This is a genomic window from Hungatella sp. SB206 (assembly GCF_051132295.1).
In the GTDB taxonomy this organism is placed as follows: Bacteria; Bacillota; Clostridia; order Lachnospirales; family Lachnospiraceae; genus Hungatella; species Hungatella effluvii.
The window spans coordinates 6,228,358-6,343,700 of sequence record NZ_CP096603.1 but is presented as its reverse complement, the minus strand read 5'-3'; the positions used below and the strand labels follow the sequence as shown (position 1 = coordinate 6,343,700).

At 49.8% G+C, this 115,343-nt stretch carries 97 protein-coding genes and 7 tRNA genes (1 of these 104 running past the window's edge); 72 read left to right on the top strand and 32 right to left on the bottom strand.

Features of this window, described 5'->3' with window-relative positions; genetic code table 11:
* The 7 genes from M1L66_RS28125 to M1L66_RS28095 all read left to right on the top strand — a co-directional run.
* Window positions 1-558, top strand: the 3' end of a protein-coding gene (locus M1L66_RS28125) for a tyrosine-type recombinase/integrase (protein ID WP_002571065.1). 651 nt of this gene lie to the left of the window's left edge; only the last 558 of its 1,209 coding nucleotides appear in the window; its start codon lies beyond the left edge, outside the window; it ends in the stop codon at window positions 556-558.
* Between the two features lie 198 nt (window positions 559-756).
* Window positions 757-1,509 (top strand): LytR/AlgR family response regulator transcription factor, encoded by a 753-nt coding sequence (locus M1L66_RS28120; RefSeq protein ID WP_349768869.1) that lies wholly within the window; start codon window positions 757-759, stop codon window positions 1,507-1,509.
* Window positions 1,509-2,777, top strand: coding sequence for a sensor histidine kinase (locus M1L66_RS28115; protein WP_187020054.1), 1,269 nt, complete (start codon window positions 1,509-1,511; stop codon window positions 2,775-2,777). Before M1L66_RS28120 ends, M1L66_RS28115 begins: the two co-directional genes overlap by 1 nt.
* A gap of 263 nt (window positions 2,778-3,040) precedes the next feature.
* Complete coding sequence (locus M1L66_RS28110) at window positions 3,041-3,814, top strand: hypothetical protein (RefSeq protein WP_187020053.1); 774 nt, start codon at window positions 3,041-3,043, stop codon at window positions 3,812-3,814.
* 88 nt (window positions 3,815-3,902) lie between these two features.
* On the top strand, window positions 3,903-5,333 hold the full coding sequence (gene dgt, locus M1L66_RS28105; RefSeq protein WP_187020051.1) for a dGTP triphosphohydrolase: 1,431 nt from the start codon (window positions 3,903-3,905) through the stop codon (window positions 5,331-5,333).
* Window positions 5,334-5,523: 190 nt separating this feature from the next.
* A complete protein-coding gene (locus M1L66_RS28100; protein WP_187020049.1) occupies window positions 5,524-6,627 on the top strand; it encodes a DUF362 domain-containing protein in 1,104 nt (367 codons plus the stop codon).
* A gap of 31 nt (window positions 6,628-6,658) precedes the next feature.
* Window positions 6,659-7,936: a 4Fe-4S dicluster domain-containing protein gene (locus M1L66_RS28095; RefSeq protein ID WP_434688983.1), complete on the top strand. Its 1,278-nt coding sequence runs from the start codon at window positions 6,659-6,661 to the stop codon at window positions 7,934-7,936.
* An 87-nt stretch (window positions 7,937-8,023) separates the two neighbouring features.
* Here the strand turns inward: M1L66_RS28095 and M1L66_RS28090 are convergent, their stop codons facing one another.
* On the bottom strand, window positions 8,024-9,019 hold the full coding sequence (locus tag M1L66_RS28090; protein ID WP_187020047.1) for a GGDEF domain-containing protein: 996 nt from the start codon (window positions 9,017-9,019) through the stop codon (window positions 8,024-8,026).
* 244 nt (window positions 9,020-9,263) lie between these two features.
* Between M1L66_RS28090 and M1L66_RS28085 the strand changes: the two genes are divergently transcribed.
* The 3 genes from M1L66_RS28085 to M1L66_RS28075 are packed head-to-tail and all read left to right on the top strand — an operon-like array spanning window position 9,264 to window position 12,373.
* Window positions 9,264-9,767 carry a GreA/GreB family elongation factor gene (locus tag M1L66_RS28085; RefSeq protein WP_002604655.1) on the top strand — a complete coding sequence of 168 codons (504 nt, stop codon included), beginning with the start codon at window positions 9,264-9,266 and terminating at the stop codon, window positions 9,765-9,767.
* An 18-nt stretch (window positions 9,768-9,785) separates the two neighbouring features.
* Window positions 9,786-11,039, top strand: a complete 1,254-nt coding sequence (locus M1L66_RS28080; protein WP_187020046.1) for an MFS transporter — start codon at window positions 9,786-9,788, stop codon at window positions 11,037-11,039.
* Window positions 11,036-12,373, top strand: coding sequence for an MATE family efflux transporter (locus tag M1L66_RS28075; protein WP_434688982.1), 1,338 nt, complete (start codon window positions 11,036-11,038; stop codon window positions 12,371-12,373). Before M1L66_RS28080 ends, M1L66_RS28075 begins: the two co-directional genes overlap by 4 nt.
* Before the next feature lie 5 nt (window positions 12,374-12,378).
* Here the strand turns inward: M1L66_RS28075 and M1L66_RS28070 are convergent, their stop codons facing one another.
* Window positions 12,379-13,755, bottom strand: coding sequence for a [FeFe] hydrogenase, group A (locus M1L66_RS28070; protein ID WP_434688981.1), 1,377 nt, complete (start codon window positions 13,753-13,755; stop codon window positions 12,379-12,381).
* 497 nt (window positions 13,756-14,252) lie between these two features.
* On the opposite strand from M1L66_RS28070, the gene M1L66_RS28065 reads away from it, so the two are divergent.
* The 4 genes from M1L66_RS28065 to M1L66_RS28050 are packed head-to-tail and all read left to right on the top strand — an operon-like array spanning window position 14,253 to window position 20,921.
* The gene (locus tag M1L66_RS28065; protein ID WP_187020043.1) at window positions 14,253-14,873 is read left to right on the top strand and encodes an HAD family hydrolase; all 621 of its coding nucleotides are present in this window, start codon (window positions 14,253-14,255) and stop codon (window positions 14,871-14,873) included.
* Window positions 14,874-14,912: 39 nt separating this feature from the next.
* Complete coding sequence (locus M1L66_RS28060; RefSeq protein WP_434688980.1) at window positions 14,913-15,776, top strand: DNA-3-methyladenine glycosylase family protein; 864 nt, start codon at window positions 14,913-14,915, stop codon at window positions 15,774-15,776.
* Between the two features lie 13 nt (window positions 15,777-15,789).
* Entirely contained in the window at window positions 15,790-19,161 is a 3,372-nt protein-coding gene (locus M1L66_RS28055) for a tetratricopeptide repeat protein (RefSeq protein ID WP_434688979.1), read from the top strand.
* On the top strand, window positions 19,158-20,921 hold the full coding sequence (locus M1L66_RS28050; protein WP_187020038.1) for an Hsp70 family protein: 1,764 nt from the start codon (window positions 19,158-19,160) through the stop codon (window positions 20,919-20,921). Before M1L66_RS28055 ends, M1L66_RS28050 begins: the two co-directional genes overlap by 4 nt.
* A gap of 55 nt (window positions 20,922-20,976) precedes the next feature.
* On the opposite strand, the gene M1L66_RS28045 is transcribed toward M1L66_RS28050, so the two are convergent.
* Window positions 20,977-21,300, bottom strand: a complete 324-nt coding sequence (locus tag M1L66_RS28045) for a hypothetical protein (RefSeq protein WP_187020036.1) — start codon at window positions 21,298-21,300, stop codon at window positions 20,977-20,979.
* Window positions 21,301-21,345: 45 nt separating this feature from the next.
* Here M1L66_RS28045 and M1L66_RS28040 point away from each other — a divergent pair, with 45 nt between their 5' ends.
* The 31 genes from M1L66_RS28040 to M1L66_RS27890 all read left to right on the top strand — a co-directional run bounded on the left by M1L66_RS28040 (window position 21,346) and on the right by M1L66_RS27890 (window position 62,728).
* Entirely contained in the window at window positions 21,346-21,822 is a 477-nt protein-coding gene (locus M1L66_RS28040) for an HD domain-containing protein (protein ID WP_434688978.1), read from the top strand.
* 193 nt (window positions 21,823-22,015) lie between these two features.
* Window positions 22,016-22,993, top strand: coding sequence for a LacI family DNA-binding transcriptional regulator (locus tag M1L66_RS28035; RefSeq protein WP_187020033.1), 978 nt, complete (start codon window positions 22,016-22,018; stop codon window positions 22,991-22,993).
* Between the two features lie 119 nt (window positions 22,994-23,112).
* On the top strand, window positions 23,113-23,778 hold the full coding sequence (locus M1L66_RS28030) for a YdcF family protein (RefSeq protein WP_187020031.1): 666 nt from the start codon (window positions 23,113-23,115) through the stop codon (window positions 23,776-23,778).
* A 412-nt stretch (window positions 23,779-24,190) separates the two neighbouring features.
* A complete protein-coding gene (locus tag M1L66_RS28025) occupies window positions 24,191-25,507 on the top strand; it encodes an ABC transporter substrate-binding protein (protein ID WP_187020030.1) in 1,317 nt (438 codons plus the stop codon).
* Between the two features lie 218 nt (window positions 25,508-25,725).
* Entirely contained in the window at window positions 25,726-26,595 is an 870-nt protein-coding gene (locus tag M1L66_RS28020; protein ID WP_055653599.1) for a carbohydrate ABC transporter permease, read from the top strand.
* Window positions 26,595-27,446 carry a carbohydrate ABC transporter permease gene (locus M1L66_RS28015; RefSeq protein WP_055653600.1) on the top strand — a complete coding sequence of 284 codons (852 nt, stop codon included), beginning with the start codon at window positions 26,595-26,597 and terminating at the stop codon, window positions 27,444-27,446. The genes M1L66_RS28020 and M1L66_RS28015 overlap by 1 nt, the downstream gene beginning before the upstream one ends.
* A 27-nt stretch (window positions 27,447-27,473) precedes the next feature.
* On the top strand, window positions 27,474-29,159 hold the full coding sequence (locus M1L66_RS28010; RefSeq protein WP_187020028.1) for an alpha-glucosidase: 1,686 nt from the start codon (window positions 27,474-27,476) through the stop codon (window positions 29,157-29,159).
* Between the two features lie 375 nt (window positions 29,160-29,534).
* On the top strand, window positions 29,535-30,410 hold the full coding sequence (locus M1L66_RS28005) for a carbohydrate ABC transporter permease (RefSeq protein ID WP_434688977.1): 876 nt from the start codon (window positions 29,535-29,537) through the stop codon (window positions 30,408-30,410).
* Window positions 30,400-31,233: a carbohydrate ABC transporter permease gene (locus M1L66_RS28000; RefSeq protein WP_187020026.1), complete on the top strand. Its 834-nt coding sequence runs from the start codon at window positions 30,400-30,402 to the stop codon at window positions 31,231-31,233. Before M1L66_RS28005 ends, M1L66_RS28000 begins: the two co-directional genes overlap by 11 nt.
* Window positions 31,234-31,247: 14 nt before the next feature.
* Complete coding sequence (locus M1L66_RS27995; RefSeq protein WP_434688976.1) at window positions 31,248-33,776, top strand: hypothetical protein; 2,529 nt, start codon at window positions 31,248-31,250, stop codon at window positions 33,774-33,776.
* The gene (locus M1L66_RS27990; RefSeq protein ID WP_187020023.1) at window positions 33,769-34,848 is read left to right on the top strand and encodes a glycoside hydrolase family 88/105 protein; all 1,080 of its coding nucleotides are present in this window, start codon (window positions 33,769-33,771) and stop codon (window positions 34,846-34,848) included. Before M1L66_RS27995 ends, M1L66_RS27990 begins: the two co-directional genes overlap by 8 nt.
* Window positions 34,849-34,864: 16 nt before the next feature.
* Window positions 34,865-35,779, top strand: a complete 915-nt coding sequence (locus tag M1L66_RS27985; RefSeq protein ID WP_434688975.1) for an AraC family transcriptional regulator — start codon at window positions 34,865-34,867, stop codon at window positions 35,777-35,779.
* 21 nt (window positions 35,780-35,800) lie between these two features.
* Window positions 35,801-37,060 (top strand): ABC transporter substrate-binding protein, encoded by a 1,260-nt coding sequence (locus tag M1L66_RS27980; RefSeq protein WP_390469589.1) that lies wholly within the window; start codon window positions 35,801-35,803, stop codon window positions 37,058-37,060.
* A gap of 933 nt (window positions 37,061-37,993) precedes the next feature.
* On the top strand, window positions 37,994-39,358 hold the full coding sequence (locus tag M1L66_RS27975) for an ABC transporter substrate-binding protein (protein ID WP_434688974.1): 1,365 nt from the start codon (window positions 37,994-37,996) through the stop codon (window positions 39,356-39,358).
* A 53-nt stretch (window positions 39,359-39,411) separates the two neighbouring features.
* Window positions 39,412-40,332, top strand: coding sequence for a carbohydrate ABC transporter permease (locus M1L66_RS27970; RefSeq protein WP_187020016.1), 921 nt, complete (start codon window positions 39,412-39,414; stop codon window positions 40,330-40,332).
* The gene (locus M1L66_RS27965; RefSeq protein WP_187020015.1) at window positions 40,332-41,210 is read left to right on the top strand and encodes a carbohydrate ABC transporter permease; all 879 of its coding nucleotides are present in this window, start codon (window positions 40,332-40,334) and stop codon (window positions 41,208-41,210) included. Before M1L66_RS27970 ends, M1L66_RS27965 begins: the two co-directional genes overlap by 1 nt.
* 112 nt (window positions 41,211-41,322) lie before the next feature.
* The gene (locus M1L66_RS27960) at window positions 41,323-42,537 is read left to right on the top strand and encodes an ROK family protein (protein WP_434688973.1); all 1,215 of its coding nucleotides are present in this window, start codon (window positions 41,323-41,325) and stop codon (window positions 42,535-42,537) included.
* A gap of 29 nt (window positions 42,538-42,566) precedes the next feature.
* Entirely contained in the window at window positions 42,567-44,651 is a 2,085-nt protein-coding gene (locus tag M1L66_RS27955) for a Sip1-related alpha-galactosidase (protein WP_434688972.1), read from the top strand.
* Window positions 44,651-46,057, top strand: a complete 1,407-nt coding sequence (locus M1L66_RS27950; protein ID WP_434688971.1) for a sedoheptulokinase — start codon at window positions 44,651-44,653, stop codon at window positions 46,055-46,057. Before M1L66_RS27955 ends, M1L66_RS27950 begins: the two co-directional genes overlap by 1 nt.
* Complete coding sequence (locus tag M1L66_RS27945) at window positions 46,048-47,028, top strand: ROK family protein (protein WP_434688970.1); 981 nt, start codon at window positions 46,048-46,050, stop codon at window positions 47,026-47,028. The genes M1L66_RS27950 and M1L66_RS27945 overlap by 10 nt, the downstream gene beginning before the upstream one ends.
* A 12-nt stretch (window positions 47,029-47,040) precedes the next feature.
* Window positions 47,041-48,489, top strand: a complete 1,449-nt coding sequence (gene gtfA, locus M1L66_RS27940) for a sucrose phosphorylase (protein WP_187020007.1) — start codon at window positions 47,041-47,043, stop codon at window positions 48,487-48,489.
* Window positions 48,479-51,061: an FAD-dependent oxidoreductase gene (locus tag M1L66_RS27935; protein ID WP_434688969.1), complete on the top strand. Its 2,583-nt coding sequence runs from the start codon at window positions 48,479-48,481 to the stop codon at window positions 51,059-51,061. The genes gtfA and M1L66_RS27935 overlap by 11 nt, the downstream gene beginning before the upstream one ends.
* Window positions 51,062-51,078: 17 nt before the next feature.
* Complete coding sequence (locus tag M1L66_RS27930) at window positions 51,079-53,535, top strand: alpha-mannosidase (RefSeq protein WP_434688968.1); 2,457 nt, start codon at window positions 51,079-51,081, stop codon at window positions 53,533-53,535.
* A complete protein-coding gene (locus M1L66_RS27925) occupies window positions 53,522-55,960 on the top strand; it encodes an alpha-mannosidase (RefSeq protein ID WP_434688967.1) in 2,439 nt (812 codons plus the stop codon). The genes M1L66_RS27930 and M1L66_RS27925 overlap by 14 nt, the downstream gene beginning before the upstream one ends.
* 3 nt (window positions 55,961-55,963) lie before the next feature.
* Window positions 55,964-56,584: a D-sedoheptulose-7-phosphate isomerase gene (locus M1L66_RS27920; RefSeq protein ID WP_434688966.1), complete on the top strand. Its 621-nt coding sequence runs from the start codon at window positions 55,964-55,966 to the stop codon at window positions 56,582-56,584.
* A gap of 307 nt (window positions 56,585-56,891) precedes the next feature.
* Window positions 56,892-58,148 (top strand): ABC transporter ATP-binding protein, encoded by a 1,257-nt coding sequence (locus M1L66_RS27915; protein ID WP_187020000.1) that lies wholly within the window; start codon window positions 56,892-56,894, stop codon window positions 58,146-58,148.
* The gene (locus M1L66_RS27910; RefSeq protein ID WP_002604631.1) at window positions 58,149-59,015 is read left to right on the top strand and encodes an ABC transporter permease; all 867 of its coding nucleotides are present in this window, start codon (window positions 58,149-58,151) and stop codon (window positions 59,013-59,015) included. It abuts the gene before it with no gap.
* Between the two features lie 24 nt (window positions 59,016-59,039).
* The gene (locus M1L66_RS27905; protein WP_002604630.1) at window positions 59,040-60,410 is read left to right on the top strand and encodes a GldG family protein; all 1,371 of its coding nucleotides are present in this window, start codon (window positions 59,040-59,042) and stop codon (window positions 60,408-60,410) included.
* Between the two features lie 47 nt (window positions 60,411-60,457).
* Entirely contained in the window at window positions 60,458-61,438 is a 981-nt protein-coding gene (locus tag M1L66_RS27900; protein ID WP_434688965.1) for a DUF4340 domain-containing protein, read from the top strand.
* 178 nt (window positions 61,439-61,616) lie between these two features.
* On the top strand, window positions 61,617-62,126 hold the full coding sequence (locus M1L66_RS27895; RefSeq protein WP_434688964.1) for a hypothetical protein: 510 nt from the start codon (window positions 61,617-61,619) through the stop codon (window positions 62,124-62,126).
* A 101-nt stretch (window positions 62,127-62,227) separates the two neighbouring features.
* Window positions 62,228-62,728, top strand: a complete 501-nt coding sequence (locus tag M1L66_RS27890) for a MarR family winged helix-turn-helix transcriptional regulator (protein ID WP_187019993.1) — start codon at window positions 62,228-62,230, stop codon at window positions 62,726-62,728.
* 86 nt (window positions 62,729-62,814) lie between these two features.
* On the opposite strand, the gene M1L66_RS27885 is transcribed toward M1L66_RS27890, so the two are convergent.
* Complete coding sequence (locus M1L66_RS27885; protein WP_434688963.1) at window positions 62,815-63,066, bottom strand: hypothetical protein; 252 nt, start codon at window positions 63,064-63,066, stop codon at window positions 62,815-62,817.
* Between the two features lie 287 nt (window positions 63,067-63,353).
* On the opposite strand from M1L66_RS27885, the gene M1L66_RS27880 reads away from it, so the two are divergent.
* Entirely contained in the window at window positions 63,354-64,532 is a 1,179-nt protein-coding gene (locus M1L66_RS27880) for a MalY/PatB family protein (RefSeq protein WP_434688962.1), read from the top strand.
* A 71-nt stretch (window positions 64,533-64,603) separates the two neighbouring features.
* On the opposite strand, the gene M1L66_RS27875 is transcribed toward M1L66_RS27880, so the two are convergent.
* From M1L66_RS27875 to M1L66_RS27865, 3 genes are all read right to left on the bottom strand, one after another.
* Complete coding sequence (locus tag M1L66_RS27875) at window positions 64,604-65,950, bottom strand: SLC13 family permease (protein ID WP_156833129.1); 1,347 nt, start codon at window positions 65,948-65,950, stop codon at window positions 64,604-64,606.
* A gap of 182 nt (window positions 65,951-66,132) precedes the next feature.
* On the bottom strand, window positions 66,133-67,056 hold the full coding sequence (locus M1L66_RS27870) for a LysR family transcriptional regulator (RefSeq protein ID WP_434688961.1): 924 nt from the start codon (window positions 67,054-67,056) through the stop codon (window positions 66,133-66,135).
* A complete protein-coding gene (locus M1L66_RS27865; RefSeq protein ID WP_187019987.1) occupies window positions 67,053-67,235 on the bottom strand; it encodes a hypothetical protein in 183 nt (60 codons plus the stop codon). Before M1L66_RS27865 ends, M1L66_RS27870 begins: the two co-directional genes overlap by 4 nt.
* A 162-nt stretch (window positions 67,236-67,397) precedes the next feature.
* Here M1L66_RS27865 and leuB point away from each other — a divergent pair, with 162 nt between their 5' ends.
* The 7 genes from leuB (at window position 67,398) to M1L66_RS27830 (ending at window position 77,087) form a co-directional block, all read left to right on the top strand.
* Window positions 67,398-68,480: a 3-isopropylmalate dehydrogenase gene (gene leuB / locus M1L66_RS27860; protein ID WP_434688960.1), complete on the top strand. Its 1,083-nt coding sequence runs from the start codon at window positions 67,398-67,400 to the stop codon at window positions 68,478-68,480.
* A gap of 29 nt (window positions 68,481-68,509) precedes the next feature.
* On the top strand, window positions 68,510-70,180 hold the full coding sequence (gene ilvD / locus M1L66_RS27855) for a dihydroxy-acid dehydratase (protein WP_055660674.1): 1,671 nt from the start codon (window positions 68,510-68,512) through the stop codon (window positions 70,178-70,180).
* 53 nt (window positions 70,181-70,233) lie between these two features.
* Complete coding sequence (gene ilvB / locus M1L66_RS27850; RefSeq protein WP_002604620.1) at window positions 70,234-71,913, top strand: biosynthetic-type acetolactate synthase large subunit; 1,680 nt, start codon at window positions 70,234-70,236, stop codon at window positions 71,911-71,913.
* Window positions 71,914-71,940: 27 nt separating this feature from the next.
* Window positions 71,941-73,026 carry a 3-phosphoserine/phosphohydroxythreonine transaminase gene (gene serC / locus M1L66_RS27845; protein WP_002604619.1) on the top strand — a complete coding sequence of 362 codons (1,086 nt, stop codon included), beginning with the start codon at window positions 71,941-71,943 and terminating at the stop codon, window positions 73,024-73,026.
* A gap of 19 nt (window positions 73,027-73,045) precedes the next feature.
* Entirely contained in the window at window positions 73,046-74,209 is a 1,164-nt protein-coding gene (locus M1L66_RS27840) for a phosphoglycerate dehydrogenase (protein ID WP_187019985.1), read from the top strand.
* A gap of 92 nt (window positions 74,210-74,301) precedes the next feature.
* On the top strand, window positions 74,302-75,549 hold the full coding sequence (locus tag M1L66_RS27835) for a DUF1015 domain-containing protein (RefSeq protein WP_434688959.1): 1,248 nt from the start codon (window positions 74,302-74,304) through the stop codon (window positions 75,547-75,549).
* Window positions 75,550-75,899: 350 nt separating this feature from the next.
* Entirely contained in the window at window positions 75,900-77,087 is a 1,188-nt protein-coding gene (locus M1L66_RS27830) for an iron-containing alcohol dehydrogenase (protein WP_434688958.1), read from the top strand.
* A 33-nt stretch (window positions 77,088-77,120) separates the two neighbouring features.
* Here M1L66_RS27830 and M1L66_RS27825 read toward each other — a convergent pair whose 3' ends face one another.
* From M1L66_RS27825 to M1L66_RS27815, 3 genes are read right to left on the bottom strand one after another with little or no spacing between them, the layout of a single operon-like run.
* Window positions 77,121-78,017 (bottom strand): helix-turn-helix domain-containing protein, encoded by an 897-nt coding sequence (locus M1L66_RS27825; protein WP_243270187.1) that lies wholly within the window; start codon window positions 78,015-78,017, stop codon window positions 77,121-77,123.
* Between the two features lie 47 nt (window positions 78,018-78,064).
* On the bottom strand, window positions 78,065-79,243 hold the full coding sequence (locus M1L66_RS27820; protein WP_187019980.1) for a M23 family metallopeptidase: 1,179 nt from the start codon (window positions 79,241-79,243) through the stop codon (window positions 78,065-78,067).
* A gap of 53 nt (window positions 79,244-79,296) precedes the next feature.
* Window positions 79,297-80,103, bottom strand: a complete 807-nt coding sequence (locus M1L66_RS27815) for an MBL fold metallo-hydrolase (protein ID WP_434688957.1) — start codon at window positions 80,101-80,103, stop codon at window positions 79,297-79,299.
* A 281-nt stretch (window positions 80,104-80,384) separates the two neighbouring features.
* On the opposite strand from M1L66_RS27815, the gene M1L66_RS27810 reads away from it, so the two are divergent.
* The 11 genes from M1L66_RS27810 (at window position 80,385) to M1L66_RS27760 (ending at window position 90,168) form a co-directional block, all read left to right on the top strand.
* Window positions 80,385-82,322: a fructose-1,6-bisphosphatase gene (locus M1L66_RS27810; RefSeq protein ID WP_187019977.1), complete on the top strand. Its 1,938-nt coding sequence runs from the start codon at window positions 80,385-80,387 to the stop codon at window positions 82,320-82,322.
* A 100-nt stretch (window positions 82,323-82,422) separates the two neighbouring features.
* Window positions 82,423-82,896 (top strand): DUF1700 domain-containing protein, encoded by a 474-nt coding sequence (locus M1L66_RS27805; RefSeq protein ID WP_002604611.1) that lies wholly within the window; start codon window positions 82,423-82,425, stop codon window positions 82,894-82,896.
* 208 nt (window positions 82,897-83,104) lie between these two features.
* Window positions 83,105-83,800: a C40 family peptidase gene (locus M1L66_RS27800; protein WP_187019975.1), complete on the top strand. Its 696-nt coding sequence runs from the start codon at window positions 83,105-83,107 to the stop codon at window positions 83,798-83,800.
* A gap of 136 nt (window positions 83,801-83,936) precedes the next feature.
* Complete coding sequence (locus M1L66_RS27795) at window positions 83,937-84,662, top strand: C40 family peptidase (RefSeq protein ID WP_002604609.1); 726 nt, start codon at window positions 83,937-83,939, stop codon at window positions 84,660-84,662.
* 308 nt (window positions 84,663-84,970) lie between these two features.
* Entirely contained in the window at window positions 84,971-85,198 is a 228-nt protein-coding gene (locus tag M1L66_RS27790) for a hypothetical protein (RefSeq protein WP_187019972.1), read from the top strand.
* A 192-nt stretch (window positions 85,199-85,390) separates the two neighbouring features.
* Window positions 85,391-85,699 carry a rhodanese-like domain-containing protein gene (locus tag M1L66_RS27785; RefSeq protein WP_002604607.1) on the top strand — a complete coding sequence of 103 codons (309 nt, stop codon included), beginning with the start codon at window positions 85,391-85,393 and terminating at the stop codon, window positions 85,697-85,699.
* 67 nt (window positions 85,700-85,766) lie between these two features.
* Window positions 85,767-86,315, top strand: a complete 549-nt coding sequence (gene yfcE, locus M1L66_RS27780) for a phosphodiesterase (RefSeq protein ID WP_187019969.1) — start codon at window positions 85,767-85,769, stop codon at window positions 86,313-86,315.
* A 43-nt stretch (window positions 86,316-86,358) separates the two neighbouring features.
* Window positions 86,359-87,474, top strand: a complete 1,116-nt coding sequence (locus M1L66_RS27775; RefSeq protein ID WP_187020607.1) for a THUMP domain-containing class I SAM-dependent RNA methyltransferase — start codon at window positions 86,359-86,361, stop codon at window positions 87,472-87,474.
* Window positions 87,475-87,478: 4 nt separating this feature from the next.
* Window positions 87,479-89,029, top strand: coding sequence for a lectin like domain-containing protein (locus M1L66_RS27770; protein ID WP_434688956.1), 1,551 nt, complete (start codon window positions 87,479-87,481; stop codon window positions 89,027-89,029).
* A gap of 27 nt (window positions 89,030-89,056) precedes the next feature.
* Window positions 89,057-89,671 carry an RdgB/HAM1 family non-canonical purine NTP pyrophosphatase gene (gene rdgB / locus M1L66_RS27765; RefSeq protein WP_434688955.1) on the top strand — a complete coding sequence of 205 codons (615 nt, stop codon included), beginning with the start codon at window positions 89,057-89,059 and terminating at the stop codon, window positions 89,669-89,671.
* A complete protein-coding gene (locus M1L66_RS27760; protein WP_187019964.1) occupies window positions 89,668-90,168 on the top strand; it encodes a metallophosphoesterase family protein in 501 nt (166 codons plus the stop codon). Before rdgB ends, M1L66_RS27760 begins: the two co-directional genes overlap by 4 nt.
* Before the next feature lie 212 nt (window positions 90,169-90,380).
* Here M1L66_RS27760 and M1L66_RS27755 read toward each other — a convergent pair whose 3' ends face one another.
* The 5 genes from M1L66_RS27755 to M1L66_RS27735 all read right to left on the bottom strand — a co-directional run bounded on the left by M1L66_RS27755 (window position 90,381) and on the right by M1L66_RS27735 (window position 97,072).
* Window positions 90,381-91,142 (bottom strand): hypothetical protein, encoded by a 762-nt coding sequence (locus tag M1L66_RS27755; protein WP_434688954.1) that lies wholly within the window; start codon window positions 91,140-91,142, stop codon window positions 90,381-90,383.
* A 140-nt stretch (window positions 91,143-91,282) separates the two neighbouring features.
* A complete protein-coding gene (locus M1L66_RS27750; protein ID WP_434688953.1) occupies window positions 91,283-91,906 on the bottom strand; it encodes a nucleotidyltransferase family protein in 624 nt (207 codons plus the stop codon).
* Complete coding sequence (locus M1L66_RS27745; protein ID WP_187019959.1) at window positions 91,893-94,289, bottom strand: FAD-dependent oxidoreductase; 2,397 nt, start codon at window positions 94,287-94,289, stop codon at window positions 91,893-91,895. The genes M1L66_RS27750 and M1L66_RS27745 overlap by 14 nt, the downstream gene beginning before the upstream one ends.
* Before the next feature lie 7 nt (window positions 94,290-94,296).
* On the bottom strand, window positions 94,297-96,564 hold the full coding sequence (locus M1L66_RS27740; RefSeq protein WP_434688952.1) for a xanthine dehydrogenase family protein molybdopterin-binding subunit: 2,268 nt from the start codon (window positions 96,562-96,564) through the stop codon (window positions 94,297-94,299).
* A gap of 1 nt (window position 96,565) precedes the next feature.
* The gene (locus M1L66_RS27735; RefSeq protein ID WP_187019955.1) at window positions 96,566-97,072 is read right to left on the bottom strand and encodes a (2Fe-2S)-binding protein; all 507 of its coding nucleotides are present in this window, start codon (window positions 97,070-97,072) and stop codon (window positions 96,566-96,568) included.
* 175 nt (window positions 97,073-97,247) lie between these two features.
* Between M1L66_RS27735 and M1L66_RS27730 the strand changes: the two genes are divergently transcribed.
* Both M1L66_RS27730 and M1L66_RS27725 read left to right on the top strand, forming a co-directional pair.
* Window positions 97,248-98,390 (top strand): hypothetical protein, encoded by a 1,143-nt coding sequence (locus M1L66_RS27730; protein ID WP_434688951.1) that lies wholly within the window; start codon window positions 97,248-97,250, stop codon window positions 98,388-98,390.
* The gene (locus M1L66_RS27725; protein WP_434688950.1) at window positions 98,344-98,805 is read left to right on the top strand and encodes a helix-turn-helix domain-containing protein; all 462 of its coding nucleotides are present in this window, start codon (window positions 98,344-98,346) and stop codon (window positions 98,803-98,805) included. Before M1L66_RS27730 ends, M1L66_RS27725 begins: the two co-directional genes overlap by 47 nt.
* Before the next feature lie 213 nt (window positions 98,806-99,018).
* On the opposite strand, the gene M1L66_RS27720 is transcribed toward M1L66_RS27725, so the two are convergent.
* Complete coding sequence (locus tag M1L66_RS27720; RefSeq protein WP_434688949.1) at window positions 99,019-100,422, bottom strand: alpha-glucosidase/alpha-galactosidase; 1,404 nt, start codon at window positions 100,420-100,422, stop codon at window positions 99,019-99,021.
* 161 nt (window positions 100,423-100,583) lie between these two features.
* Here M1L66_RS27720 and M1L66_RS27715 point away from each other — a divergent pair, with 161 nt between their 5' ends.
* Window positions 100,584-101,459: an AraC family transcriptional regulator gene (locus tag M1L66_RS27715; RefSeq protein ID WP_434688948.1), complete on the top strand. Its 876-nt coding sequence runs from the start codon at window positions 100,584-100,586 to the stop codon at window positions 101,457-101,459.
* Between the two features lie 77 nt (window positions 101,460-101,536).
* Here the strand turns inward: M1L66_RS27715 and M1L66_RS27710 are convergent, their stop codons facing one another.
* From M1L66_RS27710 to M1L66_RS27685, 6 genes are all read right to left on the bottom strand, one after another.
* Window positions 101,537-101,743, bottom strand: coding sequence for a hypothetical protein (locus tag M1L66_RS27710; RefSeq protein WP_002604593.1), 207 nt, complete (start codon window positions 101,741-101,743; stop codon window positions 101,537-101,539).
* 292 nt (window positions 101,744-102,035) lie between these two features.
* Window positions 102,036-102,482, bottom strand: a complete 447-nt coding sequence (locus M1L66_RS27705) for a hypothetical protein (protein WP_243270209.1) — start codon at window positions 102,480-102,482, stop codon at window positions 102,036-102,038.
* Window positions 102,483-104,517: 2,035 nt separating this feature from the next.
* Window positions 104,518-105,999 carry a recombinase family protein gene (locus M1L66_RS27700; RefSeq protein WP_434688947.1) on the bottom strand — a complete coding sequence of 494 codons (1,482 nt, stop codon included), beginning with the start codon at window positions 105,997-105,999 and terminating at the stop codon, window positions 104,518-104,520.
* Window positions 105,996-106,352, bottom strand: coding sequence for a helix-turn-helix domain-containing protein (locus tag M1L66_RS27695; protein WP_412329767.1), 357 nt, complete (start codon window positions 106,350-106,352; stop codon window positions 105,996-105,998). The genes M1L66_RS27700 and M1L66_RS27695 overlap by 4 nt, the downstream gene beginning before the upstream one ends.
* A 544-nt stretch (window positions 106,353-106,896) precedes the next feature.
* Entirely contained in the window at window positions 106,897-107,907 is a 1,011-nt protein-coding gene (locus M1L66_RS27690; protein WP_412329766.1) for a hypothetical protein, read from the bottom strand.
* A gap of 454 nt (window positions 107,908-108,361) precedes the next feature.
* A complete protein-coding gene (locus M1L66_RS27685) occupies window positions 108,362-108,499 on the bottom strand; it encodes a SymE family type I addiction module toxin (protein WP_434694337.1) in 138 nt (45 codons plus the stop codon).
* 197 nt (window positions 108,500-108,696) lie between these two features.
* Here M1L66_RS27685 and M1L66_RS27680 point away from each other — a divergent pair, with 197 nt between their 5' ends.
* Window positions 108,697-108,957, top strand: a complete 261-nt coding sequence (locus M1L66_RS27680) for a helix-turn-helix domain-containing protein (RefSeq protein ID WP_412329765.1) — start codon at window positions 108,697-108,699, stop codon at window positions 108,955-108,957.
* Here M1L66_RS27680 and M1L66_RS27675 read toward each other — a convergent pair.
* A complete protein-coding gene (locus tag M1L66_RS27675; RefSeq protein WP_412329764.1) occupies window positions 108,921-109,229 on the bottom strand; it encodes a hypothetical protein in 309 nt (102 codons plus the stop codon). The two genes, M1L66_RS27680 and M1L66_RS27675, sit on opposite strands and share 37 nt — an antisense overlap.
* 116 nt (window positions 109,230-109,345) lie before the next feature.
* On the opposite strand from M1L66_RS27675, the gene M1L66_RS27670 reads away from it, so the two are divergent.
* Window positions 109,346-109,606, top strand: a complete 261-nt coding sequence (locus M1L66_RS27670) for a helix-turn-helix domain-containing protein (RefSeq protein WP_412329763.1) — start codon at window positions 109,346-109,348, stop codon at window positions 109,604-109,606.
* Between the two features lie 99 nt (window positions 109,607-109,705).
* Here the strand turns inward: M1L66_RS27670 and M1L66_RS27665 are convergent, their stop codons facing one another.
* Window positions 109,706-110,518 (bottom strand): helix-turn-helix domain-containing protein, encoded by an 813-nt coding sequence (locus M1L66_RS27665; RefSeq protein WP_434688946.1) that lies wholly within the window; start codon window positions 110,516-110,518, stop codon window positions 109,706-109,708.
* Between the two features lie 351 nt (window positions 110,519-110,869).
* On the opposite strand from M1L66_RS27665, the gene M1L66_RS27660 reads away from it, so the two are divergent.
* From M1L66_RS27660 to M1L66_RS27650, 3 genes are all read left to right on the top strand, one after another.
* On the top strand, window positions 110,870-111,265 hold the full coding sequence (locus tag M1L66_RS27660) for a cysteine-rich VLP domain-containing protein (RefSeq protein WP_412329761.1): 396 nt from the start codon (window positions 110,870-110,872) through the stop codon (window positions 111,263-111,265).
* A 120-nt stretch (window positions 111,266-111,385) separates the two neighbouring features.
* On the top strand, window positions 111,386-112,330 hold the full coding sequence (gene mobV, locus M1L66_RS27655) for a MobV family relaxase (RefSeq protein ID WP_412329760.1): 945 nt from the start codon (window positions 111,386-111,388) through the stop codon (window positions 112,328-112,330).
* Between the two features lie 74 nt (window positions 112,331-112,404).
* Window positions 112,405-112,575, top strand: coding sequence for a hypothetical protein (locus M1L66_RS27650; RefSeq protein ID WP_412329759.1), 171 nt, complete (start codon window positions 112,405-112,407; stop codon window positions 112,573-112,575).
* A gap of 66 nt (window positions 112,576-112,641) precedes the next feature.
* Here M1L66_RS27650 and M1L66_RS27645 read toward each other — a convergent pair whose 3' ends face one another.
* The 8 genes from M1L66_RS27645 to M1L66_RS27610 form a co-directional block, all read right to left on the bottom strand.
* Window positions 112,642-113,625, bottom strand: coding sequence for a Cthe_2314 family HEPN domain-containing protein (locus M1L66_RS27645; protein ID WP_434688945.1), 984 nt, complete (start codon window positions 113,623-113,625; stop codon window positions 112,642-112,644).
* Window positions 113,626-113,869: 244 nt separating this feature from the next.
* Window positions 113,870-113,949, bottom strand: a tRNA-Leu gene (locus tag M1L66_RS27640).
* 417 nt (window positions 113,950-114,366) lie between these two features.
* Window positions 114,367-114,439, bottom strand: a tRNA-Lys gene (locus M1L66_RS27635).
* A gap of 4 nt (window positions 114,440-114,443) precedes the next feature.
* Window positions 114,444-114,515, bottom strand: a tRNA-Gln gene (locus tag M1L66_RS27630).
* Between the two features lie 46 nt (window positions 114,516-114,561).
* Window positions 114,562-114,637, bottom strand: a tRNA-His gene (locus M1L66_RS27625).
* Window positions 114,638-114,677: 40 nt separating this feature from the next.
* Window positions 114,678-114,751, bottom strand: a tRNA-Arg gene (locus M1L66_RS27620).
* A 3-nt stretch (window positions 114,752-114,754) separates the two neighbouring features.
* Window positions 114,755-114,825: transfer RNA gene (locus M1L66_RS27615), tRNA-Gly, on the bottom strand.
* Between the two features lie 54 nt (window positions 114,826-114,879).
* A tRNA-Pro gene (locus M1L66_RS27610) sits at window positions 114,880-114,954 on the bottom strand.
* Between the last annotated feature and the right edge of the window lie 389 nt (window positions 114,955-115,343).

Below are 115,343 nucleotides of genomic sequence, written 5' to 3'. Positions count from 1 at the left end.
GCACCTACTCCGTATATATCCGTGCGGAGAGCATGGCGGTCAGAGCATAACAGACCCGTGGTTTCTACGGTGCTAAAGACCCCGGCAGCAAAAAGGGATATTCCGATACCGAAGTGCTTGGTAGATTGTCTGCGAGAAGCGAAAGAAAATTCTATATCAGATTATGTGATCGCTGACAGCAAAGGAGAGCCGCTTGCATATTCACAGTTTCAGAGGGTATGGCAGTATGTAGTTGTCCGTTCCACTAAGCCCCGGAACTACTATAAGTATGTAAATGGGGAGAGTATCAAATATACGGTTACTCCAACGCTGGGCATGACACAGAAGAACCAACCCAAAATCAAATACACGATAGATTTTGATGTGACACCACATCAGCTGCGGCACACTTACATTACCAATCTTCTCTATGCGGGAGTGAATCCTAAGACGGTTCAGTACCTTGCAGGGCATGAAAACAGCAAAACAACTATGGACATCTATGCAAAGGTAAAGTACAATAAGCCTGAGGAGTTATTTGAGGTGGTAAATGATGCGCTACATCAGAGGGGCTTCTGATTGAAAAAACACCTATTTTTGTGGTTAAGGAATAGGACAACCGAGAACCGAAAGGGCAAAAAAGCCTAGAATATCAAGGAAAAACGGCAATCAAAGAATTTCTGAACGGCTTAAAGGCAGCTCGTCGTGCTCCACAGTTCTCAAAGAGATAATCAGACAAATTACGAGTTCATTCAAATCCCGCAGGCGGTTTCGTCTGTGGGATTTTTGATACAGCGGGAAAGTGCGGGAGGTCTCATGCTTCAGATTGCCATTTGTGATGATGAAAAATATTACCGGGAAACCATACGGTCGCTCCTCACGAAATACTTAGAGAAGCGTGGGCTGGAGTACACGTTTTCCATATTTCTGTCCGGAGAAGAGTTCTTGAGCCTGCCGGAAAACGCCGTGAAATATGACGTTGTGTTCATGGACATCAACATGAGCCGTGTGGACGGGATTGAGACAGCAGCCTGGATGAGGTCCCTTCATTCAGAGACGGAGATTGTGTTTGTGACGGCATTTATTCATTATGCGCCGGAGGGATATAAGGTAGACGCGGTGCGGTTTATCATGAAGGATACCCTGGAGGCGGCTCTTCCGGAGTGTATGGATGCGGTTCTCAAGAGAAAACGGCTGGAACAGGTGGAATTTTCCTGCGTGGAGGGGAATGTGAGGCTGTTTACGGATCGGATTCTCTACGTGGAGAGCCGGAAGCATAAGTCCATCTTCTGTTATCAGGGGGCGGAGCCGGCAGCCTATCAGGTGTATTTGAAGCTGGATGAGATCGAAGGGCGGCTGAAGGAATACGGTTTTCTGCGAATCCATAAGAGCTATCTGGTAAATATGAAGCACGTGAGGCGGATCAGCAATTATGAGGCTGAGCTTGACAGCGGGGAACGGCTGCCCATTCCGCGGCTCCGGTTCCAGGCGGTGAAAGAAGAGTATGCAGTATACAAAGGAGCGCTGTAATGGGGATTGTGATGCGAAATATCCTGTTGTGCCTGATGCTGGGGGCTGGCTGCAGCATTTACTATGAAACGATTGTGCCGGTGCGGGTCTGGCGCACAGTATGGGTGAAGTATACGGCGGTTCCGGCGTTTGCGCTGGGATTTCTGGTGATCGCATTTACGGAGGTTCCGCCCTATATCCTGCAGCCGGTGAGAGTGATCGCCGTCCTGTGGCTGGTCTCGTGGATTTACTTTCAGATGAAGGCGGTGCAGAGTTTGATTCTCTCCGTGCTGTTCTGCGCGGCCATGTGGATCGTGACGGCCATTGTCGTGTCGGCCGTATACGCACTTCCCCCGGAATTCCGGGGACTTGAGATGATCGAGGAAGAGTTGTCCTACAGTGTTTTGCTGTGCCTGATGCTGTTGTTTCATTTCCGGTACCGGAAGAAGCTCGGCGGTCTTACTGGGGCGCAGTGGGCCAGGTTTGGGTATTTTCCCATATTCAGTATGATCGTGATTATGGCAATCAGTATGATGATGGGAAGCGGGGATACGGAGCGGCTGGTGGCGGTGGCCGGTTTTGGCGTCCTCAATGTGATCGCCCTGTATTTTATTGGAAATATTCTGGAGAAGGATGCCCAGGTACAGGAGATGAGACTGCTCCAGGAACGCACACAGAACCAGATGGAGATGTACCAGAACATGCAGCAGAACTATGAACGGCAGAGGCGTGACCTGCACGACTATAAGAACCAGTTGACCTGCATCCAGGGCCTTCTTCTGGAGGACCGCAGGGAGGAGGCGCTCCATTACGTGGAAACACTGAACGGAAATCTTCGAAAAAACGCGGATTTTGTAAACACAAACCATGCGGTTGTCAATGTGGTGCTAAATCAGAAGTATCAGAGCGCGCTGGAAAGAAATATTACGATGCTTCTGTCTGTCAACGATCTGTCTGGGCTGACGATGCGTGAAGAGGATTTAGTCACGCTGCTTGTCAATCTGCTGGACAATGCCGTGGAGGCCTGCGAAAAGCTGGAAGAGAACCGGGTGATCCGGTTTAAGATGGTACTGGAGGAGGGGGAGCTGATCCTTTCGGTCAGAAATCCTGTGGCGGTGCCTGTCATCATTGAAGGAAAAAGAATTGTTACCACGAAAAAGGATGGGGGCAATCATGGAATCGGCCTGCTCAATGTGAATAGCGTGATTGAACACCGCGGCGGAACTTCTGCGCTGCGATGTGAGGACGGTTGGTTTTGCTTTTCTGCGATGATTCCTGCTGCGGAGTAAAGGGGGGATTGGCGGAGTCAGTATTGTGAAGTTTATGATACGCAGTACTGGTTGCCTGTTGAGGGGAAAATAGAAGGAGGTGCCGGAAGGCGCCTCTTTTTGCTGCCGCACCGTCTGTTTGTGCTCGGGGTATTGTTCTGTGAGGCGAAGATTCCTATAATTAGGAAGATGAATCAGAGAAGAGGCTGAATTAGAGAAGCGGCTGGATCAGAGAAGCGGCTGAAACACTGAATCAGACATTTCACAGAAAGGAGAGATGACAAATGAAGGGACTGAAAATGAGGATTGTAGTGGCAGCAGTGGTATGTGTCTGCCTGGCAGCCTGCGGCGGGAAGAGGAGTACGGCCAATGCAGAGACGCCGGAAGCGGCGGTTAAGTCGGCCATGGAGGCTTTACAGGCACTGGATTTAAGGACGTTTAATGCCTGCACGGATAATTATGTCAGCACCGACAGAAACTGGCTGGGGATACCGGTGGAAAGGAGGTACCGGGTGTTCAACGAGCTGCAGCAGCCGGGTATCCTGCAGGGAGCGAAAGAGCGGTTTAATCAGGCGTTTGCGGAGAAGATGGTGGAGAATCTGTCCTGGGAGATCATTGGGGAGACGACAGAGGGTCTCCAGTCTGTCATTACCTTGCGCATCACGAATACGGATATGTCCAATGTCATGGGATATTATACGGTTCATATTCTGGAGAAAATGGCGGGCGGCAGGGGAACCGGGCTGAAGGAGCTGTTTGAGGAGATCGCGGAGTCTGATTACGACAGAGGCGGAGTCCTTCCATTTCTCGATGAGGCGGAGGGAAATGTGACGACCGATGTGGAGGTGACGGTATGCAGGGAAAGTAATAGATGGATTATGAAGATCACAGATCCATTTATTGAGGCGTTTATGGGGAATTTCGGAACAGGGGAATTTTCTGATGAGGTGAAAGTGCGTATCAATGAACTGGAAAAGGAGTATGAAAAGAAGATGGACCAGTGGGGAGAGGACTTCGGCAGCCGGATTGAGCAGTGGGTGGAAGGGGTTTTTGATTAAAATACCGCTTGAATTATGGGCCGGACTGTGCTAAAATCTATTTTTTCCTAAAACGCAGGAGATGGATGGAGCATCGGAAAGGAACCGTATGGAGTGGGAGAAATTGCTTTCAAAGGAACGTTTTTATCATTCGGGAGACAGGGAAGAGTCTGACCGGAATGATTATGATACGATTATCAGGAGTACGCTGTTTCGGCGGCTCCAGGACAAGGCACAGGTATTCCCGCTGGAGGCGGACGATTATGTCAGAACGCGTCTTACGCATTCTCTGGAGGTATCTGCCATCGGGAAAAGGCTGGGAGAGCTGACATTCCGGCGGCTGAAGGAGAGACGGATAGACGCCTGGTTTGAAGAAAACCCGGAAACAGAATTTTCAGATACGCTTCTGTGTGCGGGATTGGTGCATGACATTGGAAATCCGCCCTTCGGTCATTTTGGAGAATATGCGGTCCGGGAGTGGTTTCAGCGTTATTTGAAGGACATGGAGCTGGGCGGACGCAGCGTCACGGAGGTGCTGGAGCGTGAGATGGTGACGGACCTTTACTGTTTTGAGGGCAATGCCCAGTCGCTGCGGCTTCTTTCCAAAACACCTCATCTCGGGAGGCAGCAGGGGTTCAATCTGACGTACCGTGTGCTGGCGTCCATCATCAAGTATCCGGTCTCCTCCTTTGCCATAAAGAATGGCAGTGGGAGCAGCCAATACGGAAAGTTCGGATATTATGTGGCGGAGCGGCCGCTCTTTCTGGCAGTCGAGGAAGCTGTGGGGACGGCCGGGGCGCGCCATCCGCTATCCTGGCTCCTGGAAGCGGCGGACGATATCGCTTACCGGACCTCGGATCTGGAGGATGCAATGGTAAAAAAGATTCTGACATTTTCCCAGATTGCAGATGAGCTTGAGGAGTATGCGGCCGGAGACGGCATAATGGGAGACGGGAGAGGGGAGATGACGGAGGCAGTTCTTCTTCTGAAGCAGATGTATGAAGAGGAAATTGCACACGGTGACCGGAAAATGGGAGGCGCTGTGGTCAGGAACCCGAAGCCGGAGCTGACAGCCATCCAGCGCTGGAACCGGTACGTACAGGAGATGATGATCGGGGACGCGGCCAGTTCGTTTGAGAAAAACTATGATGCGATAATGAACGGCACCCTTGAGGGAGATCTGCTGTCGGGGACGCCGTCCGGGTGCCTGGTGGAGGCCATCTCCAGGCTCTGCGAGGAGGTGGTCTATACCAGCCCTGTGAAAATAAAGGCGGAGCTGTTCGGGCGCAGAGTCATCGATTCCCTGATGGGCCAGTTTATGCCGGCGGCAGTCAAATATGATACCGGCGAGGCAATGACATTTATCGAACGGCGGATTATGGATACGGTGTCGGACTTTTATAAATCCATGTACCACGAACAGGCGGCGGGAAAGGGCGAAGAGGAGAGGCTGTATCTCAGAATTCTGATGGTAACGGATTATATCAGCGGGATGACGGATAATTATGCCAGACGGCTGTATCGGGAGTTGTTTTCCTGAGGCGGATGCGGGATTTAAAGCTATAGGCGATTGAAAAGGTAATTCAGAAGTAAGAAAGATGTAAGGTGCCCCAACCGGAGATGGGATTATCGGAATTTGATAATCACTGTTTCGCCCTCTTTTCTGGTATTATTTTCTAAAATATGTTAATATTTCTATTAGCGGTACATGACCCGGAAGGAGGCGGAAGATGGAGAAGAACGATATCGGTATCATTCACGGTACAGAATACCGGGCGATGACGAAGAAACTTCTGGAGTGGGCGGATCTGGCGGGAATGATTGGAAGTATGGATAAAAAGATCGGTTTAAAGCCGAATCTTGCGGTGGCGAAGGCGCCGGAGAGCGGGGCCACCACACACAGGGAGCTGCTGGAAGGGACCATAGAGTATTTGCAGGAACATGGATTTGGACGGATTTCCATTCTGGAAGGTTCCTGGGTGGGGGACAGCACGAAGGCGGCATTCCGGGCGGCAGGATATGACCGGGTATCTGAAAGGTATGGTGTGCCTCTGGTTGATTTACAGCGGGATTCTTTTACGGAGTATGACGCGGCGGGAATGAAGATCAGCCTTTGTGACGCGGCGGCGGAAGTGGATTTCATGATTAACATGCCGGTGCTGAAGGGCCATTGCCAGACTGCGGTCACATGCGCATTAAAGAATCATAAAGGAGTGATTCCCAATTCGGAGAAAAGACGGTTCCATACTTTGGGTTTACATAAACCGATCGCGCACTTGAATACGATAGCGAAAAATGATTTTATTCTTGTGGATAACATTTGCGGGGATTTAGATTTCGAGGAAGGCGGGAATCCGGTGGTGATGAACCGGATTCTGGGATTTCTGGATCCGGTGCTGTGCGATGCCTGGGTCTGTGACAGTATGGGGTACCGGACGGAGGAGGTGCCGTATATTGGGCTGGCAGAGAGACTGGGAGTCGGAAGCAGCGATACAGGGAGCGCCAATGTCGTCTTACTGAACGAAGATGCAGCGGGAACAGCGAAATTTACCATGACCGGACGGGTGAAAAGGCTGGCTGGATATGTGGAACCGGAGGATGCGTGCAGCGCCTGTTATGGATCCCTGATCTATGCGCTGGACCGGCTGAATGACCGGGGACTGCTCTCGAAAGGGGAGGGCCCTGTCTCAATCGGCCAGGGCTGCAGGGGAAAAACAGGAAAGACGGGGATCGGACGGTGTACGGAGCTGTACGAGCACTCTCTCGGCGGGTGTCCTCCGAAGGCGGTGGATATGGTGAAGTTTCTGGAGGAACATTGGGTTTCAGAACAGTAACAATAAGCAGAACAGAAAGAAGGAAACAAGAATGGGACATTTGACAACGCGGGACGCATACCGGAACTTAAGCGACCGTATCAATTGGTTTACACAGGGCGCGCCTACATCGGAGACCCTTTATAAAATACTGGAAGTGCTGTACACGGAGAAAGAAGTGAAATGGGTGGCACTCCTGCCTGTGCGCCCATTTACGGTGAAGAAGGCGGCGAAGATCTGGCAGACGTCAGAGTTTAAGGCGGAGCGGCTGCTGGACCATTTATGCGAGAAGGCGCTTCTGGTGGACTCTTACCACAATGGAATCCGCAAGTTTGTGATGCCGCCGCCAATGGCTGGATTCATTGAATTTGCGTTGATGAGGACGAGAGGGGATATCGACCAGCACTATCTGGGGGAGCTTTACTACCAGTATATGAACGTGGAGGAAGATTTTATCAAGGACCTGTTCTTTGCCACGGAGACAAAGCTGGGCCGTGTGTATGTGCAGGAGCCGGTTCTGACCAACGACAAGACGAATCATATCCTGGATTACGAGCGTGCCACCCATATCGTGGAAGAGGCGGAGTACATTGGCCTGGGGCTTTGCTACTGCCGTCACAAGATGTTCCACGCGGGCCATCCGTGTGAGATCAATGCTCCCTGGGATGTCTGCCTTACGTTTGACAATGTGGCGCGTTCTCTGGCGCAGCATGGCGACTATGCGCGGTTAATCTCCAAGGCGGAGGCACTGGATGCCCTGGAACGCTCTTACGCCAGCAATCTGGTGCAGATCGGGGAAAATGTAAGGGAACATCCGGCATTCATCTGTAACTGCTGCGGCTGCTGCTGTGAGGCGCTGCAGGCGGCAAGACATTTCAGTCCGATGCAGCCGGTGGCAACGACGAATTATATACCGGAAATATCCCTGGAGAACTGTGTGGGCTGCGGTAAGTGTGCCAAGGTCTGTCCGGTTCTGGCCATTTCCATGGAAGAAGGGGAGAATGGAAAGAAAAAGGCAGTGGTGAACAGGGAAATCTGTCTGGGCTGCGGCGTCTGCGCGAGAAACTGTGCGGTGAAGGCCATCGAACTGAAGAGACGCCCGGAGCAGATTATCACGCCGGTTAACAGCACTCACCGGTTTGTTCTTCAGGCGATTGAAAAGGGGACTTTGCAGAATCTGATTTTCGATAACCAGGCATTTGCCAATCACCGGGCGATGGCGGCTGTGTTTGCATCTATTCTGGAGCTGCCTCCGGTCAAACAGGCGCTGGCGAGCAAACAGCTGAAATCTGTGTATCTGGACAGGCTGCTTTCCCATCATAAGAAGTAATGGAATAGAAGATGCAGAAGGAGATACAAAAACTCCGGAAAAGGTTCTGTGACCCTTTTCCGGAGTTTTTATGTGTTGGTTGGTTATTTAAGTGGTACCCGCCGGTTTTAGCGGATAGCAGTGATGCAGCAGCAGCTTGTCTTTAATCGCAGCCGTCTCCGCGTAAAAGGTTTCGGAGATTCTGTTGGCGATCAACTCCGCATTCTGATTATCCACATCGGAGACCATGACGAGGTACTGGCAGCTGCTGTACTGGGTGAAGACATCGCCGAGGCGGAGGGAATGCTGGGTGACAGACTTTAAGGTATCCATCTGCAGCTCCCGCGTTTGAAGCAAGGGGAAATCTCCGTTTTTGTCGGTCAAAGTAAAAAGAATAATGTAGGCGCTTTCGCCGCTTCGGCGCAGCCGGCGCTCTACAAAACGGTATATGCTTTTAAAGGTATCATAGTCCTGGCAGTAAGCCCCGGAGGTCAGCTCCTGTTCCGATAATTCGGAGCGGATTAACGCCATATCGATGTCGATGCCCTTTTTGGCGGCGGAACGGCGTTCCTCGGCGGCGGTCAGAGCCGGTTTCTTATTTTTCTTCCGCTTTTCTGCCAGAAGCAGCTGGTCGGCACGGTCAAACAGACTTTTATAATCATCACCGGGCTGATAGAGGCTTCCGCATACTGTGACGGAGATACCGTTGATAAGCGGGCTGGTCATCTGGATTCCTAAAAGGCGGGTCCGTATCTGCCGGCACCGCTCATCTGCAAAACTCTGGTCCTGCGCAAGCGGCATATAGATGACAAACTCATCTCCGCCTACACGGCCCAGTATATCATTTTTAAAGGTCATGAGACTCAGGATCCGGACAACCTCCTGGATCACGGAATCTCCTCTGATATGGCCGTATCGGTCATTGATCTGCTTGAACTGGTCCACGTCAAGCACGAAAAGGACACCGGTCTTTTTTTCGGCCAGCAGCTGGTTGATTTTTGTTTCTGTAGCACCTCGGTTATAGATGCCGGTCAGCCAGTCGTGGCTGGCCAGATTGCTTAATATTTTGTTCTCCTCTTTCAAGGCTTCCAAATCCCACTTCATATGTTATTATGCCCCCTGTCACTCTGCCTTAATGATACACAGAACCCCCCTGCAAGTCAAGAAATATAACTTGAAATGTATGAAAAGAGACACGGAGTGCCTGTACCATGGAAGCTCCGGCTTGCCGTTTTGCAGGAAAGAAGGTAGAATAAATGATAATGGGAAGGTGCGGTGAAGGTGGAAATGAATCCGGCAATATGATATACTCATAAGATGGCAGAATGACAGAAAGGAATGCAGAATTATGTATGATAAGCTGACAAAGAATGATATTCAGAAAATGCAGGAAGAGATAAATCACAGGAAGCTTGTGGTCCGGAAGGAAGCGCTGGAAGCGGTCAAGGAAGCGCGGGCTCACGGAGATTTAAGCGAGAATTTCGAGTACCACGCGGCCAAGAAGGATAAGAACCAGAATGAGAGCCGGATCCGATATTTGGAGAGAATGATCAAGACGGCGCAGATTGTATCCGATGAATCCCGGGAAGATGAGATCGGCCTTTACAATACGGTGGACTTGTATTTTGAGGATGACGATGAGGTGGAGACGTATAAGCTGGTGACCACGGTGAGGGGGAATTCCATGAAGGGGCTTATCAGTTCGGAATCACCTCTGGGCAGCGCCATTATGGGGCACAGGGTGGGAGACCGGGTCTATGTGAGGATTAACGAGAAGGCGGGATACTATGTGGTGGTGAAACGTCTGGAGAATACGACGGACGACGGGAGTGACAAGCTGAGAAGCTATTAAGGCCGCGGGAGGCGAAGTATGAAAAACACACAGGGTGACGGCGGTCTTACGATAAAATATGCGGCGCTTCAGGGAAACTACTGGATGCTGTTTGGTTCGGTCTTTACGTTTATAGCGGTATTTCTGCTGTCCCGGGGATTTTCGGCGGGCGGTGTCGGTGTTCTGATGGCCCTTGGAAATATCACGGGGGCAGTCCTGCAGCCGTGGATTGCCGCTGTGGCGGATAAGAGTGAGAAATATACGCTGAAACAGATGATGATGTGTATCACCGTCCTGGGAATTATTCCGGCGGCAGCGCTGGCGCTCGTACCGGGATCCCGGTATTTGGCAGCAGGGCTGCTCATGGTGGTTATGGCTGTAGTAAGCGTTCAGCAGCCTCTGGTCAATGCGGTGAACGGATATTACTTAAGCCGCGGGAAATCCATGAACTTCGGGATTGCGAGAGGAACGGGCTCTCTGGGATTTGCGGTTCTTTCCTGGATTATGGGGTATTTTGTGGCATCTTTCGGTGAAAATGTGATCCCCATTGCCATCTGCTTCCTGCTGGTCACCATGCTGGCAGTGCTTTCCTCATTTCGGATGGAACGGGGAAGGGAAAGTGCCGCAGAAATGGCTGAGAGTGCGGAGAAGCCTTCGGAGATTTCGTCAAAAGGAAATGTCATTTCCCGTACACAGGGCAGCGGCTGGGGGCTCATCAGGAAATACAGGAAGTTTTTCCTGGTGCTGGCCGGCATTGTATTTTTGTTCGCTTTTCACAATATGGTTAATACCTATTTAATACAGATTATGGGGCGGTTCGGCGGGGACAGCTCTGATATGGGAACGTCCATAGCCATTGCCGCGGTCTGTGAGATTCCAGTGATGGTGATGTTTTCAAAGATTGCAGAGAGAATCAGGCCCAACCGTCTGCTTAAGATCGCAGGACTCGGCTTCCTGCTGAAAGCCGCTGCAATCTGGATGGCCGGCAGTGTGCTGCTGGTCCATGCAAGCCAGCTGCTTCAGGCCCTGTCCTTCGCGATCCTGATCCCGGCCTCCGTCTACTATTCGGATGAGGTGATGGAAGAGCAGGACCGGGTAAAGGGGCAGGCCTTCATTACCGCGGCTATCACGGTCGGCGGAATGGTGGGCAATCTCTTTGGCGGAAAGATTATTGACGCGGCAGGGGTTCCGGCTATGCTGACCATCGGTGTGGCCTGCGCGGGAGCCGGCATGCTCTTCGTCTGGATCGGCGCGGTCCCGGCGAAAGAAAGGGGATCAGACGGCGCATTATGATGAAGGACATGACAAAGGGGAAGATACCGTCGGAGCTGATCCGGTTTTCTATTCCGCTGATTCTGGGCAACTTGTTTCAGCTGACCTATAACGCGGTGGACTCGATCATCGTCGGCAGATGGGCGGGGGAGAATGCCCTTGCGGCGGTGGGAACGGCGAATCCCGTGATGAACATTGTAATCCTGGGGATTACCGGTATCTGTATAGGGGCCTCGGTATTAATGAGCGAATTCTTTGGGGCGGGCCGCAGGGAACAGCTGAAGCGCCAGGTATCCACCACGCTGATCTTCGGCTGCTTCTTTTCGGCTGTCGTGGTTCCCTTGGGAGTGCTACTTTCGGTTCCGGTTATGAGGGCACTGCGGGTGCCGGAGGAGATATTCGGGGATGCAGTGGCGTATTTGAGGATTATCTTTCTCGGAATGCCGTTTACCTATCTGTATAACGCGGTGGCGTCCGCCCTTCGGAGTGTGGGAGATTCCAGGACACCGGTCCGTTTCCTGGCAATGGCCTCGGTGCTTAACGGCTGTCTGGATCTGGTGTTTGTCGCCGGCTTTGGCATGGGAGTCGTGGGGGCGGCGCTGGCCACGGTTATCGCGGAGGCGGTATCCGCTGTCCTGTGCGTCGTCTACGTTTACCGGAAGGTGCCTCTGCTGCAGTTAAAACGGGAGGATATCCGCATGGATAGAGAACTGCTGAAGCTGACACTGAAGCACGGCTCCATCACGGCGCTGCAGCAGTCCTGCCAGCCCATTGGCAAGCTTCTGATCCAGGGAGCCATCAATCCGCTGGGGGTCAGTACGATAGCGGCATTTAATGCGGTGAACCGGGTGGATGATTTTGCATTTACTCCGGAACAGAGTATCTCGAGTGGTATGATGACGTTTATCGCCCAGAATCGGGGGGCAGGGAAGAAAGAACGCGTGAAGAAAGGATTCCGGTACGGTCTCCTCGTCGAAGCGGGATACTGGGTGATGATCTGCACAGCAATCCTGCTTCTGAAGGAGCCTCTGATGAGGCTGTTTGTATCGGAGGGAGATACGAAGATGGTGGCGCCCGGCGTGGAGTATTTGAGCCTGATGGCATTCTTTTATCTGATGCCGGCATTTACCAACGGAATCCAGGGGTTTTTCAGGGGAATGGGGAATATGTCGATTACGCTGGTCTCCACGCTGATCCAGATCACCTTCCGTGTTGTCTTCGTATATCTTCTGGTGCCGCGGATGGGAATGACAGGGGTCGCCTGGGCCTGTCTGATTGGCTGGAGTTTCATGCTCATGGCGGAAGTTCCGTATTACTTCTGGTTTAAACGCCGCCACGAGCTGTTAAAGAATTAAATCAATCAACTTTTGCCTAAATCGCTGCTTCTGTCTATGTAGGAGGTGTGAAGCATCTCCTCCGCGAGAGGGCTGAGCGGTTTTTCGTAGAAATTCTTATAAATGGCTTTTATCTCCGGGTTTTCATGGGATAAACGCAGCTTCATCTGGCGGTCTCTCGCGTAGAGGCCGTCAATTCGTTTCTGGCGCAGCCCGTCGCCGGAGAAGTTCTTGTCCTTCGGCTGTCCGCCGCCGCCGATACAGCCGCCCGGGCAGGTCATGACTTCGATGAACTGATAGAATTTTTCACCGCGTTTGATGCTGTCCAGCAGCCGTCTGGCGTTGGCTGTGCCGTAGACGACGGCAATCTCCGGCCTGGTTCCCGCGATGGTCAGAGAAGCCTCCTTTGTGCCAGCCAGTCCACGGACTTCCTTAAGGTCATAGAGATCATCGGGCACAGGTTCGCCTGTGAGGGCGGCATAGGCAGTGCGGACCGCGGCCTCCATGACGCCGCCGGTATTGCCGAAGATCACACCTGCGCCGGAACCCTTTCCCATAAATGGATCATATCCAGCCGGTTCCAGGGCGAGGAAATCGATGCCCTCCGCCCGGGCCCACTGGGCCAGTTCTCTTGTGGTGATGACGTAGTCCATATCACGCATGCCTTCAATTCCCAGCGTTTTGCCTGCGGAACACATCTCCTCACGGCGAATCTCGAATTTCTTTGCGGTACATGGGGTGACCGCCACGTTTACGATCTTTTTCGGGTCCAGGTTTTCCTGATTGGCAAAATACGTCTTGATGGTCGGGCCCTGCATACCGATGGGGCTCTTGGAGGTGGAGAGATTTTCCTTGAATTCCGGATAGTACGTCTCCACAAATTTTACCCAGGCGGGGCAGCAGCTGGTGAGCTGGGGAATGGGGATATTGCTGCTGGTTAACCGGCGGATCAGTTCGTTGGCCTCTTCCATAATGGTCAAGTCGGCCGCGAAGTTGGTGTCCAGAACGTAATCACCGCCCAGGGCGCGAAGCAGCGCAACCATGCGGTCTTCCACAAAGCTTCCCTCTTCCATGCCGAATTCCTCACCGAGCGCCACGCGCACAGATGGCGATGTGGAGAAGATGACGATTTTGTCGGGGTCGTTCACGGCCGCTTTTACGCTTTCCCATTCAGGAACTTCCGTAATACAGCCGACAGGACAGACATTGGCGCACTGACCACAGTGGATGCAGATGGCGGTGTCACCTGTCTTTAACAGATCATAGTAGCCTGCGACTCCGATGGACTCGGTACAGACCGTTTTACACTGGCCGCATTTGATACACAATTCCTCATGCCGCATGACAGAGGGATTATCCGGCTCGATGGGGACCCGGATGTCGGTAAATAGGTGTTTGCTCATGTGAATATTCCTCCTGGGTATGAATTAATAACAGTAACTATTATTGATTATAAAACTTCTGACATATTTTGTCAATGGCGTTCTTCTGTTTTTCAAATTCTTTGCTTGTTCCTTTTGCGATAGCGGATGACAGCCGGAGAACATCGTAAAGAAATCGTGAAGATTCGGGAAATGCCATTGTAAGAAAGGCGCGGAGGCGGTATAATTTTCTTGTAATTAAGGAAGCAGCCCCCCCCAATAATAATGTTTCCAAACAACACATTTCCCCGTCCGGGAACCACAGCTGTTGATTCAGCCGCTGTGGTTTTCGGGCGGGGGATTTTTTATTTCATTGGAAAGTTCATCCTATGAAATAAAAAACCTCCGGGAGGATGCGCACTCCGCGCTAAGGAAGTATGGCCGCCAAAGCAGCCGCGCTCCGTAGGTTTTCTTGACGGATAGGGGAATATTCGATACAATGTAGACATCTGTAATTACAAGAGACGGGAGATAAGAAGATGATAAAGAATATTGTATTTGATATGGGTAAAGTGCTGGTCGGGTATGACGCGGACAGAGTCTGCGGCCATTACATGGACGATGATGAGGAGAAAAAGGCGGTCAGCACCAGCGTGTTTGTGTCGCCGGAATGGCTGATGCTGGATATGGGCGTGATTTCGGAGGAAGAGGCTTTAAAACGGATGCAGGCCAGACTGGAAACGGATCATGCGAAGGAGATGGCGGCCCTCTGCCTGGCGCACTGGCATGAGTATAACATGTGGCCTATGGAGAGTATGGGGGAACTGGTCCGGGAACTGAAGGCGATGGGGTACGGAATCTACCTCTGCTCCAACGCGTCTGAACGGCTTCTGGAATGTTACCGGATTATCCCGGGCATCGAATGCTTTGACGGAATCCTCTTCTCCGCGCAGGTGAAATGCGTGAAGCCGCAGAAGGAGATGTACCAGCATTTATTTGAAAGGTTCCATTTAAAACCGGAGGAATGCTTCTTCATTGATGATATGATGTTAAATATCGAAGGCGCCAGAGCCTGCGGTATGGACGGATACTGTTTTGCGGATGGCGATGAGGCGGCGCTCCGGGCTGCTTTGAAGCGGTTGAACAGGAATGCGGATTAGATTATGTCTGTGTCTGCACCAATAGAATGGAGACCATGAATGTACAAGACAGAGATTAAAAATATGGATTTGGACCAGCTGGCGAAGTCCGGCCAGTGCTTCCGTATGCGGCTCGCTGCGGAAACGGAGCATGGCGGAATATGGTCCGCGGCCGCCGGGGGACGGTATGTGGAAGTCATGCAGGATGGGAGCCATTTTCTGTTTTCATGTGAGGAAGACGAATTTGAAGGGGGCTGGCGTACGTATTTTGATATGGATACGGACTATGAGGCGGTAAAACGTTCGGTGGATCCGGAGGATGAGTACCTGCAGGCGGCCATGGCCTTTGGCGGCGGCGTGCGGATTCTCCGCCAGGATCTGTGGGAGATGATCGTCACCTTCCTGATTTCTCAGAACAACAATATCCCCAGAATCCGAAACAGCGTGGACGCACTGTGTGCGAAATTCGGGGAAAAGAAAGCTGGTATCGGGCTGGTTTTGGAACCGGATGGCTGTGTGAAACCGGTGGAGAAGACGTATGACTCATTTCCGGAGGCCGGGGCGGTGGCGGCGGGCGGTCTGGAAGGGCTTGCCGGCCTGGGACTCGGATACCGGGATAAGTACATATGGACCATGGCGGAGAAATGCAGCGGCCCGGACGGCGCAAAGTGGCTAGATGACCTGCGCTTCGCCGACTATCACACGGCTCACGGCATGCTCACAGCAGAATTCGGCATCGGCAGAAAGGTAGCTGACTGTGTCTGCTTATTCGGGCTTCACCACGTGGAGGCATTTCCGGTGGACACTCACGTAAAACAGATTGTGAACACTTATTATCCCGGCGGTTTTCCACTCGAACGGTATCGGGGATACGCAGGGATTCTGCAGCAGTACATGTTTTATTATAAACTGAACGATAAGTAAGGCAGGGGATCTTATGGAAAAAGAGATGAGTTTTCATATCCTGGGTATCGAAGAGACGAAGGATGAGAACGCCGTGAAAATGGCTTACAGGAAGCTTCTGAAGGAGACGAATCCGGAAGACGACCCGGAGGGCTTTAAGCGCCTGCGAACTGCGTACGAGACTGCGGCGGCATTTGCCGCGAAGCCGGATGACGGGACGGAACCGGAAAATGGCGGCGGTACGGAGGAAAAGACTGCGGTTGACGCGTGGATCGACCGGGTCGACGAGTGCTACCGTGATGTATACGACCGCGCCGATGAGCAGGCGTGGAGGGAACTTCTGGAGGATCCGGTCTGTGACGGTCTGGATACGTCACTGGAGGCCAGAGAGCGGCTTCTGGCCTATCTGATGAATCATGTCTATCTGCCGCAGAAGATATGGAAGCTGCTGGATAAAAACTTTCAGATTGTGGAAGACATCGAATTTCTGGAAGAGAAATTTCCAAAGAATTTTTTGAATTACGTCGAATATTACGTGGGTCATGAGGGCTTCATACGGTTCGAATATTTCCGGCGCAGGGGCGTGGGGGAAGAGAATGTGGACGGCTATCTGGACCACTATTTTGCGGTGAAGAAAAGGATGGACAGGAATGAGTTCGAGGGATGCGGGCAGGAGCTGGACGACTTGGCAGCGTTTGGTGTCTGGCATCCTTATGAGGAGGTGGAGCGTCTGCGTCTTCTGCTTGCGGAGGAGACGGCGGCCGGCGCGGTGCGTCTCGCCGATGAGCTGGAGGAAACATGCAGCGGTTCCATGAGAAATGACCCTTATATCTGGTCCTATATCGGACGTGTCCGTTACCGGGAAGGAAAAAAGGATGAAGCCTATGCTGTCTGGACCCGAGTGCTGAACGAATATCCGGACTATTATCAGGCCAAAACCGGCGCAGTCTCCTGTCTGATGGAGAAGGGGCGGTACTGGCAGGCGCGGGAATGGATGATGGAGATCCTGGAGCTGGACGGGCGCGATGAGGAGATCCTTGGCCGGCTGAAGGAGGCCAATGAGGCACTTATCACAAGGCTTCAGGAAAATCCGGAGTACCATGAAGAGGGAAAGGACATCCCGGCAGGAGAGGGGGCCATTGAGCTGGCCTGGTGCCTGTTCCAGAATGAAAGGCTCGATGAGACGATCCGGTATCTGGAGAACTATACACCGGAAGAGGGACAGGAATACAGCTACACCAATCTGTTCGGCCGTGTTTTATATCAGGCAGAGCGCTATCAGGAAGCGCGCCCCTATTTAGAGGAGTGGCTCCGTATGATTACCGGGACCGTGGATGACGGGACGCAGGAGAATCAGAGGCGGAGATCCAGACTGGGGCGGGCGCTCTATATTCTGGGCGGATGCTGTTACCAGCTGGGGGAACAGGAGGAGGCGGCCGCGTATGTGGAACGGGCGGCGAAAGAAGCGGACAGCCAGCAGGAGCGGATGGGGTACCGTCAGTACCTCGCCCACATTCTCTGTGAGTCGAAGCAGTATGAGCAGGCGGTGGACGTCTGCGATCAGATTCTGGAGGAAGATGAGAATTACTATCCGGCCTATTTAATCAGGCAGGAAGCGTGCTATGAGCTGAGAAAGGGTCAGCAGGTCGTGGATGATTACCACCGGGCGGTAGGTATTTTCGCCGGATATTATAAGCCGTATCTTATGGCGGCACAGGTATTTTTCTATCATAACCAGTTTGAGGATGCCAGGGGAGTCATCGACCGGGCAAAGGAGAACGGAGTGGAGTTTTCCAGCTGCTTAAAGCTGTATGAGGTGAAGATTCTGCGCAATCTGGCCGGGAAGAAGGAGGAGAGGGAGCTTCCCTTAAAGCTTTGCGGGGAGTTAATGAAGGAGATCGAGGGTGAAACGGACATTGAGGATACTTCCGAGGTGGAATTCGAGACGGCCCTCCTCCACTGGGATAACGATGAGTTTCAGGAGGCCCTGTCCCACATGGCCGAGGCTATTCGGAAAAATGCGGACCGGATGCAGTACCGGCTGGTGCGCGGGAACATTTATCTGGATATGAAGAAATATAACGAGGCCCTGAGGGAATACGCCGACGCCGAAGATTTTTATCGCGACTCGCCCTCCCTCTATTATAACCGGGGACTGTGCTATGAGGGAAAGAAGATGAAGGTGCAGGCCGCCGAGAACTTTGAAAAGGCGCTGGAACTCCAGGAGGGATATCGGGATGCCTGCGAGAAGCTGGCGGATTACTACCGGGAAAAATACGAGGATCAGTACAAACGGGCTGATTTTGACACTTCTATCGCCTATATCAGCCGTCAGATCGCGGTTACGGAGAACTGCTACTATCTGGTGCACCGCGGCCTGATCTACATGAACGCCATGGAACTCGACCAGGCCATACGCGACTTCGAGAAGGCGCTAGAGTATGTCCCGGAGGACTGGGCGGCGCATAACAACCTGGGATGCTGCTATAAGTATCTGGGCCGTTTTGAGGAGGCCATCGGATATTTCGAGAAGGCCGTGGAATATATGGAGGACAGCAAAAGCCTGCTTCCGTACAGCAATATGGCCGACTGCTATGAGGCGCTTGGGGATTACCGGAAAGCGATCGAATGCTATCAGAAGGATCTGAAGCTGTTTCCGGATTACACATCGTTCTGGAAGGAGATCGGGCAGTTATACGCCTATCTTGGGGAGTATGACAGGGCGGAGGAGGCCTACGGCCATACGACGAAGATGGACGACTACTACAGCCGTATGGGTGATTTGTGGTTTTATCAGGGAAACGGTAAAAAGGCCCTGCATTTTTATAAGAAAGGGATTGAGAACGCGGCGGCGGATAAGAAGGCGGAGCGGCAGTCCGATTTAGGCCAGGCTTATATGGACCAGCTGCAAAACTATCCGAAGGCGGCGGCCTGGCTGAAACGGGCGATTGCCAGAACGACGGATCACGGCGATTTATTCGACTATGAGCGGTATCTTGCGCGGGCGTATTACCTGATGGGCAAATATGGCCCGGCAAAGGAGCATGCGAAGGCGGCGCTGGAGCATTTTAAGCAGTCCGGAGAGGGAACGGAGGAGGACTATTTGGCCTACGGCCCCTACAAACCGGCCCGGGAAGGTGTGATGGGCTGGCTGTATCTGGCGATGGGAGAACGGGAGAAGGGCATGGAGCTGTTCGGGCAGATGGACCGGGGATACCGGTGCAAGGGCTGCCGTTACCAGGGCTGCTATGAGAAATACCTTTTCCAGGGCTGGTGTTACGAGGCCATGGGCGATCAGGAGAACGCGCTTCTCATGTACCAGGAGGCGGCCCGGCTGAATCCCCATTCTATCGCGGTGATGTGTGCGCTGGATAATTTACAGAAGAAGGTGGACAGAAAGAAATGATCATTGGAATCGATTTGGGAACGACCAACAGCCTGGCGGCTTATTATACAGATGAGGGTCCGAAGATCATCCCGAACCGGCTGGGGAGGCGTTTGACGCCTTCCGTAGTCAGTATGGATGTGGAGACTCCCCCTCACATTCGTTCGGCGGAATGTGTGGAGACTCCCTCTCACATTCGTTCGGCGGAAGGGAAGGAATATCAGATTTATGTGGGGGACTCTGCGGTGGAACGCGGACTGCTCCATCCGGAGAGTACGGCCAGCGTCTTTAAACGTGATATGGGAAGCGGGAAGCAGTTTCATTTGGGCCATAAAAGCTTTCTGGCGGAGGAACTCTCCTCCTTTGTGCTCCGGGCGCTGAAGGAGGACGCGGAACACTATCTCGGGGAAGAGGTGACGGAAGCGGTGATCAGCGTGCCGGCCTATTTTAACGATGCCAGAAGGCGGGCGACGAAGCGTGCCGGGGAACTGGCGGGCCTTTCAGTGGAGCGGATCATCAGTGAGCCTACGGCGGCGGCCATCGCCTATGGACTGTACCAGAACCGGGAACATGCCAGATTTCTGGTGTTCGATCTGGGCGGCGGGACGTTTGACGTATCCATTCTGGAGCTTTACGATACCATCTTAGAGGTGCGCGCCGTGGCGGGCGATAATTTCCTGGGAGGGGAGGACTTCACGGCGGTTCTGGAGGACATGTTCTTCGAGAAATACCGGGAGCTTGACCGCCTGTCCCTGGATGAGAAGACGATTCGCCATATCCATAAACAGGCGGAGCTGTGCAAGATCGGATTTACTGATGCCAGGAGCTCCTCGATGCGCTGTAAGATCGGAGAGGAGATCATGGAATTTACTGTGGAGCTCTCCCGATACGAGGAGGCGTGTGAAGACCTTCTGGAGCGGATACGGAAGCCGGTGAAACGAAGCTTATCGGACGCCCATATCCGGCTCTCTGATATCGACAAGGTGGTGCTGGTGGGCGGCGCCACGAAGAGTCCGGTGATCCGCCGGTTTGTGAGCCGGTTGTTTAAGATGCTGCCGGACACCAATGTAAATCCCGACGAGGCCGTGGCTCTGGGCGCGGCGATTCAGGGCGCCATGAAGGAGCGGAGGGAATCCATCAAAGAGGTGATCCTGACGGACGTGTGCCCGTTTACCCTGGGAACCGAGGTGGTGCGGGAATGGGAGAAGGGCGTGTTTGAAAACGGCGTGTTCTGCCCGATCATCGACCGGAATACGGTGATCCCGGCCAGCCGTACGGAACGGCTCTACACCGCCGGCGACAACCAGACGAAGATACGCGTCAATGTGCTTCAGGGGGAGAGCCGCTTTGCGGCCAATAATCTGTCACTGGGAGAGCTGATGATCGATGTTCCTGCCGGCCGGGCCGGTGAGGAGGCTGTGGACGTGACGTACACCTACGATATCAACTCGATTCTGGAAGTGGAGGTGAAGGCGGTTTCCAGCCAGAAGCAGGTGAAGGAGGTATTTAAGGGCAGCGATGTGGATATGACGGATGAGGAGATTAAGGAGCGGTTCGAGACGCTGTCCTACTTGAAGATCCACCCGAGAGACCGGGAGGAAAACAAGTATCTGCTGCTGCGCGGTGAACGGATCTACGAGGAAAGCATCGGAGAAAAACGGCTGTATGTGGAGGCGGCGCTTCATAAGTATGAGAAGGCACTGTCCTCGTATGATACGGGTCTTATTGATGAGGCGAAGGAAGAGTTTAAGAAGTTTCTGGAAGAGATTGAGGAACTGTAGAGACAGGGGAAATGCGGCTGAACGGCTGCATTTCCCCTGTGTTTTTCTGGTTAAGCTATGAGATGGCTCCGAGTGCACACTCATCAATTCGCCGGACTACGCCACTGGTATACGGTTCAAAGTATTTGGGCCAGAAATGTGCCGCGGTGGAATTTATACTTTCGTAATCGACGCCCAGATGGGTCCAGCCTTCCGCTTCCAATGCTTCGATCCCGTCGCGGTCGTGTGCGTAAAGGCTGACTGCGTGCGACACAATCTTATGTTCCACCCAATTTTCGGCGGCTTTCTGATACATCTGCCTGTAAAGGAAGGCCCGGTTCTCTTTGAATGCGTCATGTTCCCTGATTAGTTTCCCTATACTCAGCAGTGGTAAAGTCAATTGATATATGCTAGAATGGTGTCAAACTGTTAAGGAGGAAAATCCATGAATCGAATTGAGAAAGTGCGGGAAGCCGTTGACGCTGTCCTTCTAAACATCGCCGATGCCGGTGAAAGAAGATGCGGATATATGCATCTGTACGGGGTCTCCCAGGCCTGCGTGCTGATTGCCTTAAAGAGAAATGAGAACGCCGAGCTGGCGGCGGTTGCCGGGATGCTTCATGATATTTATACGTATGCCACGATGGATCCCAGGGATCACGCGCATAAGGGATCGGCCATGGCCAGGGATTTACTGAATTCCATGAAGTGCTTCGAGGCTGGGGAGATTGATGTAATCTGCAGTGCAATCTATCATCACAGCAGCAAGGAGATATCCCACACATCGTTTGACGAAGTGTTAAAGGATGCGGATGTCATGCAGCACTGCCTGTACAATCCCCTGTTTGATGTCATGGAGCATGAAACGGAGAGATTCGGGAAGCTGAAGGAAGAATTTGGGCTGACAGGAAGGGAAACGTAGAATTTTTCAGCCATTAGTTCGGAGGAAATACTGAAAAATAGCTAAAAATCCCCTTTGGATTTTGTTACGTATCCGTATTGTGAAACAGTTCCATAAATGGTATGATAATACAGAAGAGGCCGGCAGCATGATGATGCATGAGCCGGAAACCGATGACAGAGACTAAAATGACAGAGATAAAAGGAGTGGGAAAATGGCAAGTATCAGAGAGGTGGCCAGACTTGCCCGGGTGGCTCCCAGTACGGTCTCCCGCGCACTAAACGGGAGCGGATATGTGGCAGAAGAGACGAAGGAAAAGATCAGGGAAGCCGTGGATGAACTGGACTATGTGCCGAATCAGTGGATACGGAATCTGTATCAGCAGAAGACAGGAATCATCGGAGTCATGGCGCCTGAGATCGTGCATCCTTACTTTTCGTCACTGTGGAGTTTTTTGGAGCTGGAGCTGAACAAATACGGATATAACATGATGCTTTGCAATACGTCCGGCAAGAAGGATATTGAACGGCAGTACTTAGACACGCTGGAACGAAACCTGTTCGACGGGATGATTGTCGGAGCGGCCTTTCTTCCGGATAAATATTATGAGCAGATTCAGAAACCAATTCTGTCCCTGGACCGGATTATCCCAGGAATCCCCCTGGTGACCTCGGATCACACACAGGGCGGCTTAATCGCGGCGGATAAGATGCTGGAGAAGGGCTGTAAAAAGGTGCTGAATTTAATCGATCCGCAGGCGAAGACTGTGGCGTCCTCCCGCGGCGGATTGAATTTCATCAGGAAGATGCAGGAGGAGGGAGCGGAGGTCATCACGGAGGAGTTCCTGTGGGATGATGTCATCCACTACCCCAGAAGCATTCAGCGGACCAGAGAGATTCTGACGGAATATCCGGATCTGGACGGAATTATGGCCAATGACCTCTGTGCGTCGTCATTTTTAAAGACAGCAAGGGAGCTGAGTATCCAAGTGCCGCAGCAGCTTAAAATCATAGCATACGATGGGACATACATTACTGACTTCAATTACAGGACGATCGCGTCGATCCAGCAGGACGTGGCCCTGATTGCAAAGGAGGCCGTCCAGGTACTGGTAAAGCTGATTAATGGGCAGCCGCTGGCAAACGAGGCGGTCTACGTGCCTGTGAGCTATAAAGAGGGGGATACGATATAGAAGGGCGGAACGCCGCTGCTGACGGGAAATGTGTCTGGCGCTGGGGACTGAGGAGTGGCAGCGCGCTTTGCTTTCTTTACTATGTGCTGTGCGCGGACCAGTACGGAGCCGGTATATCCGTGCTGTGGATCTGGATCGTGGCAGGAGCCGGTCTTGCCGCTGCCGCTTTTATCCCTCCGGGATTAAAACAGCGATGGAAGATCAGGAACAGACTGATGAAAACGGCAGTTTCGGCAGGGGCGATTCTGTTTTGCCTCTATTTCTTTCTTGTTGAGTTAGGTGTTCTTATCTGTCTGCCATCACAGGGGAAGGAGAACCTTGATTACATTATCGTGTTGGGAGCCGCGGTTTATGGAACAGAACCCAGTCCGGTGCTGCAAAAACGGCTGGAGACTGCGGCGGCATATCTAAAACGGAATCAGGATACCGTCGTCATAGTGTCAGGTGGACAAGGGCCTGGGGAAGATATCAGCGAGGCCGGGTGTATGGAAACATTTCTTTTGGAAGAAGGGATCTGCAAAAGCCGCATCATTCGGGAGGAAAAATCTGAGACAACGGTGGAAAATATCAGGTTCAGCGGCAGTCATATCCAGGAGCAGGAAGCATCAGTCGGCATAGTCAGCAGTAATTTCCACATCTTTCGCGCGGTCGTAACCGCACGGAGTAATGGGCTGAAGCACGCCTGTGGAATTGCCGCCCCGTTTGGAGGGCTGCTCCTTCCCCACTACGCTGTAAGGGAATTTTTGACATTTACCTTTGATTTGATCAGTGGAAATCTGATTTGAACCGCGTCTGGCCGGGAAACGGAAGTTCCCGGAAGCAGGCGCGGTTTTTAGATACAGGATGGGGCGGTCGGTACACGTAAAATATAGATCAGGAGGCTCTTTTTTGTAAATGTGCAATAAAATGACTGCTCAAATTTAGTAAAAATGATGATTGTAGGAAAAATGTAAAAAAGTACTTGAAAAAATGCTTTGAAAGTTGTATATTAAGCACATGGAACAGTTCCACACATTGTGGAACTTTAAAAATAGGAAAATATGGAACAGTTCCATATTTGAAAAAATCACTTCACCAGATTCGTGGATAATCTCATGATACCCGGGGAAACGGAACACACTGAGTGGAGATGACATGTATCGCACACAAGTGACTACAAGAAGGTCACTGGGCGCTTATAACAAGGAGGATATTTTTATGAAGGCAAAAAGAACAGCGGCACTCGGTCTGGCAGCGGTAATGGCGGCATCACTTCTTTCCGGATGCGGCGCAGGGGGCAGTAAATCGGCAAAAACAGAGATTACGATTTACCAGAGCAAGATTGAAGCAAACGAGGGCTACAAAAAGGCGATCGCGGCTTACGAGGAGTCCCATCCGGATGTGAAGATCAACCTGGAAGCAGTAACCGGCAACGACTTCGCTGCCTCCTTAAAGGCAAAGATGCAGTCCGATCCGCCAACTATCTTTTCCGTCGGCGGTTTCCAGGATTTAAAGGACTACGGCGATATTCTGGAGGATATCTCAGATCTGGAGGTGCTTAAGAATGCGCTGCCGGGAACCACGGATATGTTTACAAAGGATGGCAAGGTGCTTGCGGTTCCGCTTTATATGGAAGGATACGGATTTGTTGTGAACCGCCAGATGTTTGAGGACGCGGGCGTCGATTTTGAATCCATGATGACGTATGAGGGCATGAAGGCCGGTTTCGATACGCTGAAGGCGAAGATCGACAGCGGCGAGATGAAGGAGAAGTATCCGAATCTGGAAGCGGTTATGGAGTATCCGACCAAGGAGCTCTGGATCGCAGGCGACCACGACGTGAATGTGGCGCTGACTCACGACTTTGACACGGCAAAGGCTGCTTACGACTCCGCAGTTCTTCCGGGCACCGGTTTTGCCGACTATAAGACGATGGTTGATTTCCAGGCCAGCTACACCACCAACGCGGACAATACCGCAAACTTAAACTCCGTCGATTATACGGCTTCCCTGGAAGGCGGACTGGCGATTGAGCGTGTGGCATCTATCAAGCAGGGCAACTGGATCGCACCGGCAGTAGAGACGACGGATCCGGAAGTGCTGGCAAAGCTGGATATGCTTCCATACTCGGTTCCAGGATACTCAGACGGCAAGTATTTCGTAGGTGTGTCCGGCTACTGGGCGATCAACAGCAAGGTTACCGACGAGCAGAAAGCTGCGGCAAAGGATTTCATCAACTGGTTATATAAAGACCCGGCAGGACAGAAGATTGTAGTGGAAGATTGTAAATTCGTTCCCCCTTATGACAACTTCGGCGATTTAAAGGCAGGTGATCCTCTTTCTCAGAGAATCATGGATGCCAACGAGGCGGGAGATACCATGAACGGATGGGTATACAGCGGAGCTCCGAATACATGGGGACAGCAGGCAGCAGGTGTCGAGGTGCAGAAGTATTTAGCCGGACAGGCGACATGGGAGGAAGTGACGGAGAGCAGCATCAAGCAGTGGGCGTCCATGCGCGAGTCTCAGAACTAGCACAGCGTTGCGCAAGTTCCAGTGAATTCTGCACTCGCTATTCACGCCAGGGCCATGCCCGCGAAGCTAGACGTAGGGTCCACTACGCCGTCGCTTCGCGGACGCGCCCCTGACGCCAATATCAAGTACATAATTCACCGAAACATACGCAATGCTGTACTAGCACAGCGTTGCAACGCTGTACCGGGATTCCCAGAAAGAGGAAGGTGGTTTATAAAATGAAAAAGAGCAAAGCAAGATTCTGGATATTTCTGGCCCCTGCATTGATTTCTTTTTCCCTGGTTGTTTTGATTCCAATGCTGATTGGCTTCTTTTACGCCTTTACAGACTGGAACGGAATCGTGGGAAGTGAAATTACATTCGTAGGCTTTCGGAATTTCATTGAAATATTTACGAGAGACAGTTCCTTCATGCACGCGTTTGGCTTTACTGCGCTGTTTTCCATTTGTGCGGTGGTGCTGGTCAATATCGTCGGATTCGCCCTGGCGCTTCTGGTGACGCAGAAGTTCCGCGGTGCGACGTTACTTCGCGGCATCTTCTTCATGCCGAACCTGATCGGCGGCCTGCTGTTGGGCTTTACCTGGCAGTTCATCTTCGTCTCTATCTTCGGAGCCATCTCCAAGGCGACCGGATGGCAGGCACTTAACGGATGGCTTGCCGACCCGGTCACCGGATTTGCGGGACTTCTGATTCTGACTGTATGGCAGTTATCCGGCTATATGATGATTGTGTATATCGCGCAGATTCAGCAGATTCCCGAGTCCGTGAAAGAGGCGGCCCGTATCGACGGCGCCGGTTACAAGGATATGTTAAAGAGCATTATCATGCCGCTTATGATGCCGGCTTTTACGATTGGCCTGTTCTTATCCATCTCCAACTCGTTTAAGATGTTTGATCAGAACCTGGCGCTGACTCAGGGCGGCCCTTATAAATCAACGGAAATGCTGGCGCTGAATATCTACAACTCCGCATTCGGGGCAAATGAGTTCGGATTTGCACAGGCAAAGGCAATTATTTTTATGATCGTGGTGGCAGCCATCGGTGTGACACAGCTGGTGCTCACAAAGCGGAAGGAGGTAGAGATGTAATGGCAGAGACGAAGAATGTAAAACGTGATTCCAAAGGTGCTCAGAGGATTATCATGGGAGCTGCCGGACTTTTTCTCGGCTGTCTGTTCCTGTTCCCGATCTATATTCTGGTTTTGAACTCATTTAAGAATACGAAGGGAATCTTCACCGATGTTATCGGATTCCCGAACGCGGCTACCTTTACACTGGTAAACTACCCGAACGCGTTTGAGGCGCTGGAGTACATCAGATCTTTTGTGAACTCCCTGACGATCACGGTGATTGCAACGGTTTTGATCCTGCTGATCTCGGCTATGGCGGCGTGGGTTTTAGTCCGGTATAAGACAAAGACCAGCAAGATCATCTTCTTCCTGTTCGCGGCCTCCATGCTGATCCCATTCCAGTGCGTGATGCTTCCGCTGGTGGGATTTGCCAGCCGCATCGGAATCATGAACCCACAGGGGCTGATCTTTATGTACATGGGCTTCGGCAGCAGCATGTCCATCGTTATGTTCCACAGCTTCATCAAGAACATTCCGGAGGAACTGGAGGAGGCAGCTACCATCGACGGATGCGGTTCCTTCCGGCTGTTTTTCTCCATCGTGATTCCGCTTATGAGAACGATTTTAATCACGGTTGCGGTGCTTAATGTGATGTGGATCTGGAACGATTATCTGCTTCCGTCCCTGATTATCAACAAGCCGGGCTGGCAGACACTTCCGCTGAAGACCTATCTCTTCTTTGGACAGTTTGCAAAGCGTTGGGATTTAGCGTCCGCAGGACTGATCATGTGTATCATACCAATTATCATCTTCTATCTGTGCTGTCAGAAGTATATTGTTAAGGGCATTACAGATGGCGCGATCAAATAAATAGTAACTCATTAAAAGGAGAGAATTATGGCGGCAGAATGGTGGAAAAAGGCAGTAGTCTACCAGATTTATCCCAGAAGCTTTAAGGACAGCAATGGAGACGGAATCGGGGATTTAAACGGCATCACGGAAAAGCTGGATTATCTAAAGAAACTGGGAGTGGATGTGATCTGGGTCAGCCCGATGTATTGTTCTCCCATGGATGATAACGGATATGATATCTCTGATTACTATAAGGTAGACCCGATGTTTGGCACAAATGACGACATGGACCGGCTTCTGGCCGAGGCGGGAAAAAAGGGCATGAAGGTGATCCTGGATCTGGTGGTCAACCACTGTTCCGACGAACACCAGTGGTTTGTAAAGGCGAAGCAGGACCCGGACTGTGAGGAAGCAGGATATTTCTACTTTAGAAAGAAAGAAGACGGCGGGGAGCCGAACAACTGGAGGTCCAATTTCGGCGGCTCCGTGTGGACGGAGCTTCCGGATGGACGGTGGTATTTCCATACGTTTTCAAAAAAACAGCCGGATTTGAACTGGGAAAACCCGAAGCTGCGGGAGAAAATCTATGAGATGATAAACTGGTGGCTGGAAAAGGGCGTGGCCGGATTCCGGGTGGATGCAATCACCTTCATCAAGAAAGACTTAACTTTTGCTTCCAGGGAGACGGAGGACGGTCTTCGCTACCCGATTGAAAACCTGACAGACTATCCGGGAATCGGGGATTTCCTGGCGGAAATGAAGGAGAAATGTTTCGACCTGCACGACTGTATGACCGTGGCGGAGGCACCGGGAGTGGGAGAGGAAACGTTCCGCAGATATGCCGGAGAACATGGATATTTCTCTATGATCTTTGATTTTACCTGGGAGAACATGGAAGGCGAGGCGGACAAATCTTCCGTGGAAGCCGTGGAACGGTGGAAAAAGAGGATTTTAAAGAGTCAGCGGTTTACCAGTGAGATTGGCTGGAACGGGCTGTTTCTGGAGAATCACGACCAATCCCGCTGCGTCAACAAATACCTGGAAAAGGATCAGATTGGATATGCAGGCGCTTCGGCCCTGGCGGTCATGTATTTCTATCTCTACGGGACCCCGTTTATCTATCAGGGGCAGGAGATCGGTATGACCAACGCGGTGTGGAACTCCATCGAAGAGATGGACGATGTGCGTGCAAAGGGAATGTACCGGGAGGCACTGGAGCAGAAGCAGGATCCACAGAAGGTCCTGGAATACTTCGGAGAGCTGGGCCGTGACAACGCGCGGACCCCGATGCAGTGGTGCGATGAAAAGAACGCCGGATTTACGGAGGGAACGCCGTGGCTGAAGGTAAATGAAAACTATCAGGACATCAACGTGAAAGAGCAGGAAGCACGCGGTGATTCCCTTCTGGCCTTTTACAGGAGGCTGACCGCGCTGCGCCATCAGGAACCGTATGCGTCCGTGTTTGCAAAAGGCACGGTCCGGCCGGTGATGGAAGAGCTGCCTGCGGTGATCGCCTATGAGAGAGAATGGAACGGGCGGACCGTAACTGTGGCTGTGAACTTTAAAAAGACGGAGCAGGAGATCCCGGCGATTCACGGGGCCTTGTCCGCGGCTGGGAATCCCACGGAAGGGACGTGCCTGCTGAGCAACGAGGGAGAGCCGGAACGGATTGGAGAGAGGTATTTGCTGAAGGCTTACCAGGCGGTGGTGTTCGATGGAAAAATGGTATAATCGAGCAGGCGTGGAATTACGTAAATCCGGCGAATATATTTCGGGGGTGCAGCGCTAGCTGCCGTCTTTTCTGAGCTTAAATCGAAAAAAGTGACAGGTGATTGCGAAAAATCACCTGTCACTTTTTTCGTTATAGAAAAGCCTGCTCTGTGAAACAAAAAAACTCTGTGAGTTCTGCACACCCCGTAAAAAATGTAGCTGCTGAAATATCCAGGCACCGATGCTGGAGTTTAAGTAAACCAGACTCTCTATTCATGCAAATGTAAAAAAATAATGGCTTTTGGTGGCAATATATTGTTATATTTGCATAAGAAAACAAGATTTTTACAAAAAAAATAGTGTTATAATAATAAAAAATAAAAGGAGGACCTGGAAATGAAGAGCTTTGAGCAGAAAATATTCCCGTATCTTTTACTGGCTCCGACCATGATTATCTTCGGCCTGTTTCTGTTTTTTCCGGCGCTGAACGGCCTGTGGATATCGCTGACGAAATGGGATGGCGTTAATCCCCAGGTATTTGTGGGAGTAAAAAACTATGTGACGCTTTTTGGAGATAAGAGCTTCTGGAACTCGTTTGTGAGGACGCTTATATTTACTCTGGTATCCGTCCCCTCGGTCTATGTGGCGGCCCTCGGACTGGCAGTTCTGCTGACTGGAGGGATTCGCGGAAGCAATTTCTTCCGGGCGGTGTTCTACTGGCCGACCATGATTTCCACGATCATCGTCGGACTCACCTGGCGTTTTTTGCTGGGAGAAGATTTCGGCCTGGTCAACTACCTGCTGACTGCGATGGACCGGTCTCCGGTTAAATGGCTGACTGATCCGAACAATGCCATGGGAGTCGTGATCTTTGTCACGGTCTGGAGCATGGCAGGCTACTACATGGTCATGTTCGTGTCGGGAATCAAGGCGATCTCTGAGACATACTACGAGGCGGCCCGAATCGACGGTGCAGGCGCGTGGCAGCAGTTTCGGTTCATCACGCTTCCCCTGCTGAAACCCACCAGCCTACTGGTACTGGTTTTATCTACGGTATCAATCATCAAGACGTATCCCCTCGTATATTCCCTGACCCAGGGCGGTCCGGCCGGGGCTACGAAATTCATGGTGCAGATGCTCCAGGAGACGGGCTTCGAAAAGAATAAGATGGGCTATGCCAGTGCGATGACCATGGCGCTGTTTCTTATCCTAGCACTGTTTACGATTATTCAGTTCAAACTGAATCAGGGAGGTGAGCAGGATGCAGACTAAAACAAAGAAAATCTGTACAGAGGGGCTCAAATGGATTCTTCTTCTGGTTTTGACCTTTTTGTTTCTGATGCCGGTAGTCTGGGTGATCTGTTCTTCCTTTAAGAGCGTCGGCGAGCTGTTTTCCTGGCCGCCCAGCCTTCTGGGGAAGAATCCGTCTCTGGATAACTACACAAAGGCCATGGCGGAAGGCCGCTTTGGCATATACTTTTTCAACACGGTATTTGTCAGCCTTGTAGCCACATTTCTGACCATAGTGGTAAATGTGATGAGCGGCTATGCATTTGCCAAGTACCATTTCAAGGGGGACAAAATCCTGTTTGGAATCGTCCTTGCAACGCTGATGGTACCGCTGGAAGTCATTATGATCCCCATTTTCAAGGTGATCGTGGCGACTCATCTATACAATAATTTGTGGGGGCTTATCATTCCGGCGGTCGCATCCCCGACGGCAGTGTTCCTGGTGCGCCAGTACTATGTGGGGATTCCCGACGCCTATATGGAGGCGGCCCGAATCGACGGCGCGTCGGAGTTTAATATCCTCTTAAAGATCATGCTTCCCATGGCAAAGCCGGTCATATCGGTTCTCTGTATCTTCTCCTTCATGTGGAGATGGAACGACTATCTGTGGCCGAAGCTGGTAATTAACGGAAAGGAACGCTATACCATCCAGCTGGCCCTGGCCAACTATTCGGGTGAGTATTCTGTGGACTGGAACAGCCTTCTGGCCATGTCCGTGATCTCGATGATACCGGTGATCATTGTATTTGTAACGCTTCAGAAATATATTATCGGCGGCATGACTGCCGGAGGAGTAAAAGAATAAGAGGAGGGTCTGCTATGAAGTACTTGGAATATCCGCTGCTTGCGGAAGGTTATGTCAACCGATTTCTGACCGCCGGTGTCTTCACGGAGGTTCAGCAGTTTGACAAGGTGAAGCTGCACGGCCGGGTGAATGAGTGGCTGAAAAAGGGATTTGCAATCCATGAAAATCCGTGCAGAAAAGAGTTTGTCAGGAAGAGGCAGGAGAATATACCGGATTATCTGGAGCTTGACGGGGCCGCGGACGGGAAAAATGTGGAGGTCTTCGGACAGAGGCGCCCGCTCATTCCGTACTTTCCGTTCGGCAACACGGGCGTGGATGGCTCTGGATTCTATTACTGCCCGACCTGGCTGCGCATGTACAGTTATGTGCTTCTGGAGGCGGAAAGGGATTGCGATGTGGAGTTTGAGCTGGAAACCTGCGGCGGTGTTACAATCTGGGTGGATGGGGCGTTTGTCACGGATTTTACCCCATTTACAAGGAACATGGTGAAGCAGACGACGGTCGTTTTGCCGCTTAAGGCGGGAAAAAACCGGCTTCTGGTCTGCCTCGATGATCTGGCGGAGCGGGACACGGACTACTATTTCCGCTTGAAACGCCTGGGAGACGCGGCGCTTACCATGCTGGTGCCGGTGAGGGATGAAGTGGATGCAGACGTGATCGGGCGGATGGAAAATATGCTGGATCAGATGTATTTCGATAAGGAAGCGTATATCAGTGAGACGGTGAAGCTAAATATATCGAATCCATTTTCCTGTCCTCTGCCTGTCGCGGTTGCGGTTGCTCCGGGTGAATTTATCGAGAAAATGGAGGGGCAGGAAGGTCTGGTGCGTACCTTCCACTATGGACTGGAGCAGGATCAGAAGGTTCTGGAGCTTTTCGAGTCGGACGAGATCCCGCCGGGATACTGTTACTTTACGGCATGCGCAAACCATCAGGGGATTTCTCTGAAACGTAAGATTGGAAATCAGCTGGTTCGGAAAGAATTTTTAGAGTATCACGAGGCGGATTTAGAGGAGAGAAAGCGCCATATCCTGGAGGTGATCACAGAGTATGCGCCGGAAAATACATACAAGGCGGCTGCGCTTTTAAAGCTGGGCCGCGAGACGGAACGTGCGGAGCGGATCCTTCTCACGGAACTTCCCGGCGTGTGGGCGAGAAAGGACTGTTCGGACTTCCATTTTATTATCATGCTGTATATTTACCGTACATTTTATGAGCGTCTGTCACCGAAGATGCGGGATGAGCTGGAGCTTGCCATGTGCGGCTTCCGGTACTGGATCGATGAGCCGGGAGATGACGTGATGTGGTTTTTCAGTGAGAATCACGCGCTTTTATTCCATTGCTGCCAGTACCTGGCGGGAAGCTGGCTTCCGGACAGAATCTTCACATGCAGCGGGAAAACCGGGCAGGAGGTGAGCGCCAGAGGCGAGGAGCTGCTTCGCGAGTGGTTTGAGGGCTTCTTCGAAGAATTTATCACCGAATGGAACTCCAACGCCTATATTCCGGTAGACGTGCTGGGCCTGGGCACACTCTATAATCTGACGGAGCCCGGAAGCGAGTTCCATCAGAAGGCTAAACGGGCTTTGGACATGATCTTCTATTCGCTCAGGGTGAATGCCCACAAGGGAGCCGTGATGACCAGCTTCGGCCGCTCCTACGAAAAGGAATTGAAGGGGAATTACAATGCCGGCACGACGTCTCTCCTCTATCTCGCCTATGGAGACGGGTATTTGAACCGTGCCTGCAATGGCTGTATTCCGCTGGCTCTCGGAGACTACGCGGCGCCGGAGGTGTTTAAGCCTTACGGAGCGTTAAAGAAGAATCAGGAACTGATATTTAGGAATACTCAAGGGTTTGAGAAGCATGTGAATCTCTATCTGTATAAGAACGCTTATGCCCTGCTCTCGACTGCGGTGGGATTCAAACCATTTCAGAAGGGGTATCAGGAGCATATTGTACAGGCGGTGATTGATGAACTGGCTCAGGTGTTTGTAAACCACCCGGGGGAGTCATTTCCATACGGCAGCGGCCGGCCTAACTTCTGGGCCGGGAATGGGAGCCTGCCTCTGGCGGTCCAGTACCGCAATACGGCGATTCTCCGGTATCGGATTGGCAGGGAGGAACGAATCGGCTATACTCATGCTTACATACCGCTCTCTGCGTTTAACCGGTATCTTGGGGAAGATGGCGTCATTGTCCTGGAAAAGGACGGCGCTTACATTGCGGTGAAGGCGATGAACGGGCTGACCATGCAGCAGGAAGGACCAAACTGTTTCCGGGAATTCATGAGTCAGGGCCGTGATAATGTGTGGGTTATCCGGGCGGGCCGTATGGACGAGTACGGCGATTTGGATGCGCTGCTTGCTGCGTTTAAGAAAATAGAGATCCGGACAGACGGGGAGGAGACTGTGGTAAGGGATGAAAGGGGAACGGAGTTCCTGATCGGCCCGGATTTCCTTATGAAAGTAAACGGAGATACGGTCTATGACTATCCGCTGGACGTGGAGGGCAAATTAAATCTGGAGGAATGCGATCGTGGTTGAGAAGCAGATTATGGAAGAAAAGCTGAATCTTGTATCTGACAAGATGATGATACTGAAAAATAATGGAATGAAGGAGAAATATCCGGTCAGCTTAATCGACATCAATTGTTGGGAATGGCCGCAGGGGGTGGGACTCTTCGGCCTTTACCGGTATTATGAGATGAGCCGGAAACCGGAACTGCTCGCATTCCTGACGGATTGGTATGACAGACGCATGGAGGAGGGGATCGTTGAAAAAAATGTGAATACGACTTCCCCCATGCTGACACTCACCTACCTTTATGAAATTACGAAAAAGGAGTCCTATCTCTCCTTTATTGGGGAATGGGCGGACTGGATCATGGAGGAAAAAGGTCTGATTCGGACCGGAGACGGCTGTTTTCAGCATATGATCACCGGCAATCCCAATGACTCGGAGATCCTGATCGACACACTGTTTATGGCGGTGCTGTTTCTGGCCAGGGCTGGCAGGCTCTTAAACCGGCCGGACTATATCGAGGAAGCAAAGTATCAGGTTTTGTGCCACATTAAATACCTTCTGAATAAAAATGAGGGGCTGTTTTACCATGGCTTTAATTTTAAGCGGAACGACAATTACGGCGGAATTCTCTGGGGGCGGGGAAATTGCTGGTATACGATTGTGGCAATGGAGCTGATCCAGGAAATTCCCATGGAGGAAGGGCTGAAACGCCATTTCCTTACGGTCTATGAAAATCAGGTGGAGGCACTGAAACGGTATGCAGATCCGGAAACTGGGCTGTGGCACACGGTGATCGACGACCCGGATAGCTACCTGGAACTCTCCGCCAGCGCGGCATTTTTAAGGGGTATTATGCAGGGTGTGAGGCTTGGAATTCTGAAGCGGGAAGCGTACGAGGGGCTCATAGAAAAGGCCGTGAAGGGGCTGCTGGACAACATCGACGATGACGGAACGGTGAAGAATGTATCTTATGGCACACCAATCGGGCTTGATAAGGAATTTTACAATAAAATTCCGTGCTGCCCCATGACGTATGGACAGGCACTTATGATACTGGCCCTTCAGGAGGCATTGACGGATTACTGGCATTAGAATGGAGGTTGTGACAATGAAAGAACGCGTATTTTTTGAAGAATTTGAATCTCTGTATTATTTTCATGGAAGTACACAAAACTGGTCGATGCAGGGCTTTCATTTTCACAACCAATATGAGATTATTCTGTTCTTAAGCGACGGGGCGCTGCTGGAAATTGGTGACCGCGTCTACCGTGTGATGAAGGGCGATCTGTTTTTTATTAACAACCGGGAATACCACCGCACCAGCGGGGCGGAGGGGCAGGAATACAACCGATACGTCCTGATGTTTGAACCGGAACTGCTGGAGCCGATGACAAAGGCGTTTGGCTATGACTTTACCATGTTTTTCGAGAACAGGGGGGATGATTTCGTCCACAAGCTCTATCTGGAGGGGGAAAATCTGAAGCGGGTGGAGCGGATGCTGGCCAGAATCGAAACGAATATAGGCAGCGGCAGCAGTGATGAAGCGTCTGTAAAGATCCGCCTCTCCATTTTGGAGCTGATTACCGCCATCAATGAGATGTATAAGTTTTTTACGAAGGAGAAACACACTGCCGCGGATCCGGAGGAACGGAAACGGAAAGGGGACGAGGAGAAGTTCCGGGACCCGATTCTGTACCGGGAGCGGGTGGAACAGATCAAGAAATACATCGCGACTCACGTGGAGGAAAAGCTGGATTTAGATGAGATTGCGGGAAAATTCTATATGAACCGTTATTACTTGAGCCATTATTTCAAAAAGGAGACCGGATTTACGGTTCTGCAGTATGTGACGAACCAGAAAATTATTGCGGCCAAAGCGCTTTTGAAAAAGGGAACTTCGGTCACGGATGTGGCGCTGAAACTTTCTTACAACAGTGACAGCCACTTTATCTCAGTGTTTAAAAAGAATACGGGGATTACACCGAAAAAGTATGCACAGAACAAAAAGAACAATAATGTATGATATTTGAAAGGAGAAAATCTTATGAAGAAATGGTTATCAGTTCTGTTGGCAGGGGCTATGGTATTGGGGACGCTTTCCGGCTGTTCCGGCGGGGGCAGGAAGGCCGAAAATGAAGTAAAGACGTTGGATGTCGTCTGGTTCAGTGATGGAAAAGAGGGGGAATCCTTCATGAAACTGGCCGACAAATATATGGTGGAGCATCCGAATATCAAGATCGAGCTGATCGAAGTTCCGTATGCGGACCTCGAAAGCAAGATCAAGAACATGATCAACGGCAAGGAAGCTCCGGCGCTGGCCCGGCTTACGAATATCGGGCCGTTCCAGAACCAGCTGGTGGATTTGGGCGGATATGTGTCGGACAAGGATGCGTTCCAGAACAGCTTTGGCGAGGGGTTAAAGTTTATATTTGACGGAAAAATCCTGGCGGCGCCCATGGATGTAACGGCCAATGGATTAATTTATAACAAGACAGCATTTGAAAAAGCAGGTGTGGCTGTACCGCAGTCAGAGGATGAGATCTGGACCTGGGATGAATGGAAGGAAGCCATGAAGACCGTGATGGATAAGAGCGACTGTAAATACGGACTGGTCTATGACAAGTCTCCGCAGCGTTTCACCACTCTGCTGTACGAGGCTGGAGGCAGCATGTTAAACAGCGATTTGACGGCGTCGAATTTCAATACAGATGAGACGAAGAGGGCGGTAAGCTTCTTTAAGGATCTGCACGACGAGGGAATTATCCCGACTTCTGTATGGCTGGGCTCGGAAAATCCCAACAACCTGTTCCGTACCGGTCAGGTGGCCATGCATTTTGCAGGAAGCTGGATGATTGCAAACTATAAGGAAGAGATTACGGACTTCGACTGGGGCGTCACCTATCTGCCAAAGGAAGCGATCCGTTCCTCCGTACCGGGCGGCAAGTACCTGGCTGCTTTCCAGAATACCGGTGTGGAAAAGGAAGCTGCGGAATTCATTGAATGGATTTCCAAGGCGGAGAACAATGCGCAGTACTGCGTGGAAAACAGCTACTTATCTCAGGTTAAGGGCAATGAGAGCCTGGACTATGAATACGGAAAAGAATTCTTCACGATCTTCTCTCAGGAGCTGGCAGCTACAGGACCGCAGCCGGGTGCAGAGTGGGGCTACCAGGCATTTACCGGGGCGATTCAGAATGATTTGAGAGATAAGCTGATCGAGGTGCTGGCCGGCCAGCTGACGGTGGACCAGTATGCGGAAGATATGGATAAGCTGATTACGGATACGCTGGAGGAATTGAAATAGTTGGAAGAGGATGTCTGAGGGAAAAGAATAATAAACTGGGATCAAAGGAAATGGGTTTGTGAACCAGTGAGATGAGCTGCCGTACCGGATGAGGGGATCAGATGGGACGGCGGTTTTTTTAGGGGGAAGAGGGGACTGATAGATACTGCGTATCTTATTATTATGAATGTTTTGATTTCTATTTATGATAGAAGACAAGAACATCCTTAAGGAGGGATTAAGGATACTGAAAGCGGCATAGAATAGAAAAAAGAAGTACCGTCGGAACGCCGGGAAGTACGCCTGTGGAGACAGAGGATGCGAAGTCGCAGAAGCAGGAATCACGCTGCTTTAGTGGCGTGAGGTTTAAAATAATTCAAGAACTTTCGTAAAATACCATATCTAAAACTTTAAAGGATAAGATTCAATATATCCAGATTGCTTGTTTGTCCGACCGCCTTAGCGAGGTGGTCGGACAAACATATAAAATATTTCTTCATTTCCTCCTTGCATTTCTAAAATATAATAATTAAATTTCCCCAAAGGATTTTAGAAGCGATAATTTGTAATATTTGACCGAAGACGAGGACGGTATCATTAAGTATAGTATTTTCGTCATTGACAACATTTAGGCTATAAAAAATGGAAACAGCCTGTTGAATGATTGATAGAAACAAAATAGTTAAATAAAATATAATAACTATAAAAGCAAAAATAACAGCAAAAGTAAAAAATGATAAAAATATTTTTTGATATAGTCAATGACGTTGTATTATGCAGATTTTACAAAATATATTTGTTGGTTTTGTTCAAAATAATGAAAAACTAGATATTAAACTTAATTTAATAAATAATGTTGACAATGCCATGTAAGAAGCGTATATTAAAAAGCAGGAAGAGTATTGGAACTTCTAAGGAGTAAAAATTAAACTTAATTTAATGGAGGAGAAAGGCATGAGAAAAAAACTGATCGGATTATCAATCGCCACAGCACTTGGGATCATGAGTCTGACCGCATGCAAGAGCCAGCCGGCTGAAAACGCGAGCACCAATGGAGCCGCGGATACGACGGCCCAGGCAGAGGGAATGAAAGAGGAAGGCACGTCAAAAGAGGCGTCGGGGGATCGCGTTAAACTGGAAATATGGGACTGGTGGGGAGATGGTCAGTATAAATACGTAATTGAACAGCTCTGTCAGAACTTTAATGAGTCTCAGGATACATATGAGGTGGTGCATGTCAACTATCCATGGGGAGATGTGTGGACAAAGGCATTGGCAGCCACTGCAGCAGGGAATCCGCCTGACGTGATTATTCAGGATATCCGAACCGTTACGCACAGGGCGGAAGCGAAGCAGGCGACGGACTTGACAGATCTGATTGCAAAAGAGGGCGACGGTTTTACAGACCAGTTTTATCCCCAGCTGATGGATGCCATGATGTATGATGGACATGCCTATGGACTGCCTTACGTAACAGATACCAGAATTCTTTACTATGACAAGGATGCATTTGCGGAGGCGGGACTGGATCCGGAAGCACCGCCGGAAACATGGGCGCAGCTTGTGGAGTATGCCAGGAAGTTGGATGTGAAAAAGGACAACGGTTCCTATGAGCGCCTTGGATTCTTCCCGGGAACCCTGGAGTGGAATGCATGGGCATTTACCGCTGACGGAAAAGATTATACAGACGCAGACGGCAATGTCTACGTGAACACACCCGAAAAGGTAAAGATGTTTGAGAATATTTATAATGATTTTTACCAGTATTATGGAAAGAAAGAACTGGACAGTTTTTCGGCTGAATTTGGTAATGGTATGACGAATCCTTTCGTCGCCGGCAAAGTGGCGATGTGGGTGAATACACCGACCGAATTTACAAAGGTACGCGACTACGCACCGGATAAGAATTACGGTGTGGCCCTGCTTCCTGCACTGGAAGAAGGCGGCGAACAGTATTCCTGGGGCGGCGGTTTCTCGGTTGAGATCCCTTATGGAGCCAAGGATACAGAAGGTTCGTGGGAATTCGTAAAATTCATCACCAGCAAGGAGTCACAGATTTACTGGGCATCTGAAGTTTACGATACCGTAGCAAATATTGAAGCATCACAGGATCCGTCCCTGATGGAGATCCCTGTATTTAAGATGGCACTGGAGGCCATGCCGACCACAGTCGTTACTCAGGACCGTCTGACTGCACCAGGCGCCTCTGACATCGTGCTTCCGTATCTGGATGAGATCATTCTGGGTAACAAGACACCGCAGGAGGCACTTGACGAGGCTCAGGCTTCAGTTGAACAGTTGGTTCAGGACAGCAAATAACGGCGCTGGTAACTTTCTGTCACGGAGACAGGGGAAGACACAGGGGGTGTCAAATGACAAAGATAAAACACACCATGACGAAGCGTGAAAGCAGAGAGGCGCGAGCGGGCTGGCTGTTTATCAGTCCGTGGCTGATAGGCTTCCTCTGTCTGACAGGAGGACCATTGCTTTTTTCGCTGTATGCATCATTTACTAATTATAATATGACTTCCAGAATGGACTTTATTGGGCTTTCCAATTACATAAAGATGTTTACAAAGGATCCTGTATTCTGGAAGTCATTGGGAAATACACTTTACTACGTGGCGCTGGCAGTGCCCAGCTCCTGTATCTGTGCGATTTTTCTTGCGACGCTGCTGAACCAGAAGGTAAAGGGTACACCGCTGTTTCGGATGCTTTTTTACCTGCCTACCGTACTTTCTGGTGTGGCGGTATATCAGCTCTGGATGCAGCTGCTGGCGCCTCAGAGCGGACTGATCAATTCCGTGCTGCGGCTGGTGGGGATCGAAGGGCCTTCCTGGCTCTCCGATCCGGCCTGGACGAAACCGTCTTTGGTTATGATGCGGGTATGGGCGCTGGGAACCAGCATGCTGTTATACTTATCTTCTATGAATTCGGTTTCCAAGGATTTGTATGAAGCGGCCGATATTGACGGCGCCTCTTTTTTACAGAAATTCCGCAAGATTACACTGCCGCAGATTTCACCAATTATCTTTTTTGACATCATCACCAATATGACGGGTGCATTTCAGGTATTCCAGGAGGCGCTGGTCATGAGCAAGAACGGAAAGGGAGATCCGGCAGGTTCCCTTCTGTTCTATAATCTGCATATTTATCAGGAGGCATTTACCCATTACGACATGGGATATGCGTCGGCGATGGCATGGTTTTTGCTCCTGATTGTTATGTCGATAACTGTGGTCAATCTGATTGCATCAAAATACTGGGTACATACGGAAGAAGGTGAGACGTAATGGCTGCTGATACGAAAACAGGAAAAAGGGGCGGACTGACCAGCAGACGCAGGAAAAAGACAATCGTCAATGTGATCTGTTTCATTCTTCTGGCGGCCGCGTCCCTGACGGTGCTCATGCCCCTGTGGTTTATGGTGTCCACCGCCTTAAAGAGCATGGATGAGATATTTACGTATCCGATTACGTGGTATCCCCACGAGCCAATATGGAGCAACTTTAAGGATGCCTGGGTAAGCGCGGAATTTACCCGTTGGTTTTTCAATTCCGTATTTGTGGCGGCATTTGCCATTCTTGGCGGTGTTCTCGCTAATTCTCTGGTAGCCTACGGATTCGCAAAGATACGGTTTCCAGGCAGAAACATCATGTTCTCCATTATACTGGCGACGATGATGATTCCGGAATTTGTGACGATGATCCCCCAGTATGTCCTGTATGCGAAGCTGGGATGGGTCGGCACGTATCTGCCGCTTATTGTACCGCAGTTTATGGGATCAGCATATTTTATCTTTATGCTCCGGCAGTTTTACGCGGGGATTCCCAACTCGGTCATTGAGTCGGCGCAGATCGACGGCGCCTCCCATTTCCGGATCTGGAGAAGCATCATGCTTCCTATGGCCAAGCCTGCAATCATGACAGTGGTAGTACTCTCCTTTAACTGGAGCTGGAATGACTTTTTGAAGCCGCTGCTGTACTTGATGGATACGAAGACTTTCACCTTGCAGCTGGGGCTTAAGATATTTGTGAGCCAGTCCAATACCCAGTGGAACTACTTAATGGCGGCTTCCTGTATTGTTTTACTTCCGATTATTGTCGTTTTCATGTGCCTGCAGAGATACTTTACAGATGGCATGAATATTGGCGGAGCGGTAAAAGGTTAGTTTATTGATGCTGTTCACTCTGTTGAAGCCTTTGGCGAATTGAAATATCATTTGCCCTGAAGTATAATGGTACTATGAAATTCAGACAAATGAAAAAGGAAAAGGAAGAAATATGGCAGACCAGAATAATCAGGTACAGCTCAAGAATTTTAACAGAAGAACAGTGCTGGGTTACATCAGAAGGAACGGCACGGCTACGAAGGCAGGACTCGCCAGCGTTACCGGCCTGACGTTTATGGCGATCAAGAAGATCCTGGCAGAGCTCCAGGAACTGAATCTCATCCGTGACGGACAGATGGAATCGGGCGGCATGGGCAGAAAAGCAGTATCCTATGTGATCAATGAGAATTACCGCTACACCATAGGCATCCATATCAATAAATTTATTACCGGTATTGCCCTCTTAAATCTGCGGGGGCAGATTCTGGCCATCGAGCGGTATTCCATGGATAAGGAATTTGAGAATCAGAACGATTTTGTGACCATGCTGGTTGAGGCTGTGAACAGAGTGATAGAAAAATCCGGTGTAAAGCGGGACGATATTCTGGGGATTGGTGTAGGCGCTCCAGGTCCCTTGGACTGTGAAAGCGGCGTAATCCTGACTCCGCCCAATATGCCGATGCTGGATTACCTTCCTTTGAAGGAAACGCTGGAGGGAAGAACCGGTTTTCCCGTCTTTCTGAATAAAGATACGAATGTAATCGCATTTGCCGAGTACTGGTACAGAAATAACCGGGACTGCTCCAATCTCGCATATGTGGAAGTGGATATGGGAATCGGCAGCGGTATCATTATCGATGGAAAGCTGAACGTAGGCGCCAACTGTATCGCCGGTGAGTTCGGCCATATCACCATTGATTTAAACGGTCCGCTCTGCAACTGCGGGAACCGCGGATGCCTGGAGGCCATGAGCTCCGGCATTGCTGTACTGCGGATGCTGGGAGAACAGCTTGAGAATCAGAAGGAGCACCCGCTTTACCATAAGAGGAATTCCCTGACGATTGAAGATGTGTTTGAGATGACGGACAAAAAGGATCTGCTCACCATTTCCATCTTAAACCGCTCCGCTTTCTATGTCGGAGTGGCGGTCAGCAATCTGATCAATACCTTTGATCCCGAGATGATTATTCTGGGCGGAATCCTGATACAGAAGTATCCCATGTATTTTAATATTGTCCAGGATGTGGCGAATCAGAGGAAGGTGAAGGGAGCAAAGGAAAACTTTATGGCGGTATCCGTATTAAGGGAAAATGCAGGTGTCATTGGAGCCGGCGAGATTGTGACGGATCACTTCTTCAATCAGTTTGTGAACGAAGTGTTCCATTAAAAAGAGAAAAAGAAGAAAAAAGGGGTTCTATGTTTAGCAGCAGAAAAATAACTCAGTGTGATCAGATAGAAGTGATTTGGGATGACAGAGTAGTTTTTCTGCTGTCTCTTTCTCCAGAGGAAGGGACGGCGGGAGAACTGCAGGAGACAGCAGCGGAAGATACGGTGCTTATTACGGTGCGGGCGGAAAAGGAGACGAGGGAGCCCTGTTTTGGACCACAGACATATTTTGATCCCCAGGAAGGCTTTGTATACCATATGGAGCTTCCAGAGACGGAACGTTTCCTTGCCGTCTATCAGCATAAGGACTGGTGGGTCAGACCCGCTTTTTTTTCGGACATAAGATCGCTTCCGGACAGGACGCAGCTCCTTCTGTTTCAGAATGGAGCCACGTATTTCGTCATTCTTTCCGTATGCGGGGAGAATTGCCGGACGGATTTATGTGGGGAGGAATCACACGAGGGAGATCATTCCTGGTCCGAGAACCGTTTGTCAGTCCGCATGGCGTCAAATGCGGGAAACAGAAACCGCATGGAAGACTTAAGTATGGTGCTTGCCGGAGGAACTGACCCGTATCTCTGCTGTGAGAGAGCGGTTAAGGCGGCTCTTAACAGGCTGGGGAGAGCTTCCATGTTCCGAAAAAACAGGAGGTTTCCAGAAAAACTGGATTCCTTTGGCTGGTGCACCTGGGATGCCTTTTACCACAAGGTCTCTCATGAAGGCGTGATGAAAAAAATGAGAGAGTTCCAGACGAAGCAGCTTCCGGTGAAGTGGGTGCTGATTGACGATGGGTGGCTTGACGCAGATTACGATAAAAAGGTGCTGTTTGATTTGGACGCAGATAAAGAGCGTTTTCCGGAGGGCTTGAAAGGCTGTGTAAAGGAGCTGAAGAAAATCTGGAAGGTGGACAGCGTGGGTGTCTGGCACGCCGTCATGGGCTATTGGAACGGTCTGGCCAGCGGTTCTCCGGCCGTCCGGAAACTGAAGATAGGTTCCAGGAGGGTGCCGGATGGGCGGATTCTTCCGGAACCGGATGCCGGAAAGGCATTTACCTTTTTTGAAACGTGGCATGAGTATTTAAAGAACCACTGCGGCATTGATTTTGTAAAGGTGGACGGACAAAGTGCAGTCTCGCTGGCTTACAAAGGGTTAGAGACGTATGGACATGCCTCCCGGGAGATTCAGAAAGGGCTGAACGCATCGGCGGCGCTTTATTTTGACAACTGTATCATCAACTGTATGGGGATGGCCTGTGAGGATATGTGGAACCGTCCCAGCAGCGCCGTAGCCAGAAGCAGCGACGACTTCGTCCCGGAGGTACTTCACGGTTTCCGGGAACACGCGGTACAGAACAGCTATAATTCACTTCTTCAGGGTCAGTTTTTCTGGGGAGACTGGGATATGTTTTTCAGCAGCCATGAGGAAAACTGGCAGAATTCCATTCTCCGCGCGGTAAGCGGAGGCCCGGTCTATGTGAGCGACCGGGTGGGAGAGACGGATCCGGACTATATCCGGCCCCTTATCACAGGAGCAGGGCGTGTGATCCGGTGTGAGGACGTGGGGATGCCTACGACGGACTGTCTGTTTGAAAACCCGGCAGACACGCTGCGGCCGCTTAAGATATTTAACCGGTACGGAGAAAACTATGTGATTGGCGCCTTCCATATCTGCGGAAAAGAAGAAATCTGCCAGGGGAAGCTTGATAAGACTGACATTCCGGCACTTTCTGGACGAAACTGGCTGGTATACGATTATAAAGCGAGGACGGTATGCAGACTGGGAGATGCCGGGATAAGCTTTTTGCTGCCGGAAGGCGGGGCGAATCTGTTCCTGCTCGTTCCGGACTGCGGCCGGGGCAGGCTGATCGGAATACTGGAAAAGTATATTTCCTGTGGCGGCCTCCGAATCCTGCGCGAAGAGGAATGCCGTGTGACTGCGCTCGTTTGTGAGGCCGGCACGCTTGGCTTTGCAGCGGATCAGGGACCGTACCGGGTGCGGATTGACGGCAGGGAATGTGAGGCGGTCTGCCGGGGCGGGATGCTCTGGACTGTTCAGTGTGAAAAAGTGGACTGCCTGGTGGAGATAGAGTGGTATGGGAAAGGTGAGGTTGTGTGATGATATCTTTGGGAATTGATATAGGGACCACTTCGATCTGTGCGGTTCTCTATGATCTGACAGAAGATAAAATAATGAGGAGTGTAAGTGCACCTAATTCCTTTGTAAATACAGGAAGCTATCTTCAGGATCCGGATAGAATTGTATCGGTGGTAAAAGAGTTATATAAAGAATTGATGATGGAATTAAAGCTGTGGACCGGGGAACGTGGAACAAGAAAAGATATGACGCTGGCCGGAGTGGGAATATCCAGTCAGATGCATGGTATTTTGTATACAGACAGTATGGGGAAGGCGGCAACCCCGCTTTACACCTGGAAAAATGAAGACGGGAATAAGGAGTACCGTGATGGCCTGACCTATGCCCGTTATCTGACGAAGAAGGTGGGACTGCCCTTTTATACGGGGTATGGGAGTGTCACACATTTTTACCTTCAGGAGACCGGACGGATTCCGGATAACGCGGCCGCATTTGTTGGGATTGGAGATTATCTGGCCATGCAATTAACCGGAAGCCGAAAGGCGGTCGTTCATAAGACGATGGCGGCCAGCTTCGGTGGCTGTCACCTGGAGGACGGCCGGTTTGAGCTGGAAAAACTTGCAGCAGCCGGCGTGGATATTTCCTATTATCCCGTTGTTGCAGGGGCGAAAGATCTGACTGCCGGATCTATGAAAGTGGAGAGTGAGACGGATTTGCCGGGCGGGGGTCGTGCTGTGCCAGAATCGGTTCCGGTGCTTTATGCGGTAGGGGACAATCAGGCCAGCTTCCTGGGGGCTGTCAGGGATCAGGAGCATAGCGTCAGCATCAATGTGGGAACCGGCTCTCAGGTGTCCGTTTACAGCAGAGAATTTAATCCTATAGCGGGAAATGATATACGCCCCTGGATTGGAGACGGATATTTATATGTGGGTGCCTCTTTAAATGGAGGAAAAGTGTACGAGCGTCTGGCTGCATTTTTTGCGGAAGTCTGCGAGAAATTTACGGGACAGAAGACCGATACCTACAAGATGATGGAACACCTGGCGGTGAAGAAAAAAGAGACCGGACTGCGCGCGGTACCGACTCTTTATGGAAGCAGGAAAGAGACGGAATCGGGGCAGGTAGCGGGAATCTACGGGTTAAACCCGGATAATTTCCATCCGGAAGACTTCATCCGCAGCTTTACGGCGGGTATGGCCCGTGAGCTGTTCTCCCTATACAGCACATTTCCGGACATGGTATGTGTGGGGAAGACGCAGATTGTAGCGTCCGGCAATGGGATTCGGAAAAATACGCTTTTGAGGGAAGATGTGGAACGTGTATTCGGTTTGCCGGTTATTTTTACGGATCGGGAAGAAGAGGCGGCGTCCGGCGCGGCGCTGTACGTCCGCCGCGCGGTCATTGAGGGGGGAGCAGAATGCAGATAATTGCAGGAATTGATATTGGAGGAACGAAGAGCGCCGTCTCCTTTGCCCGTTATGCGGACGGAGGAATCGAGATCCTGGATAAGGTGAAAAGGCCTACGAAGACAGATGATTACAGGTCAGCTTTTGAAGAGTACATCGGAATTATCCAGACACAGTTAAAAACGAATCCGGACTGGCGGCTCTGTTCCATCGGTATTTCGTGCGGAGGGCCGCTGGACGCGGAAAAAGGAGTCATCATGGCGCCTCCTAATTTGCCCAAATGGGATAACGCAGATATTTTTACACCCTTACAAAACGCATTCCGCGTTCCGGTTATGCTGCAGAACGACGCGGATGCGTGTGCGCTGGCAGAGTGGAGGCTTGGTGCGGGAAAAGGGACGAAAAATATGGTGTTTTTAACCTTTGGAACCGGAATGGGAGCGGGTATGATCTTAAATGGCCAGTTGTATCAGGGATCCACCTGTATGGCGGGCGAGGTGGGGCATATCCGGCTGGAAAAGGACGGGCCCTATGGGTATGGAAAAAATGGTTCCTTTGAGGGCTTTTGCAGCGGCGGAGGAATCGCCAATTTAGGAAGAATGAAGGCGAAGGAAGCCCTGGAACATGGCATTGTCCCCTCCTTCTGCAAATCAATGGACAGGCTGTCTGAAGTGGACTGTAAGAAAATCGGCAGGGCACTGGAGGAAGGTGATGCCACGGCCAGGGAGATATTTGATATCGTGGCGGAGTATTTAGGGAGAGGCATTTCTATCCTGATCGATATTTTAAATCCGGATATGATCGTACTGGGCAGTATTTACGCCAGACAGAAGGAGGCCCTTGAGCCGGGAATGCAGGCTGTGATCGCCAGAGAAGCTCTGGCCGCCTCGGGAAGAGTCTGCAAGATTGTACCGGCCACCCTGGGAGAGATGATTGGGGACTACGCGGCTGTTTCGGTAGGAATGAAAGCCTACGATGACTTTTACAGATAAGGAAATGATACGATGAAAAATAAAATTATGCTGATTACATACGCCGACAGCTTCGGTAAGAACTTAAAAGAGATGAAGGGAGTGATAGACCGGTATTTCAGAAGGGAGATTCATTCCATTCATATTCTGCCCTTCTTCCCTTCCTCCGGAGACCGGGGATTCGCACCGATCAATTACCGGGAGGTGGATAAAGCCTTTGGTACCTGGGAGGACATAAAGGATATTGCCGGTGATTACGAATTGATGTTTGACTTCATGATCAACCATCTGTCCAGGAGAAGTCCGGAATTTCTTAATTTTGTTGAAAAACATGACGAATCGGAATATGCGGATATGTTTCTGCGTTTCTGTAAGTTCTGGCCGGGCGGGGAGCCAACGGAGGCAGAAGTGGACTTACTCAATAAACGGAAGCCGTGCGCACCCTGTGAAGAAATCACATTTCGGGACGGGACCACGGAAAAGATCTGGTGTACCTTTGATGAGGAACAGATGGATCTGGATCTGCAAAACGAAGCGGCCTGGAATTACGTGGAAAGCACGCTGCGTTTTCTGATGGACCAGGGGCTCTCCCAGCTGCGGCTGGACGCATTTGCCTTTGCCACGAAAAAGGTGGGAACCACCTGCTTTTTCCTGGAGCCTGAGATATGGGAGATGATGGATCGGATTCAGCGTGTGCTGGATGAGAAGGGGATCCCCATGCTGCCGGAGATTCATGACCATTATACCGTGCAGCTTAAAATTGCAGAACATGGCTATGCAGTTTACGATTTTGTCCTGCCAGTCATGGTGCTCCATACTCTCTTTTCAGGCAGCAGCGCCAGACTCAGGCACTGGCTTTCCATCTGTCCCAGAAATCAGCAGACGACGCTGGATACCCATGACGGGCTGGGAACCGTGGATGTCGTGGATTTACTCTCCCCGGAGGAGCTTCAGGCCGTGGTCCGTCAGACTGAACAGTATGGGGCTAATTTTAAATGGGATTACAGCAGCGGAAATAGCGGCGAAAAGGTGGTGTATCAGATTAACTGCTCCTACTATTCAGCGGTGGGGGAGCGGGATGACAGCTACCTTTTGTCCCGGGCAATTCAGTTTTTTACACCGGGGATTCCTCAGGTTTACTATATGGGGCTTCTGGCAGGGGAAAATGATTATGAGCTGATGGAGCGAACCAACTATGACCGGAACATCAGCAGACATAATTATACAATAGAAGAGATTGACCGGCTGGTGGAGAAGCCGGTCGTAAAGAATCTGTGTGTAATGATGCAGTTCCGAAATGAATATCCCGTGTTTGACGGAGAGATGACGGTTCACGATGCACCGGACGAGCATCTGTGGATTTCCTGGAAGGAGGGGCAGTACCGGGCGGACTTAAAGGCGAACCTTAAGGATCATTCCTTTGTGATCACCTATCTGGACCATGAGGGCGTGGAGAAGATACTGGATCTAAATGTCTGCTAATCGGTGGAGAGAGACCACCTATCTGATAACCGGCAATACGCTGGAGGCGGTAAAACGGTCTGTATGTCTGGCACAACAGAGAAAAGCGGTTCTGCTGGCGGTGGAGGAGACGTTTCTGGCCGCAGATATAGGCAGTTTTTTAAACTGTGAAAGCAGGGCGGAATGGAGGGCATTTTTCCAGGATTCGCTGTGGGAGAACGGTTATCTGCATCCGGATGGATATAAAAAGTATCTGGAGCAGTTATGCCGCGAACAGGGAGCGGCCTTCTTATACGGATTATATTTTGTGGATGCGGTCCCTGTGGAGAAGGAGGGCATCGAGGTAAGGTTTGCCTCCAAGGGAGGGCTGTATGGAGTCCGGTGCCAATATCATGAGGCCTATGGACTGGCGAAGGATTCGGAAAAGACCGCTTATGCCGCCTGGATAACCGATGAGACTACCGGTGAAAACCGAATCCTGAAGGCGCCGTTTCGCTGGAATCCGGCGAAAACGGAAGCGGAGAATCTGCTCGCCGGACGAAGAGAACTGCTCCAGGCCTTTGGACGGTCAAAGGCGGAAAATCCGGCGCTCAATCTGGGGCGGTTTGCTTTGCGGGCGGGAGACGGCTTCCTTGCCAGTACAAAGCTGACAAGGACACATTTTGACGTGATCATAGCAGGAGGCGGCACTGCCGGAGCCATGGCGGCCCTGTATGCCGCCCGGGGCGGTGCAGAGACGGTTCTGATCGAACCGCAGTACGACCTGGGAGGAACCTCCACATTAGGAGGCGTCAGTACCTACTGGTTTGGAAACCGTTACAGAGATATGGAAGAAATTGATCGGGAGACGGACCGGATCGAGCGTAAGCTTGGAATCAGGAGAGGACCAGGGCTGTGGAGTGAGTATGACGATTTTCATGCGGGAGTCAGGGGATACGTACTGCTGAAGCTGTGTCTTGACGCTGGTGTGGCCGTGGTATTCGGGCAGATTGTCTATGATGTGGTGAAAGAGGGGAAACGCGTATGCGGCGTAAAAACCGCGGGGCATGCGGGAAAACAGACTCTGTGTGGGGCGCTGGTCATCGATGCGACCGGTGATGGGGATCTGGCGTATTATGCCGGAGCGAAGACGGTCTACGGCTCCGGCCGTGACTGTTTTACTTATTGGGCTTCTCTGGCTCAATACACGGGAACAGACGGATACCGGAATAATTTTTCGTCTATGGTGATGGCAGCTGACCCGGAGGACATGACACGGTTTACCGTTCTTGGAAGGCTGAGAGGGGAAGGGATGTTTGACCATGGGGCTTATGTGAGTATGCGTGAGAGCCGCCATATCATAGGGGAAAAAGTAATCGATCTGCGGGATTTATGCATGTTCCGGACGTATGACGACGGTATCTGCACCTTCTTTTCCAACTTTGATCCAAAAGGAAAGCTGGATGCAGATATGGTATACTGCGGCTACCTTCCGCCTCAGGTGAAAATGCAGCTTCCCTTAAGGGCGCTGATCCCGATGCACCTGGAGGGTTTTGTCCTGGAGGGCTTGTACGTGGCGGGAAAGGCAGTCTCCGCTACTCACAACGCTTTTCCCGGGCTGCGTATGCAGCCGGACCTGATGCATCAGGGGGCGGTATTGGGGCTGCTTGCGGCCAGGGCGGTATTTGAAGGCTGTCTGATTGAAGAGCTCCCCACTCCGCAGAGGAGAGAATGGATCAGGGAGACGACGGGAGACAAGCTGACTCTTCCCGGGAAACTCCGGTATCCATGTGACGGCGGAGACAATCCTGACTTTACATTTTATGCGGAACAGGTAACGGGAGACAGCCGCACACACTGGATTGATGTTCCATTTACGTATGAAGAGACGGAGATAAGTCCTCTTCTGGCTCTTGCGTGCGGTGAGAGTGATAGGGTACTGCCCTGTATCCGGAAGCGGATACAGGAACTGGAAGAGAAGGAAAACGGGCGGAACCGTGAAACACTGGCGGCTCTGAAACGGATGGCTCTGTTTCATGGCTGCGGGGATGATATGGAAGAGATTCAGCAGACTATTATGAGAAAGATAAAGGAGACTGCTCCCTGTCTGCCGATGAGAGAAGGATCTGTGATGTGTGCACAGCTTCTGCCGGATCATGGGGTAATGCCGGAGCTTGTATATGACTTAAATCTGCTGTCATGGGGGACTGGATTTTCCATGGAACCATTTTGCCTGGTGTTTGAAGCGCTGAAAAAGGAAGAACGGGATTACATGGATATCAGAAAAGGGACGTATTCCTATCTGGAATGCTTTGCCTATGCGGCCGAGAGAAGCGGCCGTACGGAATTCATCCCTCTGCTGAGGAAACTGACGGAACTGCCTGAATTTGAAGAAGCGCTGCGGGAAGAAAATCAGGTATCGCTGCTGGCGGAACGTCTTCAGACACTGCTGCTCCTGCTTTACCGGGCGTTAGCCGGGCTGGGAGCGGAAGAGGGGATAAAAGGCCTGGAGCAGTTGAGCACGGTTCGCTGTCTGGCGATCCGCAAATCTGCGGAGATGGGACGGAAAGCCGTAAAAGAAGGGACTTTCGACAGAACAGAAAAAACATGGTGAGTGTGTACGGAGGCGTGATGGAGAAAAAACAGCTCTATATGATAGGAAATTCCCATATTGATCCGGTGTGGTTCTGGGAGTGGGAGGAGGGGATGCAGGAGGTAAAGGCTACGTATCAGTCTGCACTGGACAGAATGCGGGAGTTTGAGGAATACAAATTTACCTCCACGTCCACAGCTTTCTTTCAGTGGATTGAAAAGCTGCTGCCCGATTTATTGAAGGAGATCAGGCAGCGGGTTCTGGAGGGCAGGTGGGAGATAACCGGAGGCTGGTTTATTGAGCCGGACTGTCTTCTGCCCTGCGGAGAAGCGTTTGCCCGCCATGGCCTGTACGGCCAGCGCTATTTAAAAGACCGTTTCGGGGAAATCTGCCGGATTGGCTCCAATGTAGACAGCTTTGGCCACAGCGGAAACCTTCCGCAGATATTGAGGAAAAGCGGCATGGATTCCTATGTGTTCATGCGCCCCAGGCTGAATACCCCGGTTTTTCGGTGGGAAAGTCCGGATGGAAGCAGTGTGAATGCCATATGTCTCCCAGCGGAGTACACCACCTGGTTCAGAGAGCCTACCCTGAAAAATATAGATGATACGCTGAAACGAACAAAGGGATACGACAGAATGGTCTGCTGCTATGGCGTTGGAAATCACGGGGGAGGACCGACGATCGAGAATATCGAGACGATCCGTGAACAGACGGAGGACTTTGACGGAGCGGATCTGCATTTTTCTTCCTTTGGGGAGTTTCTGAAAGATATCAGGGACTGGGAACTGCCTGTGAGAAAGGGACCGTTTGAACGAATAAATGAGGGCTGCTATTCCAATGATTCGGAATTTAAGCGTCTGAACCGCCTTGCGGAGGGCCTGCTCATAGCGGCCGACACATATCTGGCCATGGCGGCTGCGCAGACAGGGGAATGGCCGGAAGAAACTACAAAGATAGAGGAGCTGTGGAACACGCTGCATTTCAATGAGTTTCATGACACCATGGGCGGCACCACCATTAAGCCGGCGCGGGAGGAAGCGGTGATGCAGCTTTCGGCGGTATGCGCAAAAGCCGCTTTCATCAGAGAGACGGCGAAGCAGAGAATCGTAAACAGTCTGGATACCAGCGGCGTGGGATATCCGTTGTTCCTGTTCAATCCTTATGGCAAAGACTTTTCCGACTGCGTGGAGGTGGAACTGGAATGGTTTTGCCAGAGCCCTCTTAAGGTGTCAGATCCTTTTGGTAATGAGGTTCCGTACCAGAGAATTCATACTGCGGCCAAAGTCCGCCATACGGTGCTGGGAGGCAGACGCCGCATCGTCTTTTATGCATCGGTTCCCTCCTGCGGTTATGCCGTATACCGGCTTTCTAAAGAGGCCCCGTCTCTTGGGTTTAATCAGAAGATGGAAATTGATAATCCGGATCCCTATACGCTGGAAAACCAGTTTCTACGGGCCGAATTTGATAAGAAAACGGGAATGCTGTGTGTCCTGATGGATAGAACCACAGGATACGACGCCTTAAAAGGCCCGGCTTCGGTCCGGCTGTATGTGGACGAGCGGGACGCGTGGGGCGGTCTGCAGGGCAGGCGTTACGAGGACAGAAACGTATCATTCCGTCTGGAATCCATCGACAAGGTGGAGAGCGGAAAGAACCGGGAGACCATCCGGGTCAGGCTTACCTATGAGGGGACGAGGCTGGAGCAGCTCTATACTCTGGGAGCCGGTGAACGGGAGCTCCGGGTAGAGAACCGGCTGTGCTTTACGCAGCCGCGCGCACTCTTAAAGGCTGCCTATCCGACCGGGGAAGACTGCATCGCGACCAGAGCGGAGACCGCGTATGGAATTGTGGAGAGAGTGCATGAAGCGGATGACGGGGAATATAGTATGCAGCGTTTTCTCGATGTGGCGGATAAAAGAGGCTGTGGACTCGCTGTCGCCAATGACGGAAAATATGCATTTAATCTGACAGAGGGCAGAACACAGATAACCGTGGCCCGGAGTGCTATTTACGCTCAGGGCAGCAGTCCTGACTGGGAGAACGAAATTGAGAGCTATGAATATATGGATATCGGAACACAGACGTATCACTTACTGTTAAGGCCTTACGGGGAGCGGCTTCCTGCATCTGAGCTGTACCGCATTGCAGAGAAAGCGAACGGTTCTTATGAGTATCTCATGGACAGCGCGCACATGCCGCTTACCAGGAACGGTCGGAATTCTCTTCTCTCTTCTTTTGCAGCAACTGACCGGGATAATGTGGCGGTGCAGGTTGTGAAGAAGGCGGAGGATGACGATGGCTTCATCATACGGCTTCTGGAACTGCAGGGAGTAGATTCGGACTATCACCTGTTCCTCATGGGAAATGTGTATTCCCTGAAAATCGGGCATTATGAGATACAGACCATCAAAACGGACCGGGAAGGCAGAAACATAAAAACGGTGAATTTACTGGAATGGGAAGAGGAAAGGGATCAGAATGGAGAAAGATAAAAAATTATACATGATAGGAAATGCTCATATTGATGTTGTCTGGCTCTGGCGGTGGCAGGAGGGACTGCAGGAGGTGAAGGCAACTTTTAAATCCGTACTGGACCGGATGAAGGAATACGACGACTTTATCTTTACCGGCAGTTCTGCCGCTTATTATGAGTGGGTAGAAGAAAATGATCCCGCCATGTTTGAGGAGATCTGCATGCGGGTGAAGGAGGGCAGATGGGTGATCGTGGGCGGCTGGTGGACTGAGCCGGACTGCAACGCTCCCTGCGGGGAATCCTTTGTGAGACAGGGGCTTTATGGCCAGAGGTATTTTGAGGAGAAATTTGGTGTGAAGTCAGTCTGCGGTTATAATGTCGACAGCTTCGGCCATAACGGGAACCTTCCGCAGATCCTTAAGAAATGCGGCATGGACAGTTATGTATTCATGCGCCCTGGCCGCCACGAAAAGGGGATTGCAGGAGAAACCTTTGTCTGGAAGTCCGCCGATGGTTCGTCAGTGCATGCGTTTCGGCTTCCCTTTGAATACTGCACCTGGCCCGACCAGATTGAAGAACATGTCAGACGGTGCGCCGGTGAGATTAAGAATTCCGGAGGCGGTATCATGTGCTTTTACGGTGTCGGCAATCATGGAGGCGGTCCTACAAAGAGAAATATCGACAGTATTCACCAGATGGATGCCAGACCCGATCTGCCTGTGCTTAAGCTGTCTTCCCCTAATGAATATTTTGAGGACGTGAAAAAGAGCGGGAGGGATTTACCTGTGGTCTGCGGAGGACTGTTCCATCATTCCAGCGGCTGCTACAGTGCAGAATCGAGAGTGAAGGCATTAAACCGGGAGGCGGAGATGCGCCTGCTTATGGCGGAGCGCGTTTCCGTGATGGCAGGGCTCCTTGCCGGCGGAAAATATCCGGCAGAGGAGTATCGGAAAGCCTGGAAGAGCGTGCTGTTCAACCAGTTCCATGATATTCTGGCAGGTACCAGCCTGCGGGAGTCGTATGAGGATGCCGCAGAGGATTACGGCTATGCGCTTCACATTGCGGGAAGAGGTTTAAACAGTGCTGTTCAGTCCTTGTCCTGGCAGATAAATATTCCGATGGAAGAGGGGATGAAGCCTCTTGTCGTGGTGAATCCGAATGCGTTTGAGGCGAAGGCCGAGGTACAGGCAGAATCCTGGACGTTTCAGGAGGGAACGGTGCTGCTGGACGAGCAAGGGAACCAGATTCCCTATCAGCTGGTGCAGTCCAGCGCATCTCTGCAGGGCAGATGCTGTATCTGCTTTGTGGCGGATCTTCCTTCCCTGGGCTGGAGGACGTACCGGTTTGCAGTCAGGGAGAAGGCGGAGACATTTCCGGAGGTGACTGCTTCGGAGTGCAGTGCAGAAAATAAGTGGTTTAAACTCACCCTTGATCCGGAAACAGGATATATTACCTCGTTGTTAAAAAAGAGCGACGGCACGGAGTATTTCTCCGGTCCGGCGGCAGTCCCGGTTGTGATCAGGGATGAGAGCGATACCTGGTCACATGCAGTGCGGATTTTTGACGATGAAATCGGCCGGTTTAAAGCCATTTCTGTGCGTCTGATCGAGAGTGGTCCTGTTAAGTGCTTATTCCGTGTAACCAGCGTCTACGGTGTCTCCAGAATGATTCAGGACTTCTCTGTTTTCCAGGATCTGGATTATATTGCGGTTAAGACTACGGTAGACTGGCATGAAAAACTGGCTATGTTAAAGCTTCAGTTCCCAATGAATATGAACTACTTACGGACTAGCTGGGAAATCCCATATGGGGTGGAACAGAGAGAGCCGGACGGTGAAGAGTACCCGATGCAGATGTGGATGGATCTGGAGGGAACGAACCCTGGCATGGAGACTTCCATGAATGGGCTGTCCATCTTAAATGACGGAAAATTTGCAGGCAGCGTAGCAGGAAAGACGGCGGCGCTCACCGTGCTTCGGAGTCCGGTCTACACCCATCATGAGCCATACCAGCTGCAGGAAAACCTGGAATATGTCTATGTCGATCAGGGAACGCAGACGTTTACATACGGTCTCTATCCCCATGACGGAAGCTGGGAAAACGCGGCGACCGTGAGACGGGCAAAAATGATGAACTGCCAGCCAACAGCCCTGTTCGAGACGTACCATGAGGGAAGCCTTAAGCAGACCGGTTCCCTGCTGGAGGTCAATCAGGAAAATATCGTTGTGGAAGTGCTGAAAAAAGCGGATGACAGCAGTGGAGATGTGATCCTCCGGGCATATGAGACGGCCGGCAGGTCGGTGAAGGCAGAACTCACAATTGATGTTCTGAGACAGACCATAGAGGCGGATTTCCAGCCATTTGAAATTAAGACTCTGCGGCTGCCGGAGGTGCCGGGCAAAAAAGGCGGTGAGGCTGTCTGGACTAACATGCTGGAGGAATAGAGGATGGATCATTTGAAACGGCTTCTGGAGCGGTATCCCGCTTTATGCGGCATGAAAGAGGAGATAGAACGTGCTTATGGCCTGCTGGAAACCGCTTATTCACAGGGGGGAAAACTGCTGGTCTGTGGAAATGGAGGCAGCGCGGCAGATTCCGACCACATTGTGGGGGAACTGATGAAAGGATTCTATAAAAAGCGCCCGCTGAGTGACGCAGAAAAGGATGGGCTGGGAGATCTGGGAAACCGTCTGCAAGGCGCGCTCCCTGCGGTCTCGCTGACAGGGCACAGCGCCCTGTCCACTGCCTTTTTAAATGACGTAGACCCGGAAATGGTATTTGCCCAGCAGGTGTACGGCTACGGAAGGCGCGGTGATGTGCTGGCGGCAATCAGTACTTCCGGCAATTCCGTAAATGTGGTAAATGCCGCCAGGGTGGCAAAAGCAAAGGGCCTTTCTGTCATTTCTCTGACCGGAAGCGCCGGGGGTGTCTTAAAGGAAATCAGTCACGTATGCCTTGCGGTGCCGGCGGAGGTGACAGCCGACGTCCAGGAACTGCATCTTCCCGTCTATCATACGCTGTGCGCGATGTTGGAGGAACACTTCTTCCCCGATACAGACGCCCGGTGAAGCGCGGAATATGAGGTGAAAGAAAATCAATTTATCCTGACGGTAATGCTTCAGAAGAGAAACACGGAGAAATGACGCTGGAAGGTGGTTATAAAGCAGAGGAGGCTTGGACGCGGATGCGTTTCAGCTGCCTCTGCTTTTTTGGTTCACACTTTTATCACAGAAACATCAAAATATGAACACAGAATCAACACATTTATTTTTTACCCTATGTATTAACACCGAATATGCGAGGCGTGCAGTGAGGCCAGATGTCAGCGGCCCTTTCCCGCGCCCGTGTAAATATAGAATTCAGGAGGAGAACGAGTTGATAGAAGTAAAGAATCTCGTAAAAGATTACGGCGGCCATCTGGCAGTGGATCATCTGAACTTTACCATCGAAGACGGTCAGATTTACGGCTTTTTAGGACCTAACGGCGCCGGAAAATCGACTACCATGAACATCATGACCGGTTATATCGGTGCTACGGAGGGAGATGTCCTGATTAACGGACACAACATACTGGAAGAACCTGAGGAAGCGAAGAAATGTATCGGCTATCTGCCGGAGCTTCCTCCTCTTTATGTCGATATGACGGTTATGGAGCAGCTGGATTTTGCAGCGGAATTAAAACGGATACCGAAGAAGGAACGAAAAAGTGCCATCGGCGAGGTGGTGGCGCTGGCGAAGCTGGAAGACGTGCAGGGAAGGCTGATCCGAAATCTGTCAAAAGGCTACAGACAGCGTGTCGGGCTGGCCCAGGCGGTGCTCGGTATGCCTCCTGTGATCATTTTAGATGAGCCGACTGTAGGCCTCGATCCAAAACAAATTATCGAGATCCGGGATATGATCCGGGAACTGGGAGAAAAACACACAGTGATATTAAGCTCCCACATCCTTTCCGAGGTCAGCGCGGTCTGCGACCACATCCTGATCATAGACCGTGGAAAGCTGATTGCCAGCGACACGCCGGAGAATCTGGAGCGTCAGATGGCCGGGGCCGCCGGCATGGAACTGCTCGTCAAGGGACAGGAAGAAGAGATCCGGGAGATTCTCGAAGCGATTGACGGAGCAGAGGAAATCGCGGTGAGCGAGAGCGGCGAGGAAGGCGTGAGGAAGGTGAGCTTCCAGCTGATGGGAGAGAATTGCCTGGAAGATGGGGCTGAGGACGCGGAGAGAGAGGAGAGCGAAGAGAGAGAGGAAAGTGAAGAAAACGAAGACATGAATATCATTCCGCAGACGGACATCAGAGAGACTATTTTCTTTGCGTTTGCAGACCGGAGGATCCCGATTTTATCCATGCATACTTCAAAGGCATCTCTGGAAGAAGTATTCCTGGAACTGACTGCGGACAATGCTTCGGGCGCGGAAGGAGAGGAAATTGATTCCAACAATGCTTCGTACGCGGCAGAGGAAAATAATCCCGACAATGCTTCGTACGCGGCAGAAGAGAAAAATGATTCCGACAATACCTTGTACGCAGCAGAAGAGGAAAATAATCCCGACAATGCTTTGTACGCAGCAGAAGAGGAAAATGATCCTGACAAAGACTTCACGGCGGAAACAGAAAAGGAGGAAGTATAAATGGCGGCGATTTATAAAAGGGAATTGAAGTCGTATTTCCAATGCATGACCGGATATGTATTCATCGCGTTTCTGGTTCTGTTTGTCGGAATTTACTTCATGGCTTACAATCTGATGAGCGGTTATCCGTATTTTTCCTATACATTGTCCGGCATGGTAACGATCGTGATGATCGGCATTCCGGTTTTGACCATGAGAAGCTTTGCAGATGACAGGAAGACGAAGACGGACCAGCTGCTTCTCACAGCACCGGTTTCCGTACCGAAAATGGTTCTGGCCAAATATCTGTCCATGGTTACTGTTTTTGCGGTTCCGGTCCTCATTTCCTGCCTTTGCCCGCTCATAATAAAGATGAACGGAACGGCATACTTAAAGACGGATTACGCGTCAATTCTGGCGTTTTTCCTTCTGGGCTGTGTTTACATTGCCATTGGAATGTTTATATCGTCCACGACAGAGAGCCAGATTATTGCGGCGGTGGGAACCTTCGGAGTCATTTTGCTGCTGCTTTTATGGCCCAGCCTCGTGAACTTCCTTCCGACCTCGGCCTCCGGCTCGCTGGTGGGCTTCCTGCTTCTCTGGACACTTTGCGTGGTGATCCTTCATCGGGTAACGAGCCATAACCTTCTGGCGTTTGTGCTGGAGGCGGCGGGAATCGTCGCCCTGGTGGGAGCGTATGTTGCCAAAAAGAGCATGTTTGACCGCGCTCTCGTAAATCTTGTAGAGAAGATTGCGGTTACGGATGTGTTTCAGAATTTTGCCAACAACTATATTTTTGATGCGGGTGGTCTTATTTACTATGCGAGCATTATTTTTCTGCTGGTATTTCTGACCGTGCAGTCCGTGGAAAAACGCAGATGGAGCTAATTACTCAAAACTAGGAGGCTGGAAATGACAAGAAAACTAAAAAAGGGCGGCTACGCGGCGATCCTTTCTGTGATCGTAATCGCAGCTGTCGTGCTGTTAAATATGATCGTAGGCCGTCTTCCTGAAAAGGTACGCCAGTGGGATTTGAGCGGTACACAGATTTATACGGTGGGAGATACGACGAAGGAGCTTCTCGCATCCCTCGATAAGGACGTAACGATTTACGTGGTGGCAGATCCATCGGCGGTGGATGACAGAATTACGAGCTTTGTTAACCGGTATGCGGATCTTTCGGATCATATTAAGGTAGAGAATGTGGATTCCGTCCTGCACCCGGATCAGGTAAAGCAGCTGAACGCAGAGAACAATACGATTCTGGTGATGTGTGAGGATAATGGAAAAACAGAAACGATCCAGATGAGCGATATCATTAAATATGACCAGATGTCTTACTATTATTACGGCCAGGCAAAGGAGACGGAGTTCGACGGAGAGGGCCAGCTTACCAGCGCTGTCTCTTATGTAACAAATGATGTGCAGAAAAATATCTATGTGACGGAAGGCCATGGGGAGGCGGCGTTAGGTACGCTTACTTCCGATATGCTGGAAAAGTCAGGCCTTACGGTAAATACCATCAACTTGCTGACTGGAGGCGGGATCCCGGAGGACTGCGAACTTCTCATGATAAATGCGCCGGCAAGTGATCTTGCTGACGATGAGAAAACCATGGTGACAGACTACCTGGATGGCGGCGGAAATGTACTTTTAATTGCCGGATATTCCGATAAGGACCGCCCCAATCTGAATGCCGTAATGACCGCCTACGGACTAAATATGGAAAATGGCCTGGCGGCCGATACAAAGAGCTACTACCAGAATAATCCCTATTACATTTTCCCGACTCTCGTATCCGGCAGTGAGATTACGACGGGAATTGACAGAAAAAGCACTGCTCTGATCCTTCAGTCCGCTGCATTTAGCCAGCTGGAGACACTTCCCGATGAGGTTACGGTAGAGCCGTTTATGGAGACAACGGATGGCGGCATGCTTGTCACGGAAAACGGGCAGACACCAGGCACCTACATTCTCGGGGCAACGGCGGTGAAAACACTGGATTCCGGTACTGCGAGACTGACGGTATTCGGTACGCCTTCTCTGATTGATGACGGATTAAACAGTACCTTTACGAATCTTACGAATCTGGACCTGTTTATGAACGCGGTAACGGCCAATTTTGAAGATGTGACCAACGTTTCCATACCGTCCAAGAGCCTCGAGGTGACATACAACACGGTGACACATGGCGGCATGTGGGGAATCGTCTTTATTCTCGTTATTCCGGTGATAACCGTGGCGGCGGGCCTTATGGTATGGCTGAAGCGGAGGCGTTTATAGAAAGTAATTATTTAGCCGTGCGGCAAAATAAAAATGGAGGCGTGGCAATGAAGAAGAATTACGGACTGCTTACAGGCTGTCTGGTGGTGGCGGCGCTGGGCGTTATCTATGCCGGTGTCGGGGCGTATCAGGCACATACAAAGGAAAAGGAACAGCAGCAGGCGGAAAACGAAAAAATATATATGACTGATTTCTCTGAAATAAAGGCTGTTTCCTACGATAATGACGGTAATGTGCTGGCATTTACAAAGGATGGCGATTCCTGGACGTATGACGGTGACGACCAGTTTCCGGTGAATACCACCCGCATGGATTCACTGGCAGGAACGGTGAAGAAGCTTCCGGCAGTGAGAAAACTGGAGGGCGGGGACGATCTGACCGCATACGGCCTGGATACACCGGTGCGGCGGGTAACCGTATCGGCAGATGAAGGGGATACGACCACCATTCTCATCGGTGATAAGACGGACGACGGAAACTATTATGCCGTTATCGACGGGCAGAATGTGCCTTATCTCATCAGTTCCTCCCTGTTCGATGAGACTGCTTACGGACTGGAGGATATGATGGCGCTGGAAGAGTTCCCGGCTGTCCTGGGGACGGATATCCAGACGATCACAATAGAGAAAAACGGAGTCAGCGAACATTATGTGAAGAAGACACTGGATGAGGACGGAACCATTGCCTGGTACCGCGGTTCGGGCGATACGGAAGACAACAAACTGCCGGACAACGCGGCACTCAATGTGCTGGCAGATTCGCTGAGCGGCCTGGTGGTTAAGAGCTGCGCGAATTACAAGGTTACGGACGAAGAGCTGGCAGGCTACGGGCTGGATCATCCACAGGCGGTGCTGACCTATACGTATGAGAAGAACGGAGAAGAGAAGACATTTACGCTGGCGGTAGGAAATACCGGCGAGGATGGAACCACATACTATACGAGGACAGAGGATTCCAAATATGTGAACGAGATCGATAAAACGACTCTGGATAAATGCATGACGGTTGATACCGGGGGTGAGGAATAAAAAAGGATAATGAAAAAACGCTGATGCGCACTCCGCGCCGGACCCTTTCCTGGTTCTCCTCTTCCCCTCCGAATATCGTAAGAATAACTTAGTAAATAATTTCTAACCGCAGTCTGCAAATGTAGTATGATAAGGATAGAAAAGGATAATCGGTTTTGGCAGACGGAGGTGAATGAAGATGATAAAACAGAAGCGGAAACTGTCCCAGAAACAGGTTCTCCTTATATTCTGTACAGTACTTATCATTCTGACCTATATAGCGGCCACCTTTCCTCAGCCCTTTCTTCGAAGGGGGACTGAACTCTATGGAATTTATTTCGCCTATACGGAAGACGTTCAGAATCAGGGTCAAGAGAAGGCGCCGGGATACCTGGCGGAGGGAAGCCGGCTTCAGCCCTGTATAGACATACTGGGGGCGTATCAATACCGGCCCTATGTTTATAAGCGCCGGAATGAGTTTGCAAAGGCAACGAAAGAACTGAGTGTTACCGTGTATTATACGGAATTCGATTACGATACGTATCTCTTTTATTCAGATGGAACGATTATGAAGTACCGGCAGGAGGATAAATGGATGAAGCAGGTTCATATCGGTTATGGATTAGGCGGAGAAAAGGGCCGGGAGCTGTTTGAAAAGCTGGCCGGGATCGCAGTACCGTTTGTATCGGATGAACAGGGCCTTCCGTGAGGAGGGAAATACGTAAAGGCAGAAACACGGGCAAGGCCATATTGACAAACACAGGTCTTTCCACTTACAATAAAGGAAGCAACAGGGAAGAGAGTGGGGCTATGGGCGTAGATAAACGATATGAATTATTTTGTGAATTGTTAAAAACAATGGATGAAGGCGTCGACGCGATTGATGAATACGATTCTCTGCTCCATGATTATCAGGGAACCATCCTCTACCAGGCAGAGTCTCAGATTATCAAGGCTGTCGGAGACCAGCCGGGAATTACGGCCTCGGAACTGTCCAGGGAGTTTCATAAGACCAACAGCGCCTGCTCCCAGCTGATCCGCAAGCTTAAGAAAAAGGAATGGATCAGGCAGGAGCGGAACGAAAAGAATAACCGGGAGTATAACCTTTATCTGACAGATGAAGGGAAAGTTATCTATAAAAAGCACGAAGATTTTGAAAATGCCTGCTATGAAAGGACGTATCATATGCTGGACGAGATCTCTGAAGAAGAGATGAGGACGTATATCAGAATCCAGAATCAACTGAACCGGGCATTTAAGCTGGACGTGGAGGAAAGCCGGCAGCTGTCGGGAAACGGCGGGGCCGATTAGATAGCCAGTACAGTATTGCGTGATGATGTAGTACTGAGGGCCGCTGCGAAAGAATACTTACTTTCGCAGCGGCCCTTTCGACTCTGTTACATATGGATTAAGTGCGATGCTTTATCATAGTCCTTTTTTAGAACATAGATTCTGTATTCGGTGCTGGCAGTGATATTCTCGCCAAACTGCTGTATGGCGGGCCCGCGCGCTCCCATATTGCGCATGACTGTTCCTTTGGTGTCGATGATATAATCAATTCCTTCTGCGGTTAAGATATCGCGGATTCGTGCCTGCTCATTCATGGAATAGGTAATGGCCAGTTCTTTTCGATTAAATATGGTAATCATATCGGTATGTCCTCCATTCTCTGGTGACGGTTCGAAGGCTTCAAATGAATGGTTAATGCTCTGAATTACATGTATCATACCATGCCTTACCAGCAGATTCAAGCACTGAACGGTTTAGATTCAAACACAGATAGATTCCTGTTGACAAACGGCGGGAGATGTATTAATCTGATGATAGAATAAACGGTTAAGCAGATTAAATATTAATTGGCTTATACGAAGATGAATTAAAAAAGGAATCGGAGTAATAAGTGAGTAAATAACAACAGATGACAGGAGGCTGCAATATGAAGTATGATTTTGACACACTGGTAGAAAGAAGAGGCACACACTGCTGCAAGTTCGATACCATACCGGAGGAAGCCGGGAAAAACGCCATTCCGGTATCCATCGCAGATATGGACCTGCCTTGTGCAGAACCCATTATCCGTGCCCTTCATGAGCGGATAGACCAGAGAATTTTCGGTTACACGGTTTATGAAAATGAAGACTGCAAAGAGGCTGTTACCGGCTGGTACCGGAAACGGTTTGGATGGGAGATTGACAAAAATGATATATTCTTCAGTCCGGGTGTCGTTCCTGCGCTGGCATTTTTGATTCAGTTCCTGACAAAAGAAGGGGAGGGAGTCATTATTCAGAGGCCAGTTTACCACCCATTTACGGGAAAAGTGGAAGCCAACGGCAGGAAAGTGGTCAATAGTCCTCTGGTTAGAAAAGGCAGCACCTATGAGATGGATTTCGATGATCTGGATAGAAAATTCTCCGATGAGAATACGAAGGGAATGATTCTGTGCAGTCCTCATAACCCGGTTGGACGTGTGTGGAGAGAGGATGAATTAAGAAAGATTGTCGATATTGCAAAGAAGTATGATAAATGGATTATTTCCGATGAAATTCACGCAGACTTAACTAGAATCGGAGTCACCCATACGCCGTTATTAAAGATTGCGCCGGACTACAGTGACAGAATCATCGTCTGCACCGCCCCCAGCAAAACCTTTAACCTGGCCGGAATGCAGTTTTCCAACATTATTATTCCTAATAAGGAGTATCAGAAGCAGTGGACCGATGTGGTCTCTAACCGTTTATCCGTTGGCATGTGCAGTCCTTTCGGTCTGACTGCCATCATCGCGGCTTACACGGAAGGGGAGGAGTGGCTGGATCAGGCCAGGGCCTATATCGATGGAAATATCCGTTACATAGAATCGTTTGTAAAGGAGAATCTGCCCAAGGCAGTGGTAATGGACTGCCAGGGAACTTACCTGGTATGGCTCGATTTAAATGAGTACTGCTCCGATCCTGAGAAACTGGAGGAGCTGATGGTCCAGAAAGCCGGAATTGTATTCGACGAAGGCTATATTTTCGGACCTGAAGGCAAGGGGTTCGAGCGGATCAACGCAGCAACCCAGAGATGTACAGTGGAAGCGTGCATGAATAGAATGAAAGCAGCACTCGATACGCTGTAAGGCAGAGAAGCAGAAAAAGAGGAAGTACGATCAGTCATGTGTGTACAGACCGTCGGACCTCCTCTTTTCGATTACAGAAGACCGATCAGATGCCAGTATGGAATTCCAATTACCATCAGATACAAAAATGCCACCGCCATTTTCATGGCAAGCCCCTTCACAAAATCCTTCAACGACATCATGCCATAGGAAAATGAGATCAGGTAGAGCGCATATTCATAGGGCAGAAGGATCTGATCCAACCCCTGAAAGAAGGAATACAGCACCGGCTGGGGATTGATTCCCAGAGTCTGGGCAAGCTGGGCCAGCGGCGCTCCGAGGGAGGCCATGGCGGCCAGCGGCGTCAGCAGGAAATTCACAATCACAGCCACAAACCATACCGCGCCCAGGAGAACCGTCTCGTGCATCTGATAGAGGTATGGGAAGAGCATATCCGCCAGGATCTGGCCGAAGCCCAGTTCCGTTGCAACCATACCGATGGTCATACAGCCTGTGATAAAGAACAGAAACGGGTAATTGACCGTCCGGAAATCTTCTTCCCTGGAAATGCCGATAACCGGAATAAAGCCTGCAAACGCCGCCAGGATGAAGCCAAACATCATTTCCTGGCCGCTGATTAAGTACAGGAAGAGGCAGATGATAATGACAGTCGCCTTCTTTTCAGCGGAGGTAATCTTTCCCAGTTTTCTCTGTTCTTCCTTATAATATGCCTTTCCGCTGACGGCATGTTCCGGCCGGAACATCTTAGAGAGGATGAAAACCAGAAGGGGAATGAGCGGCAGGAATATGAGATTCTGTTTTAAATATTCCAGGTATGTGATCGATAGTTCCGCAGATCCCATCAAAACTCCCGTATTGCTGGGATCGAAGATGAAGTAGCCTGGCACCAGGGTCGAGAAGACACCAGTCAGCATGATGCCTGCGCCGGCCTTTGACTTCTGAATGCCGAGCGCCTTGCAGATACCGTAGGTAAATGCGGCAGTAACCGGGACAAAGCCTCCGGGCATGACTAAGTTGGAGATCATGCCAAACAGGAAGATTCCCCACAAAATACCGGTGTAGGTGCCACCGGTTTTCACAATGCACCAGACCGCCACTCGCTTCAATAGTCCGATACGTTCCAGTGTATTCGACAGGATAAACGCACCCAGGACCATCCATGGAATGTTGGTGGTCCACGGTCTGAATACAGTCTCAAAGCCGGTGAGCGACAACATGACATAACCGACGGGCAGAACAATGGCCGGTACGATATTGGGCAGAAGTTCCATGGCAAATGTCATGACACCCCACACGGTAAGGCATAAGAAAAGCTTGATCGGATGACTGAAAGCCCCGGATTCCGGCATGCAGAAGATAAGGAGCGGTACTCCCAGAACCGCCGCCCATTTAAGAATTTCTAATTTTTTTGTACTCATTTTTCCCTCCGTCTGGCTCGCAAGCCCCGGAGCTTTCCTCACAAATAACGGTTGGAAAAAGAGGTTACGGCCATTCTTTTGTTTGTCAAAAACATAACAATTATGGCCATATGTTATCAAAATGCGGGAGGTTTGCATATCAGTATCCCTTTGGGGGGATACAACAAAAAGTTGTAACCTGCCTACTGATGAGATTCCAGAAGCGCAAACCGTTTTCGGACAATGGTTAAAAACGCGGCAAGACATGGGGACAGCCGGTCCTCTTTACGGTACAGAAGCTGGTATCGGATGGCGGCGTGCGGGTGGCTTACGGGAATGACCGACAGCTTGCTTTTCTCCGCAAAGGAATAGTCTTCCTGCCAGTCCAGACGGTTGGTCAGCCCGTACCCCGCACCGTCCTGTACCATCTGGCGGAACAGCTCCGTACTGCTGGTCTCCAGAAGAATTCTGGGATTTCCGTATCCTTTAAAGAATTTTTCTGTGATAGACTGGTTCTCATATTGAATCAGCGGTTCTGTCAAGAGTTCCTCCGGCCGGATGACGCGTTTGGCGGAAAGGGATGATTTCTGGGAGACGCATACAAGCATATCCGCCCGGTATAGTTCCTCGCAGATCAACGAATCCGAAAGAGACGGATTCTCCTCCTCCCAGTCCCCGAACAGCGCCAGGTCCAGTTCTCCATCCATCAGCGCTTGACGCATCCATTCCATGCTGTGTTCGCTGACGGAAAAGCGGACGCCGGGGTTCTGACGGACAAAGGTATGGACAATGGTATGGAGAACTTCATTAATTATATGGTAATTAATGCCAAGACGGAGCCGGCCGGTAAACGCTTCGGATACGGGCTCTAAGTATGGCAGCAGCGATTTCCTCATGGCATAGTGCTCTTTTACGATGCGTCCCGCGTATTCGGACACAATTTCCCCCACTTCAGTCAGCTCGACCCCGTAATAGTGGCGTTTCAGCAGGGGCGCGCCGATCTCTTCCTCCAGAGTTTTGATGGCGCGGCTTAAGCTCTGCTGGGATATATAAAGCTGCTTTGCAGATATATTAATAGAACGGGTCTGCGTCACATTCAGAAAATATATCAGATAGTCGATTCTCATACCTTCCTCCATTCACGGGGGATTCCAGTTCCCGTTTTCCTGTTTTCTGCTATCATATCATACTGGGTAGAAAACTGCTGAAAAATCGCAGTGAATAAGAGAGAGATATCATACCGGGCCGCCGCAGTGACACCGGTTTCCATACCATGGCAGAAACATAAACGCGTTCTGAGCCCCATTTCTATAACTTCCATTTATAGTACTAATTCCAATCTCATATAGTATTTTGCAGAAAAATCCTGTAATATAGTTGAAAAATCCCTCTAAATGTTCTATGATGAAGAGAAATACATCAGCATGGTACAGTGACAGAACAGAATTGTGAAGAGGGAGATAGAAAAATGAATTATAATATAGCAGTAATTCCCGGGGATGGTATTGGACCGGAAATAATCAGAGAAGCTAAAAAAGTCTTAGACAGGGTCGGAAATGTGTACGGCCATGTGTTTTCCTATACCGAGGTTCTGATGGGCGGCGTATCCATCGACGCATACGGTGTCCCTCTTACGGACGAAGCATTGGAGACAGCAAAAAAAAGTGATTCCGTTCTTCTCGGAGCAGTCGGAGGAGACGTGGGAAATTCGAGATGGTACGACGTGGCACCGAACCTGAGACCTGAGGCGGGCCTGCTGGCAATCCGCAAGGGTCTTAATTTATTCGCCAACATCCGACCGGCCTATCTCTACGAGGAGCTGGCTGAGGCGTGCCCCTTAAAGAAGGAGATTATCGGTGACGGTTTCGACATGGTTATTATGAGAGAATTGACCGGCGGCCTGTATTTCGGAGAGCGCAGTACGAAGGAAGTGGACGGCGTTATGACCGCCGTGGACACCCTTACATATAACGAGAATGAGATCAGAAGAATAGCCATTAAGGCATTTGATATTGCCATGAAGCGCAGGAAGAAAGTGATCAGCGTGGATAAGGCCAATGTGCTGGATTCCTCACGGCTGTGGAGAAAGGTCGTGGAAGAGGTTGCCAAAGATTATCCCGAGGTAGCGCTGAGTCATATGCTGGTCGACAACTGTGCGATGCAGCTGGTAATGAATCCGGGCCAGTTTGACGTAGTCTTAACCGAGAACATGTTTGGAGATATCTTATCCGATGAGGCGAGTATGATTACCGGTTCCATCGGAATGCTGTCATCTGCCAGCATGAATGAAGGCAAATTCGGCATGTATGAGCCGAGCCACGGTTCCGCTCCGGATATTGCGGGACAGAACATTGCCAACCCGATCGCCACGATTCTGTCAGCGGCCATGATGCTTCGGTTTTCCTTCGATCTTGACCGGGAGGCGGATGCAGTGGAAGCGGCTGTTCAGAAGGTATTGTCCGAGGGCTTCAGAACGGGCGATATCATGTCGGAGGGCTGCAGGAAAGTTTCCACCAGCGAGATGGGAGATTTAATTGCGGAGCGGATTTAAGAACGCACAAAGAAAAGGAGTGACAGATTATGAAGAGTGATTCAGTAAAAAAAGGCATGCAGCAGGCACCGCATCGTTCCCTGTTCCATGCCCTCGGAATGACGGAAGAAGAGATGGAGCGTCCGCTCGTCGGTATCGTCAGTTCCTATAATGAGATCGTACCGGGCCACATGAATCTGGATAAGATCGTGCAGGCGGTTAAGATGGGAGTCGCCATGGCAGGCGGAACTCCGGTCATGGTTCCGGCTATTGCCGTCTGTGACGGAATCGCCATGGGCCACATCGGCATGAAGTATTCCCTGGTTACGAGAGATTTGATCGCAGATTCCACAGAATGTCTGGCGAAGGCACATGCATTTGACGCTCTCGTCATGGTTCCCAACTGTGACAAGAATGTACCCGGACTTTTAATGGCAGCGGCGCGCATTAATGTACCCACAGTGTTCGTCAGCGGCGGACCAATGTTAGCAGGCCATGTGCAGGGCCACAAGACCAGCCTTTCCAGCATGTTTGAGGCGGTAGGCGCCTATACGGCCGGCACCATGACAGAAGAAGAAGTCAGGGAGTATGAGTGCAAGGCTTGTCCGACCTGCGGCTCCTGTTCCGGTATGTATACGGCCAACAGCATGAACTGCTTAACCGAGGTCCTGGGCATGGGCTTACAGGGAAATGGAACGATTCCGGCGGTTTACTCCGACCGGCTGAAGCTGGCAAAACACGCGGGCATGCAGGTCATGGAGATGTACCGCAGAAATATAAAACCGAGCGATATTATGACAGAGGCGGCCTTCCGGAACGCGCTCACCATGGATATGGCGCTTGGCTGCAGCACCAACAGCATGCTTCATCTGCCGGCGATCGCACACGAGGCCGGAGTGGAATTGAATGTAGATATTGCCAATGAACTGAGCGCAAAGACTCCGAACCTGTGCCACTTAGCACCGGCGGGGCCTACTTACATAGAAGATTTGAATGAGGCAGGCGGTATTTACGCGGTTATGAAGGAGATCAGCAAGCTGGGACTCTTAAACCTGGACTGCATGACCGTAACCGGCAGGACAGTCGGCGAGAACATTAAAAACAGTGTCAACTTAAATCCGGAGGTGATCCGTCCGGTAGAAAATCCATACAGCAAGACCGGCGGCATCGCTATCTTAAAGGGCAATTTAGCCCCTGATTCAGCAGTGGTAAAGCGATCCGCAGTGGCTCCTGAGATGCTAAAGCACGAAGGGCCGGCGAGAGTCTTCGACTGTGAAGAAGACGCGGTGGCTGCGATCAAAGGTGGAAAGATCGTGGCGGGCGACGTGGTCGTGATCCGTTATGAGGGACCGAAAGGCGGTCCTGGCATGAGAGAGATGCTTAACCCGACCTCGGTCATCGCAGGTATGGGACTTGGCTCGGAAGTGGCGCTGATCACAGACGGCCGTTTCTCCGGCGCGTCGAGAGGCGCATCCATCGGCCATGTGTGTCCGGAAGCTGCGACAGGCGGTCCGATCGCACTTGTCGAGGAAGGGGATATAATTCTCATTGATATCAACAACAACCGTCTCGACGTGAAGGTCTCCGATGAGGAGATGGCGGCGAGAAAGGCGAAATGGCAGCCAAGAGTTCCGGAAGTAACGACAGGATACTTAGCGCGTTATGCGGCTATGGCAGCACCGGCAAGCAAGGGGGCTATCCTGGAGGTACCGGGGAAATAAGGGCATTCTCAAAGTTTTCGAGAGCGCTCAATAAGAGAAAGGGAGTAAGGCGTATGAATAAATTGACAGGAGCAGAAATCGTAATTGAGTGCCTGAAAGAACAGGGTGTAGACACGGTATTCGGATATCCGGGAGGAACGATTCTCAATATTTACGATGCACTTTATAAACACCAGGATGAAATTACCCATATCCTGACCTCTCACGAGCAGGGCGCGGCTCACGCAGCTGACGGCTATGCGAGAGCTACCGGCAAAGTGGGCGTCTGCATGGCGACATCAGGACCTGGCGCTACCAACCTGGTAACGGGAATTGCGACCGCGTGTATGGATTCCATCCCGGTTGTGGCGATCACCTGCAACGTGGCTGTCAGCCTTCTCGGCCGTGACAGTTTCCAGGAAATCGATATTGCGGGCATTACCATGCCGATTACGAAATATAATTTTATTGTCAAGGATATAACGAAGCTGGCGGATACCATAAGGCGTGCCTTCACGATTGCACAGACCGGAAGACCTGGCCCTGTGTTAATCGATATCACCAAGGACGTTACCGCCAATTCCTGTGATTACGAATACAAGGCTCCGGAGCCGATCGAGCGCCAGAATTCGACAATCACTGAAGAAGACATGGAAAAGGCGCTGTACTTAATCCGCAATGCGAAAAAGCCGTTCATCTTTGCCGGCGGCGGCGCGGTGATTGCGGACGCGGCGGATGAGCTTAAGTCCTTCGCCCATAAGATTCAGGCCCCGGTGGCAGACAGTCTCATGGGAAAAGGCGCGTTTGACGGAACCGACGAGCTCTATACCGGTATGGTAGGGATGCACGGGACAAAGACCTCCAATTTCGGAATCACGGAATGCGACTTGCTGATCGTAGTGGGAGCGCGTTTCAGCGACCGTGTGACGGGCAATGCGGCCAAATTTGCGCCGAATGCGAAGATTCTCCAGTTTGACGTGGATCCGGCTGAGATCGACAAGAATGTGAAGACGTACGCCAGCGTGATCGGAGATGTCAAAACGATTCTCAAGAAGTTAAACGCACGGCTCGATCCGGTCAACCATGACGAGTGGCTGGCTCATATCGACCGTATGAAGGATATGTATCCGCTCCGCTACGACAAGAACCTCTTAACCGGTCCTTATGTGGTGGAACAGATCTACGAACTGACCCAGGGCGATGCGGTCATCACGACCGAGGTAGGCCAGCACCAGATGTGGGCCGCCCAGTTCTACAAATACAAACATCCCAGAACCTTTGTCACATCAGGGGGCCTTGGAACCATGGGCTACGGCCTTGGTGCCGCGCTGGGCGCGAAGATGGGATGCAAAGACAAGGTTGTTATCAATATCGCCGGCGACGGCTGCTTCCGTATGAATATGAACGAGATCGCAACTGCGACACGCTATAATATCCCGGTTATTCAGGTGGTATTAAATAATCATGTGCTTGGAATGGTACGTCAGTGGCAGACCTTGTTCTATGGAAAGAGATATTCCCATACAGTATTAAATGATGCGGTTGATTTTGTTAAGGTAGCAGAAGGAATGGGGGCGAAGGCCTATCGGGTAACCAGCAAGGATGAGTTCATGCCGGTTCTTAAGGAAGCCATCGGGCTTAACATTCCTGTTGTTATAGATTGTCAGATCCATTGTGATGATAAGGTATTCCCGATGGTTTCTCCGGGAGCGCCAATTCAGGATGCGTTCGACGAAAATGATCTGAAGATTTAGAACCCTATCAAAGAGGAGGAAAGAGATATGAGCAGAGTGTACAATTTTTCCGCAGGACCGGCAGTACTGCCGGAAGAAGTCTTAAAGGAAGCGGCCGACGAGATGATGGATTACAGGGGCTGCGGCATGTCAGTTATGGAGATGAGCCACCGTTCCAAGATGTTCGAAACCATTATCAATGAGGCGGAAGCCGATTTAAGGGATTTAATGGGCATTCCGGACAACTACAGGGTGCTGTTCTTACAGGGCGGCGCTTCCCAGCAGTTTGCCATGGTTCCGATGAACTTAATGAAGAACCGTGTCGGCGATTACATCATCACGGGACAGTGGGCTAAGAAGGCGTATCAGGAGGCACAGCTTTATGGAAAGGCGAACGCCGTTGCATCAAGTGCCGACAAGACCTTCAGTTATATCCCGGATGTTTCCGATCTGCCGATATCTGAGGATGCGGATTACGTTTATATCTGTGAAAACAACACGATCTATGGTACAAAGTACAAAACGCTGCCGAATACAAAAGGAAAAACACTGGTAGCTGATATCTCCTCCTGTTTCTTATCAGAACCTGTTGACGTGGAAAAATACGGTCTGCTCTTCGGCGGTGCCCAGAAGAACGTAGGACCGGCTGGTGTGGTGATCGCCATTATCCGTGAGGATTTGATCACGGAAGACGTCCTTCCCGGAACACCAACCATGCTGCGCTACAAGACCCATGCGGACGCGGCGTCCTTATACAATACTCCGCCGGCATACGGCATCTACATCTGCGGCAAGGTCTTCAAATGGTTAAAGAACCGCGGCGGCCTGGCAGCGATGAAGGAGTACAATGAGAAAAAGGCGAATCTTCTGTACGATTTCCTGGATAACAGCAAGATGTTTAGGGGCACGGTAGAGAAGAAAGACCGCTCCTTAATGAATGTGCCGTTTGTAACCGGAGACGCCGATTTAGACGCTCTGTTTGTAAAGGAAGCAAAGGCGGCGGGCCTCGAGAACTTAAAGGGCCACAGATCCGTAGGCGGCATGCGTGCAAGCATCTACAATGCTATGCCGATGGAAGGCGTGGAAACGCTGGTTGCCTTTATGAAGGATTTTGAAGCCAGAAATGGTAAATAGGAAAGGGAGAGACGCGAATATGAAGAAGATATATTGCCTGAATGCCATTTCCAGCAAAGGAACGGCTTTGTTAAATGAAGAGTATGAGTTAACCGAGAATATGAAAGAGGCCTCCGGCGTGCTGGTAAGAAGCGCCTCCATGCATGAGATGGAGCTTCCTGATGATCTGCTTGCCGTAGCCCGTGCAGGTGCCGGAGTCAATAATATTCCGCTGGATGCGTGTGCGGACAAAGGAATTGTGGTATTTAATACTCCGGGAGCCAATGCCAACGGCGTAAAGGAACTGGTAATTGCCGGACTGATGCTGGCCTCCCGTGACGTGGTAGGCGGGATCAACTGGGTAAAGGATAATAAAGAAGACGAAAATATCGCCAAATCCGTGGAAAAGGCCAAGAAGGCATTTGCCGGATGCGAGATCAAGGGAAAGAAACTGGGTGTCATCGGACTGGGAGCGATCGGCGCGGAGGTGGCCAACGCGGCTGCATCCCTCGGTATGGAGGTCTACGGATACGACCCGTTTATCTCGGTCAATGCGGCGTGGATGCTTTCCAGAAATGTCAGGCATATCACCTCCGTGGAGACAATTTACCGCGAATGCGATTATATCACCATCCATGTGCCGCTGTTAGACAGCACCAGAGGAATGATTAAGAGTGAATCCATAGCCCAGATGAAGAACGGCGTGGTGATCTTAAACTTCTCCCGCGACGTGCTGGTGAATGAGGATGACATGGCGGAAGCGTTAAAGGCCAGGAAGGTAAAATGCTACGTAACGGATTTCCCGAACACAAAGTCTGTCAATATGGAAGGCGCCATCGTGATTCCGCATCTTGGAGCGTCCACAGAGGAATCCGAGGACAACTGTGCAAGAATGGCAGTTGAGGAGATCGTGGATTACATAGACAACGGCAATATCCGCAACTCCGTTAATTTCCCGGCGTGTGATATGGGCGTGTGCCAGATGGCAAGCCGTGTTGCGGTTATGCATTTGAATATCCCGAACATGATTGGCCAGGTAACCGGAACTCTCGCGGCCGGAAATGTCAACATTTCCGATATGACCAACAAGAGCCGTGATAAATACGCGTACACCTTACTGGATCTGGAGTCCACACCGGATGCAGTGACGATTCAGAAGCTTAATGCAATTAAGGGCGTTTTGCGGGTACGTGTAATTAAGTAATGAAGCAATTAAATGCAGCAGTTCGGACGGGGCATGGAAGGATCCATGGCCCGTTTGGACGCTAAAGTGCTCATAGAAGAAAAGGAGAAAAAATGGCTGTAGTAAAACCATTTCCGTGTGTGAGACCGGATAAAAGGTATGCTGCCCGTGTGGCCGCACTCCCTTATGACGTGTATAACCGGAAGGAGGCGAAGGTAGTAACCTCCGCCAATCCGAAATCATTTTTAAATATTGACAGGCCGGAAACCCAGTTCCCGGACGACATGGACATGTATGACGACCGCGTCTACCATAAGGCAAAGGAGATGCTTGAGAGCTGGATCGCAGACGGGACTTTCGTGCAGGATCCTCTGGCGGCCTATTATATCTACGAGCTTACCATGGATGGAAGAAAGCAGACGGGAATCGTGGCGTGTTCCTCCATCGATGATTACGTGAATGGAGTGGTAAAAAAACACGAGAATACCCGTGAAGAGAAGGAACTGGACCGAATCCGGCACGTGGATACTACCGACGCGCAGACCGGCCCGATCTTCCTGGCGTACCGTTCCAACCCGATGATCAATAAAGTGGTGAATTTAAAGACGGGTACAGAGCCTCTGTATGACTTTACCGCAGAGGACGGGATCCGTCACCGTGTGTGGGAGATCGACAATGCGGATTCCATCCAGACGGTGGAAGAGGCATTTGCGGAAATTCCGGCCACGTATATCGCGGACGGCCATCACCGCGCGGCTTCCGCGGTTTCAGTTGGTTTGAAGCGGCGAGAAGAGAATCCGGACTATACGGGAAAGGAGCCGTTTAACTATTTCCTGTCAGTCTTATTCCCTGATGACCAGCTGATGATCATGCCCTACAACCGCGTAGTGAAGGATTTAAACGGCATGACGGAGGAAGAATTCTTAACCCGTGTGGAAGAAGCCGGCTTTTTAGTGGACTCTATGGGGACAGAAGGCTTTGCGCCTGTGGAAAAAGGAACCTTTGGAATGCATTTATGTGGAAAATGGTACCGTCTCACAGCGGTGGAGCGTTTACTTGACAGCGACCCGGTGAAGGGGCTGGACGTCTCCGTTCTCCAGGATCACCTGCTGGGCCCGGTTCTTTCAATCGGTGATCCGAGAGTCGATCAGAGAATTGATTTTATCGGCGGAATCCGGGGGATTTCGGAGCTGGAAAAAAGGTGCAGAGAGGATATGACAGTAGCGTTTTCCATGTATCCGACCTCGATCGAAGAGCTGTTCCATGTGGCCGATGCGGGCCTGTTGATGCCGCCAAAGTCCACGTGGTTTGAACCGAAGCTGCGGAGCGGGTTGTTTATACATCTGCTGCGCAGGAGGTAGAGTAAGCAGAAAGAGCAGAAAGTGTGAAAACTTTCCTGCTCTTTTTTTGATTAATTGCTGATTTAGTACGATTAAATACAGTAACAATGTTTACGCCTGCACAAAAAATAAAACATTTTGACGATTGAAAAATACAACTGTATATGGTAAAATAGAAACATCGATAAATATCGGGAATACTGTAAATATACTTTCAATAAGCTGTTCAGAGATTGGAGATATTTTATGGTATTCTTTTGATTGCAATGTAAATATGGAACTGGTTGATTTTATGTCATTGCCGGCGCTGGCGGGCGGGGAGAAATCGGTATCCCCCACTGACGTAAAGTCAAGCCGCGGGAGGGAAAGCTATGAATAATTTTGAATACTGTGTCCCCACAAAAGTGATTTTCGGCAGGGACACGCAGAAGCGTGCAGGAGAAATCATCAGAGAGTACGGTTTCCGAAAGGTTATGATCCACTATGGCGGCGGCAGCGTGAAGCGAAGCGGCCTTTTGGATCAGGTGACGGCATCTTTGGAAGAAGCAGGAATTGAATTCATACTCTTTGGCGGTGTGCAGGCGAATCCGACGCTGTCTAAGGCGCTGGAAGGCATGGAGATCTGCCGCCGTGAGAACGTGGACTTTATCCTGGCGGTAGGAGGCGGCAGTGTGATCGACTCCGCAAAGTGTATTGCAGATGGGACACCGAATCCGGAGATTGACCCATGGAAATACTTTATGAAGGAAGCCGTTCCTCCGAAGGCACTTCCCCACGGTAATATTCTGACGCTGTCCGCCTCGGGAAGTGAGACGAGCCAGTCCTGCGTGATCACCAATGAAGAGAATGGTCTGAAACGAGGCTTTAACTGTCCGACCCATCGGCCGCTTTTTGCTGTCTGCAATCCGGAGCTGACCTTTACGGTGAACAGATTCCAGACCGGATGCGGGACTGTGGATATTCTGATGCATACGCTGGAACGGTATTTAGGCGGCACTACAAAGGATACGGCGCTGACAGACCGTATCGCAGAGGGGCTTATGAAGGCCGTCATAGAGGCAGGAACCGCAGCGGACTTAAACCCTGAAGATTATGAGGCGAGAGCGACCCTGATGTGGGCGGGAAGTCTTTCCCATAATGATTTAACCGGATTGGGACGGGAGGTCATGATGACGGTTCATCAGCTGGAACATGAGCTGTCGGGGAAATATCCGGAGGTGGCTCACGGCGCTGGTCTTTCCGCGCTCTTCTGTTCCTGGGCCAGATACGTCTGCGGTGACGATCCCATGCGGTTCGCCCAGCTGGCTGTCCGTGTCTGGGAGGTGGAGATGAATTTCGAGAACCCGCTAAAGACTGCGCTGGATGGCATTCAGCGGATGGAGGATTATTTTAAGAGCCTGAATATGCCGGTTCGGCTGACGGAACTGGAAGCCGACGTGAAGGAAGAGGACTTTGACGAGATGGCTGAAAAGTGTACGAACTTTGGCAGACGGGTGCTTCCGGGAATCAGAGAGTTGGGGAAGCATGAGATGATGGATATCTATCGAATGGCACTTTAGGGGTGAAATAAGGCAGACGGTAAACGCAGCAAATCAGCGCTTTCCGCCTGCCTTATATACATCCCGGAATGCCTCCACCATGCGGTCATATGCAGCCCTTTCAAAACACCAGCCAGGTTCTGCGATCCACTGGATATGAGCCTCGTTTTGCATGTAGGGCTTCGTATAGTTGCGTCTTCTTCGAATCAGTTCCTCATCCCAGTGTGAGGAAATCCACTGCCGGTATTCTGCGCTGTCACACGGCTCACAGGCGATATTATCGCCGTACTGTTCCCAGTCTTCATCCGTATATGCCTCCAGGCAAAGGATTCCGGAACGTTTTTCCAGATTGAAGTCTTCGTTCTCATGAGTCAGACGTCCCAGCTTTTCCCAGAAGACGAGATTTTCTGTTTTTCGTATTCTGGCCAGGATGACGATGCAGCTTAGATCGCAGTCGTCTTCACAGACCAGAATCGGTACATTGAGCGTTTCCGGCGAGTCGATCATTTCCCAGATGAAACGGTTGTCCGCCTTCCATATCAGTTCGCCGGTCCAGGCCGGAAGGAGTCCGGTGAGAGAACCGAAGGGCTCTAAATCGGGACAGCCGCCTGCATGCACCCACTCGTCCAGATAAGTGACAATCGCCTTGCCGTCGATAATCCAGTAATACTCTTTATAATCATAGGCGGTCCGAATAAGGTCCATGCGGATCGTATGAAGATGAGAACTGCGTATGGCAGTGAGCCTCTTTCCATACATCAGTTCCATCAGGGACAGGCCCAGCGGCCCGGTCAGCCTCTTTAAGACAGAGGCACGGAAAAGAGCCGTACCTTGTTCGTACGACTCCAGTAATTCCACAGAGATTCCGGCCTTTTCGGCCAGCTCCTGTTCCGTTAAATGATTTACAATTCGCTGTTCTCTGATCAATGCTCCGGTTTTGACTGGATTCATGACTGTATCCCCTTTTTCTGTATGTGTGGATGCAGCCCCTTTTTTAGCTAATCGGGAATATGCTGTTCCTCCGGCAAAGGGGCGTGGGGCACAAAGTTGTTCGGAATATCCGGGTCCTTCATGTCGTAAATGCGGTCGTACTCTTTGGTTTCCTGATTCTTAAGCGTCTCTGAGCGGTTCATGGACAGGAACTTCGTGAGTTCGTAGCAATCCACCCAGATCTCGTTGTTTCCTTCTTTCTGAGACTCATCAAAAATAAGCTGAAGGCCGAAATGCAGGTGCGCCTCATCGATATTGTTGGTGTTCTCCGTCCGGCTGTAACCGGTCCTTCCCAGATAGCCGATGACATCGCCGGCTGTGATAATACTTCCCTGCTTGAGGGATTTATGATAGGGATAGTTTTTCCGTAAATGCGCGTAATAGTAGTACCGCTTTCCGTCAAAGCTGCGGATACCGAGTCTCCAGCCGCCGTACTGGTTCCAACCGATGGCCTCCACATATCCCGATTCCACGGCGATCACGGGAGTACCGACCTGACCCATCATATCGTGACCCAGATGCTGGCGCTTGTAGCCGTAGGAACGGGAGACACCGAAGTCGTCGTAATCCTGATAAGGAAATCCCTTGGCGATGGGAGAAAACGCTTTTAAACCATATTTTGTGACCCATACGCGGTCCGGGTCCGTGGTCCCGTCGGAGTTGACCGCCGGAGTGGCGAATAAGGGCGCATTTTCCGCGGCGATCTGAATGTCGTACTGACCGACGAGACCGTCTAAAACGGCGCCGTAGGCCTGGCGGTAATATGTGTAATACTTCATATTTGCGGTCAGCTCCTCCAGCGTTTTACCGGATAAGAGCTGTTCTGCCAGCGTATCTAAGTCCTTGGTGGAGTATTTGGAAAAATCTCCGCCGTACCGTGTCCCTAAATAGGAGAGCAGATCCACCCAGTTTAGATGGGGGCTGGACTGGCAGGTGTTGACATCGTACCGGAACGCCTCCTGCATGGCCTTGGCCGTTACCTTAAAGTCTACCCACTTGATATACTTCTTCGCCTCGGAGGAGGTGGCTTTTCCGTCCTGGTTCGACGCCGGAAAAGAGAATTTTCCGCCTGGGGTGATCAGAAAAAGGGATACTAAAAGGAGTGTCAGTACGATGACCTCTATGTAAATAATAATATGGTGCAGAGTTTCTGGCGATTCTGCAATTCGTTCTTTCCATGTTTTCATAAGAAAATCTCCTCCATCTCATCCTATGCGGAGAGTGGAGAGAATATGAAATTTTATGAAAGAGGGATGATATCCCCGTCACGCGGCACAAAGATACCGCCATGGAACAGTGCTTCCGCTTCTGCCGTATACCGTTCCCTGCGATGTTCCAGATCCGTGTCCTCGGTGTGCCACAGCACGATATTTTCCGCGTTCATGTCTCTGGCGGTTTCGGCCGCGTCTCTGGCGGTGCTGTGGTGCTTTTCATACGGTTTAAAACGGTCCCTGTCTTCATACAGGCAGAAGGCCTCATGAAGCAGCCAGGTGCTGTTTTCCACATAGGGGGCGCAGAGCGTATTCAATGGCTCATCCCCGCAGCAGGTGAGTTTCTGCCCGTCTGAGAGTATGGCGGTAAAGCCGAACTGTTTTGCCTTGGTGGAGTGGATGTCGTAGAAGGTGACGTCCATGCCCAGTATCTGCCGCTGTTCTCCGTCAGAGACGGGAATCAGTACGATGCGGTCCCCGATGAGGCGGCACAGCTTTTCCTGAAGCGTCAGACGGCACAGGGTCTCGATGGCCGGCAATAAGTCCTTGTGGCTGTATAAATGCAGCTTCCCCTCATAGGAGCCGTTTAAAATCTTCGTGCCGATGAAACGTACCATCCAGACGATTCCCAGTATGTGGTCTGTGTGGCTGTGTGTGACGAAGATATGGTGGATGTGGGCCATATTCACATCCATGTCCTGGAGAACTCTCAGAATGCCGTTGCCGCCGCCTGCGTCCGTCATGAAAAATTCCCCGTTCTTTTCTATGGCAAAGCACGTATTATAACACCGTGTCACAGCGGCGTGACCGGTTCCGAATACATATAACTGTTCCACTTTCTGCCTCCTGATTACAGACAGCCGGATCTGGGCTGTCCTGTGTATTGAATGCCATATGCGGCAAGATTCCCTGCTCCGGGGCCTTACGCCCCTCTGTAAGTATGTTACTACAACTTAAAAAAATCTGCAAGTCCCGCGGGGCAGTATGGGGCTTTCAAAAGGCCATATTTTGTGTTACTATTACTTTATTAGAGATGCGGCTGCATGGTATGGAAAGGGAAAGGAGGGACGGTCTGCATGGACTCAGGCAGCGGCATGATGGGTGAGGAGAGAGGATTATGAGAGACTTAGCTTACTTGAAGCTGATGTCGCGGGAGTATCCGACGATCAAGGCGGCCTCCAGCGAGATCATTAACTTAACGGCGATTCAGGGGCTTCCAAAGGGAACCGAGTACTTTTTCAGTGACCTGCACGGAGAGTATGAGGCATTTATCCATCTGCTCCGCAGCGCTTCCGGTATTATCCGGGAAAAGATCACGGAGACATTCGGACATATTATTCCGGAAAAAGAAGAGGTGGAACTGGCTAACATGATCTACTATCCCGAGCGGGTGGTGAGCCAGATGCAGTTGAAGGGTCTGGCTACGGACGACTGGCAGAGAGTTGCCATATACCGTCTGGTTCAGATCTGCAAGGTGGTTTCTTCCAAATACACCCGTTCCAAGGTGAGAAAGAAAATGCCGCCGGAATTTGCCTATGTGATCGATGAACTTCTTCATGTGGATTATAATGACGACAATAAACGGGTATACTACAGCGAGATTATCCGTTCGATTATCGACATCCGGGTCGGAGATAAATTTATTATCGCGCTGTGTGAACTGATTCAGAATCTGACGATCGACAGTCTGCATATTATCGGCGATATTTTTGACAGAGGCCCCAGGGCGGATATTATTATGAAAGAGCTGATGCAGTTCCATGATGTGGATATCCAGTGGGGAAACCATGATATTTCCTGGATGGGAGCGGCAACCGGCAACCTGGCCTGCATCTGCAATGTGCTGCGTATTGCGATCAGCTACAACAGCTTCGATGTGCTGGAAGACGGCTACGGAATCAATCTCCGTCCGCTGTCCATGTTCGCGGCCAGGGTTTACCACAATGATCCGTGCGAGCGCTTTGTCCCGCAGATCCTGGATGAGAATATCTACGATGCGGTGGATCCGGGTCTGGCGGCCAAGATGCACAAGGCCATCGCCATCATTCAGTTCAAGGTGCAGGGCCAGATTATCGGGCGCCATCCGGAGTATGAGATGGATGACAGGAGACTTCTGGAGGCTGTTGATTTCGATCGGGGTGTGGTGGTGCTGGAGGGAAGGGAATATCCGATGCTGGATCTGTCATTTCCAACGGTGGACCCTAAGGATCCGCTCCGATTAACGGCAGAGGAGGAAGACCTTCTTCATACGCTTCAGCTGTCATTTAAACACAATGAGCTTTTGCATAAGCATATCCGTTTCCTCTATTCTCATGGAAGTCTTTACAAATGCTATAATTCCAATCTGCTTTACCATGGCTGTATCCCGATGAAGGAGGATGGAAGCTTCGACGAGATCGTGGTGGGCGGCATTTCCTATTCAGGACAGGCGCTGATGGACTATGTGGACCGGAAGGTGCAGAACGCGTATTTCATGGCGGAGGAATCGCCGGAAAAGGAAGATGCCATGGACTTCATGTGGTATCTGTGGTGCGGGGCTAAGTCACCGGTTTACGGAAAAGGCAAGATGACGACCTTCGAACACTATTTTATCGAGGACCCCGCCACTCACAAAGAACCGATGAATCCGTATTACCGGCTCAGCGTTAAGGAAGAGACGTGTGACCGGATCCTGGAGGAGTTTGGGCTTCCAAAGTCGGGTTCCCATATTATCAACGGCCACGTGCCCGTTAAAATCAAGGAGGGAGAGTCTCCTGTAAAGGCGGGAGGGAAGCTTTTCATCATTGACGGAGGCCTGTCGAAGGCGTACCAGTCCAGGACCGGAATCGCCGGGTATACCCTGATTTATAATTCCAATCACCTGGCCCTGGCCGAGCACAAGCCCTTTGACCCGGAAAAAGAGAGCACGCCCCGGGTATCCATTGTGGAGAATATGCATAAGCGGGTCATGGTGGCGGACACGGACAAGGGAGTGGAGCTGGCTGGGCGCATTGCGGATCTGAAGGAACTGGTAGGCGCTTACAGAGAAGGCATATTAAAGGAAAAAGTAGAATAATTATGAAATTTTAATAATTAATTTACAGAAGATTCCTTTACGTAGCCTGGGGGAAATGGTATACTAGGAAAGGTCAGTTACTTTACTGAAGGAGGCTTCAATGAGCAGACAGGAGTTTTTACAGCGTTTGCGGGACACGCTGACCGGCGAAGTGCCTGGAAATGTGATTGAGGAAAATATAAGATACTACGACGATTATATCAGAACGGAGACGGCGGGCGGCCAGACGGAAGACGAAGTGACCGGTGCGATCGGAGATCCGAGGCTGATCGCTAAGACGATCATGGAGGCCACGGAGAATGCCAGAGAGGGCGGAAGCTACCAGTCTGCGTATGATACGTACCGGAACGAGGGCCAGACGGTATATGAGGAAGAGGCCGGACCGGGCCGCCATTTCCACTTTGTCGATTTGAACAAGTGGTATTGGAAGCTTCTGGCTGTGGTTGTGACAGTGCTGTTCTTCTTCATAGTCGCAAGTATTGTGACCGGTTTATTCAGTCTTCTGATACCTCTCATGGGACCGCTTCTTCTGATTCTTCTGGTGGTCTGGTTAATCCGGGGCCCCAGGCGGTAAAAAGAAAATTATTAAAAACAGATTATAAATATTACAAAAGTGTAACGGCAGTTATACCGGTGTTTTCGGTATAGCTGCCGTTTTTGCCTGATTTTTGCTTGACATATGACGATGAGTAGAGTATACTAATTTTTGTAACATTTATGTAACATATTACATAATGATAAACAAACGAAATAAAAACGTAAGAATCAGGAGTTGGAAAAACATGTGGAACAAAACTTGGAAAGTGCTGGGGGTCATCGGCCTCTATGCGGTTCTGGCCTGGCATTCACCGGTTACCGTAAAAGCGGCAGAGATCGAAGTGGAAACAAGTACAACACTGTATGCGAAGATAGATGCGCCGGACGTCGTGGTACGGAAGGCAAAGAACGCGGGCGGAGAGGCAGTTACAAAAGTCTTACGGGGGCAGACTTATGAAGTTGCCGCACCGGCAGAAGGCGGCTGGGTAAAGATCAGCACTGCGGAAGGCGAGGGGTACATACCGAGCAATCGGGCGACCCTGATCGAGAAGACAAAGGAAAAAGTGGATGAAAGCGTGAAGCTGCGTCAGGATGTGGTGAATTATGCGCTTCAGTTTGTTGGAAACCGTTACGTATATGGCGGGACGGACCCGAATACCGGAGCCGACTGTTCCGGATTCACAAGATATATCATGCAGCACGCGGCAGGCGTTTCCTTGAGCCACAGCTCCAGAGCACAGTCGGGAGAGGGACGCAGCGTCAGCTACAGCGACATTAAACCGGGTGATTTGATTTTCTACGGCGGCAAGGGCTATATCAATCATGTGGCTATGTATATCGGCAACGGACAGATTGTACATGCCTCCACGGAACGGACGGGAATCAAGATATCCAACGCGACGTACCGGACGCCTGTCAAGGTAGTCAGAGTGCTGAATTGATATGGAAAATAATGGAATGTTATCGGAATGAAATAATACTTGACTGAAAAGCAAGGTAAATGTATAATAAACGTAATGATTTTAACAATTACGTAATAATTAGAACGAAAAAGTAAAAAACAGGAGCAATGTCCCAATGATAAAGAATACATGGAAAACATTAAGCCTTTTGGCTTTCTGTGGAGCAATCGTACTTGCAAATCCGGCAGATGCCAAAGCGGATGAAGTTTCCGGACCAGGACTCAGTTCAGGTAATTATATCGCAACAGTTGAAGCAGAGACCGTGAATATCAGCACGGATGAGAGCGGCCAGGAAGTATTGATGGCAGCTTCCAGGGGATCATCATTCCAGGTCGTGGAAGACATGGGTGACGGATTCGTGAAAGTGAAGGTTAAGGATACATACGGTTATCTTCCGGTCGACGGAAACGCAACAGTTACCCAGACCGACGAGGCGACGATCGCCGCACTGGAAGCAGCATACGATGCTCCTGCGGAGTTCAGACAGAGTGTTGTCAATTACGCACTGCAGTTTGTGGGCGGACGTTACGCCTATGGCGGCAGTGATCCTCATACCGGAGTGGATTGTTCCGGATTTACAAGATACATCATGCAGCATGCGGCAGGTATTTCTTTAAACCGTTCTTCAGGCGGACAGGCTTCCCAGGGAGTAGCTGTGAGTTCTGACCAGATGAAGCCCGGTGATCTGATTTTTTACGGGAACGGAAGATCGATCAATCACGTAGCCATGTATATCGGCAATGGACAGATCGTACACTCCTCCACCTATAAAACGGGAATCAAGATTTCTCAGTGGAATTACCGGACTCCCGTCAAGATTGTCAATGTCATTGGCGAATAATGGACAAGCGGATAACTGGATTTTCGATAAGGGATATAAGACTCCCGGCACTGGCTGCCGGGAGTCTTTTGCGTCCGTCGGGATTAAAAATATGGTCAAAAAAGGAAGAGCCCGGATAGGGGAGCTATCCGGACTCTTCTGAGGGGAGTATAAATAATTAATAAGGATGAGGAAATCTAATTCCTCACTCTAATTATAATATAGGCAGATGAAAAAAGCAAAGTTATTTTTTATAATTTTTTGTATAATATTTGAGGAATCAGCCATACTAACCGTGTAACAAAAAATCCGACAGGAGGTATCATAAGATGTCTAATAACAACTACAATGATAACTACAACGATTGCAGCAATTCTTCCAAGAACAGCAATCAGAACAACAGCCAGAACAGCAACAAGAATAACAGCCAGAACAACAGCCAGAACAGCAACAAGAACAACAGCCAGAACAGCAGCCGCAACAACAGCCAGAACAACAGCCAGAACAGCAGCCGCAACAACAACCAGAATAACAGCCAGAATAAGTCTGACTATTAATCTGTCTGGTGGTACGAAAATAAGGACTTGCCAATAAGTTCATGATTTCGTCGAAAAGCACAGGGAAACGATGCGAAAGCATATCTCCCTGTGCTTTTTGATTGTAAGGACGCCTTTCATGCAGTCACGATCAGAAAGATAAACTTTTCACGGGTCGTGAATATAATGGTAATAGAAAGGACAGGTGATTGTATGTTCAAGACAATACCGATTGGTGAAGTCGATTATTATATAGAAAATGAGTACGATATGATGCTGATTGATCTGCGAAATGCCGCATCGTATCAGAGAGCCCATTTAAATGGGGCTGTCAATATTCCGTATGAGGAAATGGAGCAGAGAGTTTCCGAACTTCCAAAAGATAAACTGCTGGTATTTTACTGTGCGAGAGGCGGACAAAGTATGATGGTATGCCGCTATCTGGCCCGTATGGGGTATTCTGTGCTGAATGTGGCCAACGGAATCGCCTATTACCGCGGAAAATATCTGGTTCGAGGGTAAATTTATTGACAGATACGCCCTGTAAGACTTAAAATATACCTATTAATGCAAGAAGGAGAATTTACTTATGAAATATATGATTGCGTCCGATATCCACGGTTCCGCGTTCTATTGCAGAAAGCTGCTGGAAGCGTTTGAGGCATCCGGAGCGAATCGCCTTGTTTTACTGGGAGATATTCTTTATCACGGACCGAGAAATGATCTGCCGAAGGAATATGCTCCTAAAGAGGTGCTGGCCATGTTAAACGGCTGTAAAGACAGAATCTACTGTGTCAGGGGAAACTGTGACACGGAGGTGGACCAGATGGTGCTGGAATTTCCCGTGATGGCGGACTATGCGCTGCTGGCGATTGATGGAATCACCATCTATGCCACACATGGCCACGTTTATCATGAGAATCACCTTCCACCCATGCAGAAAGGGGATGTGCTGCTTCATGGGCACACCCATGTGCTCCGGGCGGATCAGTGCGGGGATATCACCATCTTAAATCCCGGCTCTGTATCCATACCGAAGGAAGGCAATCCGCCGACATACGCGATTTTGGAGGCTGGGGTCTTTCGGATCCTGGATTTCGAGGGCCGCGTGATTAAAGAAAAGAACCTGGGAGAATAAAGTGAAAAAAACATTTGAACTCATTGCGCCGTGTCACTTTGGCATGGAGGCTGTTTTAAAAAGAGAAATTACGGATCTGGGATATGATATCACTCTGGTGGAAGACGGCCGTGTGACATTTATCGGAGATGAAGAGACCATCTGCCGCGCGAATCTGTTTTTGCGCACGGCAGAGCGTGTCCTGTTGAAAGTGGGAAGCTTTCATGCGGAATCATTTGAGGAGTTATTTCAGAATACACGGAGTATTCCGTGGGAGGAATATATTCCTCAGGATGGAAAGTTCTGGGTTGCGAAGGCGTCCTCCATTAAGAGCAAGCTGTTCAGCCCTTCCGATATCCAGTCAATCATGAAGAAAGCCATGGTGGAGCGGCTGAAGAAGGCGTATGGCCTGGAATGGTTTCCGGAGAGCGGAAGCAGCTATCCGCTCCGTGTATTTTTGTATAAAGATGAGGTGACGGTAGGGATCGATACTTCAGGAGATTCACTCCATAAAAGAGGCTACCGTACCCTTACCAGCAAGGCGCCTATCACGGAGACCCTTGCCGCGGCTCTGATCATGATGACACCGTGGAACCGAGACCGGATTCTGGTGGATCCCTTCTGCGGAAGCGGTACATTTCCGATTGAAGCAGCCATGATAGCGGCCAATATGGCGCCTGGAATGAACCGGTCCTTCCTGGCGGAAGACTGGAAGAACATCATACCGCGGAAGTTCTGGTATGAGGCCATGGATGAGGCCTCGGATCTGCTGGAGACAGAGGTGGAGGTCGATATCCAGGGGTACGATATCGATGGCGATATTGTGAAGGCGGCGAGAGCCAATGCGGAGTCTGCCGGTGTGGATCATATGATTCATTTCCAGCAGAGGCCATTAAGTGCGCTCAGCCATCCGAAGAAGTACGGATTTATCATTACGAATCCGCCTTATGGAGAGAGAATTGAGGAGAAGGAGAATCTGCCGGCGCTGTATAAGGAGATCGGTGAACGGTACCGCGCGCTGGATTCCTGGTCCCTCTATATGATAACCGCTTATGAGGATGCGGAACGGTACGTCGGGCGAAAAGCGGACAAGAACCGGAAGATATACAATGGTATGATGAAGACGTATTTCTACCAGTTTATGGGACCGAAACCTCCAAAGCGGAAAACAGGAGATTGATTAGTTGAAAGCAGGAAAATGGCTGGGAACGGCGGCCGTTCTGGTGCTCACCGGAACCGCTGTACTCTGGATTAACGGCCGGTGGCCAACAGGCGGTTTCCGAGTGCCGGAATGGGCATTTACGGGTACCGGGGAGAATGGCAGAGATGCCGGTAAGGGCAGTGCAGATCAGGGGGATGCAGATCGAGACAATGCGGATCGAGACAATGCGGATCAAAACGATGTGACCCAGGGCAATGGAAATGCGGAGATGGGCGGCAGAGAATTTAACAGACCGCTGGAGGCGGAGGCGGAAAGAGACGCCGGAACTGATGGGACGGGGAATACCGCGAATCCGGTGCCGGAGGTGCTTCCTGTGGCCTATGACGGCCGTACAACAGGCCGGGCGCCTTCGATAAAGAACCAGGGCTCTCTGGGAACCTGCTGGGCCTTTGCCTCTTTGATGGCGCTGGAAGCGCGTCTGCTTCCCAATGAGGTATACGACTTTTCAGAGGATCATATGTCCCTGAATAATGGTTTCTGCATTCCGCAGAGCGACGGAGGGGAGTATACGATGTCCATGGCGTATCTCCTGTCCTGGAAGGGGCCGGTCCTGGAAGCGGATGATCCCTATGGAGACGGTGTCTCTCCCGCGGGCTTAAAGGCGGTCAAACACGTCCAGGGAGTCGAACTGGTGCCGGGAAAAGATTATGAAAAGATTAAGCGGGCCATTCTTCAGTATGGAGGCGTACAGAGCTCCCTTTACACTTCCATGACGGACGAGGAAAGCCAGTCCGTTCATTATAATGAGGAGAAATACGCCTACTGCTATATTGGGTCTCAGCCGCCGAACCATGATTCCGTGATCATTGGCTGGGATGACGAGTATCCGCGGGAGAATTTTAACACGGAAGTCAATGGCGATGGAGCGTTTATCTGCATGAACAGCTGGGGAGACGGCTTTGGCGATGACGGATATTTTTATGTGTCATATTACGACTCCAATATCGGGCTGAATAATATTATCTACACGGATGTGGAAGATCAGGATCATTACGATCATAACTACCAGACAGATTTAAGGGGCTGGGTGGGGCAGCTGGGGTATGGTTCCGATACGGTATGGTTCTCCAATGTCTATGAGGCGCAGGGAAAGGAGACTCTGGAGGCGGCTGGATTCTATGCCACAGACAGACATTCTTCCTATGAAGTCTATGTTGTGAAAAATATCGGGGACGAGGAGTCCATAAAGGCCGGAGAAGGTTTCAAAAACCGGAAGCTGGCGGCGTCAGGAAGTCTCGACTATGCAGGATTCTATACGATCCCTCTGAACGCAGATACAAGGGCTGGGCTGGATCTTGAACCGGGGGAGCGGTTTGCCGTGCTGGTGAAACTGACGACTCCGGACAGCGTCCATCCGGCCGCAATCGAATACGATGCAGGGGATGGAAAGACGATCGTGGACATCAGTGACGGTGAGGGGTACATCAGTCCCGATGGGGTGAATTTTACCAGGGTCGAGGAGGAGCAGAAATGCAACCTCTGCCTGAAGGCCTATACCACGGACAGGAAGTGAATCCGTTTTATGAAGGAGAATATACAGATGAGTAATAACAGGATCGTATTTGCCACTGGCAATGAGGGAAAGATGAAGGAGATCCGGCTGATTCTAGCCGATTTGGGAATGGAGATTTTATCCATGAAAGAGGCCGGGGCCGATCCGGAGATCGTCGAGGATGGGAAAACGTTCGGTGAGAACGCGGAGATCAAGGCGAAAGCGGTGTGGGCTGAGACTGGGGGGATTGTCCTTGCGGATGATTCCGGCCTGGTGGTGGACTGCCTAAATGGAGAGCCGGGTATCTATTCAGCCAGATATATGGGCGAGGATACTTCCTATGAGATCAAGAATCAGACCATTATCTCCAGGGTCAATGAGGCGGTCGGTGACGACAGAAGCGCCCGGTTTGTGTGCAATATTGCGGCTGTGCTGCCGGATGGAAGTGTTGTCCATACGGAAGAGACCATGGAGGGAATCATTGCAGAAAAAGCGGCGGGAAATGGCGGCTTTGGATACGATCCGATCCTCTTCCTGCCGGAGTTCGGAGTGACAAGCGCGGAGATTACCATGGAGCAGAAAAACCGGATCAGCCACCGCGGAAAAGCGCTTGAGGCGATGAAGCGGAAGCTGGAAGAGATCTATAAGGGGGACGTGGGATGAAGATATTAATTGTGAGCGATACACACAGAAAAGACGATAATCTGAAAAAAGTGATTGAGAAGACATCGCCGCTCGATATGCTTATTCATCTTGGCGATGCGGAAGGCAGCGAAACGAAAATCGCGGGCTGGGTTGGAGAAAACTGTGACCTGGAAATGGTGCTGGGGAACAACGACTTTTTTTCCAATTTAGACCGGGAGAAGGAATTAAAGATCGGAGAGTACCGTGTCCTTCTGACTCACGGTCACTATTATAATGTGTCTTTGGGCGTGGAGCGCTTAGAGCAGGAAGCGAGAGACCGCCGTCTGGATATCGTCATGTACGGACATACCCACAGACCTTTCTATGAGTTGCGGGGCGGTGTGACTATTTTGAATCCCGGAAGTCTGTCTTATCCCAGACAGGATGGAAGGAAACCGTCGTTTATGATTATGGAACTGGATGATCAGGGGAAGGCGCATTTTACTTTAAACTTTCTGGAGCCGCAGTATAATTAGTGGGTGGAGAATTAAGAAAAAGAGATTGCGGAAGAAGTGCCTGTAGTGAAATTAGTGGGAAGAAATGTGTAAAGGTGTGTAAGTGAATTTGGGATGTTACAGAAAAATGGAAAGTTAGAATACGAAGGTCTGGTAGTCCGTACTGCCAGATACCTGTTTGTTTATAAAAACGCTCCCGCAACGATATGCCGGAGCGTTTTTCATTTCAGGGGTTATAGGGGCGATAGGGCAGACTCCAGTCTGCAGACCCGGAAGTCCAGCTTATTCAGATAGGAATAAATGATGCCGAAATCATTGTCTTTCGATCTCAGCGAGGATACGTCCTTCTGGAGCTGCTTCAGCTTTTTGGAGTTTTCCCATACCTGCATGTGGATGCGCTCAATTTCATCGAGAAGCATGGCTTCGCTCTTGGCAATACGGGTGTCTATTTCTGACAGAAGGTATGCGGTGGTTGATTCGAAGCGGAAATCGAGTTTAGCGTCGTAGTCGGCGAAACGGGAGTCAAGCTTGGCGTCGTAGTCGGCGAAACGTGAATCGAGTTTAGAGTCGTAGTCGGCGAAACGGGAGTCAAGTTTGGCGTCGTAGTCGGCGAAACGTGAATCGAGTTTAGCGTCGTAGTCGGCGAATTGTGAAACGAGTTTAGCGTCGTAGTCAGCGAAACGTGAATCAAGTTTGGCGTCGTAGTCAGCGAAACGTGAATCAAGTTTGGCGTCGTAGTCGGCGAAACGTAAATCAAGTTTGGCGTCGTAGTCGGCAAATTGTGAAACGAGTTTAGCGTTGTAGTCAGCAAAGCGGGCGTCTAATTTCGCATCATATTCAGCAAAGCGAGCGTCCAGTTTCGCATCATATTCAGCAAAGCGAGCATCCAGCTTCGCATCCAACCTCGCGTCATACTCAGTAAAGCAAGTCTCCATTTTTTCGCCAACCATACATCCGATCGCCTGTAATAATTCCTGGTTCTGTGTATTTAACATGATCTTACCTCCTTTCCGTGAGAGTATCTATATTATACTACGAATAGGAGTAAAAAACCACGCTTATTGTTGTGAAAATTCATTAAAAATAATTATAAAACCGGCTTCTATTATCTCCGGGCTGCTTGTCGCTGTATACGTTACCTGGCGGCAGTGAAAAGCCTCTGATGCAGCCCTGCCTCCAGCGCCAGCACCTTTTTATAGTCCTCCGGCGTGTCCATATCTATGATGCAGGTCTCATCCTTCGCTGAAAAATATTTCGATTCGCTGTTAAATGGTGTCAGTGCTCCTTTTAGTCCCGCATCGCCCTGATAAGACAGTATCTCCGGAATGCAGGCGGCCGAGATCACAGGAGGATGGCCTTTCCGCATTGAAAAAGAGGGATACAGGACGGGAGCTCCCGAGCGGTGGAATTCTTCTATCAGGTCTTTTATCAGCGACCGTGTTACCAGCGGGTAGTCTACCGGCAGAATCAAAAATGCCGAAACCTCCTGGTCCAGAGCCAGAATCCCGGCCTTTACCGAGGTAAACATACCCTCCGCAAAGGCCTGATTTCTGACCGTTGTCACGCGGCTTCCGGATAAATGTGCTTCCACTTCATCTCCACGGTAACCGGTCACCACGATGGTCCGGTCGGTCAGGCCGTCAAGTACTTCGGCCTGCCTGCGGATCACCGTGGTCCCTCCTATGGGCAGAAGAGGTTTTAAACGCCCCATCCTGGAAGAATAACCCGCGGCTAAAAGTATTGCTTCAATTCTTCCCATAAGCATCATTCTTCAGTGGAGTTCTGGCGTTTAACAAGGAGTTCCGTACCAGAGTCTTGGCAATCTGTACTTTATAGCCATTTTTGGAAAGCGGAAGCGCTCCCTGAAGGGCGATCTCAGCCGCTTCAGAGGCCAGCTCCTCAGTGACTGTTTTTCCGATGATATAAGCTTCCGCCTCCTTGGCGCGCAGCGGAATCGGGGCGACGGCGCCCAATACAATTCTTGCATCTGTGACGACGCCATCCTGTACCTTGCAGGCAGAGGCAACGCTGACTACGGCGAAATCATGGGAATCCCTGACACGGAACTTATCATAGCCGATCCGGTAGTTCTTTGCGGAAGCCGGAATTCGAATTTCCGTTACAATTTCGTCCTCTTCCACCAGCCGGCAATGGGATTTCTTCATCATTTCCCCGATTGGCTCTCTGCGTTTGCTGGTTACGATCTCTGCATCCATTGCGGTGAGGACGGTTGCCACATCGGAGGGGTTCACGGCGAGACAGCCGCAGTTAAAGCAGCGTTTTGCCTCTTCCTGCACCTGTTCCCACGTAAGTCCATAGGAATCCTCCAGATGAAGTCCACGCTCCTCCTTCGGGCGTTCCGGCAGCCTGGCGGCTGTCGAGTGACCGGTACAGGAGGCGTCAAAGGTAATCAGCCCGCCAAGCGGGTGTCTCGCGTCCCCTTCCGTCTCGCCGGTCATAAAGCAGTGGACTGCGACAGAAGCTTTTTTGCCGTCTGCAATGGCGTCCACCACCGTTTTCGGTCCGGTCGTGACATCACCGACTGCAAAGACTTTATCTACACTGGTTTTCATAGTCGCAGGGTCTACGGATATCAGCCCGCGGCTGACCTCCAACTCCAGCGCCTCACCCAGGAAGGAGAGGTCGGTTTTCTGGCCTACCGCCATGAGGATGGAACTGCCGTGAAGTGTGGTAGTTTCATTTTCATCGTAAGATGGGGCAAAATGACCCAGATCATTGAAGACGGCGGTACAGCGTTTTAAGACGAGCCCTACGATTTCCCCATTGCCGCGGAGAATCTCCTTAGGCCCCCAGGATGGGAGGATCGTGATGCCTTCTTCTCTGGCGCGGTTCAATTCCTCTTCGCTTGCCGGCATCTGATTTTCCGGTTCCAGACACGCCATAACCACGTTTGCAGCGCCCAGACGTTTGGCTGTGATTGCCACGTCCACCGCCACGTTTCCGCCGCCGACAACGATGATGTCTTTGCCGATCTTGCTTTCCATCCATTTATTGACTTCAATCAGGAAATCCAGGCCGAAGGTGGTGAGTTCTTCCCCATCGAGCCCGATCAGAGGCCGTTTCCAGGCGCCCGTATTTAGAAAGACGCTGTCATACTGTTCCACCAGATCATTCACCGGGATGTCTTTTCCGATCTCAACGCCTGTCAGGAATTCGATCCCCATGTGTTCCATAGCGGAGATTAAGCTTCTGACGATCTCCTTTGGCAGACGGTATTCCGGAATCGCATAGCGGAGAAGTCCGCCGGCTTCCTCCATTTTATCGTACACCCGGACGCTGTGCCCACGGCTCCTTAAATAGAATGCTGCAGTTAAACCGGCGGGGCCGGAGCCTACGATGGCAACGCGCCTGCCGCTGTCTGTTTTCGGCGGCACCATAAACCGGTCGCTGTGTTCCAGGATATAGTCACCCACGTACCGTTCCATGCCTCCAATGTTGACATTGTCGTCGTACTCCTTCCGCTTGCAGTTCATCTGGCAGAAATGGGTACAGACACGGGAGGTGACGGCCGGAATCGGGTTAGCCTCCAGCAGGATCGCCGCCGCGCCGTCCATATCGCCGGCGCGCAGCTTTGCAAGGTATTCCGGGATGTCCACATGGGCGGGACAATTGGAAGAACAGCCGCTTAAGTTTACCTTCCTGGCTCCGAAAATGGAATGGTTCTTATTTTCGCCGGTCATGGCGTTGCAGGTATCGCCTCCCTTGCGGAGACACTGGATTCTGCCGCCGATTTCATCGGGATAGCGGTAGTACCAGCAACGGACTTCCTGACAGAGATTGCCGCCGATGGTGGCAAGGTTGCGGATTAAGGGAGTCGCCACACTTCTTGCGGCGTCGGCCAGCGCACCGTATTCCTGCTGAATCAGAGGCGAGGACGCAATATCACAGAGTTTGGCAGTCGCACCAATCTTTAAGCCGTCTTCGTCCTCCTCGATGTGGTTCAGTCCTTCAATGGATTTGATATTCACAATTGTTTCCGGGTAATCAGGTTCTAATTTATGCTTTAAGACACTGAGCAGATCCGTCCCGCCTGCGATAATTCGGGCATTTTGCTGTTCTTCCTTTAAAATGCCTGCGGCCTGGCTTAAGCTCTCTGCATCCGTATGGTTAAAATTTTTCATTTAGTGTTCACCTCGCCTTTCCTAACGCCTTAAGGATCTGATCCGGTGTCAGAGGATAATCCATAAGCTGAATGCCGATTGCATTGGAAACCGCCATTATAATAGCTCCCGGTAACGGAGCACCGGATATCTCACCGACTCCGATTCCTCCAAATGCGCTTAAATCATTGGGGGTTTCTTCAATATGAGTTTCAAAGGTCGGAAGATCCGGGAAGACTCTCCACTTAAAATCAACCAGGTTGTTAGTCAGGAATTTTCCGGTCTTTTCGTCCAGAATCATCTCCTCGTTGATGGCGCTGTCGCTTCCGCAGCTTCCCAGTCCGCCTTCTAACTGCATCTTTAAGGAATAGGGATCAATGACCTGACCAACGTCGGTTCCCTCTACTATGCGAACAATTTTTACGTCTCCGGTGTCGGTATCCACTTCCACCTCGACGAATGAGATCATGAAACATGGCTTGGAGTGATCCATTTCGAAGACGCCATGGCCTGTAATGGTGTTCATCGGCCCTAACACGGCAATCCATGGAAGCGCGACTTCCGGATTGTCCTTCATGAAAATGATTCCGTCACGCGTATCCAGCATTTCGGCAGGGCAGTGAAGAATGGCGGCTGCGCCTTCCAGCAGCTGTGTTCTGGCACTTCGGGCCGCGTCGCCTACCATGCGCCCATATACAAGAGTCCCTCTCGATCCGGCCAGTCCCCAGTCCCATGGGTTATCCTGGCTGTCAGGCGTAGAAATGGTTACTTTATCCAATGGAAGATTTAGAATTTCAGCAGCCATTTTCACAACGGCTGATCTTTGTCCCATTCCGGATTCAGCGATACAGACGTTGATATTGGCCGTTCCCCAGCCGTCCAGTTTGACGAAAGCCTCACCGTGCAGCATACCACAGTCGGCACTTCCGTGAACACAGCAGCCCACGCCATACTGCTTGCTTCCGACAGTCTTGTAAGGTTTCAGCCAACCGGCGAATTTGTCCTTCCAGCCGAAGTGTTCGGCTGCATGATCCATGACATCGTTATAGCTTAAGAAATGGTTTTCCCACCAGTGTCCCTCGACCCAATAGTAGCCGCCGTTGATGTCACACATATTCTTCTTGAAAAAGTCCACAGGATCCAGATTCATCTTCGCCATGGCCATGGACAGAACCGGAACGAGAGATGCATAAGATTCCTGTCCGCCGAATCCACGGATACCACCGGAACGGCAGCGGTTGGTGGCGACCAGATGGGGCTGGTAATTCCAGTGTTTGCATTTGTTGAGCAGCAGCATGGCGCGTCCTAAACCGTTGGCGATCTGACCCTGACCGAAATCAGAGTGAACGCCTGAACCGACAAGCCAGGTTCCTTCATAGGTGTGAACCGTTCCGTCGGCCAGCAGTCCGACTTTGGCAGTCAGACGGCTGCCTAAACGGAGCATATAAGTGGACAGATGAGCTTCCTTGGAAATGACCAGCTTCACCGGTCTGCCGGAAGCTTTTGCCAGCGCGGCACAGTAGAGCCCTTCCATGGGAACCGTGTTCTTGCTTCCAAAGCTTCCACCTACATTGGTGGAGGTGACGCGGACGGTGACACCGGGCATGGCAAGCTGCATGATCATTTTCTGGATGTTTGGGCTCTGAAAACTGCCCTTCATGCTGCACTGGCTGGGTCCATCCCACCAGGCCACGAGTCCCGGACTCTCAGCAGGAAGCGGATTGGATATTGTCTCATACTTTGAGGTGCCTTCTACGACGACAGCACATTCCTCAAAGCCCTTTTTTGTATCTCCCATGACCAGCTCCTGCAGGGCCTTGGGGCCGAAAGGCGGGCAGCCGCGCTCGATAATATTGCCCGGAAACTGCTCGTATAACTGCGGGGCTCCGTCAGCAATGGCCTCATTTAAGTCATGTATGGCGGGGAGTACTTCATATTCCACTTCGATTAAATCAGCCGCCTCTTCAGCAGTCCGGTTTGACGTGGCGGCAATCAGCGCCACCGGGTCGCCGACGAAACGCACATGACGGTCCAGAATCCTTTTCTGAGCCGGCATCCCTGTAATCCAGTCAAAGACATTTTCATAGGTCAGGATGGTTCTTACTCCAGGAAGCTCCAGGGCTTTGCTCACATCAATTTTCTTTATCATGGCGTGAGGATGTGGACTCATTTTAATCCGGCCGTAGAGCATTCCGTGCATATGTATGTCGTTCGCGTACTCCGCGGATCCTGTAACAATGGCTTTGCCGTCTATTCGGGGAGTCGGCTTGCCCACATATCTGAATTCCTTACCCATATCATTCACTCCCTTCTTCGGCAGCCTGCTTCACGGCCTCCAGCACCTGGTAATGGCTGATGCATCTGCAGTAATTTCCGGCCAGAGCTTCCTTGATCTCTTCCTCATCCGGATGTGGATTTTCCGCCAGCAGTGCCTCGGTCGTCATAATGATTCCCGGTGTGCAGTATCCGCACTGAAACGCGGAATGGTCGACAAACGCCTGCTGTACCTTATCCAGTTCGCCTGTATTCGGGTCCTGGAGTCCCTCGATGGTACGGATGTCGGCGCCGTCGCACTCGATGGTCAGCACCGTACAGGACGGTATGGCTTTCCCGTTCATGATGACGGTACAGCAGCCACAGGCGCCGTCATCACAGGAAATCTTGGTTCCCGTCAGCAGAAGGCGCTCACGCAGCGTTTCTGCCAGTGTGTCCGCGGGAGCAATCTCACCCACCGCATTCCCCACACCCAGCTGGTACACATCACCGTTGACGGTGATTGTGACCGATTTCTTGTTTTCGCTCATAAATTTTATAACCTCCTTACATTGGTATTTGCCGAACTATAATAATGAACTAAAAAAGTAAAACGTTATTGACAAAAATATATCATTATGCCTAAAATAACTATAACACAGGTGTGAGACAGGTAATCTACAAAAAGTAAGCCATGTTTTTGTAGGGAAAGGAGCTTCACCGGAAATGAAATTAAAATTGGAGTATTTGGCCAGATGCGGGACTTTTTCAGAGTGCTGTTTTCGAACGCCTTTTTATAAGAAAGAGGTCAGCGGCCTGGCTTTTATTTGCAGGTCCGGGCCGGCAGTATGGGAGCCGCAGAGTCTGCTTCTGGTATACGGCGGCCTGATTCCCAGTGGGAGAGAGCAGCTGGCCATGTGGCTGGAGAAGCTAAAAGGCCGCGGGGCGGCAGGATTTCTCGCGGATTTGTCCGGGGAGGAAGATGAAAGGATTGATGCGCTGGCAAAGGCATGCTGTGAGAGGGAACTGGTCTTCGGGACTGCGGCAGCGGAACATTTCGCATCACTGATAAATGAGTATTCTCATCTGATCGCGTCCAGGACAGATGGAACCGTAAGAGCGTATGACCGGGTATTGGAAGATCTTCAGCACCGATTTTACACCAGCGGAACGGATTCTCTCTTAGATGGACTGAATTACTGGACCGGCTGCCAGGCGGCGCTGATTGTAGGTCAGGATACCTTTGTGAAGCCATCGGTTCCAGTGTTGAATGAGGCTGTTTTCTATCCTGCTTATTGGCGGAAGGAGCCGCAGAAATCTTCGTTGTCTCATGTAAGCCTCTATTTCTCGTCGCGTTCGAAGAAAATGCTGCTGCAGGCGGAGCTGTTTAAAAACCGCCTGCCATTTGGCGTGCTCTGCCTGATTGGAGAAGAGGGAATATTCGAGCCATCGGATTACATACTTTTAAACTACGCTTCCATTCTTTGTACCGGTATTGACGATTACAAACGGCGTTCCCGCCGGATTGAGGCCGCGATTGAAATGATCTGCGGCGGGCAGATGCCGGATTCGTCGGTGACGAACCTGTTTCCGGAATCAGGATATGCGCTGGTTCTTCGGGATCTGGAGGCAGACGGCACAGCGGACGGAAAAAAAGGAGTATTTGTCCTATCTGATCCATCATTATTTTCCGCAGAAGCTCTGTTACAGCTTTTCGGCGGAAGGGAGTCTGCGGCTGTTTGCATCGACGGAAGACGTGGACCATTTTGGCCGTCGTCTGCTGGATATTTTAGACCGTGCCGGCAAACGGTGCAGGGCGGGAGTGAGCCGGTATTACACCATTTCCCAGGCGGTTACCGCTTTCTTTGAGGCGGAAAGTGCAGCCCATATCGCCGGACTTCTGGAGTACGGCGAGCGGATCTGCTATTACCACGATTTAGGAATCTACCGGCTGCTCAACTACCCGGAGAATTCATGGCCCATCAACCAGATGCTGGGGGAAATGGACGAACTTCTGAATCAGATGGATGAGGAAAAACGGGATGTCCTGGCGATGACCGTAAGGGTCTTTGTCAAATGTAAGTTCAATTACCAGAAGACGGCGGACAAACTTTATACACATGTTAATACTGTCCGTTACCGGATTAAGCTGATCGAGGATTTGTGGGATGCGGACCTCTCCAGCGATGAGGGACGGCTTCTGTTCAGCGTGCTGGCGAAGCTGCTTCCGCTGTGGATGAAGAGCGGGTGTTATAGTGGGACGATACCAAGAGAAGGGGAGTGAGGATGGGGACGCCTCAGAGCTTGTGGAGAGCGGGAGTGAGGCTGGGTACTGGCTTTGTAAGGAGGTAAAGCGTAGTTTTTGGATTGGGGGGATTAGCTTAGATTAGGTTAGTTTAGGTTAGGTTAGCTTAGATTAGATTAAATGGTGGAAGGAAAAAGGGTGCTCCGGCCTGGGGGTGACAAGGCGGAGCATCCTTTTAATAAAAGTTTAGTTTTAGTTTTCTTTCCAGCCGTCTGGCAGGTAGTTTAGGGTGTTGGCGATCATATCGTTTACCAGAGTTTGTACTTCTTCCTCTGATGCGCGTCCTTTGACAAGCGGGTCGGCGAGGAAGGCTTCGCAGACGAGGGCGCGGTCGTATGTAAGTGCAGCTTTTAAGATTCTTTCATGATTTTCTACATGAGGAGCAATTAAGGTCTTTACCTGCTCCGGTATGGTGCCGGCGACGATGGGCTGGATGCTGTCTAAGCTGAATACGGCATTGGTTTCTACCACGGCGTCTGCCGGGAGATTGGCAATCTGAAGGGCAGTATTCGGGATGTTGACATTGCTGATGGAGCGTTCCAAGCCGCATAAGGACTTGATTAACAGGATACCTTCCTCTCCTGAAGGTTCAAGCTTTATCTCTTCCTCACCGGATACGAGGCGGTGGCTGCGGTCGAGGCGCTTCTGTAAATCAGCCTTTCTCCAGTCTACTGTGGTCAGGCCGAATTTCCAGGAAGATACGGTCTCGGGATCTTTTAAGTATTCGCTGCCCGGCATGAACTCTGCCAGATGACGGTCGCCTGCGGCAGCTATGAGACCATAGCGGCGGAATAAATCAAATTTAACGCGGTGGGCACAGTCAAAGGTGCTGTTGGCCCAGTTTTTGTCTGGCTCGTTGTAGCCTTCTTCGTAGTGGCTGTCGATGTAATCACGGTAAACCGGGAACAGATCGATTCCTTTATAGGAAGCCTTGTCGAGCCATGTAAAATGGTTGATGCCCAGTACGTTGATGTTGATGTCATGGCGGTCGATATCGGTCAGACCAAAGGTTTCCTCGCAGATCCCCTTTAATACCTTCTGGGTGCCAAATACTTCGTGGCAGCATCCAAATGCCTTGATCTGCGGGAATACATGGTACAGCGTCTTAACGCATAAGGTCATGGGGTTGGTGTAGTTGATGACCCATGCTTCCGGAGCGTACTCTTTGATGGCCTCCGCAATTTCTACAAACATGGGAATGGTGCGCAGGGCGCGGATCATTCCTCCAGGGCCTGCGGTGTCGCCGACGGACTGGTAGATGCCGAGGCGTTCCGGCAAATGAACATCGCTTGCCATTTCATCAAAGGTGCCGGGCAGAATGGAGATTACGACGAAGTCACAGCCGGTCAGCGCTTCTCCGATGGTGCTGCACGTAACGTAATTCCATTTTCCAGTTGTATCCTCTCTGGAAGTCAGCTTATTTCCGATGATTTCATTATTTTTGGCCGCAGCCTCATCGATGTCGTAAAGACGGATGGTTCCGCCTAAGGAATCGTCCATGGACAAGTCGGTCATGAAGGTCCAGGCCCAGCCTCTGGAGCCGCCGCCGATATAAGCGATGTTCAAATCACGGACTTTGTTGTTTTCGTATTTCATGGTAAAATCCTCCTTCTATGCATTTTCTGCTTTCGTGTCTCATTTCTTTCTATTGCTAATTATACAGCAGTATAGTATTATAAATCTTATAGAATCGATGCTTTTTATGGTATTTTCGTACTTTTGGCTACTTGTTTTTAAAATGAAGGAAGAGGCAGAGGATGGAACAAACGGTATTTTCAGAGAAAATGACGGGGCTCACCATTGATGAGGTGATCCGCGACTACGAATTTACGATGCAGACCAAACATTTTCATGACAGCTTTGAATTGTATTTTCTGCTGGAAGGAGAGAGGTACTACTTTATTGACCGGGAGACCTACCATGTGAAAAAGGGGATGGTGGTTCTGGTCAACCGCCAGCAGATTCACAAGACCAGTCTGGCCGGGAAGTCGTATCACGACAGGATCCTTCTGCAGATCAGCCAGGAAGGCTTCAGCCCATTGCTGGAGCAGGCGGGGGTGGTTCCGTTAACCAGGATGTTCGAGGAGAACTATGGCGTAACCGAGCTTCCGGAAAAGGTGTGGGAGCAGGTGAAGCGCCTGCTGTTCGAGATTCGGGAGGAGTTAAGGGAAAAGCAGGGAAAATACGATGGGATGGTAAAGCTGAAACTGGCGGAGATTCTTCTGCTCATTTACCGCTGCCGCAGGAACCGGGTATTTAATAAGCAGGGCGGGGAGATTTCCACAGTGCAGACGGCCAGACACCAGAAGGTTCATGAGGTGGCCGACTATCTGCTTCACCATTATGACACAGACGAATCGCTGGAGGACCTGGCGGAACGGTTCTTCATCAGCAAGTCGTATTTGAGCCGGATCTTTCGGGAGGTGACTGGTTTCTCCGTCAATGAGTACCGGAATATCACCCGGATCCGGAAGGCAAAGGAGCTGCTGGCGGGCAGTGAGTATTCGGTGACAGAGATTTCGGAGCTGTTGGGATTTGAGAGTGTGACGTATTTTGAACGGGTGTTTAAGAAATTGACGGATAAGACTCCGCTTAAGTATAGAAGGATTTGCTGTGGGGATATGAAGGAGTAGGGGTAAGATTCATTTGAGAAAGGCAAGCAGGGGGGACTTCATTTCCCCGCCTCCCTGCCGCGATCCTATAACCTCAGTTATTCATGATCCCCAGTCTTATAATCGTCTCTGGCCCAGTTGGGTGCATGGATGGGGCCGGCTTTTGCATTACCATTTTTAGCGGCGCCCTGAATTTCGGGTACCTGGGCCTGCTCATTCTCAGGACGATTCATTTTATGATGATTTTCGGTTCCATGATTATCCGCATCATAAGGACTGGGTCTTCTCATTCCTGCTTTTGCCATGATCATACCTCCTGTCTGCAGTAGTTTCTGTATCATTGGGAGAAAATATGCAGGAAACTTCTGCTGACAGATGAATGGACCGGGAAAAGCCGTTTGGCAAGGCGGCAGGAAAGAAGAGGAACATAGAAAACACCGGGAATTCCAGTAAATATATGGAATCCCGGTGCTTTTTAACATTTTTATTACTGCGCATATCTGTACCGTGCTTAAACCATTCGCTGGAAAAAGCCGTGACTTACCGCTCTAAGATTCTTGCGATTAGTGAGAATTATTATATAGCCTGATCTTTTTATCAAAATGGTGAAACACGTTCTACCGTAAGAGTAGCGTTCGTAAGCGGAGTCAAATTAAAAGATGCGGATCCTGTGGAAGAAAACGATAGATCAACGGTACCGCTTAGGAACTCAATGACGCTTCCTTGTAAGATCGTATTATCAGTTGTGGATAATGTGCTGTACTGCAATGTGGAATCGATGAAGCTGCCGTTTTGCCGTACTCCCGCCGAAATTGTCTGGTCTGGCGTCTCAACTGGGGCTATACGGATCATATAATTAATTTCGTATTCACCTGGAATAAAAATTTGCAGTTCGTTTGGATTTGTCCCAACATCAAAAGAAGGCATAAAATTATTGAGTTGTACCTGTTCAATCTGGCCGCTGGTGGTAAAAACAAATGTTTGATCAATATTGGAATAAAGACCGCCAAATGCATTTTGCGTTGATTTACCATCAATTTCCACAGTTGCTGGATTGTCAAATAAATTAATATTTAAATTGGGGGATATAAAGTTTAAATCCTCTCCAAACCTAATGGGGATTGGGCCACCATTACCGTTTATATAAAACAGAACATCTCCCGGATTAAAGGAGCCCTCCGGTCCCTGCTCACCCTGTGGGCCTTGTACCCCTTGCGGCCCGGGTTCACCCTGCGGCCCTGTTACCCCTTGTGGTCCCTGTTCGCCTTGCGGACCGGTTACGCCCTGCGGCCCGGTTACGCCCTGCGGCCCGGTTACCCCTTGTAGTCCCTGTTCGCCCTGAGGTCCAGGTACCCCTTGTGGTCCCTGTTCGCCCTGAGGCCCAGGTACCCCTTGTGGTCCCTGTTCACCCTGTGGTCCAGGTGCACCTTGTGGTCCCTGTTCGCCTTGTGGCCCGGTTACCCCTTGTGGCCCCTGTTCACCCTGCAGCCCCTGTTCGCCTTGTGGTCCGGTTACGCCTTGCGAACCGGGTATGCCTTGCGGTCCCTGTACGCCCTGAGGTCCAGTTACGCCTTGCGGTCCCTGTTCGCCTTGTGGTCCAGTTACGCCTTGCGGTCCTTGTTCGCCCTGTGGTCCCTGTTCGCCCTGTGGCCCAGTTACGCCTTGCGGTCCCTGTTCGCCCTGTGGCCCGGTTACGCCTTGCGGTCCGGTTACCCCTTGCGGTCCGGCATCGCCCTGCGGCCCAGTTACGCCTTGTGGTCCCTGTTCGCCCTGCGGCCCAGTTACGCCTTGCGGTCCCTGTTCACCCTGTAGCCCCTGTTGGCCTTGTGGCCCGGTTACGCCTTGTGGTCCCTGTTCACCCTGTAGCCCCTGTTGGCCTTGTGGTCCGGTTACGCCTTGCGGTCCCTGTACGCCCTGTGGTCCGGGATCGCCCTGTGGTCCTGTTACGCCTTGTGGCCCGGGATCGCCCTGTGGCCCAATTACGCCTTGCGGTCCGGGATCGCCCTGTGGGCCTGTTACGCCTTGCGGTCCCTGTTCGCCTTGTGGTCCGGTTACGCCTTGCGGCCCTTGTACGCCCTGTGGTCCCTGTTCGCCCTGTGGCCCGGTTACGCCTTGCGGCCCTTGTACGCCCTGTGGTCCCTGTTCGCCCTGTGGCCCGGTTACGCCTTGCGGTCCTTGTTCGCCTTGCGGTCCCTGTTCGCCCTGTGGCCCGGTTACGCCTTGTGGTCCCTGTACGCCTTGCGGTCCTTGTTGGCCCTGTGGTCCGGTTGGTCCCTGTTGGCCTTGTGGTCCGGGTACCCCCTGAGGGCCAGGTACACCCTGTGGTCCTCGACAGCAAGAGCAGTTGCAGCAGTTATTACAGTTTTTATGGTAATTTTCATCCATGCAGTTATATATATTCATGTTTGTATCCCCTCTTCCATTATGAATCTTAGAAACCAGATGAGTATCAAGCTTCTAATATAATTTTATTCTGGATAGTGGAAATAGTTCACCTGTTATGAATGGTAGCTATGTTCATTTTGCTTCATAATTACATGATATGATGGTTTGGCATAGAGCTTGGAATCGTCAACATTTCTGTTATATTTAAATAGCGTCAGGTCATTTTCGATAAGGAAGTTTCGGTTCACTCTGGCCAACGGCGTCGCTTTTGTCACTTATACACATCCATTCTACAAAACCCTGGAAGCGTACCTAATCAGGTCATAGCGTTGCCCAACCATCCGCTTCGATTCCATTTGTCTGCAAGAATCAAACGGAACATGCAAAATCTGAACAAAAACTGACTAATACATTTGAACTTCTGGATGAATGTGGCAAAGTCTATAAGCTGGCTGATGATTTACAAAAAAGAATGTTTATTCAGGCTGTAAGCGGATACTGGTTTCTGAGGATTTGACGCTTGATGCTGAGTATAAGGAACCGTTTGATTCAATCCTTTTCCCCGAAATGTTACGCTGGAAGGTGAGTTTGAGAAATGTGGCCCAAAAATGAAAGATGGGCTACCGAAACCGGCTGCCCATCTTTCATTGCTTAGATCTATTGAATTTGCTAATACCCAAACCACCGTAAATTTTTACAAATGGTTTAAGTATGGACTTTCTGGTGCACCGAAGCAGGATAAATCCGAACCCTCCACCTCGGCAAGCGTCACAGTTTTAGAACCGTCTTTATAGTTGAATGTCATAATAACCTTGTCCTCATAAAGATACACTGCATTCACAAAACTGTCAATCAGTCTTTGCCGCTGTTCCCGTTTTGTTGTGTCAAACTTTCGGAACCGGTAAATGAAAAATGCTATCTGTTCCCTTGTCAACATGGGCTTCTGCATTTCTTCCTGTAAAATACTAACTTCAAGCTGGCCCTTGGTTTCTTCCAATTCGTCTAACCGCTGTTTTGTAGACGGGGTAAAAATCCCGGCTTGGATAGCATTCAGCATATTGTTGATACCTTTTTCCGTTTCTGCAAGCTGTTTCTTCAAAAGGGGCAAATTTGTACTTTCCTTTTTCTGTAATTCCATAAGCGTATCAACCAGACGTTCCATGACTTCATCATTCATGATGGCTTTCATTGTATAGTTAATGACCAAATCTTCAATCCAATCTTTCTTGACCGCTTTCTTAGTACAGAGTTTCTTTTTCTTGGTATTCACACAGCGGTAATAGTGATGTACTTTCAGTGTATGGCTTGTGCCGCTTTCCCCCACCATAAAAGAGTTACACTTGCCACAGTATAATTTGGTAGATAACAGATAATCGTCCTCGGCTTTGTGGCGGGCAGGAGCTTTCTTGTTCTTGGCTAATTGCTCCTGTACTCGTTCAAATAATTCTTTTGGGACAATCGCCGGGATTCCATCTTCTTTTATAACATCACGGTAACTGTATTCCCCCATATAGCGGCGGTTCTTTAAAAGGTGGTTCATAATATTCAGTGTTATCTTACCGCCTCGAATAGAGCGCATACCCCTGTCATTCAATAAGTTTACAAGTTCCTGCATGGTGCTGCCCTCACTATAACGTGTGAACATTTCCAGCACGACAGGGGCGGTCTTGGGGTCAATCTGATAATATTGTTGTTCATCAATATAGTAACCCAAAGGAACAGTGCCGCCATTATATTTACATTTCAGCGCATTATCAGTAAGTCCCCGGATAACCTTTTCTGATAGTTCCGCAGAATAGTATTCCGCATATCCCTCAAGCATAGCTTCCAGAATAATTCCCTCGCTGCCCTCTGAAATATTTTCTCTTGCGGAAATAACCTTTACTCCATTCTTTTTCAACATATTCTTATAGCGTGCGCTGTCATAGCGGTTCCGGGCAAAACGGTCTAATTTCCATACAAGTGCAACGTCAAACAATCCCTTTGCGCTGTCCTTAATCATGTGCTGAAATTCAGGCCGGTTATCTGTTTTTGCTGACAACGCCCGGTCAATGTAGGTTCCCAAAATTGTAATGCCGTTACGCTGGGCGTATTCCTTGCATTCCCTTAACTGTCCCTCAATACTCTCTTCCCTTTGGTTATCAGATGAATAACGGGCATAAATGACACCATTCATTTTGTATCCTCCTCCATCAATTGAAGAATCGTTTGTTTTAGCTTCCCATTCATAGGTGATTGTGGGTCAAAACACATTTCAATAAACTGCTTCATTTCCTCACTTCCGGCTGTAATCCTGGGACGATATTCATATAGCTTGCCCTGTGGCTTATCTGTACGAGCAAAAATATAATCCATAGATACATCAAAATAATCCGCATACTGTAAAAGTGTTTCTAAAGAGGGTGCCGAAAGCCCCTGTTCATATCGGTTAATGCTGGATTGTTTTACTCCCAATAACTCTGCCATTTTTACCTGTGAGAGTTTTACACTTTCACGCAATGTCCGCAGGCGTTCTCCTAATTCTTTCATGATTTTTGCCTCCTGTCCTTTGTAATTATTATATCATAACTACGCATATTATTCAACCCTGTTTAAGCATACATTCAATCACAAAAACACATAGAGCAATCATAAAGACAGAACGGCTTGCAACAAAATAAGCGGTCAATTCTGCTATATTTATAACAGCAGATTGATACCGCTTATTTTGGCATTTTGTCGGAGTGTGGACACACTCCGGCAAAATGGGGTTTCCAAAGGGACACCCTTTGGCACACGACTTTGCGAAGCAAAGTGTAGTGTGTTATACGCTCTGTCGGCGTTGCCGCGAAAATGCCATTGCTGCCGGAATAGGCAATGGCATTTTGAAGCGGCAAGAAAGCGGGCCAGGATTTGCGACTGTTAAGGAGAAAATTGCCGCTTGCTTTCATCAGCCGACAGGGCGTATATGAAAAACTCTAGCTTATGTAATTCTTCTGTCTTCGGGACAACTTTGCGCGAAGTGGCTATAATAATTCGGCTTTATATAGTTTCTTTGGCATCTATATCACTGTTGAAACCTTTGATATCATTACTATTCAAGCAAAACACCCGAATTTTTTAATAAGGTGACTTGCGCAATCAGGTCATTTATAATTACGTCTTTTATTGCCTCCCATGTAACATTGGAGTTTGAATTGTGCTCAGTTTTACAACGCCAAAGGCATTTTTTCAAAACATCTCTTGTTATATTTTCGAGTTCGTGCAATTCCGAATCTGTAATATTAGAGCCATTCCCTTCGTGTAATGATTCAGAACGAAATCTATAAAAATCCAGCACCTTTTGATGAATCTGTTGGACTTCGGTAGGTGTATTTCCTAATAGCGCACTTATTCTATTAGCCAACATTTGCTTTTTTCCAGGTTGGTTTTGCGGTAAAAGAGTCATTTCCAATGCCGTTGTATACTGTTCAAATCCAGTCGGGACATCAATCTGTTCTAATCCCCATGAAAACTCATCAATGCTATTTTTCAGCAAGGCATACGGTGCATTGCAGTAATCATTAAGCCACTGATTGCACGAAACGACTTCCGATTCGTTTAATGTAAATCGTTGACTCGCAATTGTATTTCGCGTTTGATTATGATTGCAATGGTCTACAGTGTTTTTAATAAATCCCATTACAGTGAACGAATAATGGAAGAAAACATCTATAAATCCGATATTACCAGACTTAAAAAGTCTGAGAAGATTGATTCGTTCATTTAGGTATACCATTTCGTTGTTCATGTACTGTGAAAGCTCATCTTCGCACATACAATCTTTGTCTGATATCACGCGTTTAGACGCACTAAAGCTTGGACCTTCTATTTGTATAATATCGTCCTTTTTTAAACAAATAAACGATACCTTCTCATCTTCAATGATTCGTGAGCCAAAATAGTCTGTGTTCAAATTGCCTCTGCCATTAGTTATCTTATCTTTGAAAAATAGCGTATCAAGACCACACTTTTCTATAGCATACCCTCTGTCCAAAGTTATGCCACAGAGACTTTCATCACAACACATGATGATACCTGAAATAGATACATTCACATCAATCATGTTCGACCTCCTTAATACTTTCAATCAGAGAAATTGTTTTCACTTTATTATTCCTCCCAATTCCGATTTACCGCTTGCTTTTTTCATAAACCTTGAGTCAACTTGGCCCGAAGTAATCTAATCACACCTAAAACATAGCAGAACAGTCAGGAACCGTCAAGGCTAAAATGAACGGGATTTCGCCCGGCCTTGACGGTTCCTGACTATTCTGCAAAATGGTTGACAAGACGGACAATTCCAGACCGTGATTGTCCGCCAATCAATCTATTTAAAAAGAGTTTTTTAAGAATAAAAGTGGGGGAAAGCCACTCTAAGGCTTTCCCCTTGATTACCCAATAGCAAAGGCAGGTGAGACTGTCAACGGCGGCGCGATAGCGCCGTTTATCTTGACCGTTGACTTACTCGCCTGACTTTGCTATTTGCTTAACGCTAGTGACACAACATATATAATATTTCAACCCTTGCACTTCTCGCTTGTATTTTCTTCTGCCTCTGCAACTTTGGTAACAATTATCTTATCATCGGAATACTCCACTTCAATCTGATTACCGATTGAAAAACCGATTGCCTCTAACCATTGGCCGGATAAAATAATTTTAGGAACAGATTTATAATTCCTCTGACTGCCTTCATAAACTTTTAGCTTTTTATACAGTAGTACCCCTCCTTGTCAATAGATGCTTAAATGCTATGTGTTGTTCTATTGTTGTCTCACTTTTACAACCGATAAGCCGTCAGTTTTGGGATAAACTAAAGTGCATATTATGATACAAAAGGTGGGGAAATCATATGCCAAAGCCACGAACCAAAACAGGCGAGAAAAATTTAATCAGTTCACGCTTGAAAGAACTTAGAGAATCGCATGGGCTGTCACAACGGGATTTAGCCCGCGCATTACAGTTATCTGGCACTGATATGGATAAGAATGTCATTACCCGTATCGAAACCAACAAAAGATATGTCACAGATTTAGAACTGAAAGCATTATCGGAATTATTCCATGTCAGCTATGCTTATTTGATTGATGGAGAAGAAAAGAAAACGCCATAGTCATACATTTTCATTGATAAATATTTACCAATGTCTAATAAGTTATTGATGATAAGTTCCACGTCGTTGTCCTCATCAATATCAACGCCCAGACGTTCACAAATGCGGCAGTTGGCATTATAAATTTCTTGATATGCCTTGTAACAAAATTTTTCTTCCTCGTATTCATTTGATACATATTGACTTTCTTCGATTGGATAATGCTCTAAATCAAACGCTCCAATCATTAAATTGTAAATTATTTCTTTAAATTCTTCACTACCTTTAATCATGTTATTCCTCCCTTGTCTCACTTTTACAACCGATTATATTCCATTCCTGATATAAAATCAAGAGGATTGGTGCAAAAAGTGATACAAACTTTTTATTGATAGAGGGAGGGAATTAGATGGCAAAGATACTTTCTAAAGATGGACAAAAAAATCTTATAGGTTCACAACTTGTTGAGTTACGCAAGCACTTTTCGCTATCTCAAAGAGACTTGGCTGATAAATTACAATTAGCCGGATATAATCTTGATAAGAATGTCATTACACGAATTGAGAATTATCAGCGGTTTGTGACTGATATCGAGCTGAAAGGAATCTGTGAAGTGCTCAAAGTCAGTTCTGATGTTCTGATTGATAACCAGAATAAAAGTAATCCATAATACAGTAAAAAGAAGGCTGCTCAAAGTATTACCGTTTGAGTGGCCTTCTTCTTACTGTATGGAAATATCTATGGCAGAGATCAGCGTCCGCTTTAACTGCTAATCTAATGATTTCTTTTTCCCTCTTTGCGGGATAGAAGTTTTTAGCAGTTCAGATTTCTGTGCAATTCTGGTCAGCCATTGCTTTTCTTCCTCTGTCAAACGGCTGTACTTTAATTTCGTTTGTTTGCAGAATAACATAATTAATTGTTCCAAACGGCTCCCCTTGAAGTCTGCTATTTCGTCCAAACTTTTTTTGAGTTCAGCGGCGGCTGAATTTTCCGAAACGCTTTCATTTCGTCCCCGATGGACTTCTTTTATATCCTCCATGATACAATCAATGTCATTATGCACCCGTTGGCTGAAATATTCGCCCTCCTGTATATGGATTGCGTTCAGCAGGTGGGCCGTTTTATCATGCTCCCCTGGCTGGTACTTGTCCATGATTTCAGCCCGCACAACGTCTACCCATGTATTCAAATTCTGGATTTGGGAAGCGGCGATACCATTCACGTATATTTCAATATCCGCCAGCAGCTTTACAAAATCCTTATGCGTCGCTAATTCACAGAGTAGGGCCGTATCAATCCGCCCACTTTTCAGTAAATCTATCATTTTGTCGCTCAAACGAAGTTCAGCAAAATCAGCGTTTGAGTGGCTTCTTGTTTCTGTCAGCCCCAGCAGGTAGTCAGCGGTAACAGCATAAAACTTTGCCAGCTTAATCAGGGCATAGTGGCTTATATCCTTAAAGTCGTCAGCCTCATAGCTGCCTAGCGCGGATTTAGACAGGTTCACTTCCTCTGCAAGCTGTTCCAGCGTCAGCCCATGTTCCACCCGCAAATCTTTTAGCCGTTCCTGTATAGTCAACGCCATTTCCCCACCCCCATTCCTATGATTTTTTAATTCTACCATATTTCCGAGAGCGTGGAAATATCTACTTTTCCAAACGAATTTCCGACTTCTTGGATATACGGGACGGACGGTAAAAAAAGTATACACTTATGTTAGTTCATCGGTGAACATAAACAAGTGAATTACCGTCCAAAAGAGATACCACCGACAGGGGAAGTATCGCCATGACACCACTTCGGGCCAACTTGGCCCGAAGCTGCGGAGAGCGTACCAACACCGGGAAACGCCGCCGGAAGGGGGCAGGAACAGCTTTCGGGGAGAACGGAAAAGAAGCGAACAGGATAAAAATAACCAAAACGGAGGATTGATTATATGCAACTACAACCAATCGAGCGTGGGCCGGGCGGCTCTCTGCCGCGTATGACGCCGACGCAGAGAAAACGGGCCAATGCGCTGATACGGAACACCTGCTGTAACTATGAAAGCGGCCATTGTCTTTTGCTGTACGATGGGGAAGCCTGTACATGCCCGCAGATAATTTCCTATTCCGTATGCTGTACATGGTTCCGGCGGGCAGTCTTACCGCAGGACAAAGCGTTAGAAGCAGAAATTTTTAGCCGCGATAATGTAAAGCGGTGCGCAAAATGTGGTGCAGCTTTTGTTCCCCACTCCAACCGGGCTAAATATTGCGGCCTTTGTGCCGTAAAGGTGCATCGGGAACAGAAGAGCGCCAGCGACAGGAAACGGAGGGGCCGGGCGGACAAATAGGACCTTGAAAAGCCTTATTCTACAAAGAGATGCGGGCGGTGTTCCGGGGAAAGTGGTATGTCAGTACCTTTTCCCCAGAAAATACGCTTCTAACCGTCCGCAGGAAGGAGGATTGACAGATTGCCGCAATATGCCATTTTACGGTTTGAAAAGCACAAGGGCAATCCGGCGCGCCCGCTGGAAGCCCACCACGAAAGGCAGAAAGAAAAGTACGCCAGCAATCCCGACATTGATATGTCAAAAAGTAAGTACAATTTCCATATCGTAAAGCCGGAGGGCCGGTATTATCATTTTATCCAGAGCCGGATAGAGCAGGCCGGGTGCAGAACACGCAAGGACAGTACCCGGTTTGTCGATACGCTGATAACCGCCAGCCCGGAATTTTTCAAGGGAAAGACACGGGAGCAGACAGAAGCCTTTTTTCAACGGGCGGCGGACTTCCTTATCCAGCGCGTAGGCCGGGAAAATATTGTATCGGCAGTTGTTCACATGGACGAGCGGACACCCCATATGCACTTGACTTTTGTGCCGCTGACGAAGGATAATCGCTTGTGTGCGAAAGAAATTTTAGGGAACCGGGCCAGCCTGTCAAGATGGCAGGACGATTTTCACGCCTGTATGGTTAAGGGTTTTCCCGACTTGGAACGAGGGGAAAGTTCCCGGCAGACGGGACGCAGGCATATCCCTACCCGGCTGTTTAAACAGGCTGTGTCATTATCTAAACAGGCCGCAGCCATTGAAAAGACGCTGGACAGTATCAATGTGATGAACGCTGGTAAGAAAAAGGAAGAGGCCCTCTCTATGCTGAAAAAATGGTTTCCGCAGATGGAGAATTTCAGCGGACAACTTAAAAAGTACAAGGTTACTATCAATGACCTGCTGGAAGAAAATAAAAAGCTGGAAACGAGAGCCAAAGCCAGCGAAGCCGGAAAGATGAAAAATACAATGGAAAAGGCGAAGCTGGAAAGTGATTTATATAATATGAAACGGCTTATAGAGCGGATTCCCCCGGAGGTATTGGAACAAGTACGGTCGGAACAACGCCATTCTACAAAGGACAGGTAATGATATGTTTTAAAATTCACACCGCTGTATAGCGGCATTGTACATTGAAAATTAAATATTGAGAAAGGGGATTTATGACCAAAAAGCAGCCGGACACAAATATCCCACAACACGAGATAGAAGCCCTTGCCCGGTGCTTACTTCCTGAAATACAAAAATTCTTTGAAAGCCCGGAGGGTAAAAAAGAGTTTGAGGAATGGAAGGCGCGGAGGGCAGGAGAAACAGACATAGAAAAGAATGTATGACAAAAGCGGCGGTATCACTCACGATACCGCCGCTTTTGCTGACATACGCTTTTTGACATTTCATTATCAGCCGATTCCAAATGCTGATTCTATTTCCGAAAATGTCATTGTTGGTATTAATGTTTCAATCGTTTGTTCAGGTTTAGAATGAATTCTTTGAAAAATAATTTTAGTGGGTTTGCATACATAAGTTTCATTGTATTTATTTGCCTTATCACAATGTGTTTCACATGGTACAATAATTTGCTCGTATTTTTCCTTGAGTATTCCAAAGTTCCAATACTCCGAATCTTCAATTTCTTTTCCACATGGCATTATTGTAATAACTTTGAGTAAAATGAAATTATTGTTACGATATTCATGCATCTCATTTATGACCTGATTTAATAAATCAATTAATTTGAGAACATCCATTACAACAAAATTCAAATTTTCAAACGGATGTTTTGGAAAAAAGTATTCCATTTGAGGCTGAATTTTACCATTTATATTCCTATGAAAAAAATAAGAAGATGTTGCCTCAACAGAGTGAGTAAAAGAATTCCTTAAAGTTTCTCTAACCATTTTGTGGTCAGAACTATTGATATAATTTAAAATACCGTTGACCTTATCAACACCAATTTTATTTTTATTTTCCCTCAAAAACTTGTAAATACTAATATTATCACTTTCTGAAAATCCGCACTCATAAAATTCATTAAGTAGTTGCCGAAATATATCCCAAAGTACTAAATTACGGTAAACAGCATCTTCCAGATAATATGAGTATAGTTCTTTGTTATCTGTTTCTTCTAAAGGCCATGTCATAGCTTCAGCATATTTTAAGCACCTTGTTAAAGCATATTTAACATTTTTAATCACTTGATTTGAACGAATAATCCACTCAATACAGTTTCTAAAATGAATCATTTCATCAGTTAACTGTAGTTGCTCTTCTTTATATAATCTACATTCATTTAAACTATCTATTTTTTCCAATTGTCCCTCTAAATATTGAATAATTTCTTTATCGTTTCTAAATGTGTTTAAATCCATAATCTCTCCCTCCATACAATCACTCCCTATTACATCAATTTTTGTCGTGTAAGAATTGTTATTTAATTGTACCATATAAAAGAAAAAAAGACTTGATACATAAATTTATTTTTAATAGCTTCCTAAAATTTAACTCCGTTAATAGATTAAAAAGCGGCGGTATCACTCACGATACCGCCGCTTTTGCTTTGCACTAAAAATAAATTAAAAATCCGAAGCCGTCCCCTATTGGAACCGGGTTCGGATTATCATGATTCAGTGCGGGTAACAGGACTTGAACCTGCACGGTCTCCCACCAGAACCTAAATCTGGCGCGTCTGCCAATTCCGCCATACCCGCTGACACCAATGGATGATACCATCTGAGGGCGGAAATGTCAAGAATTTATAATTAAGCTTTGTGAGCACCTTTGCGGATAATCGGATAGATTTCCAATGCCAGCAGTGAGAATACTACGATATATGCTAAATATGTCATATGTAACACCTCTCTTTCTTTGATACCATTATTATATACAGGAGGAGGAAAAAGGGCAATCCGCATAGTATCTAAAAAATATTTAGGAAAATACTAGATTGAATACAGAATATACAAAAATATTTAGGTAGCCTAAAAGTTTTTTAGGTGCCGTATGTTGCGTCGCACAGAGTGATAAAATAATGTCAAATGAGAACGTAAAAAGAGGAAGCTTTACTCCACAAAAAAAAGTCGTACTCGACGACTTTTTTGGATGGTCTTTACATACCATATCATTACTGAGACACCGGGGACTCGAACCCCGGACAACTTGATTAAAAGTCAAGTGCTCTACCACCTGAGCTAGTATCCCAAAGCTGGGCCAGCCAGATTCGAACTGGCGACTGCAGGAGTCAAAGTCCTGTGCCTTACCGCTTGGCGATGGCCCAATATCGTATGATAATTCCAGATAAAAAAAAATTCCCTATAAGGGAAAGGTGAGTAGAGGGATTCGAACCCTCGGCCTCCAGAGCCACAATCTGGCGCGATAACCAACTTCGCCATACCCACCATAAACAAATCGCACACATCGCTGGTTAATTGATGTGAAACGAGCCTGAAGGGATTTGAACCCCCGACCCACGGCTTAGAAGGCCGTTGCTCTATCCAACTGAGCTACAGACTCACAAGCGGGTGATGGGAATCGAACCCACGTATCTAGCTTGGAAGGCTAGTGTTCTACCATTGAACTACACCCGCAGATAAACATGAGAGACAGTAGTTAAAATAACAAATGTTATCTTTTTACTATCATCGGGGTGACAGGATTCGAACCTGCGACCTCCTGGTCCCAAACCAGGCGCTCTAGCCAAGCTGAGCCACACCCCGTAAACAGAATTTCTCTGTAATTTTTATCCACCGTCTCGCGACGCAAGAGTTATTATATACGATACTGCAAAACTTGTCAACCGTTATTTGAAAAAAATAAAAAAAAGTAGCAGTTCAGCCTTAGCTTCCAGCTGCCGCTTCCCGGTCCGGCGCTTTCGTTTCCTGGACCTTTCCAGTTCCGGTTTCGGGCATAAGCATTTCTAAATGTGCAGGATTTTACTAAAAGCCAGTGAAAATCCCCAAACTCGCTGTGTTCAGACAGGTGGGGATTTTCACTGAACGAAAATTTTGCGTATTAAGAACTGTTAATGCCCTGCAAAGTCACAGGAAAGGTCCAGAAAACGAAAGCGCCGGACCGGACAGCGGCAGCTGGAAGCCAAGACTGAACT

Bases quoted from the DNA above. Each gene is read 5' to 3' on its own strand.
- M1L66_RS28115 (WP_187020054.1), top strand. From the start codon at position 1,509: ATGGGGATTGTGATGCGAAATATCCTGTTGTGCCTGATGCTGGGGGCT.
- M1L66_RS28110 (WP_187020053.1), top strand. From the start codon at position 3,041: ATGAAGGGACTGAAAATGAGGATTGTAGTGGCAGCAGTGGTATGTGTC.
- dgt (WP_187020051.1), top strand. From the start codon at position 3,903: ATGGAGTGGGAGAAATTGCTTTCAAAGGAACGTTTTTATCATTCGGGA.
- M1L66_RS28100 (WP_187020049.1), top strand. From the start codon at position 5,524: ATGGAGAAGAACGATATCGGTATCATTCACGGTACAGAATACCGGGCG.
- M1L66_RS28095 (WP_434688983.1), top strand. From the start codon at position 6,659: ATGGGACATTTGACAACGCGGGACGCATACCGGAACTTAAGCGACCGT.
- M1L66_RS28090 (WP_187020047.1), bottom strand. From the start codon at position 9,019: ATGAAGTGGGATTTGGAAGCCTTGAAAGAGGAGAACAAAATATTAAGC.
- M1L66_RS28085 (WP_002604655.1), top strand. From the start codon at position 9,264: ATGTATGATAAGCTGACAAAGAATGATATTCAGAAAATGCAGGAAGAG.
- M1L66_RS28080 (WP_187020046.1), top strand. From the start codon at position 9,786: ATGAAAAACACACAGGGTGACGGCGGTCTTACGATAAAATATGCGGCG.
- M1L66_RS28075 (WP_434688982.1), top strand. From the start codon at position 11,036: ATGATGAAGGACATGACAAAGGGGAAGATACCGTCGGAGCTGATCCGG.
- M1L66_RS28070 (WP_434688981.1), bottom strand. From the start codon at position 13,755: ATGAGCAAACACCTATTTACCGACATCCGGGTCCCCATCGAGCCGGAT.
- M1L66_RS28065 (WP_187020043.1), top strand. From the start codon at position 14,253: ATGATAAAGAATATTGTATTTGATATGGGTAAAGTGCTGGTCGGGTAT.
- M1L66_RS28060 (WP_434688980.1), top strand. From the start codon at position 14,913: ATGTACAAGACAGAGATTAAAAATATGGATTTGGACCAGCTGGCGAAG.
- M1L66_RS28055 (WP_434688979.1), top strand. From the start codon at position 15,790: ATGGAAAAAGAGATGAGTTTTCATATCCTGGGTATCGAAGAGACGAAG.
- M1L66_RS28050 (WP_187020038.1), top strand. From the start codon at position 19,158: ATGATCATTGGAATCGATTTGGGAACGACCAACAGCCTGGCGGCTTAT.
- M1L66_RS28040 (WP_434688978.1), top strand. From the start codon at position 21,346: ATGAATCGAATTGAGAAAGTGCGGGAAGCCGTTGACGCTGTCCTTCTA.
- M1L66_RS28035 (WP_187020033.1), top strand. From the start codon at position 22,016: ATGGCAAGTATCAGAGAGGTGGCCAGACTTGCCCGGGTGGCTCCCAGT.
- M1L66_RS28025 (WP_187020030.1), top strand. From the start codon at position 24,191: ATGAAGGCAAAAAGAACAGCGGCACTCGGTCTGGCAGCGGTAATGGCG.
- M1L66_RS28020 (WP_055653599.1), top strand. From the start codon at position 25,726: ATGAAAAAGAGCAAAGCAAGATTCTGGATATTTCTGGCCCCTGCATTG.
- M1L66_RS28015 (WP_055653600.1), top strand. From the start codon at position 26,595: ATGGCAGAGACGAAGAATGTAAAACGTGATTCCAAAGGTGCTCAGAGG.
- M1L66_RS28010 (WP_187020028.1), top strand. From the start codon at position 27,474: ATGGCGGCAGAATGGTGGAAAAAGGCAGTAGTCTACCAGATTTATCCC.
- M1L66_RS28005 (WP_434688977.1), top strand. From the start codon at position 29,535: ATGAAGAGCTTTGAGCAGAAAATATTCCCGTATCTTTTACTGGCTCCG.
- M1L66_RS28000 (WP_187020026.1), top strand. From the start codon at position 30,400: ATGCAGACTAAAACAAAGAAAATCTGTACAGAGGGGCTCAAATGGATT.
- M1L66_RS27995 (WP_434688976.1), top strand. From the start codon at position 31,248: ATGAAGTACTTGGAATATCCGCTGCTTGCGGAAGGTTATGTCAACCGA.
- M1L66_RS27985 (WP_434688975.1), top strand. From the start codon at position 34,865: ATGAAAGAACGCGTATTTTTTGAAGAATTTGAATCTCTGTATTATTTT.
- M1L66_RS27980 (WP_390469589.1), top strand. From the start codon at position 35,801: ATGAAGAAATGGTTATCAGTTCTGTTGGCAGGGGCTATGGTATTGGGG.
- M1L66_RS27975 (WP_434688974.1), top strand. From the start codon at position 37,994: ATGAGAAAAAAACTGATCGGATTATCAATCGCCACAGCACTTGGGATC.
- M1L66_RS27970 (WP_187020016.1), top strand. From the start codon at position 39,412: ATGACAAAGATAAAACACACCATGACGAAGCGTGAAAGCAGAGAGGCG.
- M1L66_RS27965 (WP_187020015.1), top strand. From the start codon at position 40,332: ATGGCTGCTGATACGAAAACAGGAAAAAGGGGCGGACTGACCAGCAGA.
- M1L66_RS27960 (WP_434688973.1), top strand. From the start codon at position 41,323: ATGGCAGACCAGAATAATCAGGTACAGCTCAAGAATTTTAACAGAAGA.
- M1L66_RS27955 (WP_434688972.1), top strand. From the start codon at position 42,567: ATGTTTAGCAGCAGAAAAATAACTCAGTGTGATCAGATAGAAGTGATT.
- M1L66_RS27950 (WP_434688971.1), top strand. From the start codon at position 44,651: ATGATATCTTTGGGAATTGATATAGGGACCACTTCGATCTGTGCGGTT.
- M1L66_RS27945 (WP_434688970.1), top strand. From the start codon at position 46,048: ATGCAGATAATTGCAGGAATTGATATTGGAGGAACGAAGAGCGCCGTC.
- gtfA (WP_187020007.1), top strand. From the start codon at position 47,041: ATGAAAAATAAAATTATGCTGATTACATACGCCGACAGCTTCGGTAAG.
- M1L66_RS27935 (WP_434688969.1), top strand. From the start codon at position 48,479: ATGTCTGCTAATCGGTGGAGAGAGACCACCTATCTGATAACCGGCAAT.
- M1L66_RS27930 (WP_434688968.1), top strand. From the start codon at position 51,079: ATGGAGAAAAAACAGCTCTATATGATAGGAAATTCCCATATTGATCCG.
- M1L66_RS27925 (WP_434688967.1), top strand. From the start codon at position 53,522: ATGGAGAAAGATAAAAAATTATACATGATAGGAAATGCTCATATTGAT.
- M1L66_RS27920 (WP_434688966.1), top strand. From the start codon at position 55,964: ATGGATCATTTGAAACGGCTTCTGGAGCGGTATCCCGCTTTATGCGGC.
- M1L66_RS27910 (WP_002604631.1), top strand. From the start codon at position 58,149: ATGGCGGCGATTTATAAAAGGGAATTGAAGTCGTATTTCCAATGCATG.
- M1L66_RS27905 (WP_002604630.1), top strand. From the start codon at position 59,040: ATGACAAGAAAACTAAAAAAGGGCGGCTACGCGGCGATCCTTTCTGTG.
- M1L66_RS27900 (WP_434688965.1), top strand. From the start codon at position 60,458: ATGAAGAAGAATTACGGACTGCTTACAGGCTGTCTGGTGGTGGCGGCG.
- M1L66_RS27895 (WP_434688964.1), top strand. From the start codon at position 61,617: ATGATAAAACAGAAGCGGAAACTGTCCCAGAAACAGGTTCTCCTTATA.
- M1L66_RS27890 (WP_187019993.1), top strand. From the start codon at position 62,228: ATGGGCGTAGATAAACGATATGAATTATTTTGTGAATTGTTAAAAACA.
- M1L66_RS27885 (WP_434688963.1), bottom strand. From the start codon at position 63,066: ATGATTACCATATTTAATCGAAAAGAACTGGCCATTACCTATTCCATG.
- M1L66_RS27880 (WP_434688962.1), top strand. From the start codon at position 63,354: ATGAAGTATGATTTTGACACACTGGTAGAAAGAAGAGGCACACACTGC.
- M1L66_RS27875 (WP_156833129.1), bottom strand. From the start codon at position 65,950: ATGAGTACAAAAAAATTAGAAATTCTTAAATGGGCGGCGGTTCTGGGA.
- M1L66_RS27870 (WP_434688961.1), bottom strand. From the start codon at position 67,056: ATGAGAATCGACTATCTGATATATTTTCTGAATGTGACGCAGACCCGT.
- M1L66_RS27865 (WP_187019987.1), bottom strand. From the start codon at position 67,235: ATGGGGCTCAGAACGCGTTTATGTTTCTGCCATGGTATGGAAACCGGT.
- leuB (WP_434688960.1), top strand. From the start codon at position 67,398: ATGAATTATAATATAGCAGTAATTCCCGGGGATGGTATTGGACCGGAA.
- ilvD (WP_055660674.1), top strand. From the start codon at position 68,510: ATGAAGAGTGATTCAGTAAAAAAAGGCATGCAGCAGGCACCGCATCGT.
- ilvB (WP_002604620.1), top strand. From the start codon at position 70,234: ATGAATAAATTGACAGGAGCAGAAATCGTAATTGAGTGCCTGAAAGAA.
- serC (WP_002604619.1), top strand. From the start codon at position 71,941: ATGAGCAGAGTGTACAATTTTTCCGCAGGACCGGCAGTACTGCCGGAA.
- M1L66_RS27840 (WP_187019985.1), top strand. From the start codon at position 73,046: ATGAAGAAGATATATTGCCTGAATGCCATTTCCAGCAAAGGAACGGCT.
- M1L66_RS27835 (WP_434688959.1), top strand. From the start codon at position 74,302: ATGGCTGTAGTAAAACCATTTCCGTGTGTGAGACCGGATAAAAGGTAT.
- M1L66_RS27830 (WP_434688958.1), top strand. From the start codon at position 75,900: ATGAATAATTTTGAATACTGTGTCCCCACAAAAGTGATTTTCGGCAGG.
- M1L66_RS27825 (WP_243270187.1), bottom strand. From the start codon at position 78,017: ATGAATCCAGTCAAAACCGGAGCATTGATCAGAGAACAGCGAATTGTA.
- M1L66_RS27820 (WP_187019980.1), bottom strand. From the start codon at position 79,243: ATGAAAACATGGAAAGAACGAATTGCAGAATCGCCAGAAACTCTGCAC.
- M1L66_RS27810 (WP_187019977.1), top strand. From the start codon at position 80,385: ATGAGAGACTTAGCTTACTTGAAGCTGATGTCGCGGGAGTATCCGACG.
- M1L66_RS27805 (WP_002604611.1), top strand. From the start codon at position 82,423: ATGAGCAGACAGGAGTTTTTACAGCGTTTGCGGGACACGCTGACCGGC.
- M1L66_RS27800 (WP_187019975.1), top strand. From the start codon at position 83,105: ATGTGGAACAAAACTTGGAAAGTGCTGGGGGTCATCGGCCTCTATGCG.
- M1L66_RS27795 (WP_002604609.1), top strand. From the start codon at position 83,937: ATGATAAAGAATACATGGAAAACATTAAGCCTTTTGGCTTTCTGTGGA.
- M1L66_RS27790 (WP_187019972.1), top strand. From the start codon at position 84,971: ATGTCTAATAACAACTACAATGATAACTACAACGATTGCAGCAATTCT.
- M1L66_RS27785 (WP_002604607.1), top strand. From the start codon at position 85,391: ATGTTCAAGACAATACCGATTGGTGAAGTCGATTATTATATAGAAAAT.
- yfcE (WP_187019969.1), top strand. From the start codon at position 85,767: ATGAAATATATGATTGCGTCCGATATCCACGGTTCCGCGTTCTATTGC.
- M1L66_RS27775 (WP_187020607.1), top strand. From the start codon at position 86,359: ATGGAGGCTGTTTTAAAAAGAGAAATTACGGATCTGGGATATGATATC.
- rdgB (WP_434688955.1), top strand. From the start codon at position 89,057: ATGAGTAATAACAGGATCGTATTTGCCACTGGCAATGAGGGAAAGATG.
- M1L66_RS27760 (WP_187019964.1), top strand. From the start codon at position 89,668: ATGAAGATATTAATTGTGAGCGATACACACAGAAAAGACGATAATCTG.
- M1L66_RS27755 (WP_434688954.1), bottom strand. From the start codon at position 91,142: ATGTTAAATACACAGAACCAGGAATTATTACAGGCGATCGGATGTATG.
- M1L66_RS27750 (WP_434688953.1), bottom strand. From the start codon at position 91,906: ATGGGAAGAATTGAAGCAATACTTTTAGCCGCGGGTTATTCTTCCAGG.
- M1L66_RS27745 (WP_187019959.1), bottom strand. From the start codon at position 94,289: ATGAAAAATTTTAACCATACGGATGCAGAGAGCTTAAGCCAGGCCGCA.
- M1L66_RS27740 (WP_434688952.1), bottom strand. From the start codon at position 96,564: ATGGGTAAGGAATTCAGATATGTGGGCAAGCCGACTCCCCGAATAGAC.
- M1L66_RS27735 (WP_187019955.1), bottom strand. From the start codon at position 97,072: ATGAGCGAAAACAAGAAATCGGTCACAATCACCGTCAACGGTGATGTG.
- M1L66_RS27730 (WP_434688951.1), top strand. From the start codon at position 97,248: ATGAAATTAAAATTGGAGTATTTGGCCAGATGCGGGACTTTTTCAGAG.
- M1L66_RS27720 (WP_434688949.1), bottom strand. From the start codon at position 100,422: ATGAAATACGAAAACAACAAAGTCCGTGATTTGAACATCGCTTATATC.
- M1L66_RS27715 (WP_434688948.1), top strand. From the start codon at position 100,584: ATGGAACAAACGGTATTTTCAGAGAAAATGACGGGGCTCACCATTGAT.
- M1L66_RS27710 (WP_002604593.1), bottom strand. From the start codon at position 101,743: ATGGCAAAAGCAGGAATGAGAAGACCCAGTCCTTATGATGCGGATAAT.
- M1L66_RS27700 (WP_434688947.1), bottom strand. From the start codon at position 105,999: ATGAATGGTGTCATTTATGCCCGTTATTCATCTGATAACCAAAGGGAA.
- M1L66_RS27695 (WP_412329767.1), bottom strand. From the start codon at position 106,352: ATGAAAGAATTAGGAGAACGCCTGCGGACATTGCGTGAAAGTGTAAAA.
- M1L66_RS27690 (WP_412329766.1), bottom strand. From the start codon at position 107,907: ATGATTGATGTGAATGTATCTATTTCAGGTATCATCATGTGTTGTGAT.
- M1L66_RS27680 (WP_412329765.1), top strand. From the start codon at position 108,697: ATGCCAAAGCCACGAACCAAAACAGGCGAGAAAAATTTAATCAGTTCA.
- M1L66_RS27675 (WP_412329764.1), bottom strand. From the start codon at position 109,229: ATGATTAAAGGTAGTGAAGAATTTAAAGAAATAATTTACAATTTAATG.
- M1L66_RS27670 (WP_412329763.1), top strand. From the start codon at position 109,346: ATGGCAAAGATACTTTCTAAAGATGGACAAAAAAATCTTATAGGTTCA.
- M1L66_RS27665 (WP_434688946.1), bottom strand. From the start codon at position 110,518: ATGGCGTTGACTATACAGGAACGGCTAAAAGATTTGCGGGTGGAACAT.
- M1L66_RS27660 (WP_412329761.1), top strand. From the start codon at position 110,870: ATGCAACTACAACCAATCGAGCGTGGGCCGGGCGGCTCTCTGCCGCGT.
- M1L66_RS27650 (WP_412329759.1), top strand. From the start codon at position 112,405: ATGACCAAAAAGCAGCCGGACACAAATATCCCACAACACGAGATAGAA.
- M1L66_RS27645 (WP_434688945.1), bottom strand. From the start codon at position 113,625: ATGGAGGGAGAGATTATGGATTTAAACACATTTAGAAACGATAAAGAA.